Origin of the sequence: Vibrio sp. St2 (genome assembly GCF_947311885.1) — a bacterium.
GTDB lineage: Bacteria > Pseudomonadota > Gammaproteobacteria > Enterobacterales > Vibrionaceae > Vibrio > Vibrio coralliilyticus.
The window spans coordinates 230,686-346,028 of sequence record NZ_CAMZNA010000003.1 but is presented as its reverse complement, the minus strand read 5'-3'; the positions used below and the strand labels follow the sequence as shown (position 1 = coordinate 346,028).

The 115,343-nt window shown below is 44.7% G+C and carries 112 protein-coding genes and 1 riboswitch (1 of these 113 running past the window's edge); of the genes, 52 read left to right on the top strand and 60 right to left on the bottom strand.

Annotated elements, in window-relative coordinates; genetic code table 11:
- Positions 1-88 precede the first annotated feature (88 nt).
- Positions 89-346 (top strand): DUF333 domain-containing protein, encoded by a 258-nt coding sequence (locus tag QMA41_RS13350; RefSeq protein ID WP_172848697.1) that lies wholly within the window; start codon positions 89-91, stop codon positions 344-346.
- 224 nt (positions 347-570) lie between these two features.
- Positions 571-1,236 (top strand): hypothetical protein, encoded by a 666-nt coding sequence (locus tag QMA41_RS13345; RefSeq protein WP_281629910.1) that lies wholly within the window; start codon positions 571-573, stop codon positions 1,234-1,236.
- Here QMA41_RS13345 and QMA41_RS13340 read toward each other — a convergent pair.
- A complete protein-coding gene (locus tag QMA41_RS13340) occupies positions 1,217-2,068 on the bottom strand; it encodes a YdcF family protein (protein ID WP_281629909.1) in 852 nt (283 codons plus the stop codon). The two genes, QMA41_RS13345 and QMA41_RS13340, sit on opposite strands and share 20 nt — an antisense overlap.
- Before the next feature lie 148 nt (positions 2,069-2,216).
- On the opposite strand from QMA41_RS13340, the gene QMA41_RS13335 reads away from it, so the two are divergent.
- Positions 2,217-3,587 carry an L-serine ammonia-lyase gene (locus QMA41_RS13335; protein WP_019275150.1) on the top strand — a complete coding sequence of 457 codons (1,371 nt, stop codon included), beginning with the start codon at positions 2,217-2,219 and terminating at the stop codon, positions 3,585-3,587.
- Here QMA41_RS13335 and QMA41_RS13330 read toward each other — a convergent pair.
- The 3 genes from QMA41_RS13330 to QMA41_RS13320 form a co-directional block, all read right to left on the bottom strand.
- Entirely contained in the window at positions 3,563-4,456 is an 894-nt protein-coding gene (locus QMA41_RS13330) for a LysR substrate-binding domain-containing protein (protein WP_281629962.1), read from the bottom strand. The two genes, QMA41_RS13335 and QMA41_RS13330, sit on opposite strands and share 25 nt — an antisense overlap.
- 56 nt (positions 4,457-4,512) lie before the next feature.
- The gene (locus tag QMA41_RS13325) at positions 4,513-5,916 is read right to left on the bottom strand and encodes an FAD-dependent oxidoreductase (RefSeq protein WP_281629908.1); all 1,404 of its coding nucleotides are present in this window, start codon (positions 5,914-5,916) and stop codon (positions 4,513-4,515) included.
- Between the two features lie 148 nt (positions 5,917-6,064).
- The gene (locus QMA41_RS13320; RefSeq protein WP_006960767.1) at positions 6,065-7,189 is read right to left on the bottom strand and encodes a M14-type cytosolic carboxypeptidase; all 1,125 of its coding nucleotides are present in this window, start codon (positions 7,187-7,189) and stop codon (positions 6,065-6,067) included.
- Positions 7,190-7,470: 281 nt separating this feature from the next.
- Here QMA41_RS13320 and QMA41_RS13315 point away from each other — a divergent pair, with 281 nt between their 5' ends.
- Positions 7,471-8,946 (top strand): peptide MFS transporter, encoded by a 1,476-nt coding sequence (locus QMA41_RS13315; protein WP_006960766.1) that lies wholly within the window; start codon positions 7,471-7,473, stop codon positions 8,944-8,946.
- A gap of 86 nt (positions 8,947-9,032) precedes the next feature.
- Here QMA41_RS13315 and QMA41_RS13310 read toward each other — a convergent pair whose 3' ends face one another.
- The 7 genes from QMA41_RS13310 to QMA41_RS13280 form a co-directional block, all read right to left on the bottom strand.
- The gene (locus tag QMA41_RS13310) at positions 9,033-9,395 is read right to left on the bottom strand and encodes a DUF3316 domain-containing protein (RefSeq protein ID WP_045985869.1); all 363 of its coding nucleotides are present in this window, start codon (positions 9,393-9,395) and stop codon (positions 9,033-9,035) included.
- Positions 9,396-9,753: 358 nt separating this feature from the next.
- Complete coding sequence (locus QMA41_RS13305; RefSeq protein ID WP_281629907.1) at positions 9,754-10,656, bottom strand: EamA family transporter; 903 nt, start codon at positions 10,654-10,656, stop codon at positions 9,754-9,756.
- 60 nt (positions 10,657-10,716) lie between these two features.
- A complete protein-coding gene (gene phnR, locus QMA41_RS13300) occupies positions 10,717-11,421 on the bottom strand; it encodes a phosphonate utilization transcriptional regulator PhnR (RefSeq protein ID WP_006960763.1) in 705 nt (234 codons plus the stop codon).
- Between the two features lie 9 nt (positions 11,422-11,430).
- Positions 11,431-13,158, bottom strand: coding sequence for a putative 2-aminoethylphosphonate ABC transporter permease subunit (locus tag QMA41_RS13295; RefSeq protein WP_281629906.1), 1,728 nt, complete (start codon positions 13,156-13,158; stop codon positions 11,431-11,433).
- Between the two features lie 10 nt (positions 13,159-13,168).
- On the bottom strand, positions 13,169-14,281 hold the full coding sequence (locus QMA41_RS13290; RefSeq protein ID WP_198562337.1) for a putative 2-aminoethylphosphonate ABC transporter ATP-binding protein: 1,113 nt from the start codon (positions 14,279-14,281) through the stop codon (positions 13,169-13,171).
- A 127-nt stretch (positions 14,282-14,408) separates the two neighbouring features.
- Positions 14,409-14,816 carry a GNAT family N-acetyltransferase gene (locus QMA41_RS13285; protein ID WP_281629905.1) on the bottom strand — a complete coding sequence of 136 codons (408 nt, stop codon included), beginning with the start codon at positions 14,814-14,816 and terminating at the stop codon, positions 14,409-14,411.
- A gap of 124 nt (positions 14,817-14,940) precedes the next feature.
- Positions 14,941-15,951: a putative 2-aminoethylphosphonate ABC transporter substrate-binding protein gene (locus QMA41_RS13280; protein WP_095561547.1), complete on the bottom strand. Its 1,011-nt coding sequence runs from the start codon at positions 15,949-15,951 to the stop codon at positions 14,941-14,943.
- Positions 15,952-16,251: 300 nt separating this feature from the next.
- Here QMA41_RS13280 and phnW point away from each other — a divergent pair, with 300 nt between their 5' ends.
- The 3 genes from phnW to phnX are packed head-to-tail and all read left to right on the top strand — an operon-like array spanning position 16,252 to position 19,590.
- Positions 16,252-17,367, top strand: a complete 1,116-nt coding sequence (gene phnW / locus QMA41_RS13275) for a 2-aminoethylphosphonate--pyruvate transaminase (RefSeq protein ID WP_281629904.1) — start codon at positions 16,252-16,254, stop codon at positions 17,365-17,367.
- A 2-nt stretch (positions 17,368-17,369) separates the two neighbouring features.
- Complete coding sequence (locus QMA41_RS13270) at positions 17,370-18,752, top strand: aspartate aminotransferase family protein (RefSeq protein WP_281629903.1); 1,383 nt, start codon at positions 17,370-17,372, stop codon at positions 18,750-18,752.
- A 16-nt stretch (positions 18,753-18,768) separates the two neighbouring features.
- Positions 18,769-19,590, top strand: a complete 822-nt coding sequence (gene phnX / locus QMA41_RS13265; RefSeq protein ID WP_281629902.1) for a phosphonoacetaldehyde hydrolase — start codon at positions 18,769-18,771, stop codon at positions 19,588-19,590.
- 57 nt (positions 19,591-19,647) lie between these two features.
- Here phnX and QMA41_RS13260 read toward each other — a convergent pair whose 3' ends face one another.
- Positions 19,648-20,250, bottom strand: coding sequence for a DUF1294 domain-containing protein (locus QMA41_RS13260; protein WP_019274425.1), 603 nt, complete (start codon positions 20,248-20,250; stop codon positions 19,648-19,650).
- Positions 20,251-20,486: 236 nt separating this feature from the next.
- Between QMA41_RS13260 and QMA41_RS13255 the strand changes: the two genes are divergently transcribed.
- A complete protein-coding gene (locus QMA41_RS13255) occupies positions 20,487-20,807 on the top strand; it encodes a hypothetical protein (RefSeq protein WP_019274424.1) in 321 nt (106 codons plus the stop codon).
- 65 nt (positions 20,808-20,872) lie between these two features.
- Positions 20,873-21,559, top strand: a complete 687-nt coding sequence (locus QMA41_RS13250) for a YafY family protein (protein WP_281629901.1) — start codon at positions 20,873-20,875, stop codon at positions 21,557-21,559.
- Here the strand turns inward: QMA41_RS13250 and QMA41_RS13245 are convergent.
- Both QMA41_RS13245 and yjjG read right to left on the bottom strand, forming a co-directional pair.
- Positions 21,556-21,777, bottom strand: a complete 222-nt coding sequence (locus QMA41_RS13245) for a cold shock domain-containing protein (RefSeq protein WP_281629900.1) — start codon at positions 21,775-21,777, stop codon at positions 21,556-21,558. The two genes, QMA41_RS13250 and QMA41_RS13245, sit on opposite strands and share 4 nt — an antisense overlap.
- 72 nt (positions 21,778-21,849) lie before the next feature.
- Positions 21,850-22,524: a pyrimidine 5'-nucleotidase gene (gene yjjG, locus QMA41_RS13240; RefSeq protein ID WP_281629899.1), complete on the bottom strand. Its 675-nt coding sequence runs from the start codon at positions 22,522-22,524 to the stop codon at positions 21,850-21,852.
- A 95-nt stretch (positions 22,525-22,619) separates the two neighbouring features.
- On the opposite strand from yjjG, the gene QMA41_RS13235 reads away from it, so the two are divergent.
- The 4 genes from QMA41_RS13235 (at position 22,620) to yiaY (ending at position 25,999) form a co-directional block, all read left to right on the top strand.
- Positions 22,620-23,546 (top strand): LysR family transcriptional regulator, encoded by a 927-nt coding sequence (locus QMA41_RS13235; protein WP_281629961.1) that lies wholly within the window; start codon positions 22,620-22,622, stop codon positions 23,544-23,546.
- Between the two features lie 147 nt (positions 23,547-23,693).
- The gene (locus tag QMA41_RS13230; RefSeq protein WP_019274419.1) at positions 23,694-23,831 is read left to right on the top strand and encodes a hypothetical protein; all 138 of its coding nucleotides are present in this window, start codon (positions 23,694-23,696) and stop codon (positions 23,829-23,831) included.
- A gap of 70 nt (positions 23,832-23,901) precedes the next feature.
- Positions 23,902-24,552, top strand: coding sequence for an isoprenoid biosynthesis glyoxalase ElbB (elbB, locus tag QMA41_RS13225; RefSeq protein WP_281629898.1), 651 nt, complete (start codon positions 23,902-23,904; stop codon positions 24,550-24,552).
- A gap of 298 nt (positions 24,553-24,850) precedes the next feature.
- Complete coding sequence (gene yiaY / locus QMA41_RS13220; protein ID WP_281629897.1) at positions 24,851-25,999, top strand: L-threonine dehydrogenase; 1,149 nt, start codon at positions 24,851-24,853, stop codon at positions 25,997-25,999.
- 60 nt (positions 26,000-26,059) lie between these two features.
- Here the strand turns inward: yiaY and QMA41_RS13215 are convergent, their stop codons facing one another.
- Positions 26,060-26,524, bottom strand: coding sequence for a hypothetical protein (locus tag QMA41_RS13215; RefSeq protein ID WP_045985856.1), 465 nt, complete (start codon positions 26,522-26,524; stop codon positions 26,060-26,062).
- A gap of 287 nt (positions 26,525-26,811) precedes the next feature.
- On the opposite strand from QMA41_RS13215, the gene QMA41_RS13210 reads away from it, so the two are divergent.
- The gene (locus QMA41_RS13210) at positions 26,812-27,723 is read left to right on the top strand and encodes a 2-dehydropantoate 2-reductase N-terminal domain-containing protein (protein WP_281629896.1); all 912 of its coding nucleotides are present in this window, start codon (positions 26,812-26,814) and stop codon (positions 27,721-27,723) included.
- Between the two features lie 63 nt (positions 27,724-27,786).
- Here QMA41_RS13210 and QMA41_RS13205 read toward each other — a convergent pair whose 3' ends face one another.
- Positions 27,787-28,701 (bottom strand): substrate-binding domain-containing protein, encoded by a 915-nt coding sequence (locus QMA41_RS13205; protein WP_281629895.1) that lies wholly within the window; start codon positions 28,699-28,701, stop codon positions 27,787-27,789.
- Between the two features lie 168 nt (positions 28,702-28,869).
- On the opposite strand from QMA41_RS13205, the gene QMA41_RS13200 reads away from it, so the two are divergent.
- A complete protein-coding gene (locus QMA41_RS13200; protein WP_019274413.1) occupies positions 28,870-29,208 on the top strand; it encodes a hypothetical protein in 339 nt (112 codons plus the stop codon).
- Positions 29,209-29,324: 116 nt separating this feature from the next.
- Here the strand turns inward: QMA41_RS13200 and QMA41_RS13195 are convergent, their stop codons facing one another.
- The gene (locus tag QMA41_RS13195; RefSeq protein WP_019274412.1) at positions 29,325-29,783 is read right to left on the bottom strand and encodes a hypothetical protein; all 459 of its coding nucleotides are present in this window, start codon (positions 29,781-29,783) and stop codon (positions 29,325-29,327) included.
- Positions 29,776-30,447, bottom strand: coding sequence for a winged helix-turn-helix domain-containing protein (locus QMA41_RS13190; RefSeq protein WP_019274411.1), 672 nt, complete (start codon positions 30,445-30,447; stop codon positions 29,776-29,778). The genes QMA41_RS13195 and QMA41_RS13190 overlap by 8 nt, the downstream gene beginning before the upstream one ends.
- A gap of 539 nt (positions 30,448-30,986) precedes the next feature.
- Between QMA41_RS13190 and QMA41_RS13185 the strand changes: the two genes are divergently transcribed.
- Entirely contained in the window at positions 30,987-31,718 is a 732-nt protein-coding gene (locus tag QMA41_RS13185; RefSeq protein ID WP_229629676.1) for a dienelactone hydrolase family protein, read from the top strand.
- Between the two features lie 6 nt (positions 31,719-31,724).
- Here QMA41_RS13185 and QMA41_RS13180 read toward each other — a convergent pair whose 3' ends face one another.
- The 5 genes from QMA41_RS13180 to QMA41_RS13160 form a co-directional block, all read right to left on the bottom strand.
- A complete protein-coding gene (locus QMA41_RS13180) occupies positions 31,725-32,510 on the bottom strand; it encodes a hypothetical protein (RefSeq protein ID WP_281629894.1) in 786 nt (261 codons plus the stop codon).
- A 123-nt stretch (positions 32,511-32,633) separates the two neighbouring features.
- Positions 32,634-33,536, bottom strand: a complete 903-nt coding sequence (gene secF / locus QMA41_RS13175; protein ID WP_006960740.1) for a protein translocase subunit SecF — start codon at positions 33,534-33,536, stop codon at positions 32,634-32,636.
- A gap of 2 nt (positions 33,537-33,538) precedes the next feature.
- Positions 33,539-35,377, bottom strand: a complete 1,839-nt coding sequence (gene secD / locus QMA41_RS13170) for a protein translocase subunit SecD (RefSeq protein ID WP_281629893.1) — start codon at positions 35,375-35,377, stop codon at positions 33,539-33,541.
- A gap of 236 nt (positions 35,378-35,613) precedes the next feature.
- Entirely contained in the window at positions 35,614-36,090 is a 477-nt protein-coding gene (locus QMA41_RS13165) for a hypothetical protein (RefSeq protein ID WP_281629892.1), read from the bottom strand.
- Between the two features lie 143 nt (positions 36,091-36,233).
- Positions 36,234-36,902: a hypothetical protein gene (locus tag QMA41_RS13160; RefSeq protein WP_281629891.1), complete on the bottom strand. Its 669-nt coding sequence runs from the start codon at positions 36,900-36,902 to the stop codon at positions 36,234-36,236.
- Positions 36,903-36,940: 38 nt separating this feature from the next.
- Between QMA41_RS13160 and QMA41_RS13155 the strand changes: the two genes are divergently transcribed.
- Complete coding sequence (locus tag QMA41_RS13155; protein ID WP_281629890.1) at positions 36,941-37,513, top strand: hypothetical protein; 573 nt, start codon at positions 36,941-36,943, stop codon at positions 37,511-37,513.
- A 14-nt stretch (positions 37,514-37,527) separates the two neighbouring features.
- Here QMA41_RS13155 and QMA41_RS13150 read toward each other — a convergent pair whose 3' ends face one another.
- From QMA41_RS13150 to phhA, 6 genes are all read right to left on the bottom strand, one after another.
- On the bottom strand, positions 37,528-37,773 hold the full coding sequence (locus tag QMA41_RS13150) for a hypothetical protein (protein ID WP_281629889.1): 246 nt from the start codon (positions 37,771-37,773) through the stop codon (positions 37,528-37,530).
- A gap of 744 nt (positions 37,774-38,517) precedes the next feature.
- Positions 38,518-39,492 carry a GGGtGRT protein gene (locus tag QMA41_RS13145; protein ID WP_281629888.1) on the bottom strand — a complete coding sequence of 325 codons (975 nt, stop codon included), beginning with the start codon at positions 39,490-39,492 and terminating at the stop codon, positions 38,518-38,520.
- Between the two features lie 15 nt (positions 39,493-39,507).
- Positions 39,508-40,200, bottom strand: a complete 693-nt coding sequence (locus tag QMA41_RS13140) for an iron-sulfur cluster assembly scaffold protein (RefSeq protein WP_281629887.1) — start codon at positions 40,198-40,200, stop codon at positions 39,508-39,510.
- A 112-nt stretch (positions 40,201-40,312) separates the two neighbouring features.
- Positions 40,313-40,377, bottom strand: a riboswitch (Fluoride riboswitch).
- Between the two features lie 129 nt (positions 40,378-40,506).
- A complete protein-coding gene (locus tag QMA41_RS13135; RefSeq protein WP_039951973.1) occupies positions 40,507-40,965 on the bottom strand; it encodes a cupin domain-containing protein in 459 nt (152 codons plus the stop codon).
- 492 nt (positions 40,966-41,457) lie between these two features.
- Positions 41,458-41,790, bottom strand: a complete 333-nt coding sequence (locus QMA41_RS13130) for a 4a-hydroxytetrahydrobiopterin dehydratase (protein ID WP_006960730.1) — start codon at positions 41,788-41,790, stop codon at positions 41,458-41,460.
- Complete coding sequence (phhA, locus tag QMA41_RS13125) at positions 41,783-42,574, bottom strand: phenylalanine 4-monooxygenase (RefSeq protein ID WP_281629886.1); 792 nt, start codon at positions 42,572-42,574, stop codon at positions 41,783-41,785. Before phhA ends, QMA41_RS13130 begins: the two co-directional genes overlap by 8 nt.
- A gap of 226 nt (positions 42,575-42,800) precedes the next feature.
- On the opposite strand from phhA, the gene QMA41_RS13120 reads away from it, so the two are divergent.
- Positions 42,801-44,801: an acetoacetate--CoA ligase gene (locus tag QMA41_RS13120; protein ID WP_281629885.1), complete on the top strand. Its 2,001-nt coding sequence runs from the start codon at positions 42,801-42,803 to the stop codon at positions 44,799-44,801.
- 53 nt (positions 44,802-44,854) lie between these two features.
- Here the strand turns inward: QMA41_RS13120 and QMA41_RS13115 are convergent, their stop codons facing one another.
- Positions 44,855-45,433: a methyltransferase domain-containing protein gene (locus tag QMA41_RS13115; protein WP_019276393.1), complete on the bottom strand. Its 579-nt coding sequence runs from the start codon at positions 45,431-45,433 to the stop codon at positions 44,855-44,857.
- Between the two features lie 150 nt (positions 45,434-45,583).
- On the opposite strand from QMA41_RS13115, the gene QMA41_RS13110 reads away from it, so the two are divergent.
- From QMA41_RS13110 to QMA41_RS13090, 5 genes are all read left to right on the top strand, one after another.
- Positions 45,584-46,462: a LysR family transcriptional regulator gene (locus QMA41_RS13110; RefSeq protein ID WP_021455038.1), complete on the top strand. Its 879-nt coding sequence runs from the start codon at positions 45,584-45,586 to the stop codon at positions 46,460-46,462.
- A gap of 229 nt (positions 46,463-46,691) precedes the next feature.
- Complete coding sequence (locus QMA41_RS13105; RefSeq protein ID WP_019276394.1) at positions 46,692-47,585, top strand: cation diffusion facilitator family transporter; 894 nt, start codon at positions 46,692-46,694, stop codon at positions 47,583-47,585.
- A 167-nt stretch (positions 47,586-47,752) separates the two neighbouring features.
- Positions 47,753-51,064 (top strand): response regulator, encoded by a 3,312-nt coding sequence (locus QMA41_RS13100; protein ID WP_281629884.1) that lies wholly within the window; start codon positions 47,753-47,755, stop codon positions 51,062-51,064.
- Positions 51,057-51,764: a response regulator gene (locus QMA41_RS13095; protein ID WP_043010555.1), complete on the top strand. Its 708-nt coding sequence runs from the start codon at positions 51,057-51,059 to the stop codon at positions 51,762-51,764. Before QMA41_RS13100 ends, QMA41_RS13095 begins: the two co-directional genes overlap by 8 nt.
- Positions 51,765-51,995: 231 nt before the next feature.
- On the top strand, positions 51,996-52,697 hold the full coding sequence (locus QMA41_RS13090) for a response regulator (RefSeq protein ID WP_006960722.1): 702 nt from the start codon (positions 51,996-51,998) through the stop codon (positions 52,695-52,697).
- A gap of 30 nt (positions 52,698-52,727) precedes the next feature.
- Here the strand turns inward: QMA41_RS13090 and QMA41_RS13085 are convergent, their stop codons facing one another.
- Positions 52,728-55,478, bottom strand: coding sequence for a M16 family metallopeptidase (locus tag QMA41_RS13085; protein ID WP_281629883.1), 2,751 nt, complete (start codon positions 55,476-55,478; stop codon positions 52,728-52,730).
- A 168-nt stretch (positions 55,479-55,646) separates the two neighbouring features.
- On the opposite strand from QMA41_RS13085, the gene QMA41_RS13080 reads away from it, so the two are divergent.
- Together QMA41_RS13080 and arsB are read left to right on the top strand one after the other, a co-directional pair.
- Positions 55,647-55,988, top strand: coding sequence for a winged helix-turn-helix domain-containing protein (locus QMA41_RS13080; RefSeq protein WP_040121448.1), 342 nt, complete (start codon positions 55,647-55,649; stop codon positions 55,986-55,988).
- Between the two features lie 88 nt (positions 55,989-56,076).
- Complete coding sequence (gene arsB / locus QMA41_RS13075; protein WP_281629882.1) at positions 56,077-57,150, top strand: ACR3 family arsenite efflux transporter; 1,074 nt, start codon at positions 56,077-56,079, stop codon at positions 57,148-57,150.
- A 29-nt stretch (positions 57,151-57,179) separates the two neighbouring features.
- Here the strand turns inward: arsB and QMA41_RS13070 are convergent, their stop codons facing one another.
- From QMA41_RS13070 to QMA41_RS13045, 6 genes are all read right to left on the bottom strand, one after another.
- Positions 57,180-57,365, bottom strand: coding sequence for a DUF1289 domain-containing protein (locus QMA41_RS13070; RefSeq protein WP_081885414.1), 186 nt, complete (start codon positions 57,363-57,365; stop codon positions 57,180-57,182).
- Positions 57,366-57,450: 85 nt separating this feature from the next.
- Positions 57,451-58,311, bottom strand: coding sequence for a mechanosensitive ion channel family protein (locus QMA41_RS13065; RefSeq protein WP_006960717.1), 861 nt, complete (start codon positions 58,309-58,311; stop codon positions 57,451-57,453).
- Positions 58,312-58,453: 142 nt separating this feature from the next.
- Entirely contained in the window at positions 58,454-58,921 is a 468-nt protein-coding gene (locus QMA41_RS13060) for a DM13 domain-containing protein (RefSeq protein WP_281629881.1), read from the bottom strand.
- 78 nt (positions 58,922-58,999) lie between these two features.
- Positions 59,000-60,229 (bottom strand): peptidase T, encoded by a 1,230-nt coding sequence (gene pepT / locus QMA41_RS13055; protein WP_281629880.1) that lies wholly within the window; start codon positions 60,227-60,229, stop codon positions 59,000-59,002.
- 87 nt (positions 60,230-60,316) lie between these two features.
- Positions 60,317-60,772 (bottom strand): DUF3429 domain-containing protein, encoded by a 456-nt coding sequence (locus QMA41_RS13050; RefSeq protein ID WP_019274395.1) that lies wholly within the window; start codon positions 60,770-60,772, stop codon positions 60,317-60,319.
- An 89-nt stretch (positions 60,773-60,861) separates the two neighbouring features.
- Positions 60,862-62,070 carry a NupC/NupG family nucleoside CNT transporter gene (locus QMA41_RS13045; protein ID WP_281629879.1) on the bottom strand — a complete coding sequence of 403 codons (1,209 nt, stop codon included), beginning with the start codon at positions 62,068-62,070 and terminating at the stop codon, positions 60,862-60,864.
- Positions 62,071-62,652: 582 nt separating this feature from the next.
- Between QMA41_RS13045 and QMA41_RS13040 the strand changes: the two genes are divergently transcribed.
- Both QMA41_RS13040 and QMA41_RS13035 read left to right on the top strand, forming a co-directional pair.
- Complete coding sequence (locus QMA41_RS13040) at positions 62,653-63,099, top strand: hypothetical protein (protein ID WP_019274394.1); 447 nt, start codon at positions 62,653-62,655, stop codon at positions 63,097-63,099.
- Positions 63,100-63,262: 163 nt separating this feature from the next.
- Positions 63,263-64,153 carry a hypothetical protein gene (locus QMA41_RS13035; protein WP_281629960.1) on the top strand — a complete coding sequence of 297 codons (891 nt, stop codon included), beginning with the start codon at positions 63,263-63,265 and terminating at the stop codon, positions 64,151-64,153.
- Positions 64,154-64,181: 28 nt separating this feature from the next.
- On the opposite strand, the gene QMA41_RS13030 is transcribed toward QMA41_RS13035, so the two are convergent.
- From QMA41_RS13030 to QMA41_RS13010, 5 genes are all read right to left on the bottom strand, one after another.
- Entirely contained in the window at positions 64,182-64,904 is a 723-nt protein-coding gene (locus tag QMA41_RS13030; protein WP_006960710.1) for a carbonic anhydrase family protein, read from the bottom strand.
- 253 nt (positions 64,905-65,157) lie between these two features.
- Positions 65,158-66,498, bottom strand: a complete 1,341-nt coding sequence (locus QMA41_RS13025; protein WP_281629878.1) for a BspA family leucine-rich repeat surface protein — start codon at positions 66,496-66,498, stop codon at positions 65,158-65,160.
- Between the two features lie 26 nt (positions 66,499-66,524).
- Positions 66,525-66,956 carry a BspA family leucine-rich repeat surface protein gene (locus QMA41_RS13020; RefSeq protein ID WP_171375666.1) on the bottom strand — a complete coding sequence of 144 codons (432 nt, stop codon included), beginning with the start codon at positions 66,954-66,956 and terminating at the stop codon, positions 66,525-66,527.
- A 337-nt stretch (positions 66,957-67,293) separates the two neighbouring features.
- Positions 67,294-68,325: an L-threonine 3-dehydrogenase gene (tdh, locus tag QMA41_RS13015; protein ID WP_281629877.1), complete on the bottom strand. Its 1,032-nt coding sequence runs from the start codon at positions 68,323-68,325 to the stop codon at positions 67,294-67,296.
- A complete protein-coding gene (locus QMA41_RS13010) occupies positions 68,325-69,521 on the bottom strand; it encodes a glycine C-acetyltransferase (RefSeq protein ID WP_281629876.1) in 1,197 nt (398 codons plus the stop codon). The genes tdh and QMA41_RS13010 overlap by 1 nt, the downstream gene beginning before the upstream one ends.
- Positions 69,522-69,836: 315 nt before the next feature.
- On the opposite strand from QMA41_RS13010, the gene QMA41_RS13005 reads away from it, so the two are divergent.
- Both QMA41_RS13005 and QMA41_RS13000 read left to right on the top strand, forming a co-directional pair.
- Positions 69,837-70,571, top strand: a complete 735-nt coding sequence (locus QMA41_RS13005; RefSeq protein ID WP_281629875.1) for an EAL domain-containing protein — start codon at positions 69,837-69,839, stop codon at positions 70,569-70,571.
- Positions 70,568-72,175, top strand: coding sequence for a response regulator (locus QMA41_RS13000; protein WP_281629874.1), 1,608 nt, complete (start codon positions 70,568-70,570; stop codon positions 72,173-72,175). The genes QMA41_RS13005 and QMA41_RS13000 overlap by 4 nt, the downstream gene beginning before the upstream one ends.
- Here QMA41_RS13000 and QMA41_RS12995 read toward each other — a convergent pair.
- Entirely contained in the window at positions 72,165-72,977 is an 813-nt protein-coding gene (locus QMA41_RS12995) for a helix-turn-helix domain-containing protein (protein ID WP_040121439.1), read from the bottom strand. The two genes, QMA41_RS13000 and QMA41_RS12995, sit on opposite strands and share 11 nt — an antisense overlap.
- 345 nt (positions 72,978-73,322) lie before the next feature.
- Between QMA41_RS12995 and QMA41_RS12990 the strand changes: the two genes are divergently transcribed.
- The 6 genes from QMA41_RS12990 to QMA41_RS12965 all read left to right on the top strand — a co-directional run bounded on the left by QMA41_RS12990 (position 73,323) and on the right by QMA41_RS12965 (position 80,528).
- Positions 73,323-74,249 carry a LysR family transcriptional regulator gene (locus tag QMA41_RS12990; protein WP_043011074.1) on the top strand — a complete coding sequence of 309 codons (927 nt, stop codon included), beginning with the start codon at positions 73,323-73,325 and terminating at the stop codon, positions 74,247-74,249.
- Between the two features lie 10 nt (positions 74,250-74,259).
- Positions 74,260-74,643, top strand: coding sequence for a VOC family protein (locus QMA41_RS12985; protein ID WP_281629873.1), 384 nt, complete (start codon positions 74,260-74,262; stop codon positions 74,641-74,643).
- Positions 74,644-74,891: 248 nt separating this feature from the next.
- Entirely contained in the window at positions 74,892-75,635 is a 744-nt protein-coding gene (locus QMA41_RS12980) for an SDR family oxidoreductase (RefSeq protein ID WP_281629872.1), read from the top strand.
- A gap of 573 nt (positions 75,636-76,208) precedes the next feature.
- The gene (locus QMA41_RS12975) at positions 76,209-78,443 is read left to right on the top strand and encodes a cytochrome c peroxidase (protein WP_281629871.1); all 2,235 of its coding nucleotides are present in this window, start codon (positions 76,209-76,211) and stop codon (positions 78,441-78,443) included.
- Between the two features lie 91 nt (positions 78,444-78,534).
- Positions 78,535-79,218: a response regulator transcription factor gene (locus tag QMA41_RS12970; protein WP_281629870.1), complete on the top strand. Its 684-nt coding sequence runs from the start codon at positions 78,535-78,537 to the stop codon at positions 79,216-79,218.
- A complete protein-coding gene (locus QMA41_RS12965) occupies positions 79,215-80,528 on the top strand; it encodes a HAMP domain-containing sensor histidine kinase (RefSeq protein WP_281629869.1) in 1,314 nt (437 codons plus the stop codon). Before QMA41_RS12970 ends, QMA41_RS12965 begins: the two co-directional genes overlap by 4 nt.
- On the opposite strand, the gene QMA41_RS12960 is transcribed toward QMA41_RS12965, so the two are convergent.
- A complete protein-coding gene (locus QMA41_RS12960) occupies positions 80,485-81,405 on the bottom strand; it encodes a DMT family transporter (protein WP_082314660.1) in 921 nt (306 codons plus the stop codon). The genes QMA41_RS12965 and QMA41_RS12960 overlap by 44 nt on opposite strands.
- Before the next feature lie 386 nt (positions 81,406-81,791).
- Between QMA41_RS12960 and QMA41_RS12955 the strand changes: the two genes are divergently transcribed.
- Complete coding sequence (locus QMA41_RS12955; RefSeq protein ID WP_281629868.1) at positions 81,792-82,607, top strand: restriction endonuclease; 816 nt, start codon at positions 81,792-81,794, stop codon at positions 82,605-82,607.
- A 36-nt stretch (positions 82,608-82,643) separates the two neighbouring features.
- Here QMA41_RS12955 and QMA41_RS12950 read toward each other — a convergent pair whose 3' ends face one another.
- Positions 82,644-83,630, bottom strand: a complete 987-nt coding sequence (locus QMA41_RS12950) for an aldo/keto reductase (RefSeq protein WP_281629867.1) — start codon at positions 83,628-83,630, stop codon at positions 82,644-82,646.
- A gap of 59 nt (positions 83,631-83,689) precedes the next feature.
- Between QMA41_RS12950 and QMA41_RS12945 the strand changes: the two genes are divergently transcribed.
- Entirely contained in the window at positions 83,690-84,631 is a 942-nt protein-coding gene (locus QMA41_RS12945) for a LysR family transcriptional regulator (protein WP_171339716.1), read from the top strand.
- Between the two features lie 99 nt (positions 84,632-84,730).
- On the opposite strand, the gene QMA41_RS12940 is transcribed toward QMA41_RS12945, so the two are convergent.
- Positions 84,731-84,931 carry a chromosome segregation ATPase gene (locus tag QMA41_RS12940; protein ID WP_006960686.1) on the bottom strand — a complete coding sequence of 67 codons (201 nt, stop codon included), beginning with the start codon at positions 84,929-84,931 and terminating at the stop codon, positions 84,731-84,733.
- 79 nt (positions 84,932-85,010) lie between these two features.
- Positions 85,011-86,927, bottom strand: a complete 1,917-nt coding sequence (locus tag QMA41_RS12935; RefSeq protein ID WP_281629866.1) for a methyl-accepting chemotaxis protein — start codon at positions 86,925-86,927, stop codon at positions 85,011-85,013.
- Between the two features lie 356 nt (positions 86,928-87,283).
- Here QMA41_RS12935 and QMA41_RS12930 point away from each other — a divergent pair, with 356 nt between their 5' ends.
- The 7 genes from QMA41_RS12930 (at position 87,284) to QMA41_RS12900 (ending at position 94,868) form a co-directional block, all read left to right on the top strand.
- A complete protein-coding gene (locus QMA41_RS12930) occupies positions 87,284-88,240 on the top strand; it encodes a MoxR family ATPase (protein ID WP_281629865.1) in 957 nt (318 codons plus the stop codon).
- A gap of 9 nt (positions 88,241-88,249) precedes the next feature.
- Positions 88,250-89,176, top strand: a complete 927-nt coding sequence (locus QMA41_RS12925) for a DUF58 domain-containing protein (protein WP_281629864.1) — start codon at positions 88,250-88,252, stop codon at positions 89,174-89,176.
- On the top strand, positions 89,173-89,646 hold the full coding sequence (locus QMA41_RS12920) for a DUF4381 domain-containing protein (protein ID WP_281629863.1): 474 nt from the start codon (positions 89,173-89,175) through the stop codon (positions 89,644-89,646). The genes QMA41_RS12925 and QMA41_RS12920 overlap by 4 nt, the downstream gene beginning before the upstream one ends.
- Entirely contained in the window at positions 89,639-90,607 is a 969-nt protein-coding gene (locus tag QMA41_RS12915) for a VWA domain-containing protein (protein WP_281629862.1), read from the top strand. Before QMA41_RS12920 ends, QMA41_RS12915 begins: the two co-directional genes overlap by 8 nt.
- Positions 90,600-92,432 (top strand): VWA domain-containing protein, encoded by a 1,833-nt coding sequence (locus QMA41_RS12910; protein WP_281629861.1) that lies wholly within the window; start codon positions 90,600-90,602, stop codon positions 92,430-92,432. The genes QMA41_RS12915 and QMA41_RS12910 overlap by 8 nt, the downstream gene beginning before the upstream one ends.
- Positions 92,433-92,449: 17 nt before the next feature.
- Complete coding sequence (locus QMA41_RS12905) at positions 92,450-94,069, top strand: BatD family protein (protein WP_281629959.1); 1,620 nt, start codon at positions 92,450-92,452, stop codon at positions 94,067-94,069.
- Between the two features lie 307 nt (positions 94,070-94,376).
- Positions 94,377-94,868, top strand: a complete 492-nt coding sequence (locus QMA41_RS12900) for a L,D-transpeptidase family protein (protein ID WP_281629860.1) — start codon at positions 94,377-94,379, stop codon at positions 94,866-94,868.
- 3 nt (positions 94,869-94,871) lie between these two features.
- Here QMA41_RS12900 and yddG read toward each other — a convergent pair whose 3' ends face one another.
- The 7 genes from yddG to QMA41_RS12865 form a co-directional block, all read right to left on the bottom strand.
- The gene (yddG, locus tag QMA41_RS12895; protein ID WP_281629859.1) at positions 94,872-95,789 is read right to left on the bottom strand and encodes an aromatic amino acid DMT transporter YddG; all 918 of its coding nucleotides are present in this window, start codon (positions 95,787-95,789) and stop codon (positions 94,872-94,874) included.
- Positions 95,790-95,830: 41 nt separating this feature from the next.
- Entirely contained in the window at positions 95,831-96,391 is a 561-nt protein-coding gene (locus QMA41_RS12890; RefSeq protein WP_065742038.1) for a sugar O-acetyltransferase, read from the bottom strand.
- Positions 96,392-96,537: 146 nt separating this feature from the next.
- On the bottom strand, positions 96,538-96,936 hold the full coding sequence (locus QMA41_RS12885) for an OsmC family protein (RefSeq protein WP_043010594.1): 399 nt from the start codon (positions 96,934-96,936) through the stop codon (positions 96,538-96,540).
- An 11-nt stretch (positions 96,937-96,947) separates the two neighbouring features.
- Entirely contained in the window at positions 96,948-97,925 is a 978-nt protein-coding gene (locus tag QMA41_RS12880; RefSeq protein WP_043011078.1) for a Gfo/Idh/MocA family oxidoreductase, read from the bottom strand.
- A gap of 72 nt (positions 97,926-97,997) precedes the next feature.
- Positions 97,998-98,612 (bottom strand): LysE family translocator, encoded by a 615-nt coding sequence (locus QMA41_RS12875; RefSeq protein ID WP_281629858.1) that lies wholly within the window; start codon positions 98,610-98,612, stop codon positions 97,998-98,000.
- Between the two features lie 88 nt (positions 98,613-98,700).
- Complete coding sequence (locus tag QMA41_RS12870; RefSeq protein WP_281629857.1) at positions 98,701-99,624, bottom strand: LysR family transcriptional regulator; 924 nt, start codon at positions 99,622-99,624, stop codon at positions 98,701-98,703.
- Positions 99,614-100,060, bottom strand: coding sequence for an Lrp/AsnC family transcriptional regulator (locus tag QMA41_RS12865; protein WP_172846703.1), 447 nt, complete (start codon positions 100,058-100,060; stop codon positions 99,614-99,616). The genes QMA41_RS12870 and QMA41_RS12865 overlap by 11 nt, the downstream gene beginning before the upstream one ends.
- A gap of 197 nt (positions 100,061-100,257) precedes the next feature.
- On the opposite strand from QMA41_RS12865, the gene yjeH reads away from it, so the two are divergent.
- Positions 100,258-101,517 (top strand): L-methionine/branched-chain amino acid transporter, encoded by a 1,260-nt coding sequence (yjeH, locus tag QMA41_RS12860; RefSeq protein ID WP_281629856.1) that lies wholly within the window; start codon positions 100,258-100,260, stop codon positions 101,515-101,517.
- On the opposite strand, the gene QMA41_RS12855 is transcribed toward yjeH, so the two are convergent.
- Together QMA41_RS12855 and QMA41_RS12850 are read right to left on the bottom strand one after the other, a co-directional pair.
- Entirely contained in the window at positions 101,510-102,268 is a 759-nt protein-coding gene (locus tag QMA41_RS12855) for a class II glutamine amidotransferase (protein WP_095664279.1), read from the bottom strand. The genes yjeH and QMA41_RS12855 overlap by 8 nt on opposite strands.
- 37 nt (positions 102,269-102,305) lie before the next feature.
- Positions 102,306-103,727 (bottom strand): PLP-dependent aminotransferase family protein, encoded by a 1,422-nt coding sequence (locus QMA41_RS12850; protein ID WP_281629855.1) that lies wholly within the window; start codon positions 103,725-103,727, stop codon positions 102,306-102,308.
- Between the two features lie 96 nt (positions 103,728-103,823).
- Between QMA41_RS12850 and QMA41_RS12845 the strand changes: the two genes are divergently transcribed.
- Positions 103,824-104,486 carry a pyridoxamine 5'-phosphate oxidase family protein gene (locus tag QMA41_RS12845; RefSeq protein WP_281629854.1) on the top strand — a complete coding sequence of 221 codons (663 nt, stop codon included), beginning with the start codon at positions 103,824-103,826 and terminating at the stop codon, positions 104,484-104,486.
- Here QMA41_RS12845 and QMA41_RS12840 read toward each other — a convergent pair.
- Both QMA41_RS12840 and QMA41_RS12835 read right to left on the bottom strand, forming a co-directional pair.
- The gene (locus QMA41_RS12840) at positions 104,483-105,802 is read right to left on the bottom strand and encodes an ATP-binding protein (RefSeq protein ID WP_281629853.1); all 1,320 of its coding nucleotides are present in this window, start codon (positions 105,800-105,802) and stop codon (positions 104,483-104,485) included. The two genes, QMA41_RS12845 and QMA41_RS12840, sit on opposite strands and share 4 nt — an antisense overlap.
- A gap of 6 nt (positions 105,803-105,808) precedes the next feature.
- A complete protein-coding gene (locus QMA41_RS12835) occupies positions 105,809-106,501 on the bottom strand; it encodes a response regulator transcription factor (RefSeq protein ID WP_330997278.1) in 693 nt (230 codons plus the stop codon).
- Positions 106,502-106,826: 325 nt separating this feature from the next.
- Here QMA41_RS12835 and QMA41_RS12830 point away from each other — a divergent pair, with 325 nt between their 5' ends.
- A complete protein-coding gene (locus QMA41_RS12830; protein WP_281629852.1) occupies positions 106,827-107,738 on the top strand; it encodes a histidine ammonia-lyase in 912 nt (303 codons plus the stop codon).
- 6 nt (positions 107,739-107,744) lie between these two features.
- Complete coding sequence (locus QMA41_RS12825) at positions 107,745-108,440, top strand: hypothetical protein (RefSeq protein ID WP_281629851.1); 696 nt, start codon at positions 107,745-107,747, stop codon at positions 108,438-108,440.
- Positions 108,441-108,485: 45 nt separating this feature from the next.
- On the opposite strand, the gene QMA41_RS12820 is transcribed toward QMA41_RS12825, so the two are convergent.
- Positions 108,486-109,469, bottom strand: coding sequence for an AraC family transcriptional regulator (locus QMA41_RS12820; RefSeq protein ID WP_039952061.1), 984 nt, complete (start codon positions 109,467-109,469; stop codon positions 108,486-108,488).
- Between the two features lie 126 nt (positions 109,470-109,595).
- On the opposite strand from QMA41_RS12820, the gene QMA41_RS12815 reads away from it, so the two are divergent.
- From QMA41_RS12815 to QMA41_RS12800, 4 genes are all read left to right on the top strand, one after another.
- The gene (locus QMA41_RS12815; RefSeq protein WP_006960661.1) at positions 109,596-109,919 is read left to right on the top strand and encodes a hypothetical protein; all 324 of its coding nucleotides are present in this window, start codon (positions 109,596-109,598) and stop codon (positions 109,917-109,919) included.
- The gene (locus QMA41_RS12810; protein WP_281629850.1) at positions 109,919-111,142 is read left to right on the top strand and encodes a biotin/lipoyl-binding protein; all 1,224 of its coding nucleotides are present in this window, start codon (positions 109,919-109,921) and stop codon (positions 111,140-111,142) included. The genes QMA41_RS12815 and QMA41_RS12810 overlap by 1 nt, the downstream gene beginning before the upstream one ends.
- A gap of 1,130 nt (positions 111,143-112,272) precedes the next feature.
- Positions 112,273-113,511, top strand: a complete 1,239-nt coding sequence (gene codB, locus QMA41_RS12805) for a cytosine permease (protein ID WP_095561452.1) — start codon at positions 112,273-112,275, stop codon at positions 113,509-113,511.
- A gap of 9 nt (positions 113,512-113,520) precedes the next feature.
- On the top strand, positions 113,521-114,798 hold the full coding sequence (locus QMA41_RS12800) for a cytosine deaminase (protein WP_281629849.1): 1,278 nt from the start codon (positions 113,521-113,523) through the stop codon (positions 114,796-114,798).
- Positions 114,799-114,844: 46 nt separating this feature from the next.
- Here QMA41_RS12800 and QMA41_RS12795 read toward each other — a convergent pair whose 3' ends face one another.
- Positions 114,845-115,343: the 3' portion of a TerC family protein gene (locus tag QMA41_RS12795; RefSeq protein ID WP_281629848.1), read on the bottom strand. 266 nt of this gene lie beyond the right edge of the window; the window shows 499 of its 765 coding nt (coding positions 267-765); its start codon lies beyond the right edge, outside the window; it ends in the stop codon at positions 114,845-114,847.

Genomic DNA, 115,343 nt, shown 5'->3' with positions numbered 1-115,343 from the left:
TTCGATCTTTTAACAAACTTAAGGCAATGTTTTTTATCTACTCTTCTATACTCGATATGCGACTGATTGATTCGATTGGAGAACAAGAATGAAAAAAGCGACTTGGGTTTTGACCTCGGCAGCAGCAATAGCACTCGTTGGCTGCGCTAGTGAACCCGATGAATATGAAGTGAAAGGCTACACCTCTATTGCCAATCCGGCTTCCGTCTACTGTGCACAGCAAGGCGGGAAACTAGAAACCGTGAGCGAAAATGAAAAACGTGTTACCTACTGCGTCCTTTCTTCGGACAGCCGAATCGAGCAGTGGGAATACTATCGCCAACACCAGAAATCTTCAGATAGCTAATACGTACACCTACCGCGATTAATCACCCCAGCCACTTGAAGCACCTAATTCGAGTGGTCTCGGGACAATTCAGCTAATAACTCCTTTACCAATCCATTCAATCTGTAACAATATGCAACTAATGAACGGTGTTTTATTTATAACATTGTCCTGACAAAACAGTACAAGTGAGGAATAAAATGTGTCACACATCACATTTATACCGTTCTACACTGGATGTCACTATGAAGCAAAAAACTCCCTCACTGTACGAGGAACAAGCAGCTACCTCTGAATCAATTTCGCTTCAATCCAAAAAAATCATTTATAAATCAGCACTCAATGCGCTCATTATCGTAGCAATCAGTATTTTGGTTAACTTATCGATTCGCGCTGATTTCAGCTACCTAAACGCCGGATTTGGTGAAGCGTCCATTACAGAGTCATTACAACTGATGATGTTGGTGATTTCAGTCTGGGCTTTTTACAGCCTGATGCGAGAGCGAAAAGACATAACTCATGCTGCGGCCTTAATTAGTGGCTTTTTCACTGTATTAGCGATACGCGAAATGGATGTCTGGTTTGATATGATTTTCCACGGTGCTTGGGTGCTGCCAGCATTAGCCATCACTGCCGTTGCGTGTATTTATGCTTATCGAGGAGGTAAAAACACTGTCAACGAAATGGCGACGATTTTAAACGCTCGCCACATGAATATATTGATTGGCGGTGTCGTTTTACTGATCGTCTTCTCTCGTCTGTACGGCATGGGACATTTCTGGCACTCAGTCATGGGCGAGCACTACATTCGAGAAGTTAAGAACGTGTCCGAGGAAAGCATGGAGCTGCTGTGCTACTGCCTCATTGCGCTCGCCGCTGTGAAAACTCGCATTAGCATGAGAGTTCGTTAACGCTATAGTTTGGCTGATTTTCTGGATCAAGTTGCCTGTTTAGCCACGTCAACGTTTGGTGGAAATACATTAACCGCGATTCCATTGCGTGACAGTCGAGTCCTGAGGTTGTTGTGAGGACAACTTCTTTCATGGACTGTAACTTATCCTGTATTTCCACCGGCAGATTTAACGCTTCCAGTAATGACAAAGCATGTAGAGCCAACTTTTCGGGTAAACACCTGACATCATCTAACGGTCTGTCAAACGCCTTGTTCACCACCCCTTCTAAATAAACTCGATACGTCGTCAACTCATCTATCAATAAAAACGCTTGAGCATACAAACCTTGATGAGGATACATAACACTGCAATGCTGATCTATGTCTTGGTCAATATGCAGATTGAATCCAGAACTTGCACAGTGTTGTTTAAGTGTACGCAACAAGCCCTGTTCATCCATCAGAGACTGGATTTCAAAAATACGCTTGAGATGGTAATCATTGGACACGAGTGTCACATCGACACGTTGTTCTGCTAAGCCCAGTTGCTTTAACTTCAAAGCGGCATTGCGGATGTTTTGTACCGTATTCTGTGAATCGCTTTCTAGGATAATGTTCAAGTCATGAAACTTCTTCGCTGACGGTAATTGTTTAAAGTAGTCTCTCATTGCCATCGCTTCTGACGTGGTTTGACCTGGCGTCACGCCACCACAAAACAACAATGCCGTTTCATTCAGGTCATAAGAACTGAGTAACTTTGGCAAAGCTTCAACACGCGACTTCCCTTCAGCGGTCAGAGCATTGCCAATAAGCCGCTTGCCAAGAACAATAACCACATTACGAATGTTCATTATTTACTCACTTCTCAATTATTCATACTAACTTGCTGAAGTACTGTACAAACATCTTCTTTATAGATAGCGTTAGCAAGGTTAATATTTTGTTAACTATATTTAAATAGAGTCTGATCAACAGGCCATATCAACAGGAAGTTAGTTTATGCTGTCGATTTTCGATATTTTTAAAGTCGGAGTTGGACCATCCAGTTCCCACACCAACGGGCCTATGCTGGCCGGTTACCACTTTACGCGCCTGCTCAACGAATCTCTGTCGAAAGTGCATAGAGTACAGGTTGATCTGTATGGTTCTCTATCTTTGACAGGGATAGGTCACCACACGGATCGTGCAGTGATACTCGGGCTTATGGGTAATAGGCCAGACACTATCAAGATGACCAGTGCTAAACAGTCACTCCAACAGACACTGGATGAAGGTACGCTGCTATTAGCTGACGCACATACCATTGCATTCGGCTATGAGAGCGACATTGTATTCCATAGCGACAACCTGCCGTTACATGAAAACGGCATGACGATAACGGCTTATGATTCGTTTGGGACGCAGCTCGCATTTGAAACCTACTACTCTATCGGCGGCGGCTTCATTGCCACAGCGGCAGAGCTGGAGAATGGTGGCAGTGAGCAATCGGTCGACGTGCCCTATCCATTTACCTCTGCAGATGAGATGCTCAACATGGCAGAGGAAAGTGGTTTCAGCCTTGGCGGAATGATTCTGCAAAACGAAGTGTGCTTTTTCGACGCCGATGAAATTGACCGCAAAGCAGAACAGATATGGAAAGTCATGTCCCTCTGCATGCAACGCGGCTTTGAAACGGAAGGGATTCTAGAAGGTGGCCTAAATGTTACCCGACGTGCGCCTAACTTGCTCAAAAAACTGGAAGCCAACGAAGCAATCGAAAACGATCCAATGGAAATCATGGATTGGATTAACTTATTTGCCTTTGCCGTCAGTGAGGAAAACGCTGCAGGTGGCCAGGTAGTCACCTCGCCTACCAATGGCGCCGCAGGTGTGATTCCAGCAGTATTGATGTATTACCATCGATTTATCAAAGAACTCGACCTTAAACAGATTAAAGATTTCCTCGCAGTCGCTGGAGCGATTGGTATTCTTTATAAAACCAATGCGTCCATTTCTGGTGCTGAAGTTGGCTGTCAGGGTGAAGTTGGCGTTTCATCTTCTATGGCTGCAGCAGGTTTGACGGCACTTAGAGGTGGTAGCAATGAACAGATCTGTATTGCAGCAGAGATTGCTATGGAGCATTCATTGGGTATGACATGTGACCCAATTGGTGGCCTAGTGCAAGTTCCTTGTATCGAGCGTAATGCGATGGGAGCAATGAAAGCGATTAATGCATCGCGCATGGCTCTAAAACGAACCAGCAAGTGCTTAATCTCTCTAGATAAAGTCATCGCTACCATGTATCAGACGGGTAAGGATATGAACAAGAAATATCGTGAAACGTCACTTGGCGGGTTAGCGGTTATTCATATGGCCCCACCGTGTGAATAATCTAAACTCTTAGTGATCCACTCAGAGAATTGAGTCGCCAGTGGATTGTGAACATCACGCTGCAATAAATAGTGCCCATCTCGACTGGGCACTTTTTTATCGCCTAATTTCACTAGACTGCCCTGAACAAGCTGCTCTTCGACCAACAACTCTTTCACTAACAGCACACCCAACCCCGCAACAGCTGCCTCAATAGAAAGGAGGGAGTGATCAAACTGCAACGACGGCTCTTTCACCACTCCCACATACTGATGGTAATCGAACCAGAATTGCCAGTCTTCTTTGTAACCCGTTGTGGCAATTTTCTCACACCCTGCAAGTTCTTCCAGCGTGTTCAACAGATTGGATTTAACGAGCCGCGGAGCCGCAACCAGCACCCAACTTTCTTCCGTAAGAACCTTGGCCTTCACTTCATCTTGAGGTAAAGGTCCATTAATGATTTCAATGTCCGCTACGTTGCTCCCGTTCGGATAAGCATTAGACGTGGTGAATACCTTGAGCTCCACATTGGGATGTTCGCGCCGAAAGTCTTCGAGACGTGGAATTAACCATTGAAAACAGAAGCTTTGCGCAATACTCAGCTTCAACATTTGACGTTGTTTGCGTTGAAACAGTTGTTCTGTTCCGACCGACAGTGATTCAAACATTTGGGTCAGTAGCGGTAAGTAGTATTGAGCATCTTGCGTTAGCAGTAGCTTGGCGCCTTTGCGCTCAAACAAGGTCGCATCAAGATAAGTTTCCAGTTGCTTAACTTGCTGACTTACGGCAGCCCGAGTCACATTAAGTTCTTCCGCAGCTCTGGTTAGGCTCTGTAACCGAGCTGCGGATTCGAAGGCTTTTAAAGCATTGAGAGGAGGGATAAAGCGCATAGTTAGGCAGTTGATCTTACAAACACTCAGCATGACAAGGCTTTATGACAGATGTATTACTCAACCTTATCTGCTTTGCCTGCAGCACCTGCAAGTTTCGCCAACCACTTATCCCAAATCATTGGCGTTTGTTCATTATCTTCTGCTTCTTCTTTTCTTCGTACCGCATTTCTCACCGTCATGGCGCCTAGCCACCTTATCGGCTCTGGTGGAAAACACCCTAGCGGCCCTTGTGCTAACCCACTTCGAGTCCAATCATTATTTTCCCCAAGCACAAGAGAAGACAATATCTTTCCGCCCATGCGGGTCTGCACTACGCCACTACCTGAATAACCGAAACCATAAAAGATGTTTTTCTGCCCCTGAAGACTACCAAAGAAAGGCAATCCCGTTACCGAGCGGTCAGATCCACCTGTCCAGTTGTAGGCAAATTTGGCCTCCTTAAAGTGGGGAAATAACTTCTTGAACGACTTATCCAAAATGGAGAAATATCGGGTGGGTTGGTTGAACATGTTTTCAACCCGATTACCAAACGAAAACCGATTCCCGCCCTTACCTAGCATGAGCCGTCCGTCTTTGGTATCTCGGTAGTAATGAACAAAGATACGAGAGTCTACTACCGCTGCACCTCGATCGAACTCACTTTCTTCAAGAGTGTTTTCGAGTGGTTCGGTTATGACCATATCGGAAGATACCACCACAATACTGCGCTTAAACTGTTTAAAATGTTCAACCATCCAAGCATTTAAGCCCAAGACCACCTTTTCCGCTGTGATGTTGCCGTTTGGTGTTATAACGGTTGCAGGATCGCCAAAGTTAAGCTGCGTCATTGGCGTATTCTCAAACACTTTGATGCCTTTCTTGATTGCGACTCGGCGAAGACCACGCACCAATAAAGCTGGCTGAACACTCCCTGCTGCAGGCGAATAGTACCCTTCAATATGCTGCGCAGAACCCGCTAACCGAGCGATATCGTCATCATTGCATTTTTGCCAACTACTGATATTTTGTCGCCTAAGTTCATCGACCACTGGCTGCATCGCCCCCCGCTGAGCGGTGTTGGTTGCCGTGTAGTAAGTGCCCTGTCGACGCAGTTCTGCGTCGATCCCATGTTGTTGACAAAATTGCTCGATTTCATATACCGTAGTTTCAGATTCTTTAACGAGTCTTTTAGCTTCATCCTCACCAAATAAACGTTTCATCGTTGGGTACTTGGTAGACCAAGTCAGCATACAGCCACCATTCGCACCAGATGCCCCGCTGCCACACAGCCCTTTGTCAATCACGGTGATCTCAAGTTCAGGTTGCTGTTCTTTGAGCATGATGGCAGTCCATAAACCGGTATAACCACCGCCAATAATGGCCACATCAACTGTAATGTCCTGTGACAAGGATTGCGTATCAAGGGGATGCTCTCGCTCTAGAGCCTGTTTAAACCAAAATGAGGGATGCTGTGACATAGCTGAATACCTTATGTTATCGATACTCAAAAGGTACTCATACCGGCGTCAATCGCCCAGCGAGGATATCTTTCGCTCAGCGATAGTATTACTAACGCGAACAAAAAAGCGCAGACTGGCTGCGCTTTTTATATCAAATAATTTCTGACTAGATTTTGTCAGAAACCGCTAACGTTGCAGACAAGGTATCGGCACCAAACTGAAGACTTCTTTCTGGCGACCAACCATAAAGTGGATCAGGATAGTCGTTGTTGTCTTTAAACGGCATTTCAATCGTATAAGACAAGCACTTGAATTGCTCCGCTACCCAATTTGAACCTACTGTCAGGTTAGCTTTACCCGGCTCATCTTTGTCATAACCAAACTCATCTTGGAATTCAGGTGTCACGGTATGCAGTGCCTGTTTGAATGCAGTCTCAAGTGAAGCCAGTCGCTCATCATAAGAAGGAATGCCTTCTGAGCCCGCGACAAAGTTGTAAGGAATCGCTTCATCGCCGTGAATATCAAGGAACATATCCACACCAGTTTCAAGCATCTTCTCTCTTACCAAAAAGACTTCTGGGCTTTTCTCCATACTTGGAGATTGCCATTCACGGTTAAGGTTTACACCAATCGCGTTGCAACGTAGATGTCCACGGATACTGCCATCAGGGTTCATGTTTGGTACAACATAAAGTACCGCTTTATCAAGTAACGCACGAGCACCTGTGTCTTCATCATCAATCAGGCGCTGAATCATCCCTTCCATAAACCATTCGGCCATGGTTTCACCTGGGTGCTGCCTAGCGATGACCCAGATTTTCTTCTTGCCTTCTTCCGGTTCGCCAAAAGTCAGTAAGCTCATGTCATTGCCATCAAGGGTATGCCCTAGAGTTTCCAGTTTGCAGTGATGAGCGCTTTGCGCGGCATGCAACAGATCTTGGTGTCGGTCATAGCTATAAGGCGCAAAATAGGCAAAGTAAACTGAGCCATGTTCAGGAATCACGGTAAAACTAAGCGTATCACCGTCAAATTCGGCCGGAATTCGGAACCACTCTTCTCGGTCATAAGAGGCCACTACGTCATAATCCTTCCAACCCTCTGGATACGCAGAGTTTTTCAGGTCAACTATCTGAATAGAATGTGACTGCTCAGCTTCTGTCTCCAGTCGAAAGTGGAACCACTGATAAAACTCAGATTGGTTGTCATTAGGAATCTTAAGTTGAATTGCATCTTTGTCATCTGCGTTGACGACTTCAATACTACCACTTTCGAAATTGCTGAAGATCTTCATTGAATTACTTTCCTTATCAATAAGAGCGAGATTGCCAGACAGGCTAACACAAAGGTTAGTGCACCAAAATGAAAATGCAGACTCCTGACAAAAGGTTTGCAAGTGATACTTATCCGACGCAAACGTTTTGGATCAACTTCATTATAAAAAGTTATGCGAGATTTAGAAAAACTCGTGCATCGAATGCATTTTCTGCGATAATTGTTTCAGTTTATAACATGCCACAGATGATATTATTATCAGATGTTAATTCTGTGTTATACCAACTATATGAGACTATTATGTGGAATAAACTCAACAAATCAATGATGTTCTGCCAAGCAATGTTTGGTTTATCATTCTACGGTGTGATGGTTATCCTGACCCGCTTCTTCTTAGAAGATTTGGGGTATAGTGAAGCGGACACCATGATGGTTGTCGGGGCTTTCTCTTCTATCGGTCCACTGTTCGCTATCGCGGGTGGCTTCATAGCAGATAAATTCCTTGGAGCCTACCGTTCACTCACTATTGCTTACGGCACTTTTGCAACTGGCTATACGCTACTCGTGCTAGGTGCATCAACAACGAACGTGCCAATGAGCCTTGTCGGTATCGCACTGGCGAGCTACGCGCGTGGTTTGATGTCTCCTTCTTATCCAAGTCTATACAAACGCACTTTTTCTACTGAAGAAGACTTCGAAAACGGCTATCCCGTCAACTACTCGGTCAACAATGTCGGTGCACTTCTCGGCCAATATCTGTTCCCAATGTTTGTCCTGGCAATCGGGTTCCATGGTAGCTTTATGCTGTCTGCGGTAATGGCTGGTTTCGCTTTTGTTACTCTAGTCATCTTCAACAAACAGTTAGTTGGTGTGGGTGCAGATATCGACAAGAACTCAGTGAGTCTTAAAAACTGGCTGTCGTTCTTTGCCCTTTCGGCAGCAATGGTTGGCTTAGTGTTCTTCATGTTCTCAAACATGGATATTGGCCAGAACATTGTCTACGCCATCGGTGCTGCAGCTATCCTGTATTTCATCACATTAATGATCAAGTCAGGTAAGTCAGACGCGTTGAAAATGGGCACAATCCTTATCATGACTGTACTCACGACCTGCTTCTTCGTGTACTACGGTCAAATGATGACCTCTATGACCATGGTAACCATCAACACCATGCGTGGTGACCTGTTCAACATCATCCCTATCGCTCCGGAAGCATCAATGGCAATGAACCCACTTTGGTGTATTGTGGCGGGCCCTGTGATTGCCATGACGTTTTCTTCTCTGGAGAAAAAAGGCATCAACTTCTCCACTGCGACAAAGATCGGCTTTGCGTTTATCTTCACCGCTATCGCCTTTGGTATTCTGACAATGGCTGTAATGAACATTGGTGAAGACGTTGTGATTCGTCCTGAAGTCTTCTTAGCGATTCACTTCTTCCAAGCATTTGCCGAAGTTATCGTTGGTAGCTTGGTAGTCGCCTTTATCCTTTCAGTCGCTCCAAAACACATTGAAGGTTTCTCGGTGTCGCTCTTCTCAGTGGCGATGGCATTGAGTGGTATCGTGGGCGCGGTATTCTCAACCTCAATCGCACTCGAAAAAGGCCAGGAAATAACGCAAGAGATCGTACAAAACGTTTACGGTGATTACTTCCAATTGCTAACTGTACTAGCCGTAGTCATGGTTGCAATTGCTCTGATTTCTTCTGTCATCATTCGTAAGATGCTAGATGCAGCTCGTGCAGATGAGCAGCCTGAGTTAGTTGAAGCTGAAAGCTAATAGATTCATGAAACAGAAAGCCCCGGTTTATATCCGGGGCTTTTTATTAGGTGCTAGCAAAAAACCAAAATGTTCAAAAAGAGGTGTTAGAAACGATTTCCATCTCTATCAAATGAGCGGTAGTTGTAATCAACGTGAACAACGGGCTGATAAGTAATCTGACCATCCGCACCCATTTTTTCTGTCAAAGTGACTGTCGAATCTTTGATTTCAAGTGAACGTGTTACTTCTGGCTGCCATAGACCAATACTTAAATGTCCTGTAAGTTCTTCTGCGGACATAGAATCGATTTTACTGATGATATCTCGGCCTTGGGCATATGCGGCTTCTTTCGAAGTGGCTGCATCGCCGTTAACCACTTTTGTATCTGAATACATACGGTAGCCACCAGCTGTAGCTGCAGTTGAGGCGATCATTAAGATGGTTGCAATACTTACTACTTTAATCATAACTGACTCCTTAGTTACCTTAAAATCGAGCCTTATTACCTTGCTCGAATACCTAAATGGTACGTAAAAGAAGACCGATAGGGATTAGAAAATCTTGCACTTGTTATTCAACAAATTCGACGATTACTTAAAACTGGTTGTTGTATAAAAATTAGGGATTTAGTGGTCTAAGATATGCTAGTAATAAAAATTTATGTGACTTCAATCACTTATTATTTCGAGTCTAGAACGAAGAAAGCGGAAGACTTTTACTCTTTATAATCATTTCTCATAAAATAAGTAATAAATGTCATAATAAAAGCTGACAAAATTACTCAACTATAGAGAACAAACCACCCAATACATGAGTTGTAGCCTGTCAAAGCACGGTCAAAACTAAGCCACCTAAGATCAACATCGTCCCTGATAGGCGAGTAACTAAAAACTTTTCAGATAGCCAAATAATTCCAAATATCATCCCAAACACAATACTAAGCTGACGCAGCGCGACCACATAACTCACATTCTCCGTCATTGTCATTGCGTAAAGCACCAGCCCATAAGTGGTTGACATCATTGTGCCTGCGATGGCTGAAGGCTTCTTGATAGCCCAAGCATCTTTAAAGTCATCAAATCGCTTAGCAACTACTAGATAGCTCGCGATACACAACGCAATTGACCAAAACTGTATCCCCAAATAGAAAACCGCAGAGGCTTTATCACTCACTACTTGTTGAAAAGCATCACCCAAAATTACTAGAGCTTCTTTATCAAGAATCGAATAACCCGTGGTTCCAAGTGCAGCTATAAGAGCAAACAACACACCAGCATTGAGGTAGCCCTGCAAATTAAACTGCCTGAATGATTCTAACGGAACAAATAGACAACCGAGTGTGATCAGAGAGAAGCCAACCCAACTAAGCGTTGACAGATCATAACCAAGAGCAACCGTACCTGCGCCTACCATCAATACAGGTAGTGCCCGAGCAATAGGATAAATCACGCCAATATCCGCTTGCTTGTATGCGAACCCAAGACCCAGCATGTAAACCATCTGGGCAATACCACTTGCCAATAGAATCCACCAGAAGGTTTGAGGGAATGAATCGACACCAACTTGATCAATGTACCAGACGATATAAGGAGTCAGCAGAAACGCCGCCGCTGAACTACTGGCGAGAAAGAAAGCTGGTCCCGAAGCTTTATTGCTTTTGCTGAGCAAGTTCCATCCTGCATGAAGAAAAGCAGAAATAACAACCAGAAACATAGCCCAAACAGACATAGAAAATCCTTGTAAAAAAGGGCTCCCACAAACGGAAGCCCATCAAATTAAGAGAAGAGATTAGTGGTTTAGTACAGCGATAGATTCGATGCTGATTGCATCGTGGCGCCAATACTCGATATCACAATCGATAAGCTCACCATGCTGGTTGTAGTTAATACGCTCGACGACCATAGCTGGAGTGCCAGACGTGGCTCTTAACGCCTGAGCGGTGTCTCCGAGCAAACTACTGGTACTGATGCGATATCGAATTTTCTGATAGACCATACCGAAATGGTCACGATAGATATCGGTGAGCGATTTAGATAAATCGAAGTCCAAAAGATTAGGAAACAGCTCAGGGCGAATATAGTTAGTGACAAACACCACAGGGCGATCTTCCAGATACCTCACCCTATCCACCTTATACACATCGGAGAATGGTTGAAGCCCAAGAAGGCTAGCAGCCTGCTTATTGGCAAGAATGCCCTTTGCCGCAATCAGTTCAGTCTGTGGGGAACGGTTTTGCGCCAGCGCCATATTGGTAAAATTCAACGTCTGCGTAGGGTCATACTTCAAAGGCTCTGGAGAAATGAACCAACCACGGCGGTCTTCGCGATAGATACGACCTTCCGCTTCCAGCAATGACAAGGCTTCACGTAATGTCACACGAGTGGTATCAAACGATTCTGACAGTTTACGCTCCGCTGGCAATTTTTGCCGCGGTGAAAGTAAACCGGATTCAATCTGCTCGACAATAGAATCTTTAATTTTTACGTACTGCACCCGTTGTCCTTACCTTTTACGCCACGCTTGCGTTCTGTTTTCCAACCATTTCCCTAGCGTCATGTGCACTAGCTTTGCGACCGCAGCTGAAATCATGATCATCACCGCCATCGCTGCTGCAGCGCCCGTCTGACCTGCATCGTCCATATTCAATACAGAAACAGAAGCCGGAATGGTTTCAGTTGAATAGATGAATACTACCGCAGAAGTGGTGGTTAATGCATTAATAAACAGATACGTAGCGATATCCAATGTCGCAGGGACACAGACGGGCAAAGTCACTTTAAAGAACAGCTTATATTGAGGCAACTTGACGGAAGCTGCTGTTGCCTCGATTTCTGCTGGGATCTGCTTCAGCGCCGTCACGGCTGTCATATGACCGACAGTGTAATAGTGAACCACTGTATTGATTACCAGAAAGGCCATCGTGCCATAGAGGAAGCTCAGCGGGTTATTGGCATCGTTAAAGTAGAAAATATAGCCCAAGCCTAACACCATGCCCGGCACGGCCATGGGTACCACACTCAGCATTTGCATTGCCTGCCTTACAGGAGCAAAGGCGCGTCCTTTCTCGATGCAATATGCTCCGACAAAAATCAATGCGGTACCAATAATGGCAGTCCATGTCGCCAGCGATAATGAGTTGAAGTACGGTTGCCAACCATAAGTACTCATCTCGGCGAAGTTATAGTTATTCAGCGTTAGTGCTTTATTCCAAGGCCAGAAGGTCACCAAGGAACCATAAACCGCCATGCCCAATACCGTAATGACCGCTAATGAGATCAATGAACAATACAGGAAGCAAGCGCCATCTCGAACTTTGTTCGGTTCAGGTTGATAAGGTACGGAGCGCGTATCAAACAAGCTCTTTTGTTTTTTCTGCACCCAACGGTCTGCCACGAATGCTAACAACGCGGGAATCAACAACAGAATACTGGTCACTGCACCCATAGAGAAGTTTTGCTGCCCGACAACCTGCTTAAAGATATCCGTAGCAAGAACGTTATAGCTTCCACCGATGACTTTTGGCACACCAAAATCACACACAACTAAAGTGAAGACAACGATCAGCGTGCTGATCAATCCGTATTTCGCTGCGGGTAAAGTCACCATAAAGAACGTTTTCAGTGGAGATGTTTTCAACGCGCGAGCGGCTTCATACAAACGCGCGTCAGATGTGCGAAGAGAGGTAGTCAATATCATCAACGCATGGGGGAAGGTCCAGAAGATCAAGCCTAACGAAATACCAATTAGACCATACACCGAATGGCCACCCAGCACTTCTTTCGCTATACCCTGATTACCAAACAAAAAAATCAGGCTAATTGCTGGTAGCAGCGAAGGTGCAAGAATAGGCGCAGCGCCCAAGACATGAAACAAGCCCTTCATTGGCATACAAGAGCGAGTCAGTGCGTAAGCATAGCCAAACGCCAATACACCAACCACAGCGGTTACCAACAGGCCAACCGTCAATGTATTACCGAGAGATTGCCATAAGCTCGCCTGTGAAAAGTAGCTGGCAAAGTTGGCTAAACCAACAAATTCACCTTCCGTACCCTGCACGCTTTTCGCCAACATCGCCCATAGTGGCATGACGATAAAAATCACCAGCAACGAAAATAGAAGCGCAAGTAAGCCAAACAAGACGATGTTATCGCGGCTGATACGTTTTAAGTGGCTGGTAGAGTGATTCTTCAGAGCAATCAGCCTCGAATTATTCATTGTATTACTGTCCATTGCATTCATCCTAAGCCGCAATCGCTTTGTCGCCACTTGCGCTCAACACTGGGTATGCTCTGGCTCCGCGCTCAGCAAACTGAATGTAGCGAATGTCGCCAACACGCAGCTTCATGTTCTGTGCTTGTTCACCGGAAACGTCAACAAAGATAGGAGCTACGAGTTTATCGTGCTGCAACTCACACTCATACCGGCAGAACGACCCTAAAAACTCATAGGTACGAATACGGACTGGCAACGCATCCTTTACTTCTTCAGAAAAGCGAATGTTCTCTGGACGGATTGCTAAGTCAAAACGATCACCACGGACCAGATTTCGGTTTTCCAACACCGGGGCTTGAATGAGGGACTCCGCAATGCGTAGCTGACTGTCAGTTGCGACCGAAGCACCAATAAAATTCATGCTGCCGACAAATTCCGCCACAAATCGAGTAGCAGGCTGTTGGTATATTTCCTGCGGTGTGCCAACTTGCTCAATAACACCGTGGTTCATGACCACAATGCGATCTGCCATCGACAGCGCTTCATCCTGATCATGAGTCACCATAATGGTGGTGATACCCAACTTACGTTGTAGTTTACAAATCTCATCACGCAAGTGAACGCGTACTTTGGCATCCAGCGCAGATAGAGGCTCGTCAAGGAGTAATAACCCTGGCGAGAGCGCTAATGCGCGAGCAAGTGCAACACGCTGTTGCTGACCACCAGATAACTGATTTGGATACTTTTGTCCGGATGTAGGAAGTCCAATCATCTCCAGCCAGTAATCGACTTTTTCCAGTGCTTCTTGATTCGACATGCCTTGGTTCTTCAGGCCAATAGCAATATTTTCCTGCACAGTCAGATTGGGAAACAAAGCATACGATTGGAATACAATGCCAAAATCGCGCTTTTCAGGTGGTAGGAAAGTCGTCTCTTCACCGTGTTGAGAAATTGAACCTGAAGTTGGAAGATCGAGCCCAGCAATGGCTCTCAGTAGCGTCGTTTTACCGCAGCCAGATGGCCCAAGGAAACAAACAAACTCGCCTTTTTCAATGGCAAGTGAGATATTTTTAAGCGCTGTGAATTGTCCGAATTGCTTCACAACGTTTTCAATCTGTAGATAAGGTTGGTTAGTTGGCATAACACACTCTCCAAATGGTATATACCAACTCTAAATCTGGTTTATTTCAGACGCATTACAAATTTATAGACCAAAGATGACAAAAGCATGAAAGGCAGGATGATTTAGCCACAAGGACCGACTCGGACTAATCCCAAGCGACAGACATTTTATAATATGGGATATCCCCTTTGTAAAAGCGCTCACCCTGTTCTGTCATACCAAATCTTTTATACAGCGTTAATGCACTTTCGCGAGCATCACACCAAAAAATGATAACGCCAGTATTTTGCAATTCACTAATTATAGCCTTGAGTACGCTTGAACCTATTCCCTGCCCTTGATACTCCGGAGAGGTAGCAAACTTTCTCAATCGAGCGACATTGTCAGAGACAAATACAGAAGCGACACAGACTAACTCACCGTCGACAAACGCACCAAAATGTAAACCCACGTCATCTTCTTCTACACGGCAAAAATCGATACTCTTTTCTGGCCAGAGTACCCGATGCCGTAAAGCAAGCGTTTCTTCTGCTGATATTTTTCTAACGTCCATGACTTCTTCTACCTCGAATAACCTTTCAACAAATTTGCCTGTGATGAAGCCAAAATGCAAAAGGGAGAGCCTATGCTCTCCCTCAAATACTCAGTCGTAAAAAACCAGTAAGGTTATCTAGACCTTATGATTTTGGCTCTGATTTAGCATCAAATTTCGCAGACCAAGTTGCAAGAATGTCTGCTCGCTTACTACCCATTTGAGCAAAGTCCATCTCTGCCATGTTCTCTTGTACATTAGGGAAGTTAGAGACGGTCGCTTTGACATCTTTATGAGCAACAACCGGATACATTTCTACATACAGCTCGTTCGCTGCTTTAGAAATAGACCAATCAACAACACGTTTTGCTGCTTCAGACTCTTTGACCAAGCCTACTGCTTCTGACTCCCAGCCAATGCCCTTAGGTGTGATCACAGCCAAAGGGGCGCCCTGAGTCTTCAGCTTAGCACCACGGCTAGCCATAGAAATACCAATCGCTACTTCGCCCATACCCGCTTGTACACATGGCTTAGAACCTGAGTGCGTATAATGTGCGATGTTTTTATCCAGCGCCTTCATGTAGTTCCAACCTTTGTCTTCACCCATGTTTTGTAGCCATGCAGAAACCTGCATGTAACCTGTACCTGAAGACGCAGGGTTTGGCATAGCAATATGACCTTTGTAAACCGGATCTGTCAGGTCTTCCCACGACGTAGGTTTAGGTAGGTTCAACTGTTTCGCCACCGCTTCATTGAAACAAACTGCGTTGAAAAATGCATCATTACCAAACCAAGCTTGATTCGATTGCGGGTCGTTAAGGTTCGCATGTAGGGACTCTACACCATTAGGCGTGTATGGCTTAAGCAAACCTTGGTCTTTCAATAATGCCATTGAAGAACCTGCCAGACCCCATACAACTTCTGCACGTGGGTTGTTTTTTTCTGCCAGCAACTTAGCAGTCATAATACCTGTAGAATCGCGAACCCACTTGATCTTGATGTCTGGGTTTTCTTTCTCAAACGCAGACTTGTACTTTGCAAGAATGTCTGTTTCGAAAGCGGTGTAAACCGTCACTTCCTGAGACGCCATTGCATTCGTTGCTAGCAGAGAGACAAGCGCAGCCAGCGATCCTTTCATCAAACGGTTTTTCATCATTTTCTCCAATTAAGACTATTTATTTGAGACCGGTTGACATTGCATCCTCTTTGCAAAAATCGATTGGTCTGTACCAGTTGACGATATACACCCTAAAATGGCTTTGTGACGATTCTATGAATAAAAAATGGCACTTTTTAGAAACCTATCCAAAAATTTGACCAAGTCAGAATCCCACAACAATGCGATGTTAAAGTTTTATGAATTTCAGTTTTTGTCTATTTACTCATCGTTTTCTGCCCTGTTAGAGTGAGCTCAAATTCTGGTGTATACCAAAACACAACAATCATGGATATTGGGATGAAAAACGAATACTTACTGCTAACTCCTGGGCCACTTTCAACATCAGAAACGGTCCGTGAAGCTATGTTAAAAGACTGGTGTACTTGGGATGATGAATACAACAAAGACATCGTAGAAGTGATTCGTACTAAGCTGACAAAGCTGGCAACTCAACACCAAGGCTATACGAGTGTGCTTATGCAAGGCAGTGGCACAGCGTCAGTTGAAGCCACCATTGGCAGTGCGATAGCAAAAGAGGGCAAACTCCTCGTTGTTGACAACGGTGCCTACGGCGCTCGAATTGCACAAATCGCACAATACCTGAATATCCCTTGCCATGTAGTTTCCCCGGGCGAAACATCACAGCCACACTTGAACGAGGTGGAAACTGCATTGGCAACGGATCCAAGTATTACTCATGTTGCCGTTGTGCATTGCGAAACAACAACTGGCATGCTGAATCCAATTGAGGCTATTACTCAATTGGCAAAACAACACGGTAAAGTTGTCATCCTAGATGCGATGTCTAGCTTTGGCGGTATTCCAATGGACATTGGCAAAATGGGCGTCGACTTTATGATCAGCTCTGCCAACAAATGTATTCAAGGTGTACCAGGGTTTGGTTTTGTCATAGCAAAGCAAAGCGAACTGGAAAGATGCCAAGGGCAAGCCCGTTCATTGAGCCTAGATTTGTACGATCAGTGGAAGTGTATGGAAGTGAACCATGGCAAATGGCGTTTCACGTCTCCAACGCACACTGTACGCGCTTTCTACCAAGCTCTATTAGAACTTGAACAGGAAGGCGGGGTTCAGGCACGTCACACTCGTTATAAGACCAACCAGACAACTTTAGTCTCAGGCATGCGTTCATTAGGCTTCGAACCATTGTTAAGCGATGAGCTTCACTCGCCAATTATTACTTCTTTCTACTCCCCGACTCATCCGGACTATCAATTTAAGGCGTTTTATGACCGCCTGAAAGAGCAAGGGTTTGTCATCTATCCGGGCAAAGTATCTAACGCAGATTGCTTCCGAATTGGCAATATTGGCGAAGTATACCCGCAGGATATTGAGCGCTTGATCGGTGCAATCAAGAACGCCATGTACTGGAAACAAGCGCAAACGGTAGCTTAATCATGACTCAGTCGATAAAACTAACCCACTTTCGCAGTGAAGGAGACGTCAATACCACGCCTGCTCGACAGGCTTGGAACGCATCCTTAAACGACGAACGAACGCAAGAACTGCTACAACGCGATAGCGACGTCTTTCTGCATCAGGCCATGTCTACGCCGTGCCTGGACGCACTTGAAGCAGCCGAAGGAATCTATATTCAAGATGCCACAGGCAAAAAGTACATGGATTTTCATGGCAACAACGTTCACCAGCTCGGCTACGGTCATCCACATGTGATTAAGCGTGTCACCGAACAGATTGTGAATCTGCCATTTTCGCCTCGCCGCTTCACCAATGAAACCGCGATTCAATGTGCTGAAAAACTCACGCAGATCTGTGGTGGAGAGCTCAACAGAGTCTTGTTCGCCCCGGGCGGCACATCGGCAATAGGCATGGCACTCAAGTTAGCTCGTCATGTCACTGGCAACTTTAAAGTGGTCTCTTTGTGGGACTCTTTTCACGGTGCCTCTCTGGACGCGATCTCTGTCGGCGGTGAAGCCTGTTTCCGTGAAGGTATGGGCCCTTTAATGGCAGGAGTAGAACGTATTCCTCCAGCTGTATCCTACCGCGGTGCTTTCCAGAATGCCTCTTCTGATGGTAGCGATGTTCACTATGCCGACTATCTGGAATATGTGATTGAAAAAGAAGGTGGCATTGGCGCTTTTATTGCCGAAGCTGTGCGCAATACCGATGTTCAGGTGCCAAGCAAAGCCTACTGGAAACGTATTCGTGAGATATGCGATAAGCACAATGTCATGCTCATTATTGACGACATTCCGAACGGCATGGGGCGCAGCGGAGAATGGTTCACGTATCAAGCCTATGACATCGAGCCTGACATATTGTGTATTGGTAAAGGTTTTGGTGGTGGATTAGTTCCCATTGCAGCGATGGTCACCAAAGACAAATACAACACTGCAGAGCAGATTTCTATGGGGCATTACACCCATGAGAAGAGCCCAATAGGTTGCGCCGCTGCACTCGCAACTATGGAAGCCATTGAGCAAGAAGGTTTACTGGAAAAAGTAAAAGACGATAGCGAATTTGTACGTGGAAAATTGCTGGAAATGAAAGGGAAATACCCAGTAATCGGAGACGTTCGCGGCATCGGTTTACTTTGGGGCGTAGAACTCGTGACAGACAGGCAAACCAAACAAAGAGCGTTTGATGAAGCGGAAGCCGTGCTTTATCAATGTCTGAATAATGGCCTGAGCTTTAAAGTTTCTCAAGGCAATGTTATTCAGCTCAGCCCACCATTAATTATTTCACGTCAACAACTTACCGAAGCGCTGGCTATCTTTGAAGAAGCGATTGCCAATGTATGTAATGAACACAACTACTGATAACAGGATATCAATTATGACTCACTCTCACTCACCGATTCAGGCTGTCATCTTTGACTGGGCTGGCACCATTGTAGATTTTGGTTCATTCGCACCAACCAGCATCTTTGTTGAAGCATTCAAACAAGGTTTTGACTTTGATATCAACTTAGCAGAAGCGCGCGAGCCAATGGGGCTTGGCAAATGGGACCATATTCAGGCGGTAGGTCGCCTTCCTGCTGTAGATAAACGTTGGAATGAGCAGTTTGGTCGTTCCATGAATAGCGATGACATTGACCGCATTTACGCAGCCTTTATGCCTCTGCAAAAAGCAAAAGTCGCTGACCACGCAGAACCTATCCTGAATGCGATTGAAGTCGTCGATGATTTAAAAGCTCAAGGCATCAAGATTGGTTCTTGCTCTGGTTACCCTCGTGAAGTCATGGATGTGTTAATCCCTGTCGCTGCTGACTATGGTTATAAACCTGATTATGTTGTTGCGACAGACGACCTTCCTCAAGGAGGCCGCCCTGCACCTTATATGGCACTAAAAAACGTCATCGAGCTGAACGTAACGGATGTAAAGTCATGCATTAAAGTGGATGACGCGGCACCGGGCATCGACGAAGGACACAATGCAGGTATGTGGACGGTAGGTTTGCTGCTGTCTGGCAATGAAGCAGGTTTAACGTATGAAGAATATCAGAAAGCTGATGAAGCAACATTGAATGCTGCTCGAGAAAAAGCGAAAGTAAAACTGATGAAGAGCGCGCCACATTACTTGATTGACACAATCTCTGAGCTACCTGACGTGGTTAAAGATATTGAACGCCGTCTGGAAGCGGGTGAGCGTCCTTAACCCAGCAGTTCGTTCATAGTAGAAAAGCCAGTAGCCCTTTGCTACTGGCTTTTGTTTTTAAAAAGACAACAGGCGTTGCATTTCCACAAGGAACTCTACCATTACCACAGTGCCTTCCTCAGTGAGTGTCCAGCAGAACAGGGCAAAATTGGCAAACAGCGTTAGCCAGAATAAACTCTTAAAGCCAATGTCATTGTACTTATGGTGCAACACAGATTGAGCAAGCAAAGCTCCCGGCCAGCCTCCGACAATATTCAAAACGTGAAAAGTCAACGAAGGAACACGCCACCCGCCAGTGTGAAGTGCGTGTTTATCCAGTGCATAAACCATATAAGCAATCGTGCTTAACGCAATATAAAGAACAAACGACAGCGGTGGATAATCAAGAAGAAACACACTTGCTACTAGCGTGGTAAAAAACCAAATAGCAATAGACAAAGAGAAATTAAACACAACTTGCCTTTCGACATTGACAGCACGGATACCACCTTGGGCATCTTTCGCCAATCGAAACTGAACTCGCTCACTGATTCTTGGGGGATGACCGTATGCTTCTAGGTCACAAAGATGAAACTTGATTTGTGCTTCCTGATCATCAACCGAAATATACCCGTAGCCCTTAGTATCGTGCCACTCACTAATGGTTCCTTGAATCGCCATTATGGTCCCTCACTCTCTCAGGCTCCCTGCCTAAGATTCCTTAGCCAAACACAACGTATTCTCGTTTTACTTCTTAGTTCCAGTTTAGTTGCATAATCAACAAGTCGCCTAATAAAACATTCAATAATGCCTCACTCATTTAATATTCAGATCAAGAATCAATACTGACAGGTTCTGACACTCCCCTGCCATAAACTCAGTTTCGAACTCAACACCAACAGAAAAGGAGTATTACAATGGAAAACGTAATTGAAATGGTTAGCTTTAAGCTACTGGCAGGAACAACATCTGAAGACTTTATCGTAGCCGCCAATCAAAGCCAGAAATTCGTTGCGACATTAAAAGGCTTCCAATATCGTTCTTTAAGCCATGATGCAGAAAACGATACATGGACCGATGTGGTCTACTGGGACTCAATGGAAGACGCTAAGTCGGCAGGCGAACAGTTTGTAAACTGTGCTGAGTGTCAGCCGTTAATGGCATTGATTGATTCTGAATCGGTCAACATGCAACATCAAGTTCTACGTATGAGCGATCTGGCCGCTAAGTATCAGTAGGATTGACTTAACGCTAGCTTAAGGAGGGTGCATAATGTGCCCTCCTGTAAGGAGAAAGGAACAAGATGAGTAAATCTGAACGACTGTTTGAGCTGCTGACTTTGCTACGCTCAAAACGTTATGCAGTCACAGCTTCTGAGCTAGCCCAAACTATGGAAGTGAGCGAACGAACTATCTACCGAGATATTCAATCACTCATGAATTCCGGGGTTCCAATTCAGGGCGAAGCAGGCGTTGGTTACATCTTACAGGCGGGCGCGCATTTGCCACCATTGATGTTCTCAGAACGAGAAATGATGGCACTGGAACTCGGAATGAGGATGGTTCGAGCTTGGTCAGACAGTGATCTAGCAGATGCTTCCATCAGCGCATCAAACAAAATCCTCTCCGTATTGCCAGACAAACTCAAACAACAGGTTGAGAGCTTTCCGATACTGGTGCCTGACTTTTATACTCAGACCGAATCGGCTCGCCACGGGCAAATGCTCAGACATGCAATTGATGCAAAGTTGAAAATAGAGATTGATTACGTCGCAGAAAATGGGTCTAGAACGCAGCGTACTCTGCAACCTCTCGGGCAAATGTTTTGGGGAAAAGTCTGGACGCTAGTCGCATGGTGCGAACTAAGAGACGATTATCGTCACTTCAGATTGGATCGGATTGAAAAGCTAAGCATCCTAGACCAGCAGTTTGAGACCAATAAAACTAAGTCTCTAGAGCACTTTATTACGCTTTACTCACCAAAGGACTAGCAGGCAACTCTTAAGATGAGCGGGGAAATGTTGACCGCCATCATACAACCGTTCATGTCATTTACCACGTCGAACTCAACATATTCCATAATGTACGGCGGCCCTTCCTCCCTGCTCATATCTCTGAAATGAAAGAAAACCTTCTGGTGTGAGTTTTTCTTAATAGATATTAAACCGTAGCCATGTTTGGCATCATACTCAACGATTGTTCCCTGCATAATCTTTCCGTACATCTTTTGTCTATATTGACAATAAATACTCACTGCAGGGAATAATGGATCACACAGTAATTAAGCGCGTAGAATACTCTTCAGTTCAAGTAGCGATTCGACTATGTAGTTTGGTTCAATCCCTTCCACTTCATCTTCTTGAGTTGTATTTAACCAGCAGGTCTCAATCCCAAAGTTAATTCCACCTAAGATGTCAGAATGAGGGTTATCACCCACCATCAACACTTTACTCTTACAAGGGTTGCCCATCTTTTCCAATGCGTGAGAAAAAATCCCCACATCTGGCTTAGCGATACCGACTTCTTCAGAAATAATCACGTGCTCGAAGTAATCTGTCATTCCTGTTCGTTCTAATCGAATCGCCTGAAGTTCAGTAAAGCCATTGGTAATGATCCCTAACTTGGCTTTGCCTTGCAAAGCCTCCATGAGCTCTTTCGCTCCGGGTAGCAAGGTACAAATATCGGCCATTGCATCAAGAAAAGCGCTGTTCAGTTCAGAGGTCGTTGTTTCCAGCTTCTCAGCCCAAGTTTTAAATCGGGTGTGCTTTAATTCATGTGCAGTGATAGTGCCATTCTGATAATCCACCCAAAGAGGTTTATTGACCGTTTGGTAATGGTTGTAGTCTTCTTGGGTAAATTCAATCCCTTTGCGAGAGAACATCAGCTGCATCCCTTTAAAGGCATCAAAATGGAACAGGGTTTCGTCAGCATCGAATAAGATCCAATCGTATTTCATTTTTCTCTCCTCAATTTTCGTCGCTAGTGTAGATTGTTTTCCACAAGATGATAATCTACTAATCAAGAAACTGATTGTTTACTATTACTCAACCAATGCAAGCCTATTCATCAATACCTGTTTTTGTCGCTGTAGTGGAAAGTGGTAGCTTCTCCACTGCCGCTGAAAAGCTCCATATCACCAAGTCCGCGGTCAGTAAGCGCATTAACCAGCTGGAAGATGAGTTGGGTATTCGCCTGCTTAATCGTACCACTCGCAAATTAAGCCTCACCGAAGCCGGACAACGCTATTACGATTATGTCGCCCAATCACTTAGCCTTGCACAACAAGGCATTGATGCCGTTACTGAACTGCAAGGAAAGCCAAGGGGTAAGCTCAAGATTACGGCACCAATGTCATTCGGTGTTTTACATGTCGCTCCTTTAGTTGCCGAATTTCTGGCTTTATACCCAGACTTAGAAATCGACCTGCAACTGGAAGATCAAATGGTCGATTTGATTCAAGACGGATTTGATTTAGGCATTCGCATTGGTCATCTACCGCTTTCTAACTTGGTTGCTAAGAGGCTAGCCACTTGTCGCAGTATTCTGTGCGCCTCTCAATCTTACTTAGACGAGCATGGAGAGCCAGAAAAACCCAGCGATCTAAGCCTTCACAATTGTTTACGTTACGCCTATTTTCGTGGCGGTAGCGAATGGACTTTTGAAAGCCCTACAGGACCAGTTAGTGTGGTGCCTAAAGGTAAACTGGTCGTAAACAACAGTGAAGCAATCCGCAGAGCTCTGTTGGAAGGCTTGGGGGTTGGTCAATTGCCCACATTCATCGTGGCAAAAGATATTGCCGCTGGTAAGCTCAAACCCATTATGACGGCATACACACTCCCTTCTCACTCTGTTTATGCTGTTTTTCCAGAAAGAAAGCACCTACCACTAAAAGTCCGCGTGTTTGTGGATTTTATCGCCGAGAAATTTGGGTCAGATGTCCCCTATTGGGATTTGACTCCACCAGCGCATAAACCTTGAACAATGAGTCACTCAAGATGTGACTCTGTCCTCATATAGCTGTGAATTACTCGACTCTAACTCGATTTCATGACCTAAAACAAAGGCGAGAACACCATACAGGCACACAATTGAGCGACTCACTGTTCCGTTGTATCCGAGGTCTTTATGAAACGATTTTTTCCTTCCAGTGTGATGCTCACCCCATTCGTGGTAAAACATTATTCTCAACCAGAACAAGACGATACAGATATTGAACCCAGTGATGACTTTGACGAATGCAGCGAATCGGAAGAGAAAGAATGAGACCCACTTCCGGTCCAAGTAGCATATTTTCATCTAACCTATTGGCGTCAGTTCGATAAGGAAACAAATAATGAAAAAAATTGCAGTTATCCTCAGCGGCTCAGGCGTATTTGATGGCGCTGAAATTCATGAATCCGTGCTTGCGCTACATGCCATCGAAAAACAAGGAGCAAGCTGGCATTGCTTCGCGCCAAACATCGAGCAGCTTCATGTGATAAACCATATTACTGGGGAAGAAATGGCGGAGACACGCAATGTCTTGACTGAAGCTGCTCGTATAGCACGGGGCAACATTGAAGATGTGGCGAAACTCAATGCTGAAGAATTTGACGCACTCCTTCTGCCTGGTGGGTTTGGGGCGGCAAAAAACCTGACTGATTTTGCAGTCAACGGAGCGGAATGCAGCATCAATACTCACGTCGCTTCTGCTTGTCGAGCTTTCGCTCAAGCCAGAAAGCCAGCCGGCTATCTGTGCATTGCACCAGCTATCATTCCGATGATTTACGACAATGGCGTCAAAGGGACAATCGGCAATGATGACGCCACTGCTTCTGCATTCAATGAATTGGGAGGCGAACATATTACTTGCGAGGTGGACGATATCGTCTTCGATAAAGAACACAAAGTGCTTTCAACACCTGCATATATGTTAGCGGGCAATATTTCTCAGGCAGCCAGTGGCATCGAAAAGCTAGTAAGCAAACTTGTAGAAATTGCTTAATTTCTCCATTCAACACTACAGCCCTCTGCCCAATCAGAGGGCTTTTTTTCATTTTTCATACAAAGTCATCGCTGAAGAACATTACGACAATCACGGTTCCTGTTGAACAAACGGTTGCGGTAACCCACTAATATTTAACATTTTTATCATTATCGGAATACTCATCTGACCAAGCTCACAAATCCAGAGCATACCTACCACTTTTGGGTAGGCAAATTGTTTGAGATCAAAATTGCTACGACCTTGGATATGCCAATCTATCTGCAGTTTTTATTCTAAATATATTCGGAGCAAGTCGATGACAAGTGCATTTTTTATCCCTACTGTAAACTTAATGGGTGCTGGCTGTTTAAAGGACGCAGCAGACAGCGTGCAGTCTCAGGGCTTCAAAAAAGGTTTGATCGTTACAGACAAGATTCTTAACCAAATCGGTGTAGTAAAACAGGTTCAAGATCTGCTGACAGAACGTGATGTCCAAACTGTAGTTTTTGACGGGACTCAGCCTAATCCAACCATCAGCAATGTAAATGACGGCCTGGCTTTACTGACAGATAATGACTGCGATTTCGTTATCTCTCTAGGTGGTGGTTCACCGCACGATTGCGCTAAAGGTATTGCATTAGTGGCTTCAAACGGTGGCAAGATCGGTGACTATGAAGGTGTTGATCAATCTGCAAAACCAATGCTGCCACTCATTGCCATCAACACAACTGCCGGTACTGCGTCTGAAATGACTCGCTTCTGTATCATTACTGACGAAGAGCGCCACATTAAGATGGCCATTGTGGACAAGCACACCACTCCACTGATTTCAGTGAATGATCCAGAGCTGATGCTGGCAAAACCCGCTTCATTGACAGCAGCAACAGGTATGGATGCTCTAACACATGCTATTGAAGCGTATGTTTCTATCGCTGCAACACCAATCACTGACGCCGTCGCCATCAAAGCTATTGAGCTTATTCAGGCTCATCTGCGCACCGCTGTCGAAAACGGTGAAGACATTGAAGCTCGCGAACAAATGGCGTACGCGCAATTTATGGCAGGTATGGCGTTCAATAACGCGTCTCTAGGCTATGTTCACGCGATGGCTCACCAGTTAGGAGGCTTTTACGATCTGCCACACGGTGTATGTAATGCGATTCTTCTACCACATGTACAGCGCTACAACGCACAAGTGTGTCCTGAGCGCTTACGTGATGTTGCTAAAGCAATGGGTATTGACGTTGAGGGCATGACTGCAGAACAAGGCGCTGAAGCGGCAATCAATGCGATCGTAGCGCTTGCGAAAGATGTGGGCATTCCAGCAGGCATCAAGGAACTGGGTGCGAAATCTGAAGACATCCCAACGCTTGCAGACAATGCGCTAAAAGACGCGTGTGGCTTCACTAACCCGAAACAGGCGACACACGAAGAAATCTCATCAATCTTCGAAGCCGCCATGTAATACCGTTTTCTTTTCCTAACTCAAGCCTCCTTCGGGAGGCTTTTTTAGTCATCGAAAAATTCAATATGCGCGGGTGAGAAGTCCCAGTATTGAGGCGTCAGTTTCACCAAAATACAAGGTCACCGACTTGGTCTCGCCTTGTGCAAAACTACCATCTTGATCGATACGCGTTGGCGACACATAGTGCTCGTTACCAAAATACGCTTTGATTTGCTTAGGCTTTAAAGTGATCCCGCCACCAGAGTTGTTCGTCACCATCGCTTGTACCATGCGCTTGCCACCTTGACTGCTATAAATGTCGTAAGATTCTAAACTGAAGTAGCTGTGTGCAGGTTTATCGCGATTTTGCTTTGGTTCTGGAACATAAACCGAGCCGTCCATTGTTCGAACATAGTGCATCGTATCTTGAGACTTTTCGATGCTGTTTTTAATATCTCCCAGGCCAATGTCATCACCATTATCTGCAGCGTAAGCAGATAAAGGGCTTATTGAGGCGATTACTATGAGTAAATAGCGAGCTAGCATTACGTACCCTAATTGTGTTGTTAAAATTCAGCGGCGCACAAGTTTAAGAAACACCTATTAACATTTGTCAATCAGACGTTAAATTGCCTTCATTAACGAGTTAAGATCTCATAAAAGCAACCCCAAATATTTGATCGAAAAATACGCCAAATATATAAGAGAGCAAAACATCCAAGAACGTAATCATTTCATGTGGTTATTGATATTTATTTTATTAAAACCAAGCTGTTAGCAAAGACTCTTAAGCAATGTAGAATGCTGCTATCGATTCAAGCAAGGAGTGTGGAATGATGAAAGTAAGTATTGTTGGTTTAGGCAGTCTTGGAGGATTTCTCGCCGCTCGACTGTCTTCTTTTCCCGATATTCAAATCCAATGGATCTATAGAAAGAGTTCCATCAGGCAAGACGAACAGGTGTTACTCACCTATCCGGAAACCGAAGAGCCACTAATCGGTCAAGCACACGCCACCAGCTACGGGTTAGAACAGGTGACAGGTGATGTCGTGTTTATCACAACCAAGGCGCACGATAACAGGGCCTTATTCGAGCAAGCCAAAGCCTGGACAAACAAAACGATCGTTTTACTCCAAAATGGCACTGGGGAAGATGAAAAACTCGCTCAAGCACTCGATTCGAGTAACGCTATCATCAGCGCAATCACTCATTTAAAAGCCAGTTACACCACCGCCCCTTATCAGGTCACTTTGCACAATCAGTTACTGGACTGTGTTTACGCCGTTCACCAAGGCCAAGCTAACCCGTATCTAGACTCAATATTGAGTCACGCCTTTGATGAGGTAAAACGCGAAACAAGCACTTACCATGCGAGGCTGCCAAAACTTATGATTAGCTTCGCTGCTAACGCTGCGTCGTTTATCTTTGATTCAGACATGTATGGCCTAGCCTATAACGCCAAGTGTCGCGAATTAATGCTAGAAATTGAACAAGAGTTCTTGGTTCTGTTTGATGCTTTGTCTATTCCGCACCCCAAACTCACTATTTCTGAGCTGATCTCTTTGCTGGATTCTCCCAGCTACAAGGATGCCTATTTCAGCATGAAAGAAGATTTCGACAGTGGAAAACAAGTTGAGTTTGAAGCCATTTTCCAAGCTACGCGAAGCTTAGCCGCCCTTCACCACGTCTCGTTCACTCGTGGTAATCAAGTTTGTCACACGCTGGAGAACTTGCTGAGCAAGTAGAATAACGTGAAGCGCTATCGCAATAGGTGCGTAGCGCTTACAGTGATCATTTTGAAAAGGTCTCTAGATGCTGAGATCTTCAAGCAAATCCAACTTAGTACGCAACTGCGCTGGCAGTTCTATACGTTGTTGCTCGATAGTTTCTTCATCCATTGCCTGAAAAACAGTCTGAGCCACTTGCTGAGCAATACCTTCTAAGTCTTGGGCAGATGTGGCAATGAACGAGTTAGACGATTGCAGCGCTTCCAATGCAGGGGCTGTTCCGTCTATTCCCACCACTTTGATGCGACCGGAATATCCTAATTCGTCTATCGCTTTGGCAGCAACCAATGCTGGTCTATCCCACGCCGACCAAACCCCTCGGATTTTTCCTTCACTATCAGCGGTTAGAACTTTCGCCAGTTTCTGTTTGAAAGCTTGATAATCAGATTTAGCAACATCTGGCTCTATAGTGCTGTGTACTCGAATTTGATGATGGTTTTCAAACTCTTGCTTGGCTGCTAATTCGCGCTCGTAAACAGGTGGGTAGGCTCGATAGCTCACCATCACTACCTCTCCTTGAAAATTCATATCTTTCGCTAGGTAGGCCGCCGTTTCACGAGCCATCGCGGTATTGTCACTGGTAATGTTAGCGACAAAATACCTTGATTGAGCAGAGTCCATACCAACGACAGGAACGCCTTGCTCTTTCGCTATCATTAAATATTCTTCGATTGAGCTTGGGTCTGCGTTAACGACAATGGCCGATGGTTTCGACTTAGCATAAAGACTTTCACCAAGTTCAACAGGATCCGAGACAAGATTGACGTTCCAGTGATTATCCCATGACACCTCCTTAAGCTTGTCGACCATGATTCTGGTACCGGGCTCTTCAATCCAAGGGGTATAAAGAAGGATGTCTTTGGTATCACTTGCATAGGCGATATTACTCAGTTGTAACATAGGTGCAAGCAAGGCAGATAACTTGAGTAGCTTCATTTTCTTCCATTTAATTTAATGACTTATATCAAGAACATATCAAGCTCTTCAACCTGTTCAACAAACTCAAGTTTAATCAAGACATTTAAACTTAATTAATCTTATGTAAATTGTCTTAACTGTTTAAAACTAAAACAATATCCACCCAATCTAAGATAAGGAGTAGTCATGATTTTTTGGGTGTTGTACTTGGTGGCAATATACGCAGGAGTGTCTTTATTTGTTCCCGAGATTCGAGAGCTAGTGATAACCGCAGCTATCCTTTTCAGTCCACTGTGCTTGGGCTTGCTTCTGCTGTTTAGCAGAGAAAACGAATATCGCTTTATGGTAGTCATATCCTTTTTGGGCTCTATCGTTTTACTGGCTCTGATCCTCGCCCAGCATCATTTATCGCCGTCAACTCGTGGGATCGCCTTCTTAGCATTTGTTATGCCGATTGCGTTCTTTGTCGACAGGATCATCATCGGTCTAAAAAACAAATACATGAAAAGAACTAAAGAGTTCTAGCAGCGAATCCAACACGGTATTAAAGGTTGTGATTCGTTCGTGAGATTAGGTTTACAGAAGAAGGGATTTTTATTGTGAGCAGCCTGCTCTGGGCATATTACCCAGAGCCTGAGCCTTTAGTCGACTTTGTGGTATAGATACGCTGCTCTTTCTGTGAACAATATAAAACCATTGTTGGCTCGTTCTATTGGAACGACAGTCATATTTTCTCTGCCCATTGTACCTGGACCAATGACCACTTTTTCACTAAATGGAATGTCTCGATCCGACGGCTGAAACGAAACATGCTCTTGTTCATAAAGCGATAAACGATAATTGTCATATACGTAGACTCCTTTTGTAAAAGAGCCACTTTTCTTTCTTGTATACAGATTGAGCTCATACATACTATTCGAGTTTAACTCTAACTCAGTTCGCAGCCTCAGCATCAAATCTTCTGTTTTACTCTTGGTCGCTACATGAGACTCAGTATCTGAATAGTAAACACCAGATAAACGCCCGTAACTTTCTGAGTGATAATACCAGCCTGTGATGAATGGCAGCGCTGAAACCAACGCGAGCACCGCCTTATTCACAGATCACCTCAGCAATATTCGATGGAAAACTCAGTGATTCCAGCTCTTCATTTATGATGATAGAGATACCATCATTTGTTATCACCGCAGAACGACCAAAGTCTTTCCTGTTGCCGCTAGATTTAGAGATGTACGCACACGAATCATATATCCGATACGAGTAATCTTTTGCGGTATCTGGCCCTTTGAACCCTTTGAAAGCTGCACTGGCGTACATACCCGCTGAGAAGCATACACCTGAGAGAGCGATATAAAATATGGTCCACCGAACGTTCAGTTTACCTACAAAGCTGCTCGTATCTTTCTCTATAGGTTTCAAGCATTCATGCTCAATGACTTGCTGAGGCTGGGCACTATCAATTTCGCCAACAAATCGATAGCCTTTACCACGCTCAGTTTTAATGACCTTACCATATTTATCGTCAAACGCTTTCCTACAATAAGACAGCGCATTCATTAAACTACTTTCTTCGACAAACACACCTTTACGCGTCCATACATGGTCCAACAAGTCCTTCTTGGACAGTAAAGTATTAGAGTTATCTATAAAGTAGTTTAGTAATTCAATTTCATTTACTCCTAAGCTAACGATGTAATTTGTTTCTGTGTTTTTTACGATTCCTTTTTCAAGATCAACCTCGAAAGATCCATTAATTGTAATCATTATCCTTGCCAATTTTATTTCTGTATTTATTTATAATTTCGAAATCAGTTTAGAATTTCGATAATGGGCACTTTATATTTATGCCTCTTTCTACACATAAGTTAGGGATAAAAACGGAGTTTTTATGACCTTTTCTTCACTTTAAACATTTATTGATGCCGACAGCATGGCAATAACAACAATGAGTACAGCAACTGTACAGAATACTAAAAGCGTGAGCAAAAACCGATGGTTAATAATCTAATTAAGGTTTATATATCTTTAACATTCGTAAAAAAGCATTAAATCCGTATAAAAAATCACCAAACATACATAATAAATATAGGAAATTAAATATTATAAAAATAAACTATCAAGATAAAAGCAATAGAATTAATATTAATTGTAAAATACTCTATAAGCCATCAAGTCAATAGAGCAGTGTCAGTTAACTTTAAGCTGCTTCAAAACAAGCGCTGACACATCATCACAAAATAAACTTATTAAAAATACCAATGCATCGTTTTGTGACTACACTACCTAAACTAACGGAGGTAGTTATGAAGATACAGTTAACGGTTATTCTCGCGCTTGTCAGCGTATTTGCTACAGCGGGCGAAAATAAAATTTACAATGTAAATGGTAATGATTATGAAGGTTACTGGGCAAAAGTCAGTGACGATGCACCATTAGTCTTACTCGTTCACGACTGGGACGGGTTAACCGACTATGAGATGAAGAGAGCTAAAATGCTCAATGATTTAGGCTACAACGTTTTCGCTGCAGACTTATTTGGTAAAGGCGTTCGACCAACCGAAGTAAAGGATAAAAAGCAGCACACAGGTGAACTGTATAAAGATAGAGACAAACTAAGAGCCTTGATGCAAGGTAGTTTAGATTATGCTGCCACTCTTGGTGGCAATGCCAATAATACCGTTGTTATGGGTTATTGCTTTGGTGGCGCTGCAGTTTTGGAATCTGCAAGAGCTGGGATGAATGCCAAAGGTTTTGTAACTTTTCATGGCGGACTAAAGACACCTCAAGGTCAGTCTTACCAAGAGGCGACCGCTCCAATACTGGTTTTGCATGGTACTGCTGACAGTGCCATCCCAATGGAACAGTTCGCAGCATTGGCAAGCGAGTTAGAAGCCCAGAACGTAGCCCATGAGATGATCACCTACAGCGGTGCTCCTCATGCCTTTACTGTATTTGGCAGTGAACGTTATCGAAAAGAAGCAGATGAAAAATCTTGGCAGCGCTTTACGGAGTTCCTTGCCTCTTCAACAAACTAATCTCAATTAGACCAGAGCCTCAACGCCTCGAATCCATCTGGGTAGATTCGCATTGAACCAATCTAGATATTTTTGAAGTTGAGGCTTTTGGCGTTCATAGAGCAGATTAGTGACTTCTACCACTATCCAAGCTTTAGCAATGATCACATGTCGGAACAATTCCTCTCTTGGCATCGCTTTATGTACGTTCATGTAGCTATCGACAGTGCGAAGCATGGCTTCTTCATCCCCTAACCCTTTGATTAAAGGAACGAGATCTATCGCTGGGCTACCCGTGCTGAAGCGTTCCCAGTCAAACAACACCAATTCCCCATTCTCTCTGCGACCCCAGTTACCATCGTTGGTATCACCAGACAAGAGCGTTGGGTAATCAAAAATGATGTCACTTTGGGACTGCAACTTTTTCAGCACGTTCTGTTCTTGAGAGCTGAGAGATAGGAGCTGAAACGCTGTACGTAGAGCATCGTCACTCCAGCTATGCTGTTTAAGCGCCCAGTCTGAATCAATTGGAGTTTGGTGTATAGCCGCGATCTGACTAAACACTTGGCTTGAACGGGTTAGTTCCTCCAATGTTACAGCATGAGGAATGTACTCTATGACGATGGAATCACCTTCGGCTTGGACAAGAGAAGGTGAATGCACTCCTCGTTCACTCAACGCTTTAGCAGCAGTTAAATAGAAACCTCGCTCTATTTCGTTAACGCCTTGTTTCTGAATGTACCTCTGCCCTTGCCTTTCTATCAAACGGACTTTCGCGCTGCCCATTTGTGACAGTTCGTTGTCTGTACCCATACTCTCAATCGCCGAGAACGTTATTAATCTATATTCATACACTACCTGACTTTCAGTAGTGACCAAAACAAAAACGCCCCATAACTTTGTTACAGGGCGTGTAAGTATCACTTTTAGCGAATGTTAAGGCGCTGAGTCCACTTCGACTGGAAGGTAATGTTTGGGTTCTAGCTTAAGCCACTCAGGCAGCACGGTACCAATGGAGATAGAAGACCAAGTGCCCGACAGAATGCCGATAAACATCGCGATCGCAAACCCTTCAAGTGCATTGCCGCCCATAATCCATAAAGCAGACACCGTTAGCAAGGTTGTGCCTGAAGTCACCATGGTTCGAGAGAACGTCGCGATTACCGCTTGGTCGTTAATTTCGTCTGTAGGCGTCTTCTGTTTTGCTACCAATAACTCTCGAATTCGGTCTGCGATAATGATGGAGTCATTCAATGAGTAGCCCAGTATCGCCAAAATCGCGGCAAACACAGTCAAATTGAATTCCATTTGTGTCGCAGCAAAGAAACCTAGCACCAATACGACATCATGCAGTAGCGCAAGCAATGAGCCGCTCGCGAGCCTCCATTCAAATCGGAAACACAAATAGCCCAGAATACACAGCATCGAAATCAGCAAAGCCAGTCCACCTTGGTCTACCAAGTCCTGTCCGACTTGCGAACCCACCATGCTATTGCTGACTACATCAACCTGATGAGAGACCCCAGACAGTACAGATGTGATGTCTGGTGCCGTCGCCTCATCTTCTGGAATTGGATAACGGATGATCCAACGACCATCCTGATCAGAATGCGTCACTGAAGTAAATTCACCTAATGAAGGCTGAAGAACTTCAAGTAAGTCGTTGTTATTCAGGTTCTTGTCCACCTGAACTTCTGTCACCATGCCTCCGGTGAAGTCCAACCCCATATTGAGGCCTTTTACTGCGAACGCCCCCAGAGAGATAACCATGAGTGCAACCGAAACAAAGCTGGTGATGTAACGGATACGACGGATATTTTGTTTTAGATATTCAACCATAATTAAACCCTTACATCACGACGGCTATCGCGTCCCCAAACTAAATTGATAATTGCACGAGAGGCAAACACGCCACTGAACATACTGGTTAGCAGTCCAAGCCCTAACGTTAGAGCGAAACCTTGAATTGGGCCGTTACCGATTGAATACAGAACCACCGCGGTGATCATCGTTGTGATATTGGCATCAAGAATGGTGCTCAGCGCACTCCCAAAGCCCAAATCGATGGATTGAGCAAAAGTTCGCCCTTCCGCCAATTTATCTTTGATCCTTTCGAATATCAGGACGTTGGTATCTACCGCCATACCCACGGTTAATACCAAACCAGCGATACCCGGTAGTGTTAATACAGCGCCCGGTAGTAAAGCAATTAAACCCAGCAGGCTAACCATGTTGACCACAAGTGCAACATTGGCCACCCAGCCCAAACGTCTGTACCACAACGCCATGAACGTCAGTGTCATCGCCATGCCCAAGGCTAACGCGGCAAAACCATTTTCAATGTTTTCTGCACCTAGCGATGCACCTATGGTACGCTCTTCAACAATCGTGACAGGAGCAGTTAATGAGCCAGCACGCAGCAGCAATGCTAAGTTCTGAGCTTCATCCAAAGAGCCCGCTCCTGTGATTCGGAACTGACTACCTAACTGGGATTGAATGGTTGCAACACTGATGACCTTCTCGCTACGTTCTGTCTCGCCATTTGCATTGGTGGTGTACTCTCGGTACACGGTCGCCATTGGCTTACCAATATGCTTGCCGGAGAAGTCACTCATGGTTTTACCACCCGAGTGATCCAGCGAAATATTAACTTCAGAGAAGCCCATTTTGTCCACGCCAGCACGTGCATTAACGATGTGTTCACCGGTTAACACAGGGCGTTTTGACAGCACAACATCACGACCATCATTGTCCTTAAGCACAATGTCACCATAGGACACACCTTCGGATGGCGATTTCGCTTCATGGAAGGCTAATGTCGCTGTTGCGCCAATGACGTTCTTCGCCTGAGAAGGATCTTGCACACCCGGCAGTTCAATACGAATACTGTGCTCGCCTTGACGCTGTACCAAAGCTTCCGTGATCCCAAGCTCTTCAATACGATCACGCATAATTTTCAGGTTTTGCTTGATGGTGACAGTTTGAAACTCAGATTTGTTCTGCACTGTCGGCTTAACTGCTAGGTAATCTGAATGACGCTTAATGTCCCAACCTGGATAGTTTTGACGAATATAGTTCGCAGACTTAGTTAAAGCCTCACCTGAATTACTTTTCAGGTCGAACCCATCCACGCCGACCTGCGCGAACTTAACGCCTCGAATGTGCTCTTGGCGTAGCATGTCTCGCATTTCATCGACGATAGTGTTGCGCTGCTCTTCGAAGGCTTTATCCACATCCACATTCAATAAGAATTGCACACCACCACGTAAATCCAAACCGAGCTTGATTGGGCTGAAACCCATATCACTTAGCCATTTTGGTGCCACAGACACGTAAGAGAAGGTAATGGCGTCTTGCTTACCCAATAAACCATTCAGTGCTTCGCGTGCATGGGTTTGATCGGTTTCGTTATCGAACACCAATGTGGTTGAGTTCTCTTGCTGAGTAATCTCGTTAGCGTGGATGTTTCGTTGTTCCAAGTAGCGATTTAGTTCCACTGGATTGTCGATAACTTTATTTTTTTGTGACATTGTCACCTGAATGGAAGGTTGCTCACCGTACCATGTGGGGATCGCACTGAGTGCAAGCACAATAACTGTCACGATCAGTACTGCGTATTTCCATGCCGAGTAGCGGTTCATCACTCTCGCATGTTTCGTTTTAGGCGTATTTTTCTTCATAGTTATATCTTTACATGCAGTACCCAATCAAAGTCTTAGCTGAGATAGGTACAGAAAGTCATCTGACTCTTAAGTTTGGTCAGTCGTAAAACAATGGATTGAATCTGTAAGAAGATGAGTACTTTGTGCCAATGCGTAAGATGGCTAAACAGCAGAGGTGATAAGTGAGGTGCCAAAGGGCTTAAAGCTAGCCGATAAAACTAACCACACCTGTCTTACAGATTTGATAGAAGTCGTTAGACGAATTGAGCGTTCAGGGCCACATACAGCGCGTTGGATTCTTTCCAACCCGAAATACGATGATTTGAAGTGAAAGACTTTTCGACCCAGCAGCCATTCTGGACCAGTGGGTAAGAGTAAAGACTATTTAGAGGCAGAGACGCCTGACTGGAATAATGGCCATCGCTGGTTCCCGGTGCTTCTCCTTCCTCTGAATGACGATCAGATAAGCTCCAACGATTAAACTGAACAATGGCCAAAACATCGGTGTCAATTTCAGACTGTGACACCGGACTTTGAGATGTTTCTTCTTGTTGTGACTCTTCCAACAGAGTCTGATAATCCGCTTGGGATTGAGGTAAAACATTAGCCGTATGGCGATTTAAGCGTGCGCTGGCTTCATTTTCGGCTTGCGCAAAATACGCCAATGCTTGCGTTGGTAACACCATCGCAAGCAAAGTAAGCCAGAAAAACTTGATTAAACGTTGAGCCATTCACGACACCAATATTAGAAGACGACTGGATGGTAAGTCCAAATCTGCCTATAAACAACTAAAATGTTCTAAAACCTAATATTGCACATTTAACCGCTAAACCAAACTGATTAAAATCAGTAAAACACCTGAGTTATCTGTTGCTAGCGATAGAATATTTCTCCGGTTTGTGCATCCAGATAAATCTTGTTTGCCTGCTTTAGCCCACCGCAGTATACAAAGTAGACATCTCTTTGCTCAAACGTCAAAGAACGAACCCAACCACTGGTTTCTTCAAAGTCCTCTGGTTCACACGTTTTTTCTTTGAGCAATTGATCTGTCTTTTTCACAAACATTTCAAAGTGCTGTTTGAAGTCGTCTGATTTTTCTATGTAGCTGCTGACGGTTTCAACCCGCTCCTCTTTAGTAATGGTTGGTGCCACTTCCAGCAGAGCTTCCATTGGCACCCATTCCGCCACTTCTTCACCACCCTCTTCGTAGACATAGTAAGGAGAAATTCTTCCCCAGCCGTCTTTTTTCTCAAGAATATGCAGTTTATCTCCGCGATAGGCCACACTTTCGACGAACGCGTCATACCTCGGATATTCTCTAATTCCGAGTTTAGGAGGGCTAACGTAAAAGTCCGTCACTTCCGGTTTCGGTGGTGGTGGCGCTTCTTCTTTTACTGGTTCTGGTGGTGGCTCTTTGTTTTCTTCCATCATTGCAGCCGCTGCAGCCGCATCTTGTTGCGGCTTTAAGTAGAAGATGTAATAACCACCACCCGCACACGCCATGCCGAGCAGCAGAAGAACAACCATGAGTATCTTTTTCATATCGTGTTAGTGTCTTATCTATACTTAAGCCATCTTTCATGAACAATATAGCTAATATGAAATGGCACGGGCTATATCTCACTGTAGCGGCATTTATGCTGATCACTTTACCAATTAAAGGTGTAAGTGAGCATTGTCGTGAAGATACGTGGAATCAAGCCCTCAACTTTCAAAAGCAAGTAGAGTCCTGGTATAACAAAAAAGCCAGCAAATTCAATCAATTCCTAGCTTTCTATAAACAACAAGCATTTCTGTATCAAGAATTTAGCACAGAGGAACTGTCTGCTTTGTGGGACTCCAAAAACGAGCTACACCAAAAGAGAATCCTGAGCCAGTCAAAGGCTGCCACCATTGCTGTAGAGCGCCTTCAAGAAGAGAGTGCTGCCATTCACCAACAGTCTTCGATCATAGATCGAGCTTACGACAAATGGAAAAACATATACACTCACTGCAACCAAGCTGAACTGAAGATAAACAGCTCTTCCAGTCAGCATTATATGAACGTAAATCTTACTCTGAAAAAAGAGACCGAAAGCCTCCAAAAGAAACTCGATGTGATGATCAAAACTTATCAAAGAGAAATCGAGGCTATCAAAGCACTCAAACCATGAAATACGTTGAGTGATCAGCTAGCCAATTTATGCAAGTCAGCTTCACGGACATATTTAAGTTTAGGCTTCACAAATTCCCTAAGCTGATTGATAGAGAAAGGCTTATCCAAACACTCTAAACCGAAGACGTCTCCTAGTTTTCTGTCGTTACCCAGCAATACCAGTCGGCCACCCTTTTCGAACAAAGAACCCGTATAAAGTTGAGAACAAAGTACTTCGATATCACGTTCTGAACTAAGCTTGCTATCAGTATCCAACAAGATTAAGTCTGGCGCGCCTTGGCTCCAAAAATGTTTTACTTGATGGCGCCTATAAAGTTTAGAGGCTTGAGGGTGGGAACACGCCAGGATCTTTGGATCTTCGCAAATCGATATTATCGTATTTCGTATTGTCGTACATATTAGCGGATATTCACTGATGATTAATACATCCAACGCTCATCGCCCCTATTTCCTACCAATTAAGCTGCCACCGTAAACGTGACAAGGGCGACGAGATTCCACAAACTTCAATCAGATTACAAATGATTAATTAACATTAAACCTCAACAATAAGCCAATAAGAAACAATTCAATTTAATATCAATACCTTACTTAAAGTAACAATGATAACTCCTTAACATTATGAAGTTTTCTGAACACCACTTTTAAGGAAAATCACACCTGTTTGGTGATTACCGGTTAACCACCACTGCCGACTTCAATCCTTTCACCACAATTTTTTTTCAGGTATCAAACGCGTCAAAGGCTTAGACACCGTTCAACAAACATCACCTCACCAGTTTGCGGAAGGAGTAGAAACTGCTGAGCAATCGGCGTATTTACTTTCGAGAAATGTACATCAACAACAAGGTTTTCTATTTGCTAAACCTATGCCCTATGAACAACTCACGGACTGGCGTAACCAATACGAACATTCATCATAGTTAAACACCTCTTGGGATATACACAAGTAAGCTCAGCATCAACACTAAAGCCTCAGAACAGATCAACCATGCTCTTAATCTACCGATGAAGTTGGTATTCCACTGCCACAGCTAATGCAACGGTTGCTCCCACCATAGGGTTGTTGCCCATTCCGATAAAACCCATCATCGCAACGTGAGCAGGCACAGAAGAACTGCCGGCAAACTGGGCATCTGCGTGCATTCTTCCCATTGTATCCGTCATACCATACGACGCAGGACCTGCTGCAACGTTGTCTGGGTGAAGAGTTCGACCTGTACCACCACCCGAGGCGACTGAAAAGTAGTGGCGACCTTGTGAATTGCATTCCGATTTATAGATACCAGCGACAGGATGCTGGAAGCGTGTCGGGTTGGTTGAATTGCCGGTGATACTGACATCTACCGATTCTCGATGCATGATGGCAACACCTTCACGTACCTCGTCGGCGCCGTAGCACAAGATATCGCCTCGTGCGCCTTCAGAAAAACGCTTACGCTCAACTTCGATCAGTTGATTGGTTTGGTAATCAAACTCTGTTCGAACATAGGTAAAACCGTTGATACGGGAAATAAGATAAGCTGCATCTTTACCTAGGCCATTCAGGATAACTTTCAGCGGTGTTTGTCGAGATTTATTGGCATTGAGCGCTATTTTAATCGCCCCTTCTGCAGCGGCAAATGATTCATGCCCCGCCAAAAATGCAAAGCACTGGGTTTCTTCACTGAGCAAGCGAGCAGCTAACGCCCCATGCCCAAGCCCAACTTCTCGCTGCGCTGCAACACTGCCTGGTTTGCAATATGCCTGCAAACCCTCTCCTATGATATTTGCTGCTTCTACTGCTGTCTGAGCTTTTCGGCTAATAGCAAGTGCGGACCCCAACGTATAGGCGTCACAAGCATTATCGAAGGCTATGGGCTGAGTCTCCAATACGATTTTTTTAGGGTCAATACCAAAACTCATGCAGTAGTCGTGAGCTTGCTCGATGGAAGATAAGTTCATCTCTTGAAGTAATTGAGTCATTGAAACATTCATAACGGCAAGCTCCTATTAAGCGGTACGTGGGTTGATGACTTTACAGGCCTCTTCAAATCGGCCATAACTGCCCGTCGCCAGTATCATGGCTTCTTGCGCATCCACTCCCTGATCAATGTCTGCCATCATCTTGCCCAAGTTCAGATACTGGTACCCAATAACCTCATTTACTTCATCTAGTGCAAGTTTAGTAACATAACCTTCAGCCAGTTCCATATAGCGAACCCCCTTTGCAATCGTTGAGTAACTAGTACCTACTTGGCTGCGCTGTGATTTGCCTAAGTCTTCAAGTGCCGCCCCGACTTCTAAACCGCCTTCAGAAAAAGCCGACTGTGTCCGTCCATAGACAAACTGAAGAAAAATTTCTCGCATTGCAACGTTAATGGCATCGCACACCAAGTCAGTATTCAGTGCTTCCAGAATGGTTTTGCCTGTGAGAATTTCCGCTGCCATAGAAGCAGAATGCGTCATGCCTGAGCAGCCAATAGTTTCGATTAACGCTTCTTCAATAATCCCTTGCTTCACATTGAGCGTTAGCTTTGCGGCCCCTTGTTGCGGGGCGCAAGTACCAACCCCATGACTCAGGCCTGAGATAGCGATGACTTCTTTCGGACGAATCATCTTGCCTTCCACGGGAATAGGAGCTGATGGATGTAATTCCCCGCGTTGAATCGGGCACATGGATTGAATTTCAGAAGAGTATTGCATGGCGTTTTCCTTTATTTCGGAAAACAAGCGAGATTTGGCTGTGTATTTAACTGCTACAGAACCGACGACCTGCGTATAAGCAGACTGTCTATCGACGAATCACTTGTTTTCGTATTCTGTAGGAGTCATCAGCCAGAGTGGCGGTTAAGTAGGTGGAACCCCATCACCTTGCGTAATTAGAATAGATCTCTATCACATTTGATGACAAGCGCTCGCTTAGAACAATTATATATTAAAAAAGGCCGCCTTATATTTTCCCGAGAATTAACACAAAAAGAAAGGCTGCTTTAAAAGCAGCCTTTCTTATCACACACATCGCTTACTAGGCGTGGTGACAACCTGATCTTTAGTACCTGCATAAAATACGATGATTTCAGCTGGCTCATCGCCTTCATTGCGACCATAGTGACAGGTGTTCACCACTTCAATAAGTGAATCACCCGCTTTCATTTTCAGTTCTTTCTTGCCTGCAACCTTATCTTGAGTAATAACCGTCAATTGGCCTTTCGTTAAAACACCGGCATTGATTGCCGGGTGCTCATGTAATGGAAGCTGTGCTTTGGCTGGTATAGTAATCTTCAGGACAGTAATTTCAGGTGTTCCCTTGCCATACGCTGGCAGTTCCGTGCCCTCCCAACTCAACGTAGATTTTGCTAGCTGTTCAACTTTAGGCGCTAGTTTATCACTTAGGCTTGGCTCTTCGCTCGCCAAAGCCTGACCAGAAAAAGTGGCTACAAGACACGCTGCTACAAGTAGTTTTTTCATCATTTCATCCTGAGAATTAGTTGTTTGTTATTTAGCATTCTATTGATTGCGACCCGCCGTATTAAATACCATTTATTCGCAACGGCGACAGAATATATTTCAGAACAAAAACCTGTCAAACAAATATTCGTTAAATTCAAAAATTTACTTTTACATTTTAAATCATAACTTTAAATTACAAATATTCACAAAACAAGGTCTCCAAAAACAAAACCAAAATCAGCACAATCATACAAAAAATAGCCAAACGGATAGTTAGAATCGGCATCAAAAGCAAATATGACAGTATTATGAACCAACATTGACGATGTAATTTATTAAAATAAACTCAGGTCTTACTTAATATTAATTATAATTTGAGCAAAGATTACTCTGTGTGGAGAGGCTTTATTGAGTAGGGTAACCATAGTGAGAATCTATGACACCTTTTCATTACAACAAAAGCGGCCTGAAACCCCAAATAGGGAGGGAGAGCTTCAGGCCTATTCAGAATTAATCCGTCAACTTGTCACATTTAGCGGCACAAATGAAATCATTGCGGTGCAAGCCTTTTATAGAATGGCTCCACCACGTTACGGTCACTTTCCCCCACTCCAATAAAATGGATGGATGGTGGAACTCATCCTCGGCCAACTCAGCGATTTTGTCAGCGAACGCCCACGCGAGTTTAAAGTTTTTAAACCTGTATTCTTTTTCCAACTGAGGAATACCATCACGTTCTATAAGCTGCCAGTCGTTAAGCTCAGTAAGCAGGAGTCTTTGTTCTTCTTTATTTAGTGCTACAGCGTCACTGCTGCAAGCTTCACAACGTAGTTCATTAAGCATGTGTTATTTCCTTAGGTTCAAACAATGGAGGCAACAGCCCCTCTTTCATCGCTTGGTGTACATAAAACATTAAGTCTGTCTTGCTCAGTTTGTACAGCTGCTTGATATCTTTGAGAATAAAATAGGCGGGCTGCATTATATCGATGCGATAAGGGGTACGTAGCACCGTCAGGATATCGAATCCTTCTCTCAATGGACGTTCATCGTCCAATGCATACAGTGTTTCGCCAGGAGAAGACAAGATACCGCCACCGTAAATTTTGCTTTCAGAGCCTTCTTTAACCAAGCCAAACTCAACCGTGAACCAGTAAAGCCTTGCGAGATAAACGCGTTCTTTACTGCTGGCCTTTTGTCCGAGCTGACCATAAGTATGAGTAAACTCGGCAAACTCAGGATTGGTTAACATGGCACAATGGCCAAAAATTTCGTGGAAAAAGTCCGGCTCTTGCAGATAATCAAACTCCTCACGAGAGCGCAAAAAGGTCGCTACCGGGAATTTTTTATCCGCTAATAGGGCAAAGAAACGGTCAAAATTGATTAACGCTGGGACAGGCTCAACTTGCCAGCCAGTTTCTTTTAACAAAACTTTATTGATTTCAAGCAATTGTGGAACTCGATCTATTGGTAAATCAAGCAACTCCAAACCGCGCAAATATTCCTTACAGGCACGTTCATTCACTAAGTCCAACTGACGAGAAACCAAATCGTGCCAGATCTGATCTTCCTCGCTACTCCAGTCGACAAATCCTTGTTTATTAATAGGTTTAGATACGTACTGAGTCATCACTTTTCCTTTTAACAACTCCTTTACATTAAGCCTATCGCCTCACGAAATTGGTGACAATTCACCTACGGACATCCTCGGCCAAACATCTGTAACATATTTTTTACATTTGACTGTTTTTTGCTTATTTATCAGCGATATGTTTCTTCTCTGATTGTTTGACTTTGGCTGTATTTGCAACAAAACTTAGCCATAGTTAAGGAAAAGTGTGTAAGACGAGGAAGTCATGTCCACTCAAGAGTCAGTTGAGCTGTCCCCTCTTTGGGATCCCAGCGAAGAAAGAATGGCGTCATCTAATCTGTACCAGTTTATTCAGCATATCAACATGCAGGGTGAGGCCATCGAGAACTACAGCGATTTACATCAATGGTCTGTAGAAAACAAAAAGCATTTCTGGCTGGAAATCTGGCAATTTTGCGATGTTATCGGCTTCAAAGGCGACTGCATTCACGGCGAAGGTGTCGCACGCTGGGGGCAATTTTCATCTAGCCGCGACACAATATGGTTTCCTCAGTCTCAACTCAATTACGCTGAAAACTTACTCTCTTATGCGTTTCAGGAGCCGGAAGGTATCGCTATCTGGTTCAAAAACGAGCGAGGCCAGAGCCGCAAGCTCACTTGGCAACAGCTGTGCGATCAAGTCTCCATACTACAGCAATGGTTAAAACAAAATGGTGTCGAAAAAGGCGATGTCGTCGCTGGCTATCTTCCACACATGCCCGAGACAGTAGTCGCGATGCTGGCGACGACCAGCTTAGGTGCGATATGGACATCGACGTCACCAGACTTTGGTGTTGAGAGCGTGAAGGAGCGCTTTGGTCAGGTTCAGCCTAAGATTTTGTTCTGCTGTAACGGTTATAGTTTCAATGGCAAAACGTTCAAAATGGATGAAAAAAACAATCAGATTGTGCAATCGATATCCAGCATCCAGAACACATGCCATATTGATTATCTGCAAATTGGTCAAGAGAGCCCATTTGGCAATGAACAATTTTCAGACTGGGAATCCATTCTCGCTAGTTACATCCCTCGCGGCCTCCGATATCAGCGAATCGGTTTCAACGATCCGCTGTTCGTTCTTTACTCGTCAGGAACAACAGGCAAGCCGAAGTGCATCGTACACTCGGTTGGAGGCACCACACTTAACCATTTAAAAGAACATCAACTCCACTGCGATATCCAACCACGTGATCGCGTGTTTTACTACACCACCTGCGGCTGGATGATGTGGAACTGGCACGTCTCAACCCTTGCCAGCGGTGCAACACTGGTTATTTTCGACGGCAGTCCGATGTATCCAATGCCAAGCGTGCTTTGGGAGCTAGCGGAAGAAGCTCAAGTCAGTTTGTTCGGGACATCAGCCAAATACCTTGAAGCTCTACAAAAAGCCGAATTTAATCCGAGTCATTACTACAATCTGGAGAATCTTAGGACCCTCTGCTCCACTGGTTCAGTTCTGTACCCTCAGCAATTTGATTATGTCTACAGCCGCATCAAGGCAGATCTGCATCTGGCTTCTATCTCGGGCGGCACAGATATCTGTGGCTGCTTTGTGATTGGTAACCCGATCTCTCCTGTCTATCGTGGCGAGTGCCAGGCACCCGGCCTTGGGTTGGATGTACGCGTTTTTGACGACAAAGGACAATCCGTTGTTAATCAACGGGGCGAATTGGTCTGTTTAAATAGCTTTCCGAATCAACCAGTCGGTTTTTGGCACGATGATGGCGAGCGTTATCACAACGCCTATTGGGACAAGTTTGACAACACCTGGCATCATGGCGACGACGTTGAAATGACCGACAACGGCGGCATGGTTTTCTATGGGCGGAGCGATGCCACACTCAACCCTGGCGGAGTAAGAATCGGAACTGCAGAGATTTATCAGCAAGTAAATCAACTCTCTGAGATTAAAGATTCCATTGCAGTTGGCCGTGTGCTTGATGGGGATGAAAAAGTCGTACTTTTTGTTCAACTCGATAGCGATAAGACGCTGAGTGATGAATTGATTTCAACCATCAAGCTGCAACTGAAAACCCAATGCTCCCCAAGGCATGTACCTGCGGAAGTTTACGCCATCAGTGAAGTCCCGAAAACCAAGTCTGGTAAGCTCGTTGAGCTGGCCGTAAAACAAGTGTTGCATGGTAAAGATGTACAGAATAAAGGCGCTATCGCGAACCCTCAGGTTCTTGACGAAATCGCTCAGTATGCAACACAAACGGTTTCCTAAAATAAAAAGCCCGAACGATTAAGTTCGGGCTTTCCAAATCTGCTAAACCAGTATTACTTCTTGGCCACTGCCATCAATACGGTCAATTTCCCTTGAGGCGAATCGATACTGAATGGTGTCGTCACTTCAACTTCATCAAACCCAACACTGCTGAGTACTTGCAATACATGGGTCGGTGTCATTCCACCCTCTTCGTCTTTCTCCGATAGCCAGTCCCAATGAACAAAGTGATTTCCTTTATTCAGCAGGCTATAGACAATATCAACGACATCAGAATAGTTGGGCAGAAAGCTACATACTGACGATGCAACCACCAAGTCAAATTGATTCCGGAATGCGGGGTGCATTGCTACTAAGCCCCGTGACAGAAGGTCAACGACTGGCTCTACGTTGTCGAGCTCTTTCTTATCTAATTGCTCGATCATAGCCTCTGAGCTATCTAATGCTACGATATCTTTCGCGAAAGGAGAAAGCTTCTGGCTAAGTAGTCCTGTACCACAACCAAAATCGAGAATGCGCTTCCCTTGGACACCGACAATTTCTTGTAGAGAGTCAAACGCTTTCTGTGCATACAATACTGCTGAAGGCTCGTTTTCCCACTCTGCTGCGTAATCATCCCAATTAGTAGCCATCATGATCTCCCTGTTACCTCATTCATTTGGCGTCAAACAAGAGTATCAAAACTACATGAAATTCATAGCTTTTGGCGCCAGAAAACAGACAAGCGTAGTGTATTCTTATAGCATTAGCTTATATAAGCACCAAATACGCGAATACCCCAGATGAACCTATCGCAGATTGAAGCCTTCTGTACCATTGCTGACACTGGGTCAGTATCTGAAGCCGCCAGACAACTCGAATGCAACCGCACAAAGTTAAGCATGTCGATTAAAGCCCTGGAAAAAGACCTAAATATCGAACTGTTTGTCCGAACAGGCAACCATGTCTCTCTCTCTGAAGCGGGTAAAGCCATCTATAAAGACTGCCAGAATATGTTAGTCACTGTTTCACGCATTCGTCAGACCTGTGCTCAAGTTTCCGGTGAATTCAACGCAGAAGTCTGGATAGCTCGCGATGATTCGCTGCCAGATGAAATGTGGCAAGACCTTTCACACCGGCTCAATAATAAGTTTCCTGCTACTTCGTTTAATATCGTGCTTGCGTCTAGTGGGGACCTGGCAAACCTAGTTGCCACTCAACAAGTCGACTTTGCTTTTGGCGTCGATTATGAACGCATCGATGACCCACATATTAGTTATCACCCTTTAGGCAAAATCCGCCTCATGTCGGTATGTAAGGCTGATCATCGTCTCAGCCAGCTTCGACGTGTTTCGGATGATGAATTACGTAATGCGATGCAAGCGGTTATGGTCTATCTCAACGAAAAAGACAACCCTGAACTACAGCCATTCTCCCTGCGCCATATCGGTTTCTCCAGCTTTGATTACATGCTAAGTACTATTCTCACAGAAGACGCTTGGGGCGTATTGCCTGAACCGCTGATCCGTCATCATTTACGTAAACAAGAACTTGCCGTCATCAAGCATACTTACGGCTTAACACAGGAAGATTATTGTATGTTCACTGCAGCTGGCATGGCAGAGCACCCTGGCATGTCGTGGCTGGCCGATAAGCTTAACGAATACTTGTTTGATTTCTAACTGTTTCGCCATCGTTTTCTACGGCTACGGTGGCACTATACTCCTTCCAGCTTTACAATACGACAGTCAGTGTCAATTTTAATGGCACTGAAATTTAACACTATCTCATTGAATTTAAAGAACAAGGTGTGTGACACGTCTATTTCCGTCTATTTTTAGCACAGATCAAGTTTGTCAAATACGTTCAGTGCAAGAAGAATAAGAGTATGTATAGTGAAGAGAATACTCTATGTGTGACAGGACAAGCTTAAATGAAAAACGAATACTGATTTTCTCAGCCCTTTTAGCTTCAGGCTTTGCAGGTGGTGGATTAGTACTCGGGATGCTTGTTGGTTCACTAGTTATTGTATTTGATGGTGTTTATTCATCTGTCAGTCTGCTGCTAACTTTATTGTCGCTCGCCGCTTCTAAATACATTCAGAGCCCTTCTCGAAGCCACTTCCCGTTTGGTAAGGCCGTACTTGAACCTGTGGTCATTGCCATTAAAGGCAGTGTCATCCTCGCAGTCGTCAGTTACTCACTCTACTCTGCACTTATCGCCGTTTTCAATGGAGGACGTGAGGTTGATGCTTCAATCGCAACTTTGTTTGGTGTGATCAATGTATTAGGTTGTGGCTATGCATGGTGGCACATTGCTCGTAAGTCAAAGCGCTTTTCGTCAGGCCTGATCGAGGCGGAAGCCAAACAATGGCAGATGGATACCCTGCTCAGCGTAGCGGTCACATTGGGCTTTATTGTAGCATGGGGTGTCGCTCTATCCCCCCTAGCAGAGTACTCCGTCTATGCCGACCCTATGATGATGATTCTTATGTCGTTTTACTTTATAAAAGTACCCTTCGACATGCTGAAAGAAGCCATTAGAGAGTTATTAATGATGTCGCCAAGTGATGAAATTTGCGATGTCGTTGATCAAGAAGTGTTAGCGCTAGATAAAGAAGTTAAGCAGCACATCGAGCTCACCGCCGTTACTAAGGTAGGCCGTGAACTTAGAGTTAACCTAGATGTCCACTCCACAGAAAAACAGGTGGCTGTGGCCGATCTCGAACGAACTCGCCGTATTTTGAAAAATAAACTGGCTAAGCTACCACTCGATTTAAGGCTTAATTTGAATATTGCCAGCTAATCAAGCTATTGTTTATATACCTTAAACGCCCTCTTTAGAGGGCGTTTTTATTTATAACCCTACAAAAAGCGCCAGTTAGTTCTATTATTATGTATATGATTTCATATTGAACATCTCCACGCCAAGATGGAGAGGCAGTACCACGAGATACATCAAGGTTGGCGCCTATGAAGAACCCATTTACAGCACTACTGGCAGACAAACAATCAAAGAAAACAGCACCTCAGCAAGACGACAGTATAAAAACCAGTGTGTTAGATTTACTGTCTGACGGTATGGTGATCTTCGATGGGCAAGTCGGCTCCAACGCTATTTTCTACGCCAACCCAGCCTTTCTCAAATACTACGGTCTTCCGTCCAACCAAGTTATTGGTCGCAATATCATTGAGTTCTATTCGCACTACCTGAATGATGATCATATTGCTGAGCTTCATAGTGCCGTTCACGAGGCGACGTCTCACACCACTGAAATTTGTGTCAATCAAGAAACAAAGAAAGGCTGGCTGCGTATCAACTTAGAAGCAATGAGGAAACAAGGAGGTGGCAACCATTACCTAATTCTCAATCAGACCGACATCAGCCAAATGAAGCAGGTTCGTCAAGAACTGAAAACATCCAACCAAAAACTTCAGCAGTTAGTATCCAATCAGAACCAGCGAATTAATGAACAAGAAGTACAAATGGGGGTTATGTTTGAACAGGCAGTCGATAATATGCTGCTTCTCAATGCTGAGTTAAAAGTTCTCGACGTTAATGACTCGGCACTTTCCCTTTTTGAGCACAGCAAGTCTGACTTACTTGGATTAGAACTGACGTCACTCCTCTATGAGTTCACAGAGAACAACATTGAAGACAAGCTCTCAAGTGTCGAAATGTATCAAGAAGTACCACTGGACGAAGTGATTAAAGTCAGTCGAACCAGCGATGTACTAAGCCTACTAGGTTCCGTCCGATACATCACAATGAAAACGCAAAAGTATATTGTTCTAACTTTGCGAGACATCAGCAAAGAACAAATGGCTCAGAACGAACTGAGAAGAAGCCAGAGTGAGCTAGAAGAAGTCGTCAGAAGTTTGAATCTGGCTACGCAAGCTGGTGGCATCGGTATATGGAGTTGGGATTTTACAACCAATGAGCTTTCTTGGGATGACCGCATGTACGAGATATATGGCGTTGACCCAGACAACTGCAAGAACAACTACACCATGTGGCAAGAGAGAGTATTGGAAGAAGATATATTTACTGCTGAAGAAGCCCTCAACAAAGCCAGAGAAAACCTCACTCAGTTCAACTCTGAATTCAGAATACAACTACCCGACAAGGAGATACGTTGGATAAAGGCCGCGGCAAACGTTTTATTTGATCAAGATGGAACCACCCCTATTGGTATGGGCGGCATCAATATTGACGTAACAAAAGAGAAAAATGCACAGGCAAATCTAAGGCATGAAAGTGAAATCGCCTTAGCGGCCAGTGAAGCAAAATCCATGTTTTTGGCCAACATGAGTCATGAGATAAGAACACCGATGAACGGCGTAGTCGGTATGCTAAGCCTCCTTAGTGAATCAGAGCTCAATGGTGAACAGAAAAGTATGGTCACAACCATCAAAGATTCTGCTCTAACTCTACTGCACATTATCAACGACATCTTAGACTTTTCGAAAATCGAAGCCGGCCAAATGTCACTGGAAAGTGTCCCTGTGGAACTGCAAAAACTTATAGAAAGAACATTGGATGTCCTCTGTTTACAAGCAAACAACAAAGGTATAGAGCTCTATTTAACTTACGATGCTAGCCTGCCGAAAGTCATAATGAGTGACAGTGTCAGGCTCAGCCAAGTGTTGTTGAACCTTGTTGGCAATGCTGTTAAGTTCACAGACAGCACCGATGAGATGAAAGGCAAGGTGTGGGTCTCAGCCACATTAAACCAGCACGACATTGCCCCCTACGTCGAGATTATCATTGAGGATAATGGTATCGGTATGACAGAAGAGCAGATCGAAAAGCTGTTCAAAGCATTCAGTCAAGCGGATACCAGTACAACCAGACTTTATGGCGGGACAGGTTTAGGTCTATCCATAACCCGCTCTCTGCTAGAAATGATGGGAGGTGATATCCATGTTGATAGTCGCTTTGGTGTTGGAAGCCGCTTCTCCGTTGAACTTCCTTTCATTGAGGTGGAAGAGCCACCTCAAGATCCAACCCCCAACTATGTGAACGGTTCTAGAATTTTATTCGTCACCAATGATCAGAACATAGCCACTTTCTGTGATATCAACTTAGCTAACTTCCGCTGCAAAACCAACTGTGTAGCTAATATGCAAAGAGCTATTGCGGTACTTGATTACGCGAAGAAGGCCGGCGCAACCATCGACCTGATTATCGTTGGCCCTGACTTATATCACTATTATGAGGAAAAGCCGCTCTCCCAGTTCAACTCAGCACTACTTGAAGAGCAAAAATTCATTTTTCTCTCTCGCGACCCTAGCATTGAGTCCGGCCTAACAAAATCTAACTATTACGTCATGCCATGCAGCCCTTTCAAACCCAGTGAACTGACCACTGCGATAGGCGTCATGCGAGAACTCATTAGTTGTGAGAGGAACATAAAGCCTATCGTAAGTGAACCAAATCAAGACATTCGTGAAAACAAAACTGGGCTAATCTTAGTTGTCGATGATCAACCCACCAACCGTGACGTAATACAGAGGCAGTTGAATCACTTAGGCTACCAATGTGAAATGGCAGTTCATGGTCAGGAGGCATTACACAAATGGAGAAATGGTTCGTTTGATTTAGTCCTAACCGACTGCCACATGCCAGTAATGGATGGGTATGAACTTACAAAACAAATCAGAGAATCCGAAAGGAAAGACAAAACCTTAGGCCATACACCAATCGTCGCAATTACCGCCAATGCAATGGTTGAAGCCTCTGAGCAATGCATTGCTTCAGGGATGGACGACTATTTAACAAAGCCAGTCGAACTCAAAACTCTTGATCAATCGATCGAAAAATGGATGCAGCTCTCCCCTATCCCCTTAGAAGAAAAACCGTCTGAAGAACCATCTTTAGAGCCTGAAGACGTTGAAGTGCCGACAGCAAAACCTCCACATGATCCAATCTGCATGTCTACTCTAGAGCAGATTTTGGGCACCAGAGAACTGTCTATCGTGGCACCTTTGCTTGAAGGGTATTGGGAGTCTGTTAACGAAGACATTGAAAAAGCGGAGATTGCGCTCACCGATAAGAGCGATGGTGATCTCCAACAGATCGCCCACGCAGCCAAAGGTGCCGCTCGTTCTGCGGGAGCAGAAGAGCTCGCGGACAAATTTGAAGTGCTGCAAAACACGGCACACCTGAAAAACTGGCCAGAACTGTCTGACACACTAAGCAGCGCTAAGGTAGAACTGAAACGCTTACAGAATTACCTAGTTGAGCACTCAATTATCGAAGACACGGAAGTAATATATGAGTAACTATGACCCGACCAATTTTACGATTTTAGTCGTAGAAGATCACAAGTTCTCTCGCCAAGCACTCGTCGGAATGCTAGTGAGAGGTGGTTACGAAAATTTGCTTTGCGCGAAAGATGGTATGGAAGCCATGACAAAATGCGCTGAAAACAAGATAGACTTGATCATCACCGACATCAACATGCCTAACATCAATGGGCTAGAGCTCATTAAGGCCATTCGAACAAACGAAGCTCAAATCGCCTGTGACACTAGGATAATCGCGGTGACAACACTATCAGATACTGCGACGATTTCCGCTTGCATGACATTAGAAGTCGATGCATTTCTCGTGAAGCCTATTAATATCAAATCCGCCAAAGAAAAAATCCAGAGCGCGATCACCGAACCAAAATGTTTGTACCAACAGCACTTTTATAATGATGTGAGTACAAGTATTAATTTAGCACCTCAGCAAAACGAGCCCGATACAACCAAACGTATTCGCTCGATTGATAGTCGAGTTCATGAGTTGTCACAACTTTCTGAACTCAAAGAAGGAATGACACTGGTCTACGATATCAATGCGGTTTCTGGGGGCTGCTTACTAAGAGCAGGAACGATACTCAACAAAAAGCTCATTTTACGTTTGTTTGAACTGAGTAAGATTGTCGATACAAATAGTATTGTCGTGCGAGAAGATAAGACCCAAATGGCTGTTTAATCTTGTTTTCTAAATTTGAGAATCAATATGAGAACTCGCAAATATTTCCGACTCTGAGAGGAAACGAAAACTCTCCAGTAACAACTAGCGCTTTACAAAAAGACCATAAAACATTGATTTAAAACAAAAATAACTTAAGCACCATCCGAAAGAAATAATTGGTTTGATATTTGCTATTCTATTGTTGGACAACACTATTCTCAGCTTAATCTCGTTATGAAGGAGAGCTTTATGGCAACATTCGAACCTAGCAAATTTACGATTCTGGTTGTAGAAGACAACAACTTGTCTCGCAAAGCGTTAATAGGCATGCTGTTCAAAAGTGGCTATGAGAACATCCTGAGTGCACCAGATGGTCGAAGCGCGATAGAGAAGATTGAACATAATCATATCGATTTAATTATTACAGACATCAATATGCCTCACATTAATGGTCTGGAGCTTATCAAGTCCGTGCGCATGGGGCAAACCAAAGCAGTACCCGAAACAAGTGTCATCGCGGTTACTGCCCTATCAGATACAGAAACTATTTCTACTTGTATGCGCTTTGAGATTGACGCCTTTTTGCCTAAACCAATCACTGTGAAAGACGCTCGCGAGCAAATAGAGCAAGCCGTTACTGGTCACACTGAGTTGTATCAGCAACACTTATACAATGACGTCGATACTGAACTGAACAGTGGCAATGAAACAGACACACTGGCGAAACCGATCCCAGACGCCAGTCAAATCACCACTCTGCAAAACTTGTATGAGCTACAAGCAGGTATGACTCTGGTCGGTGATATATTCGCGAATAATGGAGGTTGTCTGTTAAAAGCAGGGACTCTTCTCGATAACCGCTTAGTGAAAAGGTTAAGAGAACTCAGTTCAATCATTGACGATCACCCGATACAAGTTCACCTAGAAGAAAGCCAAGCGGAAGAAGCCTGATTGCTCAGGCTTCTAGGATATTTATCTCTCTTAAGGCTTCGGTGTCAGAGTGTACTTGCTTCTTATGACCTTATGGCCAAACGACTCACCTATTCGTTTCTGAACATCATCAAGCGTGATGGTACTCGTCATTGCATCTACATCTAGTAACGACTCCACACCATAGCCATGCACCAAGTAACGAGCATAAAACCAGGTGCGGTCTACTGGTTGATTTTCCAACGCTTGAAGAGCAACGGCTAGCTGACGAGCAGCTGCGTCAACATCTGACTGCTTAACATCCGTCAGCAAGTCATTTAATACTTTATCGATAGCCTGCTCGATGCGATCAATGTCCTGTGGCGCTACTTGCGCTTCAACAAACCAATCAGTAACTGACTCCTGATCTTGTTGAGCAGAGTATGCTTCTGGTGCATAGTCCAGCCCCAACTCTTCACGAATATACGCCGTTAGACGCTTCGACAATATTCGTTGAATCATATCGTCAATGTAGGCATTGCGAACACTTGATTGAGAGGCTGAAGGGTTAGTAAGCCGAATCAGGTAGAAACTGTTCTGTTCATTATATATATCAAGATCAATCACACTCTGCGCGTTCTGGTTGTAACCGACCTCGAAGTCCATCGGCTCAGCCGTTTCAAGGTTGATCGAAGCTAAATATTGGCGCAAAACCTCATTAAGCTCATTGGCCTCTAAGTCCGCTATGATCACAACCTTATTACCGCGAAACTGACCGAATAACTGTTCGTGTACAGAGCGAATTTGGGCTTCAGAGACAGATTGATAACCAGAAGCAGACGACATATAGTGTCGGCTAGAGGGTAAATAACTATTGTGATTAATCGCCTGATTCCATTGACCTAATGGCGTAGATATGTAGGTTTTCAGCTCTTGTTGATACTCTTGTTTTACTGTTTTGAGGTGGCGAGATTCGACATTCACATCGCTAGCAAAGTTAAACAATACCTTAAAGCCTTGCTGCAGTTTGTTTTTGGGCACACCCACTTCCACACCGTGATGGCTGAAACTGATAAACGGATAAACCTCAATGCTATTACGCTGTAAGAAGGTGTCCAATTGAGGCCCATTAAAGTCCCCCAGTCCGCTGCGGCTTATGACAGGTATGGTTAGCTCGACGGCAGGGTAAAGTGAAGGATCAAGCGCCGCTTTTCCTCCTTGACTACCATAAACTACATTTACCCAGTCACCAGCATTCGGGTCTTGCTGAAACCAGACTTCAATGCCATTTGACAGAGTCCAGACCTCAAACCCCAGATCATTCTTTTCCTGTGACAAAATCGCACCATTTTGACTGGGCTCTGCCAGCTCGTTTTCCGCCACCGACAATATCATCGGTTGAGTGCCCGGCTTCGCATATTGTGTTCTGATTTCTGGTATCTTCGCCTGCCATGCTGCAATAGAGTCACCTGGTTCAACACCAATAACAACCGAATACTTCGCTTCAAGCAAATCACGCAACTGTTCGTTAACCGTTTCGAGCGTCGCCAGATGCAAAAAGCGTTCTAAGCTTTGTCGATAGTCTTCACGTGATTGTATCGGTTGCTGCAAAGATAAACTCATTACCTTAGACTCAGCAAAATCTAGTGCTTCTTTGTGTCGCCAGTGATAGTCCACATCGTTGAGCAACTGCTGATAGTAAGCAAGTGAAACGTCCACTTCCTCTTGAGTGACACCGTAGTCTCGCATTGACGCTAACGTACTAAGAAATATCCCTTGCGCATCATTGCGTTCACTAGCAGGAAATGAAGCCGACAAGATTCCATAGCGATTGAAGTTAATGTAGTAATTTGAGATGTACAGGTCATGAAGTGGGATCGCCGCATCACTGTACATACGCTCCATGCGCTGATTGATCAGATGCAATGCGACTTCATCCAACCAGCTTTCCATCAGATCGCCTTGCGTTGTAATCGCAGTTTTGCCCCGCTGAACCATAAAAGTGATACTCGGCGCTTCATACTCTCCAACTTCATCGACGAAATCACTCAATTCAATAGGAACATAGTCAATGCGAGTTTTACTTATGCCAACACCAGCTTTCCAAGAAGCAAACTGAGATTCAATCAAAGCTTCAATCGTTGTTGTGTCAATATTCCCTGTGACAATCAGCTCAGCATTTTCTGGGTGATACCACTTTTTATAAAAGGCAATAATAGACTCTGGTGTCGCGCTTTGAACCGATAATGAATCGCCTACGGGGTCCAAATCTTCTAAAGCGGTACCTTTTAGCAAATAATCATAATATTTGTCGGCCAGACTTTTATTCTCTGGTCGTGTGCGACGTATTTCGCCCTGTATGACACCTTTCTCTTTTTCAACTTCTGTTGACGCGATTGTTAAGCCATCGCCAATGTCTCGCATCCATAGCAATGCGTTGTTTAGCTGCGTATTATCGGGAAGATCGAGCTGATAGACAGTCTCATAGTAGGCTGTATAAGCATTGATATCCGCGCCAAACGTGAGCCCTGCTTGTTCAAAAAGACTGACCATTTCATTAGAAGAAAAGTGACGGCTGCCATTAAACGCCATGTGCTCAAGAAAGTGCGCATAGCCACGTTGCTGATCAGTTTCTTGTGATGATCCAACTCGCACAAACAAGCGAATAGAAACAGGAGCGCCAGAAACGGGATATATGTAGTATTTCAACCCGTTATCCAGTATTCCTTCAATCCATCCCTTATCCGCTTCAATCGGTGGATCATTAGGAAAAGAGGAACAACCAGAAATTACAACAGCAATGAAAAACAGAAGGATTCGCATAATCAGGCTACTTATTCGTATGAATACCTAATAAAACTATACTTCAAAGCTATGTTTTATATATAAAACCAAGCACATTTTCTTTTATTGGTACTTTTTAGTTGCACCGTTAAAATCGCAGGCGTATAGTTAATCGCAATTCGACGATTAACTATTAATAGACATCTCATGACAAACCAATGTAGCCTCGCAAACCAGCAGGCATTCTCGACGACAGACGCTGAAATCGCATTAGAAACGGCCTTTGCTTTAAAGGCAAAAGCGCTTTCACATCCAGCCCGAGTCAGAATTCTTAAGATTTTGGTGACATTGGATAACCTTGGCGGCTGTCTGAACAGTGATTTGGTGTCCCAGTTAGGCCTTGCTCAGTCAACAGTGTCTGAGCACTTGCGTATCCTGAAGCAGGCTGAGTTCATCATCGCGGAACCCAACCCACCTAAGGTTTGCTACAAGGTTAACCGAGAAGCCATTTCCGAGTTTAGCCACGCATTTAATACCATTTTTAACTGAACTGACATCTGAGTATGTAACGCTACTACTCAGATTTTTTATACCTTCATCAATCGCCTTTCGACGATAAACGAAAGAGAGAAAAACAATGAAAACTGAAACTGCAGTAAACAATGCCGCAAACAACATGAGTTTCCTTGACCGCTACCTTACCGTGTGGATCTTTGTTGCCATGGCCGTTGGGGTCGCCATAGGCGCCCTATTTCCTCAGGTAGCCGATTGGAATGAAGCCATGTCTGTTGGCAGCACCAATATTCCTCTAGCCATTGGTTTGATACTGATGATGTATCCGCCTTTAGCGAAGGTGAATTACAGCCTATTGGGTAAAGTTCGTCAGGATAAGAAAGCCATCACATTGTCATTGGTCATGAACTGGGTTATCGGCCCTATTCTGATGTTCGTTCTGGCACTGACGTTTCTTGGTGATCACCCAGGCTATATGGTTGGCATCATTCTGATTGGTTTGGCGCGTTGTATTGCGATGGTTTTAGTCTGGAATGATATTGGTGGCGGTAACAAAGAATACGGCGCCGCTCTGGTTGCATTAAACAGCGCTTTCCAGATCGTGACCTATAGCTTCATGGCTTGGCTGTTTATCTCTGTACTGCCTCCAGTATTCGGCTATCAGGGATTCGAAGTCGACATCTCAATGCTGGATATTGCAGAAAGCGTGATGATTTACCTTGGCATTCCATTTCTAGCAGGTTACACCAGCCGTAAGTGGTTAGTCGCGGCTAAAGGCGAGCAATGGTACAACGAAGTGTTTATTCCGCGCATTTCACCTATCACTCTGATTGCCCTACTGGCGACGATTGTACTGATGTTCAGTTTAAAGGGGGAGATGATTCTGGAGCTGCCTATGGACGTGGTGCGTGTCGCTATTCCACTGGCCATCTATTTTGTCTTGATGTTCTTTGTCAGTTTCTTTATTGGTAAGAAAATGGGCATCGAATATGATAAAAATGCCTCGATTGCCTTCACCGCTACAGGCAACAACTTTGAGCTGGCGATTGCAGTATCGATTGCAGTATTTGGCCTTAATTCCGACCAAGCCTTCGCGGGAGTAATTGGCCCGCTGATTGAAGTGCCTGTGCTTATTGCTTTGGTTAACGTCGCCCTAAAAATGAAACAAAAATACAAGCTAAGAGCTCAACACGCATAGCGTTTCTCGCCCGCCAAACATGGCGGGCACTATTGCCCTCTTTTTTTTCTACGTCGTTCACAACGTACCAATACCGCTTGTTTTTCCTCATCAGTGTAAGATCGCCATTCGAGAATCTCATTGAGGGTACGGAAGCACCCTAAACAAACATCCTCACCATCCAAACAGCAGTTTCTCACACACGGAACAGGCACCTTTTCTACATCTGTTGTCATCATCATCCTCTCAGTTTAAAGCTAGCGGTAGAGGCTCAAACTGTCGAACTCACACACCTCTTTAAAAGGTACAAAAAAGAGAGCCTCAGCTCTCTTTCGTTTCTTCTTTCTCCGACTGGAACCTATCTTCGTATAGCTCCATAAAGTCTTTCCTGATTTCCTGCTCAAGGTGTGTCGCCTTATCAGTAGGACAGAAAATCATAAAGTGAACGACCTGTTCACCTGTCGAACCGCTGGTAATGTGGATGTGAGGCTCTGCACCAGGTAAATCGACGCCTGCGTGCTTCTCAATCATTGCATTGTACCGAGTTGCGACATCACTAAAGTAGTGACAATGCCCTTCAATCTTTTCGATCATCACAGGAACCAAAGGGTATAAATTGACAAATTCGCTCACGACAATCGAGAAGTTGTGATAGACGTAGCGCTTCATAAAGTTAAGATTTTTCACCGGATAGGTGAAAAACATACTGTTTGGCAACGTCGCTGTTTTTCCTGTGTAGTGGTATTGACCATGATGAAGGTCAATTTCCTGAATGACGGTTGCCATCATATTGTGCTCAATCACCTCACCGCACAATTTACCGACTTCAATCCAGTCACCAATTCGAAACGAACGTGAGCTCGCTCTTTGAATAGAGCCAGTAAAACAGAGGATGATCTCTTTCGACGCAACGACAATGGCAACGGCAATGGCTGTCACTGACAGAGCAAATTCATTGATCTCAGATTTCCACAGAATAAAAAGTAACAGAACGGTAATAGCGAATGCGCCGTTCTTAGTGCGCGACATCCAGTTACGCTGTTCTTCTGATACAAAAGCAACGTCACCACGAATTTTAGATAAAACAATTCGGCGAATTATCGCTATCAGAACGATAATCAACGCCGTAAAAATAAACTTATGAGTCAGAAGAAAATCGATTACAGCTTGTACTTTCTCCATTCTCGGCTCCTGTTGTTATGACAAAGAAAAGGGGCCAACGCCCCTCTGAAGAAATTCGTTTTGAACGAGAATAACTTCCCATACTTATTGAGAAGGATCTAGTTTACATTTCTATTAATGCAAACTAGATAGCGTTCATATGCTACTTGAATCGAGCAGACGTAATAAACTCACCAAACGTTTCACACCAGACAATCACGGTGTTGTATTCACCCAAATCAACGTCTGTTGGCAAATTGAGGGCGAAGCGGTCAAACGTTTTAACCTCACCTACTTTTACCATGGTATGTTTTTGCTGGTTAAAATCTACTTCAGTTTCAATAAACTCAGGCGATAGGTAAAGTTTATAATCAGGCCCTGGTGCCAATTCACCGACAAAAGCAATCTGGTCATTGCTAATAGAGACAGAGCCCTCCCCCCAATGGAGGAAGTCACTGTCTTTTCGGTCACGCTGGAACGTTGCAGTGTAAACCGCGTTATTGGTCACACTCTCAACAGAGCTCATTGAGGGAGAATCTGGTTGGATAAGAATTGGCAATGCATAGATCCCGACAGCAAAGCCGATTGCACCACAAACAAGATGTGTAAACAGTAAAAAAATCCTTTTCATCCCCGAAACCTCTGTTTATCAAGCATACATAGTAAATGTACACGATAATCAATGAGATAACAGGGACATATCGAAATTTTATCTGTAGTGAAGTGCAGTTTTCTCAGACAAGGTCACAATAACCTTCACAGCCTGCTCCATACCTTCAATGCTAATAAATTCATGAATGCCATGAAAATTATAGCCTCCTGTGAAGATATTCGGACAAGGTAAGCCCATAAATGACAATCTTGCTCCATCCGTACCACCGCGGATTGGCTTAATTTTAGGTTCAACATCGCAGGCAATCATCGCCTGTTTTGCCAGCTCAATAATATGTGGATGAGGCTCAACCATTTCTTTCATATTGAAATAGCTGTCTGACAGTTTCAGATCCACACGCCCTTTAGTTAATGCTTTATTAAGTTCGTCCACTTTGCTCTGCATGAAGGCCTTGCGTTGCTCTAGCCCATCACGCTCAAAATCTCGAATGATATAACCTAGCTCACAACGTGCTACAGCCATTTCTGCAGACTTCAAATGATAGAAGCCCTGATAGTCTTCTGTCGCCTCCGGTGTCTCATCTGCAGGCATCATCATTTGGAACCGGGCAGCGATATTCATCGCATTCACCATTTTGTTTTTAGCCGTTCCAGGATGAACATTCACACCATGGCAGATCACATCAGCACTGGTTGCATTAAAGTTCTCATATTCCAGTTCGCCAACAGGGCCGCCATCAATGGTGTAGGCCCATTTCGCACCAAATTTCTCCACATCAAACAGATCTGCACCGCGACCAATTTCTTCATCCGGAGTAAATCCGATACAAATATCGCCATGTGGAATGTCTGGATTTGCTTTCAACTCAGCAATGGCGGAAATGATTTCCGCGATACCGGCTTTGTTATCCGCACCGAGAAGTGTCGTTCCATCCGTCGTGATCAGGTTGTGGCCAAGAAGTCTACGTAGATCAGGGTACTGAACTGGGGACAGTACTTCGTCCCCCTTACCTAATGCAATATCGCCACCCTGATAATCCTCAACAATCTGAGGTTTGACGTTTTTTCCTGACGCATCAGGTGCAGTGTCCATATGAGCCACAAAGCCAATAGCCGGGACATCGTAGTCAACATTGCTTGGCAGCTTCGCCATCAAATAGCCGTTATCATCAAGTGACACCTCACTCAAACCCAGTTCCAGCAATTCTTGTTTTAGGAATTGGGCAAAAGTGATCTGCCCTTCACTACTTGGGCATGCGGGGTTGGAAGGGTTGGACTGCGTGTTAAAGGTCACGTAGCGCAGAAAACGTTGAACCAGTTCATTCATAGCGGTATCTCTTTGTATTATGATTTTTAAAATACTGGCGCTTATCCTACGCCTTCCAAACAAAGAGGTTTTGCTGTAAATCAGTTTTTAAGCAATGAGAGCAATGCAGTGCATAATAACAACACTAGTAGTCAGCCTTGCTCTAAGAATCTTGTAGCCTGCTGGTTTGCGCTCTTTCTCCGCTATTCTGACCGCTCTTTCTGAAAACCAAACCAGAAAATAGCCAATTGCCAACAATATAAGTGCCAAGGCGATATTCTGGCGTGAAAGCAATAAGACGCCCCATGTCATAACAGCAAACAAGTTACTGAGTAAAAGCGCGTTGCGACTGATTTTGTCTACAGAATGATCAATGCCATTACCCCAAAGCACCCCTGATAAGAAACTCAAGATCACCACACTGTATGAGATAAACATTTCTTCGCCTGTGAGCCCGAAAAGACTCGCACCAGTGACGATACAAATTAGGCTCAACGCGAACGGCAATAGCCCTAAGTAACCCAATCTAAACATAATTGAAGTTGACGATGTTTCTTTGTTCATAATGCATCCTTAAGCGTTTTTTGTTTACTACGACAAAAAAGCCCGAATAGTTTCCTATTCGGGCTTTTAGTTTGGAACTTAAACAAGCATTAGAGCAGGATGAAAATACCCGCTAAACAAGCACTCATAAGGTTCGCCAGCGTACCTGCAAGCACCGCTTTGATACCGAGATTGGCGACTTCAGAGCGACGTTCTGGCGCAATCACACCGATAGAGCCAAGCTGAATAGCAATTGAACCGATGTTAGCAAAGCCACACAGTGCAAATGTGACGATCACTTGAGTGTGTTCAGAAAGCAGCGCTTTGTGTTCAACAAAGTAGATGAAAGCAACAAACTCATTCATCACAATTTTCTGGCCAATGTAAGAACCCGCCATCAGCATTTCATTTGCCGGTACACCAATCACCCATGCCAGAGGAGAAAATAGGTAGCCAAACAAGGTTTGCAGAGTAATTCCGCTAAAGCCTGCTACTTCACCCAAACTCTCAAGACCCGTGTTGACCATGGCGATAACACTCACGAACGCAATCAGCATTGTACCGACGGCGACAGCGACCTTCATACCGTTCATCGCACCGCTTGCCAGGGCGTCAATTACGTTGCTGTCTTGCGCTTTGTCCATTTCAATATCAGACTGATCGATTGGCGTTTCACGCTCAGGCACAATGATCTTAGCCATCATCAAGCTGCCTGGTGCGGCCATAAAACTTGCGGCAATCAAGTACTTCAGCTCAACACCCAACCCAGCATAACCACCCAGTACACTACCGGCTACAGAAGCCATACCACCAGCCATCACAGCGAACAGTTCAGAGCGAGTCATGCGCGAAAGGAAAGGTCGAACAAGAAGTGGAGACTCACCTTGAGATAGGAAGATATTACCTGTGGCAACCAGAGACTCAGCTTTACTTGTTCCTAGGAACTTTTGAATACCACCACCGATAAACTCGATAACCTTTTGCATAATGCCAAGGTAATAAAGTGCAGAAATAAGCGCACTAAAGAAAATGATGATAGGAAGTACACGAACCGCAAAGATAAACCCTGTATTGGCTAAATCACCAAACAAGAATCCAATGCCTTCATCAGCAAAGCCTAACAGGCTGGAAACACCATTACTTAAACTGGTTAGTGCGGTTTGTCCCCAAGGGAAATACAACACTAAGGCTGCAAAACCAACCTGAAGTAACAACGCGCGAGATACTGTTTTCCAGTTGATCGCTTTGCGACTTTCTGACAGCAACACAGCACACAATAACAGTGCCACAACACCGATTAATCCGAATAGGACATTCATTAAAGATAACCTCTACAAGCATTGGAAAATAGCTGGTCCGGTCCGTGGGGTCATTCACCATTCCATGTGACGGCTTGTATTGGCAGAGCGAGTGCTCTTAACCGGGCGGAGAGTATAGCGTACAGAGTGAGATATTCATCACATATTTTAACGCAAACGTTCAAACGTTCACTCTATGAACAGGTTCTTCTGAAACTGGCTAAATTGAGAAGACGAAAATTGAGTACAGAAACCCAATATATGCACTTCATTGCTATAAAACCATGAACCAAGATCACATTTTCAAACATGTAATCGAATTCAATTACTCAAAAAGTTTGGCAACTTACCATTTGGCATCTAGGTTTATAAAAGTGTCAACTAACGTACTAGTGACAAAGACAGATTCTCTAACAACGTCAGCAGCTAACAACGCAAACACAACTACATATTGCCCCACCATTTGGTGGGGCTGTTTTGTTTATCCTCCTGTTGAAAAGACGCATCGCATAAGCACACAACAAGATCTGCGTTATTTTGAGCTAGATTTATGCCATTAGCGGTATAAAATAACCCGCCCTTAAACAGACGCCAGAGATCACTATGCAACGCGATTACACCCTCTCCTCCCTACAAAGTATCCCTAGAGAAGAGCTGGAAGAACTGAGTCTACGAATGATCCATCGACTGATCGCAGAAGAATCAATGACTGAACTGTTTACGTTCGATGCAGACGAGACTGAATCCGAAGACAAACTGCAAGAAGCCCAGTTTGATGCTATGTTGAGGATGAGCGCTATCGCACTGAGTGAACTGCCAGCCCTTTTCAGCGAATCAGACAATCAACAGCAAAACACGCTGCGCATGCAACGCTTACTCCTTTGGCATTTCTATTCGGTTTCCTTTCACCTCGAACAGGCAATACCACTTGAGGTCCATTGCCAACATGTAGAAGTGCTCCTTAAACAGGCACCAACTAATGCGCTAGAATGGGTCACAACCTTAACGGATTTACTCCGCCAGTACGCGAAAATTAGCCAAAGTAGCTAATGCGCTCATCATTGATGAAGTTAAATGCCAGAGTTGTCTGGCATTTTTCATTTTTGAGTCTGATTCATTGGCAAGATTTATCGATTCAAGACATACTCAAAGTTACACTAACTAACCTATAAATTAAGCCTAATTGCGCTATTGCCTTCTACTTGCTTGCACCATTTCATTGAGTGCATATGCCGAAGATGAAATTGATTACTCGTCCTGCCACAGTCAACCAGACAGCGCAGGCATACTCGACTCAGCATTCAGCTATGTGAATGCCCGTCTTTGTGAGCCCGCTGTTTGGTTTGATAATTTCTTTGTCGATGACCGTACCGATGAAGACGCTAGCGCGGGTAGTATCGTTCGCTGGACTAATGACTTTGCCTATGTTGAAGCAAAGGGTTATGAGTTCAAAACACGTTTCAAGGCGCGCTTTCACCTGCCTAAAGTCACAAAGCGCCTCAAGGTAGTTTTTGAATCCGATGATGAAGATGATCTGCGCGATCTCTTTCCACAAAACTCCAGTGATGCGGAAAGCACGCTTGCGATGAGATATGACTGGCTGAGCAATGCCAGAACCAGCTTCAATATAAAGCTTACTGCTAAGCCGGGGATTGAAGGTCGCTTTAGCTACACCTATCCAATGAGCGAAGACATGGTCCTCAGAGCGACACAAAAGATTTATCAGAGAAAGCGTGTCACAGGTGAATCTACAGAAGTCGATTTAGACTATTCCATTAGTCCAGATTTTTTGTTTCGTTGGAGTTCATTCGCAAGCTATGAAGACGATATCAAAGGTTGGGAATTGGGCACTGGGTTTACCTTATACCAGCACATTTCAGACCATCAGGCACTGAGTTATCAAATTAGCACGACCGGAACCAATCGCCCCTTTCATTACATCCCAAATACCCATGTTTCTATCACTTATCGCCAAAGCTTCTGGCGGCCGTGGTTATTCTATGAAGTGATACCAGAGTACAACTGGAATCGAGAAGAAGATACTCAGCGTGAAGGAGAAGCAAAAGCCACGTTGAGATTGGAAGTGTTGTTCCACAACATCTGAAAAGGCCGGGATATCCCGGCCTCATTATTTAATCGTTGGTTAGAACGACACGAGCGTTCTGTTTCTGAATTGGTCGGTTGTTGTTACCCATCACCATCTGCATTTGTTTTGCCTGTTCCGTCGTCAATGTTTGAGCGGATTTAAGAACAAACCAGCGTACGCCTTCAGAGCAAGGTGGCGTCGTCAGAGAACCATTGAAGCGGTAGTACTCCCCTGTTGCAGGCAGCATATCTTTTACAGCAAAAGGCGTTTGTAACCTTACCGTTTCACCTGGCTCAGGCATGGTTGCTGTCAACTGTGTGATCTGGTTATTTTCCCCTGGTGCAGCGTTATACATCACAGCGACGACCGCTAGGTTGCCATCTTTATCCGCATTTACAAAGTGCGCTTCCAATGGAAAGTTTTGACCACGAATGTGGTTTTCTGAAGGAGTATGGAAGTGGAACTGCGCCAGATTAAACTCAACTCCATCTACTGTCACGGCGTTATTCCCCTCAACAACCGCTTGAAGTGTGTGTCCATTATTAGTGAGCCCAGTAACCATGCCCTGATACTCAATGTTCAGTGGCATCAGCTCCGCGTCAACCACATCCTTGATATCAATCGGGCTTTGGTTTTTGCCAGTCGCACACTCTTTTGCAACGTCTCCCCAATGTTCAGGTCCCTTATCACCTTTGTAACCCCATTCAGCGGCCTGAACCGTACCCGCCATCGCAATCATCAAACTTGCGGCAATAAATGTTTTTTTCATGTTATTTCCTTATTATCGTCACCAACTGATCGGCCACCATCATAAGTCCATGAACAAATCCATGAGTAGTAGGAAAACTTTGATTACCTGCGAATTTTGGAACCGGATACAAAAGAAGTGAAAATTATGGTTTTATCAATTTCACTGGAAGCTGCCTTTGTCTTTCTAACATTGCCAGTTTGATCTTGCCCTAAAACAAAAACCAATGTTGTATCACCAACACTGGTTTTTGAGCAACACTAGGTATCAGAGATCAATCAACGAAGTAAGGCAGTTGCTCTTCTGTTAAGGCACTGTCAACAGCAAACTCAGCGTGCTCTGTCACATTGCTCACATTCCAATTAGTCAGGTCTTGGGAAAATGCCTTTGCCGACTTAAACATCCATGTCATATTGGTGACTTTGGACGTAACCCAATTGCTTATATCTTGATTGAAGCTTTTGGCACCAGAAAACATAAAAGACATATTAGTTGCACTTGAGGTATCCCAGTCGCTTATATCCTGATTGAAGTTTTCTGCAACAGCAAACATGAAACTCATATCCGTCACTTTAGATGTGTTCCAGTGACTAATGTTCTGATCAAAGACTTTCGTCCTTGAGAACATACGCGACATATCGGTTACATTCGATGTATTCCACCAACCAATATCCTGATTGAAGCTCTCTGCTTCATTAAACATCCATTTCATCTTGGTGACCTTGGAGGTATCCCAATTACCGATATCCTGATTGAAACTTTTGGCACTATAAAACATATAGGACATATCGATTACATTTGACGTATCCCAATCGGCTACGCTCTGATTAAACAGAGTTGCGTTTGAGAACATCCAAGACATATTCGTTATTTGGGAAGTATCCCATTGAGAAAGATCATGATTAAAAGCTTTTGCCGCATTAAACATACCGCGCATATCACGTACCTTTGACGTATCCCAACGGCCAATATCTTGGTTAAACATAGGAGTATATGCAAACATCGAACTCATGGAGACTACATTAGATGTATCCCAGTAACCGATATTTTGGTCAAAAGCCTTGGCGAAATAAAACATACTGCGCATGTCTGTTACGCTCGAAGTATCCCAATAGCCAATATCTTGGTTAAACTTGTAAGCATAATGAAACATGGCGCGCATGTTTGTTACGCTCGAAGTATCCCAATGGCCAATATCTTGATTGAACTGTTCAGCCTCTGTAAACATGCTCTGCATGTTTGTTACGCTTGAAGTATTCCAATGGCTAATATCCTGGTTGAATTTTTTGGCTTTGTAAAACAGCCAATTCATAGTCGTTACATTCGATACATCCCAATCACTGATATCGGCATTAAAGGATTCTCGAACGCCAAAAGGCTTTGTCATGTCCGTGACTTGCGTGGTACAAAAGCGGATCTGGCCGCGCTCAAGATAATCCAACATGGTCTTGTCTCTGATAAGCGTGTTGTCGACCACAATATATACCTGTCCGTTCTCAAGCATCACAGAGTTGACGGCTTGGTCTGGGCATTTTACCGAAATATCCGCGGCAAAAGCGGAGTTGCCAGCGAGCGCTAACGCGCCGACGAAAAGTGACGTAAGTGTACGTTTCATTGTATTTTCCTAGAATTGAATAGACGTTATAGAGGAAACCGTGGAAGGTCGTTTTCAGACAGGCCGCTGTCTTTAGAAAAGTCCGTATGTCGTTTGACTTTACTAACATCCCAAACGGTTAAATCTTGGTCAAAGCGCTTAGCGCCTAAAAACATGCCGTCCATATTGATGACGCGGCGCGTATCCCATCGGCTGATGTCTTGGTTAAAGGACTCGTCTTTAGCAAATAAATGGCTCATATCCGTGACATGGCTGGTGCAGAGTTGGATATTGCCATCAAGGAAGTTTTGCCAGTAATCAGAGTTGCGGATAAGTTGGTCATTCACGACCACAAACAACTCTTCTTCTTCAATCAGCACGGTTCCCGGGGCGTTCGATTCACAGGTGATACTTTCTGTAGCAAAGGAAGAGGCGCTGCTAAGTAACGCACACGCAAGCACGATAAGTTTTAATTGCATTTGAGATATTTTTCTTATCAATGAATAGTGCGTGCGATTATATTTATAAATTGATTATTATATAAGTCAGGGTTGTTTTATTATTTATACCAATAATTTTAATTGAGACATTCAATATAATATTCTTAGATATTATTGATTTAAATAATTATTATCGACAGCTATTGTTTTTATTATTATTTATTTAACTTAAAGCCTTCCCGCTATATGTTCATTATCTAACCAGACAGTTCACTGATATAAATTGAACATTGGCTAAGAAGTATTAGGTGGCTCAAATAACAAAAAAGGCGACAGGTTAACCTGTCGCCTTTTACTATTCAGAATCAAGATTCCATTATTCCCAGTCAAGAATCACTTTACCTGATTGGCCGCTACGCATTGCGTCAAAGCCTTTTTGGAAATCGTCAATCTTGAAGTGGTGAGTGATGATTGGCGTCAAATCCAAGCCCGATTGAATCAATGATGCCATCTTGTACCAAGTTTCGAACATCTCACGGCCGTAGATACCTTTAATCACCAGACCTTTGAAGATCACTTGGTTCCAGTCGATACCCATGTCTGATGGCGGAATGCCCAGCAGTGCAATTCGGCCGCCGTGGTTCATTGTCTTCAGCATGGTGCTAAATGCCGCCTGAACACCTGACATTTCAAGGCCCACATCAAAGCCTTCTGTCATGCCCAGCTCTTCCATTACGTCTTCAAGTTTTTCTTCCGCAACGTTGACTGCGCGCGTCACACCCATTTTACGTGCAAGCTCAAGACGGTATTCGTTCACGTCTGTAATCACAACGTGACGAGCACCTACGTGCCTAGCGACTGCCGCCGCCATGATACCGATTGGGCCAGCACCTGTGATCAGTACGTCTTCACCCACAAGGTCGAAAGACAGTGCCGTGTGTACAGCATTGCCGAACGGGTCAAAGATTGATGCTAGATCGTCTGAGATACCTTCAGGGATCTTGAACGCGTTAAACGCTGGAATCACTAGGTATTCAGCGAATGCCCCTTCACGGTTTACACCCACACCAATGGTATTACGACATAGGTGAGTACGGCCGCCGCGACAGTTACGACAGTGACCACAAGTGATGTGGCCTTCGCCAGAGACACGGTCACCGATTTCGAATCCGCGAACTTCCTGACCAATAGCAACCACTTCACCTACGTATTCATGACCAACAACCATAGGAACAGGAATCGTGTTCTGAGACCACTCATCCCAGTTGTAGATATGAACGTCTGTACCACAAATTGCGGTTTTCTTAATTTTGATCAGAATGTCGTTATGGCCAACTTTCGGTTTTTCAACCTCAGTCATCCAGATGCCTTCTTCAGGCTTTAGCTTAGATAGCGCTTTAATTTTCATTACTTAATGATCTCCATGTCACGACCCACTTCGATGAAGGCATCGATGGCGCGATCAAGTTGCTCACGCGAGTGTGCCGCAGACATTTGTGTACGAATACGTGCTTGGCCTTTTGGTACTACTGGGAAAGAGAAGCCAATAACGTAAATGCCTTTTTCTAGGGCGCGCTCTGCAAACTCAGCCGCAACTTTCGCATCGCCAAGCATGATTGGAATGATCGCGTGGTCAGCGCCACCCATAGTGAAACCAGCGGCTTCCATACGAGTGCGGAAATGTGCTGCGTTTTCCCATAGACGCTCACGTAGGTCACCACTTTGCTCTAGAAGATCAAGAACTCGGATAGAAGCATTAACGATGGCTGGTGCTACCGAGTTTGAGAACAGATATGGACGAGAACGCTGACGTAGCCAGTCAATCACTTCTGCTTTACCTGAAGTATAGCCACCTGAAGCGCCGCCCATAGCTTTACCTAGCGTGCCTGTGATGATGTCGATGCGATCAACGACATCGTGGTATTCGTGGGTACCTGCGCCTGTTTTGCCCATGAAACCCACCGCGTGAGAGTCATCGACCATAGTGAGTGCGCCGTACTTGTCAGCAAGGTCACAGATAGCTGGCAGGTTAGCCACTACGCCGTCCATTGAGAATACGCCGTCTGTAACGATAAGGATGTTACGAGCGCCCGCTTCTTTAGCCGCGATTAGCTGCTGCTCAAGCTCTTCCATGTTGTTGTTTGAGTAACGGAAGCGCATTGCTTTACACAGGCGAACACCATCGATGATTGAGGCGTGGTTAAGCGCGTCAGAGATGATCGCGTCTTCTTTGCCCAGAATCGTTTCGAACAAACCAGCGTTAGCGTCAAAACAAGAGGTGTATAGAATTGTGTCTTCTTTACCAAGGAACGTAGAAAGCTTTTGCTCCAGCTCTTTATGGATGTCTTGAGTACCACAAATGAAACGAACAGACGCCATACCAAAGCCGTGCTTATCCATGCCTGCTTTACCCGCTTCAATTAGCTCAGGGTGGTTAGCAAGACCAAGGTAGTTGTTAGCACAGAAGTTAAGCACTTCTTCGCCTGTAGAGATTTTTACAGCCGCTTGCTGTTGAGAAGTGATGACGCGCTCTGACTTGTAAAGACCTTCAGACTTTACTTCTTCAATCTGTTGTTTGATCTGTTCGTAGAATGCAGAAGACATTTCAAATTCCTTCCTAGTTATTATGTTAAGCACATTGCTTATTCATCACCTTCGTTTTCAAATTCGAAGGCGTAAAAAGTTGCTATAAGTGTAATTCAAGCACGCAATTTTCATTATCCCACCAGATGGAAAAACATTGGTGAATCACAGGCACAAATAAGGAATTTTTATGATAGCAATCACAATCCATGTTTTGTGTGATGAAATTTCGCGCTTCATATCAAATAGAAAATTTCTGTCTGAAAACGATATGGAGCGTTAAATCACAAGCCCTCACAATGCCCGCCCTTAACTTTTAACTAACGAGCATTGCACATGACCTTATCTGATCAGCTAATCCGTGACGCTTTTTCGAACGGTTGGCATACATGCGTTTATCAACCAAAAGTGGAACCGAGCTTCGAAAAGATTCAAGGCGTGGAAGCACTGTTCAGGCTCGATATTCCAGGCCAAGGCATCTATCTGCCTTCACACTTCATTGAGAGAGCTTTTGAGCTTGGTTATGAAGAAGCGATATTTTTCATCGTCTTGGAACAATCTCTTAAAGACGTGAAAGGCATTGGTGCGAACATTGGTTTAGCGATCAATATCAGCCATCAGGTGCTCGTTAACCCAGAAAACATCGAACGCGTCCGAGAACTGCTTTGGGAATTTTCATTCCCAGCCTCACGCCTGACTTTTGAACTGAGTGAAAGTGAAGAGTTAGATGAATCAGTTGCTCCGCAAATCGACGCCTTTCAACAAATGGGGATTAAAATCTCTATCGACGATTTTGGCGCTGGCTATTCAAACTTCAACAAAGTGCTCAGCCTGAACATCGATGAGATAAAGTTTGATCGTTCCATTATCAACAATAATGAGATGCGCAGTGCTGCACTCATCAAAAACATTCTTCAATTCTGCCGTGACTTTGGCATCACCTCTGTTGCTGAGGGCGTGGAAGATTCTGACACTCGAATTTACATTCGCAATCTGGGGTTTGATACCTATCAGGGCTTTCATTTTTCAAAGCCAGTACGAATCCACGAACTAAGGCAGATTGCAGCATGATCATTCGAGCATCAAACCCAGTACCACTGCCGCACCAAAATGTTATCGCTCAGTTTCGAGTTTTAGTGGTTGATGAAAGCACTCTATTTGCGCAAAGCATCAAAAAGATGTTGATGCAACTAAAGGTCGATGACAAAAACATTACTCATGCCTCCGACACCAAACTTGCAGCGAAATACCTAAGAGAGAGCAAAGATTCAGGTTCATACTTTGACGTCATTATTTGTTCTTTCAATTTTAAGAGCCAACCTCAAGGCCGTGAATTCTTTCGATACCTTGAGAAAGAGCAGGTTCGCGCTCACTTGACCGCATTGATCATTACTGACAACGCGACAGACATTGATACAGTTCGTCAAATCGATGCATTTTTGCCTGACGGATTCATTGCTAAGCCCTTCAACTACAATCAGTTTCTGTCTAAGTTTGGGCAGATTACGGAGAAAGCATTGCGGCTAAAACCGCTTAAAAATGCCTACTTTCAAAAGCGTTATCATGATGTGCTGGAACTAACACAGGACGAAGGCTTGCCCCCGAAAGTCGCTAACGACATGCTTCGTCTTCGTTGCCTATCACTCATTAAATTGGACCGCTTTGAAGAAGCTGTTGAGCTTTGCCAACCATTTATTGGAGCTCAACAGGAGTGGCCTTCAGTCCTCTTAATTGAGCTTTATAGCCTGCAAAACGATAGTCAAAAAATCAGTGATATTCTTTACACCTCAACGTCACTCAAAGACCACCCCAGAGTCCATTGGGTATTAAGTGAAAGTCAGCTTGAAGGTGACGATTACCAGTATCTGCTATCACATTACTCTAAAGTGAATGACGACCATGAGAAGTCCGTTAAAGCCGCTCTCGTACACCTGCTAGCACTAGACTACGATGCAACTTTAGATTCACTTGGTCATTTAATACGCAGTAACAAAACCAACCCGTTGTTAGATAAGCGTCTGCTTGTATTCCTACAGGGGCTCGTCTCTCTAAGTAGTACTTTTGAAAATAAAAACAAAGTCTTGGAAGTCAATGATCTAAACAAAATAGCGCCAAGCAAAGAATCGCAACATCAGCTCTATTTTTTGTTTGTATATATTCTCAAACACTACGACAGGAAGAGCTTGTTTCTGACTGGTCAACGGGTTGATACCTTTTTTGATAAGGCGCTGTATGCAAAAGATAATCTAGTGCTGATACTTTTGGCTCTTGCTTGTTATCAATTAGGCTTATATTCGAAGCTCCAAAAGCTTTATCAACAAAGGATGAGTTTCATAGAGAAAGATTATCTGGCCATTTTAACCTCAAAGATTCTTGGCCAATTAGTTCAAATGAGTGACAAAAGGGAATTGTATTACGATACCAATCGAGATGACGACCTCTCGGCATTGGTGTCAATGACCCACTCATCGCCTTTGAATACTCGGTATCATGAAGGATTCATATCTCAGCTCTCCGACATAGTGAAACGACGGAAAGTGAAAAGAACCAAAGAGATCATATCCCATATTGAGTCGAGTATTGCTTTTCTCAAAGACAGCTACGAATCACTGGGTCTTACATCGGATCTGATGAGACTGAGATCAGAGTATGAATTAATTAAGATCAACCTATAAGGAACTCAACACTTTTCTTCTTTTGCTTCAGGTCATGGTAACGAATGTACTTAAAGTAGACATCGTGTCTGTTTTGTATCGTTTGAGAGAAAGGATTCTCAATGACTTTCTTAATGTCAGCACGATAAAAGATAAAACCGTGCTGATGGCAGCAAGGCTCAAAGTACAAGTCATACAAAAACTGGCTCATTGCAGGGTCGATGGTCGGGAAACTGACAAACGTATCTTCTAAGTTCTTTGATAAATAATCGAAGATTTGCCGGCGAATAATAATGCTAGAAGCGCCCAAGCTGAGGAACATATTGGCCTCTGTCGTGTAAGCAAAGTGCCCAACCAACAACCCTTCACTTCGGAAACAAATCACGACGATACCCTCCCGAGAAAACCCAAACCGCTGAGTCGTATCAAGAAAATCAAAACCATAAAGTTTTGCGTGCATGGAGCGTATCAACGCCAGTTCTTTTTCCGGTAAAGAGGAAAAGTTATACGTATCAACCTGAGTAATCTCGTAGTCATAGGCAACGTCTGAATTGAAGGGGCGATTCATCAGTTTCGTTGCCGACTTTACTTGAGACATTTCTTCAACGGAAAAATCGTACTCAACTTGAAAGAAACTCGCTAAACCGACGCGACGGACGAAGCTCGGCGTGGTTTTTCCCCTTTCCCACTGACTGATCATCACCTGATTGACACCAGAAAAGGCGCGATGTGAGTTGGAAAGCACATCTGCTAGTTCTTCTTGAGAGAGTTGTCGCTCTTCTCGTAGCTCCTTCAAACGCTCGCTGAAATTTTCTTTATTCATCGCCAACTTACCGAAATTTATTTTTAGTGTAGTTTATACTGGAAATGCATTGGAGACATCGCAGAAACACAAAACAGGCGCTAGTTCATCTAACCTATCCGCCTGTTTTGGTGACATAAAAGAATGCGCGTGTTACTTTTCTAACACTAAGGTGACTATGGTGAGCAATACGACAGCGAACGCGGCCAGCAAGATATCTTGCATCATTGAGCCCAAGTCAAGAAGAAAGCCTGGTTCTTGCATTTTGAGTACCTCTTGCTGTTTAACATTTCGCCACCTTATCGATTCAACAATTCATTAACAACCGATTTAATTCTCAATTTAAAGACATATCACGGTTTCAATTTGGTTAATTCAAAACTTATCGCTTTGCTCCCAGATCTTGCATCCTTCATTTTGATCGTTGATGAGGGTAGCTTTACTGCTGCCGCAAAAAAGCTCGATGTGACCCCTTCCGCACTGAGTAAATTGATCACTCGGCTTGAGTCAGCCCTGTCCGTAAAGCTGTTTGAGCGCACGACACGAAAACTCGTTATCACGCCCACTGGGCAGCAGGTTTATGATCAGGCAATTGTGATGGTAAACGCCGCCCAGCAAGCTTGGGAGCTATCAACAACCGATCACAAACAAGCGACAGGCTCTCTTACCATTGCAGCACCAGAAGCTTTCCTCAACTCGGTTTTGCAGCCTTTTGTTGTTCCGTTTTTGCAGCAATATCCAGACATTCAGCTGAAGCTACGTGTCGCTGATGGCGAGATCGATCTACTCAGAGACGGGATCGATGTCGCGTTCAAACTCACTGATAAACCTGATGAAAACTTGGTGCTTAAAGAAGTTGGAAAAACGAACCTTGTCCTTTGCGCCAGTCCTGAATACATAGATAAACGTGGTATGCCTTCCCACCCAACTGATCTGCAACATCATGACTGCCTGTATTTGGCCGAAACTGAGCGAGATAATGTCTGGGACTTCTTTAAAGACGACGAATTCCATTCGATGACGGTCTCAGGTCGCTATGCGGTGAACCACTCACAAATGCGTCTCACTGGTGTCAAAAATGCGCTCGGTATTGGCATCTTCCACGATTTTGTTATCGCGGAAGCCATCGAAAACAGACAAGTTGTCCCTGTTCTCTCCGACTGGACAATCAAAAGTAACTACCATGGCGCAGTCGCTATGCAGTACCCGCAAACCAAATATATGCCCGCTCGCCTACGTGTCTTTATTGATTACATCAGTCAAGTATTAGGCGATAAACTCGCTAGCAAATAACGAGAACCCTATGTTTAATAAAATTCATCACGTTGCGATTATTTGCTCTGATTACCCAGTATCTAAGCAGTTTTATACCCAAATATTGGGGTTAAAAATCCTAGCCGAAAACTACCGAAAGGCGAGAAGTTCTTACAAGCTCGATTTAGAGCTCCCAGATGGTTCGCAAATTGAACTGTTCAGCTTTCCCGGGGCTCCAGAAAGACCAAGTTTCCCCGAAGCACAAGGCCTTCGCCATCTCGCCTTTGAAGTCGATAGTGTTGAAGAGGTCAAAAGCTATCTCGAAAGCAAAGGGATTGAGGTGGAGCCTGTGCGCATTGATGAATTCACTGGTAAAGCCTTTACTTTTTTCCAAGATCCAGACGGGTTGCCGCTTGAGATTTATCAGATATAGCCAATTGCTAGTTGTAGCAACTTTTTAAGTTTCGTTTCAGTCAATAGAGTCTCATCACAGAAATATCGGAAAATAACTTAATTAAGCTTCCTCACTCCTATCCACTGCAATGTTCAAAGGTAATTATTAATACTTAAATATTAATCACGTCTCATAGTCTCTCCCATGAGGCAGTATCAGCCGGTGATAGCCAAAGGCTTTAAATTCTATGCAATCGTTATTTTCACAGCTAAGGGAGAGTGCACTAAATGGATTTTCACAATAAAGTGGCAATTGTTACAGGCGGTTCAACAGGTATTGGTCACGCAACTTCAGAGCAATTAATCAGTCGTGGAGCAAAGGTTTACAACTTGGATGTGCAGAGCCAACAGGACTCACTCGCTCACTTTGTGCCTTGTGACGTTAAACATTATGAACAAATACAATCTGCTATCGCGGAAATCCTAAAGATAGAAGGTCAGATCGACTTACTTTTCGCGAATGCTGGCATTCATTTGTTTGCCAACCTTGAGCAAACAGAGCCACAAGAATTCGAAAATGTAATCTCAACAAATATAGGTGGTGTTTTTTACACTTTAAAAGAAGTGCTTCCCGTTATGCGTAAGCAAAAAAGTGGGAAAGTCTTACTAATGGGTTCAGATCAATCAATTGTAGGGAAAGGTTCTAGTTCTGTTTATGGCCTAACCAAAGGTGCAATTGGTCAGTTAACAAAAAGTACTGCGATTGATTATGCTCAGTACAACATTCAAGTGAACTGCATTTGTCCAGGAACTATCGAGACTCCCCTACTTGAAAAAGCTCTATGTACCTTCCATCAGCTATCGGGGGAAAAGCATGCCGATATCAGACAGCAATTAGAACACGCACAGCCAATAAAACGGATAGCAAGACCAGAAGAAGTGGCAAATTTGGCCTGCTATTTACTGTCTGAACAAAACAGTTTCATGACGGGTTCTATAGTACCTATTGATGGAGGCTATAGCTGCCAGTAGCGACAATAACCATTGACTACCTCTACACTAAGCAGTCTCTATTTCAAGACTGAGCAGTTTCTGTAGACAATTTGTAATACTCGCTTTAGCTCTTCCGCTAAAGCGAGCCATTCACACAGCTCAAAGCATCTCGAACGACGATAAACTATCTGATCGACGCCTTAATCAAGTGAGGTGAATAGTTTAAAAACCAAAGAAGCGCATAGGCCAGGTCACCTTGCCCATTTCGATCAAATCATAAATGGTGAAAAATACGGCACAAATAACCGCCAATTTGAGAAGACGATAAACAATGAACATAGGTACTTCCTTAAACATGAGAATAGCCGATAGAACGGCTCATAAGACAACGAGAAACAAGAACCACGTTATACCTTTTACTCATTAAGATTTCGAGCACCAAACACCACAAACTTTCCTACTCCCAGCGGGATTCAGCACAGCTTAACTTTGATATGCATCCAATTTAATAAAGTCACATAGAAAAAAGACGTTCGGTTCCAGCCATTTTAACCCCTTTTTAACCCTCTCTTTCCTAACATCCGGCCAATACTGCACACATGGAAGAGAACAATGAGAAAACATGCTTGTCTACTGGCCCTAACTTTGGGGCTGGCATCCCATGCGATGGCCATTCCAATTCCTGATGATCTGGATACTGAACTTCGTAAGCTGATTGAGCAACACAGCCTCACAGGCGAGCCAAACAAAGGCTTTGAAATACCCAGTGTAGATTCAAAAGAAGTGAAATTAGGAAAACTCTTATTTTTCTCCAAAGCACTAAGTGGTAACAAAGACGTTGCTTGCGCCAGTTGTCATCACCCTTACCTTGGTGGGGGCGACGGATTATCACTCGCAGTAGGGACACTGGCTGAAAATGAAAATGTGCTCGGCCCTGGTCGGAAAACAACCACTGGTGAATACTATGTAGCACGCAACACGCCAACGATCTTCAACGCTGGTTTATACAAACGCAGTTTGTTCCGTGATGCTCGTGTCGAATTTGTTGACTGGCTTGATCCGTCAAAAGGGATCAGTACTCCCGATGTTGCATTTGGTGAAGCTGACCCAAATTCTGGAAATACCCTTTTAGCCGCTCAAGCTCGCTTTCCACCAGTTACTGCATCTGAAATGCGTGGTTTTGATTTCATGCAGGATGCATCTAATGAGGCCGTGAGAGCGCATCTAGCGGCAAGAATTGGCGATTATGGCGACGCCAAAGGCGAATTGTTTCGAAACCAGTGGCTGGAGAAATTCGCTTCTGTTTACGGAGACGATAAGTCACCTAAGGAGCTTGTAACCTTTGCCAACATTACTCGAGCACTCTCTGCGTACCAAGAGTCGATGAACTTTACCGACAACGCATGGAACCAGTACGTGAAAGGTGACTCGTCTGCACTTACGACGTCGCAGAAGCGTGGAGCCTACCTGTATTTGTACATGCCACCTCCCCCATCTGATGGAGGGAATGAGCCCGACTTTTTACCCACACAATGCATTGGCTGCCACAACACAGACACTTTCAGTCAAACCAAAGACTCAAACTATCACCGCCTAGCCTTCCCGCAAATCGGCCCCGGAACCGGAGAGCCAGGTATGGAAACAAATGACTTAGGTCGAGCCCATCGAAACGAAAGTGAAGCCGATATCTACAGCTTTCGCTCAGGCACCCTGTTAAACATTGAAGTCACTGGTCCATTTGGGCACGCAGGGAACTACGATACTCTAGAACAAGTCATTGATCATTATGACGATTATCACCAAATACTTGACCAATATATTGACGAGCTAGGCTGGTGCGAACAACCTCAGTTTAAAGACATCGAACATTGCAACAGCTTGTTTCCTGACGCAAGAGAGAACACAGATAAAGCCGCGAAGATCATTGACGATGAGATAGCAGATGGCGCCCCCGTCTTGCAAAAGCTCAACCTGTCAGATCAATCGAAGACCGATCTGGTTAATTTTATGAAAGCACTTACCGATCCCTGTGTGAAAAGCGCGGAATGCTTGCAAGCTTGGATCCCTCAACCAGAAGAATCCGATCCTGATGGGCTTCAACTGGCAGCGATTAACTATCAAGGGGTTCCTCTTTACCTGCCATCCAAGTGTTCCGAAGGTGAAACCCTTCAGTCTGGTGGGAAGCTGACAAGAGACCAAGGTGAGTGCATTGCTGGCTCAATGGAACACTTTTACTTTGATGTCCTACAAGATAACACCACTGTTTACCTGAGCAGCCGAGACGGTCAAGGCGATCTCAAACTCTATTACCACCCTACGAGTTGGGCCTCCAAACAGAATGCGTTAGCGGAGTCGATTGGTGAAGGTACAGAACAAGTTCTTATCATCACACTTAATCAGGGCCGTCACTACGTCAGCGCCATCTCACAGCAAGGATATCAAGGGGTTTCTATCGCTTTGGGTACACGCCGTGCCAATAAAGAGCCTGGTGAGCATCCCAAAGCAATCTCAGATGAATGTGTGACCTCTTCTCCTGTTTCACTTGGAGAATTACAAAGCGGTACTCCAGTCTGCACTGCACAAGGTGACAATTACTATTTCATCAAGGTTACAGAGCCCAATAGCACTCTGGAAGTCAGAACAAGACACGGTTCAGGTAATACCGACTTATATGTCGGTCCTTATTGGCCAAGTACAAGCCAGTTCGAGTTTTCATCTCGCAGCGCAGACAATAACGAATACCTGAGAATAGATTCACCCATACCCGGCTGGTACTTCATTCTTGCGGCTGGAGATGGACTCAATCAGGGCACATCGCTGCAACTTGATATATCCACACAACAATAAAGCATTGCTTTTTAGGCAGTAACGTTAATTACAGCTAAGCCATTTAATGGCTTGGCTTTCACTCATTCTACTAATCTCAATTTGGAAACTTATGATCAACACAATACTAGTTGAAGATGATTCACGCTTGGCGGGTAATATCATTGATTTTCTAGAGCTCGAAAACATCACATGCGATTACGCCAATAATGGCGAAACAGCACTCAACCTGATCGAAAAAAATCAGTATCAGGTCATCATCCTAGACGTCAATATTCCTCGACTCGATGGCTTTAGCGTATGTGAACGACTTCGCACTCAAGGAGTAGCAGTTCCGATCATTATGTTGACCGCCCGAAGCCAACTCGAAGACAAACTGACAGGTTTCAAGGTGGGTACTGATGATTACCTCGCCAAGCCCTTTGCTATGGCAGAATTGGTCGCCAGAACCAAAGCACTAGCCACCAGAAAAAGTGGTCAACTGATCCGATTCAAAGCGGGCAATATCGTATTCTGCACCCAAGAAAATCAAGCGTATATCGACAACCAACCAATCAAGCTTCTTCCCACCAGCCTAATTATCCTAGAACACTTGATTCGTGCTTATCCGCACTCAATCACACGTCAATCTCTTAACCTAGCAATCTGGGAAGACCGAGCACCTAACAGTAACTCCCTCAAAGTCCACATCCACTATCTGCGCAAAGCATTATCTCAACACAGTAGCAGCGTCTGCGTTGTATCAGTAAACAAACAAGGATTTAAGTTGCAGGATACAGATAGTGAGAGCCAATGAGATTTAAAATATCGAGCTTAAAGCACTCTATGATCGCCATGCTATTTGCCACTGCGCTCATTCTCGTGACACTAATGTCTACGCTATGGTTGCTGCACTTTTTTAATAGTCACGACAACATGATAAAAGGCGCTCTGCTTGAGGTTGCTCACAAAAGTGAGTCGGAAAGCGTTGAGCAAAGCCCGCGTTTCATAAAAACCTCAAAGTGGCATCAGTTACCCATAGAAATTCGCCGCCACTTCGATCGTGACCTGCTCTCCCCAAACCAGATCCACCATAAATCAGATCGAACTAGTCCGTTATCAAGACCAACCGAATCCGTGTATGTGATGTTGATTACGAAACCTGATGGTAAAGTGCATTATGTGGCTCATCATTTCAAAGAACCACCAAATGCTCCTCCGCAAAATTGGTTTGAGACACCCGAAATTCAGGCCATTCTTTTCGGTGCTTTCGCATTAAGTTTCTTTCTAATGATGCTGTTCATGTTTATGTACTCAGCCACTAAACCCATTCAACACCTTTATCAGTGGGCTAGACAACTGGATTCCACCAACATAAGTAGTGCACCACCAAACTTCCAATATGAAGAGTTAAATACACTTGCTCAGATTATTCTTGATAGCTTGCGTAAAACCGAAGCCTCGCTCAAACGTGAGCAGGAGTTTGTGCGTTACGCCAGCCATGAGCTGCGCACACCGATTGCGGTTATTCGAAGCAGTGTAGAATTGATGGATAAAGTCGAAAAACAGTGGGAAGAAAAGAGCCACAATGCGAAGCAACGTATAAAGGACGCGAGCCTCTGCATGGCTGAACTCTGCGACACGTTACTTTGGCTCAACAAAGCGGAGCATTCTCAGCTAACCACTCAATCTGTTGCCCTCTCGTCAGTACTGCATTCTGAAATAGAAAACCTAAGTTATTTAACCCAAGCCAAAAACATTGAAATTCAAATCCATACCGATAGCTATAAAGCTAACCTTCCTTACGCAGCCATTCAGATGATAGCTTCCAATCTATTGCGTAATGCCGTACAGCACACCCATGAAGGTGTAATTACGATTATCCAGCAGCAAGGAAGCATTCAGATCATCAACAAAGAGTACTCTGATTATTACGAGCACTATCCGGACAAGTCAGGTTTTGGCCTTGGTTTAATGCTTGTTAAGCGCTTATGTAGACAACTCAGGTGGGGCTTCAGATTTGAAAAGACACACGGCCAATGCCGTGCATCTTTATCGATTGGGGAGCCAAACCTTATGTTGACTAAAGGTTTAGATGACGTTCTTTGCGAGCAAAGCGCACTTTAAACCAAGTTTTAGGTGCTTTCGTCAACAAAATGCCACACAGCAAGGGCAGCATCAGAGCCAGTGATTGGTGAGACAACATCTCACCATTGATATATGCAGAAATAAACAGTGCAACTACAGGGAATATCAGAAAGCAGATTGACGCCTGAAATGGTGTAGATACCTGGCCAAGCTTAAAGTAAGCGACAATCCCGCCAACGCTAGCTATCAAACCTAAATAAACAACTGCAGAGATCGAATCCCAAGTAAAGGATTGCACATCAACATGCTCACCCATAGAAGACACGGCGAACAATAAAATGGAAGCGACCAAACACGGCAATGCATTGTAGGTAAGTACTTGGATGTCCTTACAATGCTTTTGCACAAGCACGTACATAACCGCATGAATCGCAACTGCCAACCCTAGAGATGCAGTACCAATCAGGTAGTCCGAACCACCCATCTGCATTTCATTACCCAATATTAAGCATAAGCTGATCACCGCCGCAAGAAGCCCAAAGACTTGGTGCTTTGCGAGTCGTAACCCAAGGAATAGACCAGACATCAACATCACTGCAACTGGCATGTTAGCAAAGATGATCGAAGCCAAACCGGAGGAGATATATTGCTCCCCGTAAATCATCAAAGTAAAAGGAATCGCAAAGTACATCAGCGCTACAATGATCACCCACTGCCCCTTACCTTTCGGAAACAGTAATGGTTGACCAAACACTTTAGCCAGTACAGCTAACAGTGGAGCGGCAAGTAGAAAGCGTAACGCGGTAGCAAAAATCGGCGGAATAGAGTGCAACGCCACTTCCATAGCGAACCAAGTGGTTCCCCATATCAAGCAAACAGAAACAAAAAGCAGAAAAGTTAGAGACTTCGAATTCATGGTGACTACTACTCATTTAATAATTATTGTAAATCATCTGCTTGTAGAGCATTAATGACGTAGCACAGTATACGGAGTTCACCAGAGAAATTTTTTGCCTTTAAATCTATAAATAGTCTTAAATAGAGAAATTAATTTCTTATAATCGAATAATTTAGAAATAAATACTACATAATGACACCACAGAAATATCATTGTTTTTAACAGGGATATTAATTATTACCATCGCTTTAGATGTCGACCAAAAGACATAAATCAATCCAATACAAGCTTCAAAGTAATGTGTGAAAAACAATGTATCGCGCTTTTGTGCGTGCTATAGCCAGACACACAATAGTGCATGTGGTTGAATATATTCTTAAACTTCAACAATCATTAATAAACTTATGGCTAAAAGAAATGACAGCATTCTGATTCACTTGTGTAGTGCACCTTGGTGGGTCAGCGTCACAATGTCTCTTATCACCTATTTTGGACTTGCCAGCGTCTTACCAAGAATCTTTGCATCCACAGATAACTTTATTCTGAATGCAATTGGACCCAACTTGCCAAATCTAGCGCCTTTGTTTGGCTTTTTGTTTCTGATACCCGCTCCAATCTCATTGATTGCTCAACGTAACAGAAAGCAGAGGTACAGCCGAACCACTGCACAACTTAAATCTCAACGATCCACTGCTGCATTAAATGACTTGAGCTGGATTGAGTTCGAGAGTTACATAGGAGAGTTTTTTAAACATCAGGGTTATCACGTAAAACAAGCACTCTCTTCGGCACCCGACGATGGGGTCGATATATGGCTTACCAAAAATGGAGACGTGAGCTTAGTACAGTGTAAACATTGGAAAAGTAGAAAGGTTGGCGTTCAGGTACTGAGAGAAATGTACGGTGTTATGCTGGCTAATCAGGCCAAACAGATGATCATCGTAACCTCCGGCCACTTCACTTCTGAAGCAATCCGATTTGCCGCAGACAAACGCTTTTGGTTAATCTGCGGCGATGAACTAGTGAACATGGTAGAAGATGGACGCTACTTCATTGACCGCTCGTCATCCGAACCATCAAAACAGGACGAAAATAGCGTCCTGTGTCCTAAATTCCAGTCAGAATTAGTACTCCGGACTGCGAGGAAAGGCAAGAATTCAGGCAAGCAATTTTATGGCTGCTCCTCTTTTCCTAAATGTCGATTTACTTTAAACACCTAACAATTAAAAACGTGGCTGATAGCATTAAGAATAGCGTTATACATTAACTCCTTTCATACCTTCAGAGGTATAACGATCACCCACAGGTTTAAAATTGTTGATGGCTCGTTCCAGCATTTTATGGTCCTGAGTCGTCAGCTCAATATTTACCGCTCCAAGGTTATCTTCCAAGTATTTAAGTCGCTTTGTACCCGGAATCGGTACTATGTCTTTACCTTGGGCAAGCAACCAAGCTAAAGCTATTTGGGCCGAAGAACATTCTTTCTCAACTGCCAACTGTTTTACCGCGTCGGATAGCGGTTGGTTAGCCTTTAAGTTTTCAGACGTGAAGCGTGGAAGTGCTTTGCGAGCATCGCTCTGAGCAAAGTCCTTTTCTGACTGAATAGTCCCAGTCAGAAATCCGCGCCCTAACGGCGAATATGGCACGAATCCAATACCGAGTTCACGACAAGTGGGCAAAACTTCAGCTTCCACATCTCGAGTCCAAAGTGAATATTCCGTCTGAACCGCCGTTACTGGATGTATGGCATGTGCTCGCCTCAGCGTGTTTGGGCTCACTTCAGAGAGCCCAATATGTGCGATTTTCCCAGCAGAAACTAGATCACTAAGCGTCTCCATTGTAGTTTCAATAGATGCATTAGGATCTAAGCGGTGAATGTAATAGAGATCAATACACTCAACGCCGAGCCGACGCAGTGAGCCTTCACAGGCCTTTCTTATGTAATCCGGGCTGTTATCAATACGTCGTTTGTATTCTCCCGGCTCACGTACAATGCCACACTTGGTTGCCACTTTTACGTTACTGCGACGAGTCCTTAAGAATCGACCAATCAGTTCCTCGTTATGATGGTCACCATAAGTATCTGCTGTGTCCAAAAGCGTACACCCTAGATCAACAGCTTTATTCAATACCTCTATTGATTCTTGATCATTTCTGGGCCCATAGAATTCACTCATTCCCATGCAACCTAGGCCGATCGCAGATACTTCTAAGCCATTTCCCAAGATACGTTTTTCCATCATCTAAATTTCCTTGGTTTGTTGTGTTGTTCACAGTATGCTCTCCTCAAAAGGAGGTTCATATGGCCAAAAAACACAATCAGTTTTCCGAATTCGGAAATAACAAACACAGTAGACTCAACTGGGATGATGCACGAGTCTTCTTGGCCATAGCGAGAGCAGGAACACTAAGTGGCGCATCCAAAACACTAAAAATAGGTATCGCGACAGCGACTCGTCGGCTCGAACGCTTAGAAAATGCGCTTGAACTGCGGTTGTTCGTGCGTGACCAACTAGGGTACAAACTTACCGATGAAGGGCTGTCACTAATTCCTCAAGCAGAAGCTCTGGAACAAGCCGGATATGCGTTTGGCTCTGCGGCACAAGGTACGGATGATGGGGTTTCAGGCCACGTTCGATTAGCAACCGCACAAGGACTGGCTGATCATTTGATCATTCCGGCCTTACCAAATCTACTCAGCAAGCATGATGGGCTTAATGTAGAAGTGGAAACCAGTGTTTCAACCGTCAACTTGCATCGAAGAGATGCTGATATGGCTATACGTATGGTTAGGCCAGAAAGAGGAAATGTAACTATCCGTCGTTTAGGAGATTTAGGTTTTGGGCTTTACGGATCTGAAAGTTATTTAAATAGAAGACCTCGTTCAAAGCAGACAAATCCCTATATTAATGATGACTTCATTGGCTGGACGGAAACTCAGCAACACCTTCCTGCTGCACAATGGATTCAAAAAACACTACGTGGCAGAACTTGCAAGCTTACTACGTCCAGTTTGTCCGCGCAGTTCAGTGCCGTTCATGCTGGCCTTGGGCTCTCAATTCTTCCTCACTTCATCGCTAAACAACAAGGTCTCATCTGCATTGAAAATGAGGTGGGCTGTAATCAACCTATCTGGCTCGCGATTCACTCAGATTTAGCACACTCAAGACGGATAAGAGTGGTCGCTGATTTCTTGAGCGAGCTAATTTATGAAAATCAGGAATTATTGGAGTTTGGAAAGTGAAAATAGGATACCGAAAAGCTAACAAGTACCTGTTGTAACTAGCAAGTCCATCGAATACAAAAAAGCCGCTTAATGCGGCTTTTATTGAATACTTAGTTTCTAGTGCACTGGCTTATCGGTTTTCGAGTAAAACTTGCCGAAGTACTGTTCTAGGATTTCTGGCGTTAGCTCACCTGCTTCTTCAAGCTTTTTCAGCTCTGCCGCGATAGCTTTTTGCTCTTCAAGTGATGGAAGCGCTACCTCAGGTTCATCACTCATTTCCTGAGACATTTGCTCTAGCTCTTTTTCAAAATCACTCATGATATTACTTACCTAATAATATAAAAACTGGGGCTAAGTTTACCCACTTAGCCCCAGTTATTCTAGCTTACGAATGGTTTTATAGCTTAAAGCTACCCACCATACGATCAAGACGTTCTGACAACTCTTTCAGATCAGAACTAGCGGCTGCCAACTCCTCTGCTGTACTGGTTGTCACTTCATTGATGGCGTTAATCTCTTCAATGTTTTGGTTGATCGTATGCACAACCGTTGATTGCTCTTCCGTGGCCGTTGCCACCTGAGTGTTGCGATCAGAAATATCATGGATTCGCTCAGAAATATTCACCAGCACTTCTACTGCTTCATCCGATGACGACACACCTTCATGCGTGACAGATTTGCCTGCTTCCATTGCGGTTACCGCATCTTTGGCGTCGCTTTGAAGTTGGTTGATCATCTTCTGGATCTCTTCTGTCGAATCTGCGGTTCGGCTTGCTAGATTTCGCACTTCATCCGCAACCACAGCGAAACCACGCCCTTGCTCACCCGCTCGCGCAGCTTCGATTGCTGCGTTCAATGCCAGCAAGTTGGTTTGCTCGGAGATATCACGGATTACGTCAAGAATCGAGCCGATTTCTTGTGTTGTCGATGCCAGTTGCTCAACCACTTGACCAGTATTCTCGATGTCCATAGCCAAACGACTGATCGCGTCTTTGGCCTTGTTAACAACATTCTGACCGACCTGAGTATTATCTGACGCTTGATTCGCGGTTTCTGCAGCGGTTGCCGCATTCGATGCAATCTCACTAATCGTTGCGCCCATTTCATTAATCGCCGTAACTACCTGAATGGTTTGGTCGCGCTGAATCTGGCTGTTATCGTGAGTCGTGTTGGCTTTATGGGAAACACTTTCAGAGGCGGTTTGTAGCGCACCGCTGGTTGATGCGACTTCTTTCATCGACTCATGTATTTTCTCGATAAAGCCGTTAAACCCTTCAGATAACTGACCAATTTCATCGCTGCTCTGAACTTCAATACGCTGTGAAAGGTCACCGTCCCCACGACCAAGATCGGTAAAGCGCGCTGCAATAGACTTGATTGGGCGTGTAATGCTGTTCGCTAAGAATAAACCCATGAAGATGAACAGAGCAGCAACCACTATCGTAGTAACAGTCATCTGTTTGGCAACATAGTTAAGGTCAGCGAACACTTCATTTACCGGTGCTACACCGATAACAAACCAGTCCATTGAAGGAATATATAGGCTCGAAACGAAAACTTGCTCGCCTTCGTAGCTCGCTTCAATCAGGTTGAAGCCAGATTTATTCATAAGCATAGAAGCTTCGCTTCCATACAATTGAGATAAGGTCGAGCTGGCTTTGTCCTTCTGGCGATGAATTTGTACCTGTCCTTGTGCATCCGTCAGGAATACAAAACCCGTGTCTTCGATTTGGAAGCCGTTGAGCAATCTAACCATGTCGTCCATTGATTTAGACAAGCCGGACATGCTGAATCCGTTTACAAACTGGAAGTTAGCGAACATTTTCACTTCACCAGTCGATTCCTGAAACATGCTCACCATGGTAGGTTGCCCAGACTGCGTGAAACCAAAGAACCATCCGTCTTGCTGTTGGTTCAACTGACGTAAGAAGCCATTCTGGTTCCAGTAGTAGGCTGTTTCACGGTTCGCAACAGAGGCATCATTCAAATTGTATTGATTGCGAACGTTATTGAGCTCTTTAACCAGCATCGCTTCCACTTGAGGGTCGATGTTGGTCGTACTGACCGCTTGTTTGATAAATTCATTGTTTGCTATCTGCTCGGCGGCGCGCAGTAGCTGAGTCACATCGTAATCGATTTGTCCTTTAATCTGGTCCAGCATAGATGGTAGTTCGATATCTACTAATCTATGTTCGAGGACCTCACGTGCCTGACGCTGTGCCATCACTCCGACAATAATTGTTGAAGCAAGAACAGCAAAAGTAATACCCGCAACAACCTTTTGCTTAATACTGATCGCGTTTAGTTTCATCATTCGAGTTGCCTTATAGCGCTTTATGATTGTTTGAAAGTTGAAATCACAGTTAATTTTTAGCTTAGGAGGAGAGCAAGCCAAATTAAATTGTGACGCACTTTTTTTATATCGGACAAAAAATACATTCCTTTACTGAATAAGTCATCAATTTCGCACTAATTTGCAAACCAATTTTTCGATATTGAACACTTGCATGAAGCGTTAAAATCCCCATATTGTAAGCAACTGAAATAATAGAACTTATGTTGCACTACTAAGTTGGATAGTTATTAACCATCCAATACGCAACATTAGTCAATGGATGAACTTTTTCACTTCAAAATCCACTAAGTGAAAAAGCGAGGAGATAGACATCGATGAATTCTCAGTCATTTCATACCCTACAACAATACTTGGAAGGCCAAGTTATTGGTCAGACTGAACTTGTTAAACAACTTTTAGTCGCTCTATTAGCCGATGGCCACATTCTGGTTGAAGGCCCTCCGGGATTAGCGAAAACACGCGCTGTTAAGTCATTGGCTGACTGCATTGAAGGCGACTTTCACCGGATCCAATTTACTCCAGATCTACTTCCTGCCGATTTAACCGGCACTGATATTTTCCGTCCGGAAACGGGCGAATTTACATTCCAAGCAGGGCCAATCTTTAACTCACTGATTTTGGCTGACGAAATCAACCGCGCACCAGCGAAAGTTCAAGCTGCCATGCTCGAAGCCATGGCAGAAAAACAAATCACCGCTGGTCGTCAAACATACCCACTGCCAGAGCTGTTTCTGGTAATGGCGACGCAAAACCCAATTGAGCAAGAAGGCACTTACCCGCTTCCCGAAGCGCAATTGGATCGCTTTTTACTGCATCTCAATGTGGATTATCCGAATTCAGAGAGTGAACTGGAAATACTGCGCCTGAATCGCGGTGAAGCAAAAGGCGAGGAAAAAGTCGCTCCGCCTGTCCTCTCTCAACAAGATATTTTCTCTGCGCGTCAAGAAGTGTTGAACATCCACATGGCGGAAGGGGTTGAGAACTATATTATTCGTCTTGTTATGGCGACACGCCAACCAACGCAATATGACGATACACTGAGTAACTGGATAGAAATGGGAGTCAGCCCTCGCGCAACCATCGCGTTAGATCGCTGCGCTCGTGCTCACGCTTGGCTCTCTGGTCGTGACTATGTATCACCAGAGGATGTGCAGGCAATGGCTTTTCCTGTTCTCAGACACCGTATTCTGCTCAGCTATCAGGCTCAAGCCGAAGGCATTAGTGCCAATCAGGTGGTTAACCGCCTTCTGTCTCTGGTGGGCAGCGCATAAGGGTTACAGATGGATAAACAATTATCCCCATACTCTGATGGCGTAAACTTGTGTCTTGACGAACTGCTTTACTACAAGCAGCAAGCGATAAAGTGGTTACCTCCTGCAAAGAGTTTGTGGTCTCAAATGCTGGGGCAACATCAGAGTAAGCAACTAGGCCGTGGTATGGACTTTGCCGAAGTCCGCCAGTATCAACCTGGTGACGATGTGCGGAGCATTGATTGGCGCGTAACCGCTCGAACCGGTAAACCTCATACCAAGCTTTTCACAGAAGAACGAGAGAAGCCCATCATTGTGTATGTGGATTTCAGTGCCAGCATGATGTTTGGTTCTCAGCTGATGTTCAAATCGGTCTTGGCATCTCATATGGCAAGCCTGATTGCGTGGTTGTCTGTTGCTCAGCGAGATCGTATAGGCGCAATGATTGATACTGGCGACCAACTGACTGAGCTAAAGCCGACCAGTCGTAATCAAGGGCCGCTCGCGTTAATTCAGCATCTGGTGAAGCTTCATCAGGACAAACTGAATCAATCGACTACGCCCCACTCCTCAGATATGGGCCATGGCTTACAGGCACTGAACCGCCTATGTCCTAAGGGGAGTGAAGTGGTCATCATCAGTGACTTCCTGCGTTTCTCAGAATCAAACCAGCCATTACTCACTCAGCTACGTGCCCACAACCGCGTACGATTGGTTCATATTTCCGATCCTTTGGAAGCGGGCATTACCAGTTATCGTGGCGTCGAGCAAGTTTCCGACAAACGTCAAACGTTGTGGATGGACTTTTCTTCACGAAAAGCACGCGATCAGATTAAGTCTGTTTTTGAGCAAAAGCAGCAAGATCTGAAAGACTTATCTATTAACCATGGCTTGAGTTTTACCCGTCTCTCTACCCAAGAATCATTACTACAACAATTATCTGGACGTAATCAATGAGCACCAATAACAAGGATTCACTACTACCACTTAATCCAATGCATTTACCGGAGGTGCCCTCGTGGTTTCCACTGGCATGGGGATGGTGGGCGACCGCAGGAGCGATTGTCTTTGGCACATTGATAATTTGGCTGACCTATCGCTGGAATAAAAAGCGTATGGCACCAAAGAAAACCGCGCTGAAGCTTATTCAGGCAGGTGACAAACCTGCTGAAGCCATTGAATTATTACGTCAGGCCGCGCTGTGTTACTACCCAAGAGAAGAAGTAGCGCAGTTAACAGGCAAAGAGTGGTATGCCTTTCTTGATACTCAGATGAAATCACCTGTGTTCCTCGAGAACTATGAACTCTGGCAAGAGGCTTTGTATTCGAAAGAGCCCGTAGGAAACGCGTCCGAACTGATTACCCATTGCTCCCAGTGGGTCGATGAGGCGCTTCCGCCAAAAAGAAGGAGAGCCAAAGTTGGCTAACATCGAATTCGTATGGTGGTGGGCATTTCTGCTGCTACCACTCCCCATACTGATTTATTTTTTACTGCCGCCAGTTAAACAGTCATCTCCCGTTTATATGCCCTACCTGCCCAACTCAGCGGCAGGCAGTGCGCCGAGGAACTTGTTGGCTAAAGTTCTGGCGGGTCTGGTTTGGGTCTGCCTGATTACCGCGGTTGCAAGACCTGTCTGGTATGGCGACCCTGTCACGACACAACCGAAGCATAGAGACATGATACTGGTAGTTGATCTGTCTTACTCGATGAGTAAAGAAGACATGCAATTCAACGGTGACTACATCGACCGTTTAAGCGCAGTCAAACAGGTCTTATCTGATTTCATTTCCAAACGTCAGGGAGACCGATTGGGCCTAGTGCTGTTTGCCGATCACGCTTATCTGCAAACACCATTAACGCTTGATAGACATACCGTTGCCGAGCAGCTCAATCAAACCGTATTACGCCTTATTGGGACCAAAACCGCGATTGGTGAAGGCATAGGGCTGGCGACCAAAACGTTCGTCGATAGCGATGCACCGCAGCGTGTGATGATACTACTCAGCGATGGCAGTAACACTGCGGGCGTACTTGACCCAATCGAAGCGGCCAAAATTGCCAAGAAGTACAATGCCACGATATACACTGTTGGCGTCGGCGCCGGAGAGATGATGGTCAAAGAGTTTTTCATGACACGTAAAGTCAACACAGCTCAAGACCTAGACGAAAAATCTCTGATGGAAATCGCCAAGCTGACAGGTGGGCAATATTTCCGTGCCCGTGACAGCAAAGAACTGGCGACTATCTATGACACCATCAATAACCTAGAACCTGTTAGCCAAGCCACACAAACCTGGCGGCCACAACAAGAGTGGTTCGGGTTTCCACTTGCAATCGCACTGGCGGGCTTCTTCGCACTTATTATCATTAGGAGGAACCATGTCTGATTTTAGCTTCCTCTATCCAGAGTGGCTGCTGGTACTTCTTCCACTATGTGGTTTAGTTTTCTGGCTCTCAAAACGTAGCCGTAACCAGACGTTAATTGCCCCCCATCTTGCCGAAGCAATGGGTATACAACACAAATCGGCACGCAATGCTGTCACCAGTGCAATCGCCATCTGCGGTTTACTCGCCACAATTGCTCTCTCTGGGCCAAGCTTTACCAACTCTGAAAGACCTAGCTTCAGCAACGACAGTGCTCGTGTGCTAATCATGGACATGTCGATGTCTATGTATGCCACTGACATCAAACCTAACCGGCTGACTCAGACTAAATACAAGGCCAGTGACCTACTCAAAAAATGGAGTGAAGGTACCACTGGTCTCATCGCTTACGCTGGCGATGCGTACACCGTTAGTCCGATGACCTCAGATACGCGTACCATTCAAAACCTGATCCCCAACCTCAGCCCCGAATTGATGCCCTACCCCGGTGCCGACGCAGTAAAAGCCGTTCGTTTAGCTATTGATATGATGAAAAACGCCGGCTTGTCTCGTGGTGACATCATACTCTTCAGTGATGATTTGGATAATGCGGAAACCCAAGGAATTCAAGATCTTCTTGAAGGCACACACTGGCGACTGTCCATTCTGGGTGTAGGTACCCGTTCAGGAGCCCCGATACGACTCAGTGATGGCACTCTGCTCAAAACCGATGCTGGACAAACCGTGGTGGCGAAATCCAACTTCAGTAACATGAATAGCGTGTCCAAATCCCTTGGTGGTTTCTTTACACCTATTCAGCTCAATAACAGCGACATAGACGCCATAGCCAATCACACAAGTAGCATTGAAAGTACGGGTAAACTAAACCAGTCACAACAAATCAGTGATCGGGTCAACAGCGGTATCTGGTTGTTACCTTTGCTGATCATCCCGACGCTTCTTATGTTTCGTCGTGGCTTTTTGTTTTCGATGATCATCTTGGCTTACCCACTACTGTCGCCTAAGCCAGCGATGGCTTCAGCTTGGCTTAACAGTAATCAACAAGCCAAACAGCTCTACGATGCCGAGCAGTATCAAGAAGCGGCGGATCTGTTCGAAAACAAAGAGTGGCAAGGTATAGCGCAGTATCAGGCGGGTAACTTCCCTGCCGCCATCAATGCACTTAAAGATTCACAAACGCTAAACGGAAAATACAACCTCGCTAATGCCTACGCTCAAAACCGAGAGTTTGACCAAGCCATTAGCCTTTATGAGGACGTGCTCAAACAAGATCCGAGCAACGAAGATGCAAAGAAAAACCTGGAGATTGTCAGACAACAGCAACAGCAACAGCAACAGCAACAGCAACAGCAACAGCAACAGCAACAGCAACAGCAACAGCAACAGCAACAAAAGTCTGGCAATGACTCCTCTTCAGAGCAAGAGAATTCCTCTCAATCTGGGCAAGATTCATCTTCAAATGAGAAATCGTCTGACAAGCGATCTGAGCAGCAGCAATCTCAAAAACCTCAGCAAACCCAAGAAGAGACAGGCGAACAGCAAAAGCAACAGGCATCAAGTTCCGAAACTTCTCAGCAGCAACAAGACCAAGACAAGCAACAGCAAGGTGCTTCAAAGTCGGAACAAGAGCCAGCTCCGCAAGATAAAAGCGCGACTCAACCGCAAAGCGCAGCTGAGCAGGAGCAAAATTTAGAGCAAATTGACCCTGAACTTCGAAAACTGGAACAGGTCGAAAGCGCGCGCGACCCTAGCCGTTTACTCAGAGCTCAAATGATGTTGCAAGCTCAGCAAAAACAACCACCGCAGAATACAGGTAAGAAGTGGTAACTATGAATCGACAAATAATGAAACTGATTAGCTTAGTGGTGCTGGCTTTATCTTTTGTCAGCCCTGCCGCTATGGCGGCAAATGTCTGGGCGACCGTCAGCAAGAATAAAGTCGTCAAGAACGAAGTGTTCCAACTTCGCGTTGTAGTCGACGAAAAAGTCTCTTCCGATGATATTGATTTCAGCGCACTGGAAAAAGATTTTTATGTTGGACGACCTAGTTTTGGCTCTTCGATCAACATAGTCAATGGTGATCGCAGTACACGCAGTGAGTGGAATCTAACACTGGCCGCTCAAACACTTGGCGTTGCCAATATTCCCGCTTTTACAGTCAGCGGGGCGAGCTCAAAGCCGATTGCTATTCAGGTTACTATGGACACCGATGAGCCTAAAGTATCCGACTTAGTTGAGCTACGCAGTTCACTGGATAAGACGACACTTTACCCAAATGAAAGTGCCTCATTACGTACTCGCCTAATCATTAAAGCAGATCCAAGACGCCTGCAAAGCCCTAATGTCATCCCTCCTCAAGTCGACGGATTGACCTTAGCTCAAATCGGTGAGCCAAAGCAGTATCAAAGTGTTCTCGGCGGTGTGGAAGTCACTGTACTCGACCAAGCCTATCGCGTGACAGCAAACCAGCCCGGCGAATACACACTACAAGGTGCCGCATTCAAAGGTTCTGTTGTTTATGGCAATGACCGAACAGGGACCACCAAACTTATCTCAGTTGATACGCCAGCAAAAACCTTTGCTATCAAAGTTGAAGATAAACCCGCTGGCTACAGTGGCGTATGGCTGCCAACATCGGAGCTTAAGCTAACCCAAACATGGGTTGCGGCGAATGGGGAACCTATTCCTTCATCAACCACACATCAAGCTAAAGTGGGTGATTCGATTACACGAGAAGTCACCTTGGACATTGAAGGGCTCTCTTCTGACCGTTTCCCGAATCTGAAGATCAGCTATCCTCAAGGCATTCGTGTGTACGAAGAAAAGCCTCAGTTCACGCAGCTAGAGAATGGTTTCACGCGCATGACATTGAAGCAGGTGCTTATTCCTCAGCAAACTGGTGATGTTCAACTTTCAGAGATCAATCTCAATTGGTGGGATAGCCAGAACAAACAGCAGAAAACCGCTCATCTAGATGGTATAGCGTTAGCTGTCAGCCCGGGAGAGAGCCTAAATATTCAAGTGCCTGCGTCTCAGTACTCAGCACCAGCTGAAGTAAAAACAGTCACCGTAAGCGATCCTGGCTTTTGGCCTTATCTCACTGCGCTGTTTGCCTTGCTTTGGGTTATCACAACCGCTTTATTGTTCAGAAAACGAAACACTAGCGTGCAGAACCAGCAGAAGCCAATCGCACCACTCGATGCAAGTGGCCGCTTAGTTTCAGCGCTTGAAGAACAAGATCACTTTAAAGCACAACACTGCGCATCTGAATGGCTTCAGGAAGCCCAGATTAGCGATAAGGCGCTTCTTGCCGATATCCAAAATGAATTGGATGAAATGCAAAAATCACGTTTTTCTCAGCAAGAAACTGGCTGGAATGCTTCAAAACTGCTTAAACTAATTAAAAAGGTGGACAAAATGCCTCGAGCAAAAGGGAAGCCTGAGGAAACATTAGCGAAGCTTTAATACCGCGAAGGCACTGGTAGAGGCATTGTTCAGGTCCAAGTTCATTGTATCAATGAATAGCTGGAGGAATGATGTCGGCAATAGAAAAGCCAGATCCCAGTACTCATTATGTGATCCTATATTTTGATGGGTCTCAAATGACTTCGTTTGAAGTTGATGCGCATAGTCGGAATGAAGCGATAGAAGCGTTTAAAGACTTGGGATTTGCTGAGCGTGATATTTTCTCGATTTCTCCCTGATGACATCACGTAAACTCGAAAGGTAGCTTCACGGCTACCTTTCTGTTTTTTGGAAGAATAGTAAGACAATGAATGGCACTGCATTAAGGACGATAGTGACATTGGGGGCGCTACTTTTTACCTGCGCTTCATCCGCAATGGTCGACTTAGTTAAAGTCGACAAGTCCAAACGTCGCATGTATCTGATTGACAATGGTCAAGTGGTGAAAGAGTTTCGCATCGCGCTAGGTAAACACCCTAAAGGGCATAAAACTCAGGAAGGGGATCATCGAACGCCTGAGGGTCGCTACTACCTTGACTTCGTGATTGATAAATCAGAGTTCTATCGCTCAATCCACATCAGCTACCCTAACCCAAGAGACATTGCTTATGCCGCAAAACTTCACGTCGATCCCGGTGGTAACATTAAGATTCATGGATTAAGAAACGGGGAAAAGCGGCCAGCCAAATTCGTACAAAGTTTTGACTGGACCAATGGCTGCATAGCCATTACCAACGAAGAAATGGATGAATTGCTCACTCTCGTGAAAACAGGAACACCCATTGAGATCCGCTGGTAATACTTAATCCTTACATACCTCTGGTTCAGCCGATCCCGCTTTCTTCTCTCTTGTGACCCACCAGCACAGCAGTGAACCGATTGTCACTAGAGCGACGCCTTGCAAGAAGGTATCCGTAAGAACCAAACCAAGAATCACAGACGAAATAACGGTCGAAAGAACAGGTGTAAAGTAAGATAGCGTCGCCAAAAGCACCATGTTACCGCCGATAATTGCGTAGTTCCAAAGCGCGTAGCCACTGCCCATTGCAATACCTGTAATCAGCAACAAACCACCGGATTCAAGGTTAACGCTCATCCCTGTTTCATTACTGATCGCGTATTTAATCCATAAGGTCACGGCCGTCATGATAAAGAACAGCGTAATCGGATTTTGCCCTTTGGAAATACGCTTAGTCAGATTACAGTAGATTGCCCACAGAAACGCGCCCACAAATGCCATAGCGTAGGTTACAGGGTTAGTCGCCACATTGGTTGCAATTTGGGTGAACGAAAGCCCTTGATCGCCAGTGATACTCCAAGCCACACCAAAAAACGCCAGTGCGATTGCGGGGTAAACGAGAATATTGGTTTTCTTCGGGCTGAACGTCACAGCCAGTAAAACGGTCAGAGCGGGCCATAGGTAGTTAATCACCAGCATTTCTACGGCTTGTTGGCGAGAGTTCGCCATAGCCAGTGCAAGTGCCAAACATATTTCATAGGCGACAAACAGCCCACCACCAATCAATACATAGGTCAGAGAATATCTTCTGATTTTTGGCAGGCCCATTACCATCACCAAAAACAGAGAAGCGACAGTATAGATTGAAGCAGCGCCACCAATCGGCCCTAAAAACTCAGTGACCGTTCGCGCTAACCCCATCACACTGCTCCAAAGCAGGATGGCTAACACACCGCACAAAGTAAATTTATGTTGGCTCACTCTATTCTCTCAGATTAACAGCAAAGGAGCTTAACCTAGCGTTAACTGTCATTCTCTGTCAAATGTCTTATCAATTTTGCCGGAGTTCCACCATACAAGCTGTCGGGTGGTACGTCTCGTGTTACCACTGAATTAGCGGCGATGACACTGCGCGCACCAATAGTCACACCTTGATTAATTACCACGTTGCCACCGATCCAAACATCATCTTCCACAGTAATAGGCAAACAGGTGGTTTCCCAACCTCTTCGGCTTCGATAGTCCAAAGAATGACCCGCTGTGTAGAACTGAGTGTTTGGGCCGATAAGTACGTGGTTGCCAATCGTAATCTCAGCCCCATCCAACATGGTCACATTCATATTGATGAAGGTGTTATCGCCAATCGATATCGTTTTTCCAAACTCACAAAGAAAAGGAGAGCGAATCATGCTCGCTTCGCCAAAACGTTTCAGCAGCTGGCGACAGGTGTCAACACGCTGAATATCACTGGTATTGTGATTTAGCTCCTGCAAAAGGCGTGTTGCTTGCTCGCGAATGCGATTAACGCTGCCATCAGCCCCGTTAAACAACTGACCTGCGACCATTTTTTCAAACTCTGTCATAACGTTTTCCAATTAACTGCTTGAATGGGAAAGGTAAAATAGCGCGAATACAAGATTGGAAAAAGAGAAAACCTAACCGGTGAATATTTCCTTAATTTACAAAAAAGCCGGGCTGTAAACCCGGCTTTCCATCTAAATAGAACAGGTTACACAATTTCCCAGCTATGGGTCATTTCTACGCCAGCACCTAGCATCAGACACACTGAACAGTACTTTTCCAGAGAGTCTGCTGTTACTTTTGCGACAACATCTGTATCCAGATTGTCTCCCGACACTTCAAAGTGGATATTTACTTTGGTGAAAATACGAGGAGCTGTTTCACGGCGCTCGGTCGTCAGTTTCGCAGTGCAGCTAGTCACCTTCTGCAAGGCTTCTTTAAGGCCATCAACAACGTCAACTGAGCTACATCCGCCTGCCGCCATCAGAACCATCTCCATTGGGCTGGGTGCTGTTGCACCGCCATTGCCATCCATTACGACTGAATGACCAGATTGAGAGTGACCTAGAAATTTAAAATCTTCGATCCATTTAACTTCGGCTTGCATATCTTTCTCTCTTATACGTCTGTCGGGAATGTTACACCCGTTTGCTTGCGAATCTCTGTCAGCAATTTAGCCACAATCAGCGAGCGCTTCATACACTCTTCGTCAATTTTTTTCGTTTCAAATTGCTTAGCAAAAGCCAGTGCTTCGTAATACATTGGATTCGGATCTTGTTTAACACTCAAATCGACACCAACACCACCTCTGGCAATCTTTGTCAGTTTTTTGCCTGTTGAAATCATCTCCATAAGCAACGCCCCTTCCTCACCTTGAATTTCACTCGGCAAATAAGAGTCACTGGTCTTAGAATGTTGCAGCACCACTTCAAAGCCGTCGTAACCTAAAATAACGCTTCCGCTGCCATCGACACCACTATCTAGCATCTGAGCCTGTGCTTTTATGCTGTGAGGTTCGCCAAACAATTCAACAGCTGAGCCAACACAGTAGTAGCCGATGTCCATAATCGAACCATTTGCAAAGGCAGGATTAAAGGTATTTGGGTTTTCACCAGCTAAGTACTTAGGGTAGCGTGACGAGTACTGGCAATAAGTGATCAGTGCTTTGCGAATCTTACCGATGTTCTTACTTTGTTCTTTCAGTAGTTTGAAGTTTGGTGTGTGGGGCGACATGAACGCCTCAAAAAGAACCACATCATTCGCTAACGCAGTCTGATACATTTGTTGTGCTAACTTATCATTCGCAGCCAGTGGCTTTTCGCAGATAACATGCTTACCTGCTTCAAGTAATTTCAATGCTTGTGGAGCGTGTAGTGAGTTGGGGCTGGCAATGTAAACCACGTCAATCGACTTAGAAGTCGCCAGCTTATCAAAATCATCAAAAAGAGTTGGTGATGCGTATTTCTCAGCAAACTCTTTCGCTTTCTCGATAGAGCGAGAATAAACGCCAGCCAAAAGATATTGCTCTGTCTTCAACGCAGCTTCAATGAACTGATCGGTGATCCAGTTCGTCCCGATAACAGCAAGTCTAATCATCATTCCGTCTCCAATCATGACAAAAGGAGCCGATGGCTCCTTTGTTATTTATTTTTGTTCGTGTTGGCTATCTTACACTGTCATCACAACTCGTACCGCTAAAAATATCAGCACAGCGCCTGACAGGCGATCAATCAGTTGTGCTTTTGAACGAATTTTGTCTAAAAGGCGTGGGCTCGATAGCAAAAAAGTAATCAGGGTATACCACAGACCGTCGACCACTAGCGGGGTGAGAACAATTAGCGCTTTAGCCGTTAGACTGTCCCCTACCGCAACAAACTGGCTGAACAGCGCGATAAAGAACAGCGCAATCTTAGGGCTGAGAATGGAGATAAGAAACCCTTCTTTTGCGGACTGCCAAGCCGATGTGTGCTCGCCCGACTCCAGCTTCGCTGCCACACCACCTTTTGAGCGCAACGCATTGTAACCAAGGTATGCGAGATACGCCGCGCCAGAGTAGCTGATCGCTTTGAAAAGCAGCGATGACTGTTGCAGGACAACGGCAAGGCCGATCAGGGTAATGAAGGCGTAAATACCAATACCAAATGCATGTGCCCATGCTGCTGCCAAGCCATTTTTTCGCCCCCCTGCTAGGCTATGTTTTGCGACCATAGCGAGACTCGGGCCGGGCGACATCGCCCCTAAAATACAAACCGTAAAAAGTGATAGCCAGATTGTGAGTGTCATTGTTTTTTCCTGAGGCTGAATCCATGTCGTTAAACTATCGCAGCGAATTAATGATTTGAAATCAAAGTTTATTATATCGGCTATGATTTCAAATCATACCTACAGAATAACTTGACGTGCGCATCGCGTGCAGAACCATCTCACGCATCCATTGATGTGCTTTGTCCTGATCGTATTTGGGGTGCCACATCAGCCAATACTGATGTGCTTCTGTCTCAAATGGCAGAGGACGATATTCAAGGTTATGATTCGCCGACAAGTTCAAAGCGATGTGCTCAGGTACCACCATCAGATAATCACTGGAAACCAACGCATTGACCGCAGCGGAAAAGAACGGGACTTTTAATGCAATTCGCCTTTCATACCCAAGAGATTTGAGAACAATATCTGTACTTGAATCCTTATCTCCTCCCCCAGTCACCTTCAAATGTGGGTAACTTACCAGCTCTTCTTCTGTCAGTGTCTGCTTGGCCGACAACGGGTGAGATTTACGCATCAGACAGACTGATTTGTCCTCACCAATTTTCACACTGGTCACATTAGCTGGCTTTTCTGGCTGCATGGTCGATGCCAAGTGAATACCGGTTTCACCAAATTGTTGAAGATATTCTGGCTGCCATAAGCGATAGGCAAGATTGACGTTCGGCGATTGCTCCACCATAACGGCAACCACATCGGGCACTATGTATTGAGCGACATAGTCACTGGAAGAGAGGACAAACTCTTGCTTCCATGTTTGCGGATCAAAAGGTTTGTCGTGCAGTAGTTGTTCAAACTCTCCTAACAAAAGATTGAGCTTTTCCTGCATGGCCAATGCTCTTGGTGTCAGCACCAAGGCATTGCCTTCGCGCACCAATAAAGGGTCACCACATAAGTCTCGAAGCTGAGCGAGCTGGCGACTCACGGCTGATTGAGTAATGTTGAGTCTATCTGCAGCTCTGCTCACGTGGCACTCTTCGAGCAACACCTGCAACGAACGTAACAAGTTGAGGTTGATATGATTAAGAGACATGACGTGTATTAAAGAACTCCGTGAGTACGGTGTGAGTCATCAGATGGCGCAGTTCAGGGATTGTCTGTAGTTCATCACGAATCTCATTGAGCCTTGCCATGGTAGGCACTTCGACAAACAACATCATGTCGGTTTCACCAGTTATCGCATGACACCATTTCACACCATCTATCTTATATATTGTCTCAGCATAGGACTCACAATAATGAGAGGAGGCTGACATGTCGAACTTCAATGCCATGTACGCCTGTATAAGGTCCGGTTCGTCTTGGGCGATATTCGCATGGTAACCAAGAATGACTTTTTCCTGTTCCAGCTTCTGAATTCTTGCCGTCACAGCTGAGCGTGACAAATTGACCTGTCGAGCAATATCACTGACCGAAGCTCTGGCGTGGCGTCTTAAAATATCGAGAATTTGATTGTCGAACTTATCCATATTACTTCCTGTCATACCTCAACTTATCCTGTTGATTTCAGGTAATGTGACACAAAAACCTGTTGGGCGAAAGAGTACAAATTGTCTATTCACTCACCTGACTTCCGCCAAAGTGACATATAACTACGACAAATTGCTTGCTGTGTTTTTTCATATGTTTGAGTAAGCTATCAAAAAAAATATCAGGAAAGGAAACCATGAGTCAGCTAAAACAAGAAATCACGTTACTCTCAGGCGTTGGGCAACTCTCAACGACCTTGCTGGGAACTGGCCTTTTCATGGTGCCAGCCATTGCCGCTGGTATTGCAGGTTCACTCTCACTTTGGGCATGGCTAATTCTATTTATTGCGATATGTCCGATTGCGCTGACCTTTGCTCAACTGGGAAAGCGCTATCCGAATGCAGGTGGCACTGCGCACTTCGTTCGCCAGGCATTTGATAAACGCCTTGAAAAAAGCGTTGCTTGGTTGTTTGTCAGTGTCATTCCAGTCGGTGTCCCTGCCGCAGTGGCGCTAGCCGCTGGCTTTTTACAGCAATTACTGCCTGAAGCGCTGAACTCCTCTATTTTCGCTCAACTGCTAACAGTGTTTCTCTTAATCGCTGTTAATCTGGCGGGCACAAAATCATCGGGACGCCTTCAGACGCTTATTGCGCTCAGTATCTTCGCTCTGGTCGCTGCATTCTGGTGGAAAGGTGATATTGGCGCGCAAGATCTGACAATGCCAGCGCTCTCCTCCGAATCAACTTGGAGCATTGGGGCTGCATTGGCCGTTATGTTTTGGTGCTTTGTCGGAATTGAAGCATTCGCCCACATGGGGGAAGAGTTTAAGAATCCACAACGGGATTTCCCAATTGCGATCATCATCGGTTGTTTTGTGGCGGGTGCAGCCTATTGGGCATGCTCTGTCGTCATACTCAAATACGGGGCTTATGGGAGTAGCGAATTTGACAGTGCTTCTATCCCTTGGCTGTCAGAGATGCTATTCGGTGAACAATTTAAGTTGCTTATCAGCGCTCTCGGTTTTGCAGCCTGCTTTGCCAGCGTGAATCTATATACACAAAGCTTATCAAGGATGGTTTGGGCGCAGGCGCGCGAGTATAAGCCTCAAAGTGCGCTAGCTAGAGTCTCAATTCGAGGCGTCCCTGCAAACGCCACATTAGCCGTTGGTGTAGTGTTGGTATTGTCGTGCCTAGTGGGCGAAATTTCAGGGCTAGACTTAGAGTTCTTCCTTAAGCTGGCGAACGGTATTTTCGTTCTGGTGTATTTATTAGCGATGTTATCTGCCTACAAGCTACTTACCGGTATCAGCAAATGGCTTGCAGGCGTGTCACTACTTATCTGCACAGGCGTGTTTATCTGCTTAGGTTGGTCAATGCTATACGCCGTTGCTGTCTTTGTTTTATTGTCCCTAGCATGGGGAAAGCGACAAACACTGGATCAAAGTCAGGCTAAATAGCATAGGAGGTGACGGCGTCACCTTTAATTTCCAGAATGCTTTGAGGAAGCACCGCCTTCCAGCCTGAGCTTTTCTCCAGCGGCTCTGATGCCAAAGCAATGTTCGCGCCCTCTTGTCTTATGAATACGGTTGGCGCGTCATCATCAGAGCTATAACGGACTGCCCAAAACTGCTCTCCATCTGAAATGCAAATAGACGCTTTTAATGGCTCTTCAATGCCTTTCGATTTCAACATTTGGCTAATATCAATAATGGTTTTACGAATCGCTTCGACAGGCTGTTCACACAGGCCATTGTGTAGCATCAAAAGAAAAATCAGTTCGCTGTCGGTCGTACCCATGCGTTTAAGGAACAATGATTCAGGTAACTGGCTTTGCAGCTCATATTTAACGCGCTCGAATTCACCAATCTGACCATTATGCAGAAACATCCAGTTGTCGATGATAAACGGATGACAATTAGAGCGAGAGACCTGTGTACCCGTAGATGAGCGAACATGCGCCATAAACCGATGAGAACGAATGTGATGTGCCAGAGAGCGTAGGTTTTCATCTCCCCAGGCTGGTAAGACTTCGTGGAACTGCCCTGGAGTGTCTCGCTCAGTATACCAGCCCAATCCAAAGCCGTCGGCGTTGACCCTTGTTACGGCTTTTCTTGCATCGAGGCTTTGATGCACCAGAGAGTGCTCAGGTTCATACACCAATTCGTCTAAATAAATTGACTCTCCCTGATAGGCTAACCAACGGCACATATTCTTCCCTCAATTGATGACATTTTGTTCAATACAATCACGATTCAAATAATCGGGCAAGTGCTTGTATCCCGGGTTCGATCTCTTGCAATGGCGTATTACCAAAACCGAGTACGACCGCTTGCCACTCTCGATGACTCTCATTGTTATGTTCATAATAGCTTAGTGGCCGAAGCACTATCCCTTGCTTCGCAGCCCTTGCCACCCACTCTTGCTCATCTATTCCACCGTTCCATTTGAGCGTAACATGCAAACCCGCCGCTTGGCTGATGATCGTAACCTGTCCACCGAATGCTTGCTCTATTGCTTGACTGACAACTTCATGCTTTTGTTTGTACAGTCGGCGCATTTTTCGTATATGACGCAGTAAATGGCCTTCAGCAATAAAGTCCGCTAACGCTTCCTGAGTATGTGACGGGGAATCACCGCTCATGGCATCTTTGATTTCAAGACAGCGCTGAATTAAATTATCCGGCACCACCATATAACCTAACCTTAAGCCGTTAAACATCACTTTACTCAGTGAGCCGATATATACCACGTGCTCATCTAGCCCCATTTGGCCCGCTAATCCCTGTAAGCTGGTATAAGGCCGGTGTGCAAACTGAAACTCACTGTCATAATCATCTTCGATAATCCACCCTTGATTACTCGCCGCCCATTCAATCAACTTCAGGCGATTTTCAGTGTTGATGGTCGTTCCCATTGGATATTGGTTACTCGGGGTGATGTATAGCGCTCGTGCCATACTTTTCAGGACATCACTCAACTCAAAGCCTGTTTCTTGATGCACCGTCAAAGGTTCCAGCTGATATTGGTTGAGTTCAAGCACCTTGGTCATTTGGGCATACCCTGGCTGCTCCATTAGAACTTTTTCACCTTGTGCCAGAGTCGCCGCCATCGCAATGGTCAAAGCCTGTTGAGCACCAGAAGTCACAATGATTCTCTGTGCCGAGCAGTGAACGGAGCGGCTGGAAGACAAGTAATCAGACAGCGCCGCTCTAAGCGCTTCACTGCCCTGAATATTTTGATTTCCCAGTAACACTGGGCGTAGAACATGCCTTTGCAGCAATCGCTGCCATTTACCAAGTGGAAACTGTGAAAGATCTGGAACGCCAGGTGCAAATGACGAATTGATATCAAAGCAGTTGGACTCGACCGAAGACGTACCCTGAATCACAGTCGCTGGCACATATTTATCCGGTAACTCAACCGCAACGTAGAACCCCGAGCCTTGCTTGCTTTCTACGTAGCCTTCCGCCAACAGCTGCTCATAAGCGGCCGTCACTGTATTACGACTCACATTGAGCTCACTGGCGAGCTTGCGCGTCGAAGGCAACTTACCCTGCAATGGCCACAAGCTTTTCACTATTTTGGCTCGAATCGCATGAAATAACTGCTGTTGTAAGGTGCTCGCCCCACCTGAGAGAGTCAGATCTCCAATATCAATCAACGCCATTAACTGGACCTATAACTTTGTCAAAACTGGCTCTCAATAACATACCAGTTAAACATTAGATTGGAACCATAAATTACAAGCCAATGGAGAAACGCAATGCTATCAAACACAGAAAGGACCCAAATAAAAAAAGGCGCACACAAAGCCGTGTTCGAGGACAAACATCTTAAACAAATAATTGATGAATCATTAATCGCCCATATCTCGATTAATGACGCTAATGGCCCTATTGTGATTCCTATGTTGGCATGGCGTGTTGATGAACATGTGTATATACATGGTGCGAACAACAGCCGATTGCTGCGCTCATTAAAACAAGGCCACCAGACCTGCCTGACATTCACACTATTCGATGGCTGGGTTCTAGCGAGATCGGCTTTTCACCACAGCGCGCACTATCGCTCAGCAGTCGTGTTTGGCCAATTTGAAGTAGTTGAAGAGAAGCAGGAAAAAGATCGTCTGCTCAATCATTTTATTGAGCAAATTGCCCCCGGAAGAACGGAGCAGGTCAGATTAAGTAGTGACAGAGAACTCGCCGCGACAATGGTGCTTAAGATGCCGTTAAGAGAAGCGTCGGTCAAAATCAGTCGTTTTGGAGTCAACGATGATGAATCCGATTTGGATCTTTCCGTGTGGGCTGGAGTCTTACCCTATCGGACGATAGTTGGTCCACTTGAGCCAGTAGAAGCTTCCACACATTTGGAAGAACCCGATTACAGCAGTGCTTATGGTGAGCGTTGGTACAACCCAGTGAACTAACACTCAATCAAAACCGTAAAACGAGCCCCGCCTAGCTCACTCTCGCCTAAAGAAATACGCCAGTTGAGTCGTTTGGCAGCTTCTGAAGCAATGGTCAGCCCTAACCCAAAGCCGTCGCTATGGCGGCTTTCATCCAGTCTGGAGAATGCCAGAAAGATCTCATCATATTTATCTTTAGGGATACCAGCTCCGTCATCTTCGATATCAATCACTAATGTGTTGTCAAAACCGACTAAAGTGATCGCGACCGCAGCATCCGCATAACGGAATGCGTTTTGAAGCAGATTATCAATCACTAAATTAGCTAAAGTTTCCAATACATCCAAAGCTGGGATGGGCTCAGTCAAAGAGGCATGAAAGCTGATTTTTTTGTTGTAATGCTCTTGCCTGTTAGTACGCTGTTTAAGCCAGTGCTCAGGGAGAAGGTTTTGTGTATCGAGCAATTCGCTTTCCGTCAAACCTCCTACCCGGGAAATTTGTACCACGCTGGCAGCCAGCGCGGAGATATCGTCAACATATCGGTCAATATCATCAAAAAACGGTTCTTGCTCCTCAACAGCATTGCGCCTAGCCATATCGCTGGCTAACTGAATTCGACTGAGCGGCGTTCTGACTTCATGAGGAATAGCCTGCGTGTAGATCTGACTCTGCTTTACATGGCCTTCAATGTCATCTGCCATGTAGTTGAAGCTTTCCGCCAGTTCTTTGAGGGGAAGTCGGAAGTTGTCACTGTCAATACGTGCACTAAACTCACCGCGTCCAAAGCGACGAGACGCACGGTTAAGCTGATTAATTTGGTTATGTAGATGGCGAATAGGGACATAAACAAATACGCCTAAGCTGACAAATATCCAGGCTACAAGACCAATGACAAACATGACTTCGGAGTCTTCGTACCATTCAAATTGGGGTTCGAAAAAATCTCGATTCTCACTGAACATGAGACTTCTCGCCGAGTTTGGTAACGGAAACACCGCCGCATACAAGTTATCTTCGACTAGATAAACGGGGATTGACTTCAATCGGTACAGCTCGCGACAATCTGAGCATGGCAGCGTCTCAGGTTTTACGTTAACCAATGATAGATTAAAGATGTAAAACTGCTGCTTCCCCGTGTTGGTCAACTCTTTATAAAGGGAGTTAGGCTGACCACGTTGTTCGATGTATTGATTAACGAAAAACTGCCCATCATTGAGGAATATCTCGACTTCAGTTTTTCGCATAAAGTCAGAACCCAAAGTGAGAAATGCAACAACAGTGATTACAAGCCCTGTTGCCAGACTAATGTATGCTTTGGTAAAAGTGGAACGAACCATATCCGATTATGCCGCTGTGAGCATATAGCCCTGATTGCGAATGGTTTTAATCTGAGCGTTGTTCACATCCGCTCGGGCTAGTTTTCGTCGTAAGCCCGAAATACGCATATCAATGGAGCGATCATTGAAGGTGTATTCTATCCCACGGGATGACTGGCAACAGAGATCTCTTGATACCGCTTTGTCGGGTGATTGAACCAGCAAAAGAAGAATGTCGAACTCCGCCTGAGTTAAGTCAATGTTTTTGCTGCGATAAAAAGCCACTTTACGTAAAGGGCACAACTTAAACCCATAAGCTTCGTAGTTGTGCGTCGATGGCTCCTGCCCCGCTGCCGCATAACGACGTAAATGAGCTTCAAGACGAGCAACCAAGATATGACCACGAATTGGTTTAGTCAGATAATCATCGGCGCCCAATTTTAGTAAACTGACTTCACTCAGCTCCTCTTGAACTGCTGTCTGTACAATCACAACACCCTGATAGAAGGTTCGTAGCTTTTTAAGAACCGTCGCACCATCTTCCCCCGGTAACATGAGATCCAATAGCACAACGTCAGGCTGGCAGCGCGTCACCGCATCTACCGCTTTATCACCTGAGTACACCACCTCAACACCATATCCTTCGGCCTCGAGATACATTTGAGTCAGTCTTGCGATTTCCTTATCGTCTTCAACAAGAAGCACTCTGTAATTCACAATCTACTTTCGCAACCATTTATAAATTGACGCAAATTATATATTAGACGATTACTTGCTCAAGCGAGGAAATTGAGATTGCGCTCCCTGCCACACTGGATTTTGTAAGAGTCTACTTACAATCAATTACAATATCCGCTTTATCCACTCGATTAAATGCCGTCAATAGTCCCATTCTAGTTTTCGTATCGTGGACATGCTGTGTTCTGAAGGCACATTTTTCTGAGCTGAGTGTTTATGCTCTTACAAATCACAGTGGGCCTGTTCGACAATCTAGTTACTCTCTTTATTATTCACCAAAGTTATCATTCAATAAGTAAATAATGAAATGAATCCTAGCCGCTCTCTTCTTCTCTCGACGTTCACCGTCGCTTTACTATCTGGCTGTAACAGTGATGATACGAATCCAACATCAACAACGACCAATGCCGTTAATGTCTACAGCTCAGCAACCAACTGTAGTGTTCAGACTGGCGCGAATGCTTGCCAGTTCGATAAAGGCGTTTATGTACTGAGCATTGGGCCAAATGTCTCTGAAACGCAGCGTGCTCGGGTACAAACCCAAATTAACAACCTGACTAACTGGGCACACAGTGATGTGCAAAAACAATTCGCTCAAAAAACCTTGGTCATTGGTGTCATAGAAAAAGAGCCAACGGGCAGTGCTGATTATGAAACCTTCGTCCTTAATTTGGCTCAACAGGTCAACACCTCCTCTGGTATTGACGGTATTGAGCTTGTTTACACCAATAACGGCGGTGGTGACGAAACACTAAAAAACACCTCTTACCAAAAGATGCTGCAGCTTTACGACTACTATGTCGATGAAGACGCGTTAACCACACAAGGCGCCGAAGTCGCCAGTGCCTATCAAGAGTTCCAGCGCCTTCTGTCATTGCAAACTGGCGCGACTAAGCTTGAATACGACCCATGTAACTACGGAAACGGTCAGCTCGCCGCCAATACATGCCCTGCCCCAGATGACAAAGGGGACGAAGACCCGATCCACACGGTCAGCAAGGATCTCAACCCAGGCGCTCTATTGGGTTCGATGTATGAATACAAAGTTGACCCAAGCCTAGGCACCTATCCCGGTGAGCTGAAACCTTCATTTACAGCAACCGGGGATGTGGCTAGCCAAGATTCAAACGCAACAGATAACCCTCTTAACTGGACGCATAGAGCGTTTGCGCCACTGAACAACTTCCTCAATAGCTGGTTTTTCATCAATAAGAAGTAAATAGATATGAACAAACACCTACTCGTTAGCGCTATGGCGCTTGCCCTTATCGCTTGTGGTAGCACCGCTATCATGGATAAATCGGCCGCTGTCAAAGCTCAGCCAGAGATCAACATAAAGACCGACAATAATTTATGGAAGCTCGGTCGAGAAGGCACTTTTGATATCGCTGGTATGTATAAAGGTAAGTACTCTCGCAGCGCCTCTTCATCAACGTGGTTCAACAAACTGTCTTTTAAAGATGGAGAAATGGCGGCAGAAGTGACTCGTAACAGTGATGGAAAAACATGGGTGTTGACCTGCACAGGTGGCGGTGTCTCATACAACTACATGGGCGTAGAGTTCGGTGGCAACGATCCTTATATCTGCGATATCAGCTCAGATGAGAAAAGCGTTGGTGAGTACAAAATTGAGCCAGATGCAGGTGTATTGGATATCGGCTTCGATAAAACAGAGAAAGGCTTGGTAAGAATTGGCACCACCCATTTTAATGTGAAAACTATTCATACTGGTGAAGGCTTACTTGTGCCAGTCGACACACCACTTGGCTACAGCTTTGAGCGTGGAACACAAGAAGTCGCAGCTGTGCAAACTAATGGCGCACTCACAATCCAGATGCTTGACTCGCTGAACGATGATGAGCGAGATACTTTAGTGGTAGGCGCGATTGCCAGTGCGCTCGGTTGGCGCCCTCAAGATTAAGCTGATTGATAAGCGCCATTGCGGCGCTTTTTTTGTTTTCTGTGCCTAAAGGTAGTAACGCTGTACGTACTGGTTTGGCGTCAGACCCCGATGTTTTTTAAACATGCGATTAAAGCTAGCGATATTCTGATAACCAAGGCGTTGAGCAATATCGTCAATCTTGATACCATGACGCATCATCTCTACCGCAATGTTACTCAGTACATAACCACTCACCGTGGTGAAGTTCATTCCTAAATTACGCAACCGACGTTGAAATTGCTGTACTGACAGCCCGAGTAAGCTAGAAACATTTTCTACCGTTGGCAGCCCATAATGGCGACTGTAGTTTAGAATTTCATAAATCACTTTCACTTCATCTTCTGGGTCAGGCATATTAAGCAATTCGTCCAAGTCAGCAAAATTCATCGCCAGTCGCCCTTTCTGCAGCCTCGCTTGCTGCTTGGTCGCTAAACGCAGCTCCGAATGAAACCATATCTCCGTGGACGAGTGACTCCATTCCACCTCACAGCCAAAATATGCTTCATATTTAGGTGTATTCTTGCGAGAACCAGACAGTTGTACTCTGAGTGGAGAAAAATCCTGACCAAGATAAGTACGTAAGATCTTGGTGAGTGCCATCGCCATACGGACACTGTCGTGTACTTTACATTCAGGTTCGATCATTGGATTCCGATACGCCCATTTGATCAGTGAACCACTCAGGGATGCAGATAGAAACGCTCCGCTTTGCAGACTACTAAATCCATAATTCACACGTCGAATGGTCGATGCGAGATCACTACCAGAAAGAAGCCAGTGAGAAATAACACCTATCTGTCCAACATCAACATCACGGTTGATATCAAGAATCACATCAGGGTTTCCTGTAACGCCCTCTAATTTTTCAAACCAGCGATTCACTTCAAACATTGGGACCAGCGTCATCGGATTGCGAAACGCAGATTCCGGAATCACTAGTTCGTCATCGTCAATTTGGTAGCGCGACCTCGCTTCCTGATGAATATGTCGAATTCCCAACACACGCATAAAGCGCACTTTATCCATATACAGATCACATCAATTAGACATTTAATATGAATCAATCTGTCACATACTAAGCTAATTTTCAAATCCGAAACACAATACAGATCCTTATTAATAAAGGAGCCTTGAATGAGTTTATTAAGTGTCCCGTTCGTGGGAACCGGTGCAGACACCGCATTACATGTCGTCGCAACTATTGTCTTGATTGCGACTGTCGGTGCAGCTCTGTTTGGATTCTGGAAGTTTCACGAACTACCAATCAACAAAGCCCATAGCAAAGATCATCATCAAATAGGACTGATAACGGCGTTGACATGGATTGGTTTCATCTGGCACTGGGTTTGGGTTGTCGCAGTCATTGTCGCTTTCGTCGATATGGACAAAGCCATTGTGAACCTACGCGACACTTGGCGTCATGCCCCCAACACGAAAGATAAACAGGAGGAGGCTTAATGTTAGAAGGTTTAGCTGTCTGGGCACTTTTTATTTACCTGCTAAGGCTGGTGGGTATGCCCTGGAATACCGCGACTAAGTCATTCGCCTATTTAGGTGGCGTTTCTTGGCTGATGTTTGTTTGGGTGGGTTTGATCAACTATACGCCAATGGATCTTTCTGGTGGTTCGGTGGTGCAATCCCCCCATATCCAGTTACGCCCCGATTCGCCTAACGTAACAGGTAAAGTCGACAAGATTTACATTGAACCCAACCAAAAGGTAAAGAAAGGCCAACTGATTTACGAGATCGACCCGACTCAATACCAAATCACCTATAACCAGGCAAAAGTAGAAGAAGAGTCAGCGATGGTGGAGCTTGAAGTTGCATTTGAGGATATTTCAATCTCACAGGCAACGTACGAGTCAATGGTTCAGGATTTAGAGACTACAGAAAGCCAACTTGCTGCTGCCAAAGCTGATTACAGTTTGCAAAACAAAATGTTAAAGCGTTACAGAGAGCAAAATCGTGTAGTGAACAACACCATCACTGCGAGCGATATCGATAAGCAGGAAACAGCAGTCACTAAGGCACGACACAACGTCTCAACCATAGAATCAAAGCTAAAAACAAAACAGGTGGACACTGAAAAAGCCAAACTCGCGATCGCGAAATCGGAATTAGCGGTAAAATCTAAACATGCTGATTGGAAAAAGTCACAAGAGAAACTCGCAAAAGCAAAGTGGGAGCTCGACAGCACCAAAGTTCATGCACCTGCTGATGGCTTTGTTACCAACTTCATCTTGCGCGAGGGACAGCGTGTCTCAATGTTACCTCGGCTGCAAATGTACACAGATGAGAAATACGTCCTAATGCGAGTCAATCATCAGGCGATTCGCAATGTTAAACCAGGACACAGTGCTGAATTTTCTTCTTCAGTCTACCCAGGTAAGATCTTTTCTGCTCAAGTTGAGGGAATAGTTGAAGCTACTGGCGAATCACAAAGCAATTTGCTTGGTCTGGATGACTCAGTGCATGCGACGACGGGCAAGAACTTACAAAACAAACATCACTTCGTCCGTTTGAAAATAGAAGAAACCGAGGGCTATGACATTCCCGTCGGTTCTGTCGGGCTAGCTTGGGTTAGTGGCGAAAAGCCCGTTGGTTTTATGGCATTCCTTGATGTCATCCGAGGAATCATCATTCGTATGAAGTCTCAGCTTTACTACTTCTACTCTATTTGACACTCCCCTGTAAAAAGCTCGGTTAACCCGAGCTTTTTATTTGCATCCAGCGTTACACCAATCATTAGATTTTGTTATCACTTTTAAGCTTATCATTGGATATGCATCAAAACTCTTATTTTCATTCTATTTTACAAATTCCACCTTTGCGAAATGAGTCCTGCTCGCTCAATACGAGAGTGTACGACTATCCTGTTTTTGGGATTAGATAAAACAGCGCTTCATTCTCAATGATAAGAATGACAAGCGTTACGAGAAATAATCTAAACAAGGGCCGATACCAATAAGGTTTGATTAAGCACTTAAATTGTGTGATATGTCATTAGCAATATTGAGGTTAATTGCAAAATGCAATTTCATATTGCAACCGTTTGCTTCTAAAACGGCATTTAGTGGTGAAATAGTGGGCAATTAAGCACTATAAAAGTTGGCACATATACTGCAATTACTAGAGTGACCCTTCTTAAGCCGAGGGTCACCTAGCCAACTGACGTTGTTAGTGAACCGAATTTGTTCACACTTATTTGAGCCAATCTTACTTATTGAGATTGGCTTTTTTTCTATCTGTTGCCAACGAACTTATCATCAACTTTGATTGCTACATTGATGTGTCAGTTCAATGATCATCACATAGCAATGACACGCTCAATAATTGCACGCTTTCTCTTTTATCTTTGTCTTGTCTATTAAATTTCTTACGATTTAATGTAATAAATAACCACTATAGGCTTTCTTCATTTCCAACACCTCAAAATCAGACATTATTCAATACTTCCACACCAAAATTACTCAAAATCACGTCAACAAACGTTTGGAACACAAACTAGGCGTAGCTAACGTATGAAGCCATTCTTACAGACATGAATTCATAACAAACTTGTACAAATTTAGTAGAACTCCCTCTAAAAATATCATTTAGAAACCGATTACATCATCTTTAATATTTTTTTTATTAAATTCACATTAAAACTATCCTTTTGTTTTATATAAATTTAATTACAAGACAAAGCCAAGCAAACGTTAACCCTTATGGATTTAGATTGACCACGTGATATTTATCACCATAATAGCGGCCGTTTATCTAGAATTTACTCACTTAAGTTTGTTTTATCTATTTGTGGAGGTGATAGATGTCCGAAGATAACAACTACAGTCTGGGGCCCGTTCCAACAACGGCCAGAAAAGGCGTCATTTCACTCACCATGGTGATGTTAGGCTTAACCTTTTTCTCTGCAAGCATGTGGACAGGAGGCTCACTCGGTACTGGCCTTTCATTCAATGACTTTATTCTCGCAGTCCTCTTTGGCAACCTCATCCTCGGTATTTACACTTCTTTCCTCGGCTACATCGGGTCTTCTACTGGCCTCTCCACTCACCTTCTCGCTCGATTCTCATTTGGCACTAAAGGCTCATGGCTTCCTTCTGCTTTACTTGGTGGCACACAGGTCGGTTGGTTTGGTGTAGGTGTCGCGATGTTCGCCATACCCGTTCAAAAAGCGACAGGCATTGATACCAATACATTGATCATTGTGTCCGGCCTTCTAATGACTGCGACGGTTTACTTTGGCATTAAAGCGCTGATGGTGCTTTCAGCGATTGCTGTTCCTGCAATTGCAATTCTGGGCAGCTACTCAGTATCTATGGCCGTCGATAGCGTGGGCGGGTTTGAACAACTCAAGCTTATTCAACCAGAAACGCCTATGGATTTCTCTGTCGCATTAGCAATGGTCGTAGGCTCATTTGTCAGCGCAGGTACACTCACCGCAGATTTTGTTCGCTTTGGTAAAAAACCAGCTGGCGCCGTACTGGTCACCATGATCGCCTTCTTTATCGGTAACTCACTAATGTTTATCTTCGGAGCCGCAGGGGCAGCAGCGACGGGTATGGCAGATATTTCGGACGTCATGATTGCTCAAGGCCTACTACTACCTGCAATCATCGTACTTGGGCTCAATATCTGGACTACCAATGAAAATGCTTTATACGCTTCAGGGTTAGGCTTTTCTAACATCACCGGACGCTCAAGTACTATGATGTCTATTATCAACGGTATCGTGGGCACTATCTTCGCATTGTGGCTGTATAACAACTTTGTTGGCTGGCTAACGTTCCTATCGACTGCCATTCCCCCGATTGGTGGCGTCATCATCGCGGATTTCTTGATGAATAGAAAACGCTACCAGAATTTTGCTACGACAAAATTCAAAGACGTGAATTGGGCTGGTATTGTAGCAGTGGCAGTAGGTGTTGCAGCAGGTAAGTTTATCCCTGGAGTTGTACCAATCAATGCCGTACTGGGAGGCGCGTTGTGTTACGTCGTGCTCAACCCACTTTTAAACAAGAAAACACTCAACGCGCAATCCGCGTAAGGACGCATAATGACTAAGTTATTGATCAAAAATGCAAAACTACAAAGTCAAGAAGGATTGAAACAGATCCTGATTGAAAATGGTCAATTTCAACAGATCCTAGATAACGACATTGCCGTTAACCACTCTGGTGACATTTTAGATGCAGAAGGTGGACTCGCCGTTGCGCCATTTTGTGAGCCACATATTCACTTAGATACAACTCAAACGGCCGGAGAACCAAGCTGGAATATTTCCGGTACGCTTTTCGAAGGCATTGAACGCTGGGCTGAGCGCAAAGAAATGCTGTCTGTGGAAGACGTTAAAGATCGAGCAAAGCAGACTCTGAAATGGCAAATTGCCAACGGTGTTCAACACGTTCGTACTCACGTTGACGTATCGGACCCGACACTTGTCGCTTTGAAGGCGATGGTTGAAGTGCGTGAAGAGATGAAAGAGTGGGTAGATATCCAAATCGTCGCTTTCCCTCAGGAAGGCATCCTCTCCTACCCAAATGGCAAAGAACTGCTTGAAGAAGCCGTGAAGATCGGCGCCGATGTGATCGGGGCGATTCCTCATTTTGAGTTCACTCGCGAGTATGGCGTTGAGTCTCTCCACTATGTCTTCGAGTTGGCAAGAAAGTATGACCGCTTGATTGATGTGCACTGTGATGAAATTGACGACGAACAATCTCGCTTTGTCGAGACCTTAGCCGCTCTGGCCCATAAGTATGAGATGGGAGATAAGGTTACGGCCAGTCACACAACAGCGATGGGGTCCTACAACGGCGCTTATGCGTCGAGGCTTTTCCGCTTATTGAGAATGTCGGGTATTAACTTTGTTGCCAACCCACTGGTCAACATCCACCTACAGGGCCGCTTCGATGATTATCCGAAACGCCGTGGCGTCACTAGAGTCAAAGATATGCTCAAAGCCAGCATCAACGTGTGTTTTGGACATGATGACGTATTTGACCCATGGTATCCCTTAGGGACAGCAAACATGCTTCAAGTGCTCCATATGGGCTTACATGTTTGTCAGGTAATGGGCTACGACCAAATCAACAATTCATTGGATCTCATCAGCACAAATTCAGCACGTACGCTGAATATCCAAGACAAGTATGGGTTAGAAGAAGGTAAACCTGGCAGTTTGCTGATCCTGCCTGCCGAAAATGGATTTGATGCAGTGCGACGCCAAGTGCCTGTCCGTTACTCAATACGCCATGGTAAGGTGATTGCACAAACTCAACCGGCAGTAACCTCTATTCACCTTGACAGTGAAGAGCGCATCACTTTTCAGCGATAACGCTAGTTAGAATCAAAAAAGGGAAGCTTGAGCTTCCCTTTATCATTTACAACGTTGTCGTGCCGACTTTCAACTTAAATGGTCGAATTCGATTTATTTGGATAGCATTCTTTTTCTTTATTCGGATATGACACAGTTCAAGAACTAAGCCAAATGCCATCGCAAAATAGACGTACCCTTTGTTGATGTGGATAGCGAAACCTTCTGCCATCAACAATCCACCAAGTAGCACTAAAAACAGCAGGGCTAAGGTTTTAAATCCAGGGTAACGGCTCACTAGGTTATTAATCTTTTCCGCGGTTAGAACCATAACCACCGCTGAAGAGAGAATGGCAGCAACCATAATGGGCACTTCACTCGTCAATCCAACCGCAGTAATCACAGAATCCATCGAGAAAACGGCGTCCACAGCCACTATCTGTAGCAAAACCACAGCCAGCCCAGTTCGTACATGAGTTGAATGTCCCGCTTCTTGGTGCGCTAGCCAGGCCCAAAGCTCCTTGAGACTTTTCAGCAATAAAAAGGCGCCACCTGCGATCATTATC

What these genes read in the sequence shown, in the direction of transcription:
- QMA41_RS13280 (WP_095561547.1), bottom strand. Translation starts at nt 15,951, where the DNA reads ATGATGAAAAACCGTTTGATGAAAGGATCGCTGGCTGCGCTTGTCTCT.
- QMA41_RS12820 (WP_039952061.1), bottom strand. Translation starts at nt 109,469, where the DNA reads ATGCGTGTGTTGGGAATTCGACATATTCATCAGGAAGCGAGGTCGCGC.
- QMA41_RS12800 (WP_281629849.1), top strand. Translation starts at nt 113,521, where the DNA reads ATGACTAAGTTATTGATCAAAAATGCAAAACTACAAAGTCAAGAAGGA.
- phhA (WP_281629886.1), bottom strand. Translation starts at nt 42,574, where the DNA reads ATGACTCAGTACGTATCTAAACCTATTAATAAACAAGGATTTGTCGAC.
- QMA41_RS13135 (WP_039951973.1), bottom strand. Translation starts at nt 40,965, where the DNA reads ATGAAAAAACTACTTGTAGCAGCGTGTCTTGTAGCCACTTTTTCTGGT.
- QMA41_RS13335 (WP_019275150.1), top strand. Translation starts at nt 2,217, where the DNA reads ATGCTGTCGATTTTCGATATTTTTAAAGTCGGAGTTGGACCATCCAGT.
- QMA41_RS13040 (WP_019274394.1), top strand. Translation starts at nt 62,653, where the DNA reads ATGCAACGCGATTACACCCTCTCCTCCCTACAAAGTATCCCTAGAGAA.
- QMA41_RS12885 (WP_043010594.1), bottom strand. Translation starts at nt 96,936, where the DNA reads ATGCAAGCCGAAGTTAAATGGATCGAAGATTTTAAATTTCTAGGTCAC.
- QMA41_RS13095 (WP_043010555.1), top strand. Translation starts at nt 51,057, where the DNA reads ATGAGTAACTATGACCCGACCAATTTTACGATTTTAGTCGTAGAAGAT.
- QMA41_RS13100 (WP_281629884.1), top strand. Translation starts at nt 47,753, where the DNA reads ATGAAGAACCCATTTACAGCACTACTGGCAGACAAACAATCAAAGAAA.
- QMA41_RS12810 (WP_281629850.1), top strand. Translation starts at nt 109,919, where the DNA reads ATGTTAGAAGGTTTAGCTGTCTGGGCACTTTTTATTTACCTGCTAAGG.
- QMA41_RS13120 (WP_281629885.1), top strand. Translation starts at nt 42,801, where the DNA reads ATGTCCACTCAAGAGTCAGTTGAGCTGTCCCCTCTTTGGGATCCCAGC.
- QMA41_RS13340 (WP_281629909.1), bottom strand. Translation starts at nt 2,068, where the DNA reads ATGAACATTCGTAATGTGGTTATTGTTCTTGGCAAGCGGCTTATTGGC.
- QMA41_RS13165 (WP_281629892.1), bottom strand. Translation starts at nt 36,090, where the DNA reads ATGGCTCAACGTTTAATCAAGTTTTTCTGGCTTACTTTGCTTGCGATG.
- QMA41_RS13070 (WP_081885414.1), bottom strand. Translation starts at nt 57,365, where the DNA reads ATGACAACAGATGTAGAAAAGGTGCCTGTTCCGTGTGTGAGAAACTGC.
- QMA41_RS12900 (WP_281629860.1), top strand. Translation starts at nt 94,377, where the DNA reads ATGAATGGCACTGCATTAAGGACGATAGTGACATTGGGGGCGCTACTT.
- QMA41_RS13320 (WP_006960767.1), bottom strand. Translation starts at nt 7,189, where the DNA reads ATGAAGATCTTCAGCAATTTCGAAAGTGGTAGTATTGAAGTCGTCAAC.
- QMA41_RS12970 (WP_281629870.1), top strand. Translation starts at nt 78,535, where the DNA reads ATGATCAACACAATACTAGTTGAAGATGATTCACGCTTGGCGGGTAAT.
- phnW (WP_281629904.1), top strand. Translation starts at nt 16,252, where the DNA reads ATGAAAAACGAATACTTACTGCTAACTCCTGGGCCACTTTCAACATCA.
- QMA41_RS12910 (WP_281629861.1), top strand. Translation starts at nt 90,600, where the DNA reads ATGTCTGATTTTAGCTTCCTCTATCCAGAGTGGCTGCTGGTACTTCTT.
- QMA41_RS13005 (WP_281629875.1), top strand. Translation starts at nt 69,837, where the DNA reads ATGACCTTATCTGATCAGCTAATCCGTGACGCTTTTTCGAACGGTTGG.
- QMA41_RS13030 (WP_006960710.1), bottom strand. Translation starts at nt 64,904, where the DNA reads ATGAAAAAAACATTTATTGCCGCAAGTTTGATGATTGCGATGGCGGGT.
- QMA41_RS12950 (WP_281629867.1), bottom strand. Translation starts at nt 83,630, where the DNA reads ATGATGGAAAAACGTATCTTGGGAAATGGCTTAGAAGTATCTGCGATC.
- codB (WP_095561452.1), top strand. Translation starts at nt 112,273, where the DNA reads ATGTCCGAAGATAACAACTACAGTCTGGGGCCCGTTCCAACAACGGCC.
- QMA41_RS13315 (WP_006960766.1), top strand. Translation starts at nt 7,471, where the DNA reads ATGTGGAATAAACTCAACAAATCAATGATGTTCTGCCAAGCAATGTTT.
- QMA41_RS13350 (WP_172848697.1), top strand. Translation starts at nt 89, where the DNA reads ATGAAAAAAGCGACTTGGGTTTTGACCTCGGCAGCAGCAATAGCACTC.
- QMA41_RS12955 (WP_281629868.1), top strand. Translation starts at nt 81,792, where the DNA reads ATGGCTAAAAGAAATGACAGCATTCTGATTCACTTGTGTAGTGCACCT.
- QMA41_RS13025 (WP_281629878.1), bottom strand. Translation starts at nt 66,498, where the DNA reads ATGAAACGTACACTTACGTCACTTTTCGTCGGCGCGTTAGCGCTCGCT.
- QMA41_RS12865 (WP_172846703.1), bottom strand. Translation starts at nt 100,060, where the DNA reads ATGGATAAGTTCGACAATCAAATTCTCGATATTTTAAGACGCCACGCC.
- QMA41_RS12880 (WP_043011078.1), bottom strand. Translation starts at nt 97,925, where the DNA reads ATGATTAGACTTGCTGTTATCGGGACGAACTGGATCACCGATCAGTTC.
- yjjG (WP_281629899.1), bottom strand. Translation starts at nt 22,524, where the DNA reads ATGAAATACGATTGGATCTTATTCGATGCTGACGAAACCCTGTTCCAT.
- QMA41_RS13260 (WP_019274425.1), bottom strand. Translation starts at nt 20,250, where the DNA reads ATGGCGATTCAAGGAACCATTAGTGAGTGGCACGATACTAAGGGCTAC.
- QMA41_RS13145 (WP_281629888.1), bottom strand. Translation starts at nt 39,492, where the DNA reads ATGAATGTTTCAATGACTCAATTACTTCAAGAGATGAACTTATCTTCC.
- QMA41_RS12930 (WP_281629865.1), top strand. Translation starts at nt 87,284, where the DNA reads ATGAATTCTCAGTCATTTCATACCCTACAACAATACTTGGAAGGCCAA.
- QMA41_RS13085 (WP_281629883.1), bottom strand. Translation starts at nt 55,478, where the DNA reads ATGCGAATCCTTCTGTTTTTCATTGCTGTTGTAATTTCTGGTTGTTCC.
- yjeH (WP_281629856.1), top strand. Translation starts at nt 100,258, where the DNA reads ATGAGTCAGCTAAAACAAGAAATCACGTTACTCTCAGGCGTTGGGCAA.
- QMA41_RS12940 (WP_006960686.1), bottom strand. Translation starts at nt 84,931, where the DNA reads ATGAGTGATTTTGAAAAAGAGCTAGAGCAAATGTCTCAGGAAATGAGT.
- QMA41_RS13290 (WP_198562337.1), bottom strand. Translation starts at nt 14,281, where the DNA reads ATGCCAACTAACCAACCTTATCTACAGATTGAAAACGTTGTGAAGCAA.
- QMA41_RS12905 (WP_281629959.1), top strand. Translation starts at nt 92,450, where the DNA reads ATGAAACTGATTAGCTTAGTGGTGCTGGCTTTATCTTTTGTCAGCCCT.
- QMA41_RS13245 (WP_281629900.1), bottom strand. Translation starts at nt 21,777, where the DNA reads ATGCAGGGAACAATCGTTGAGTATGATGCCAAACATGGCTACGGTTTA.
- arsB (WP_281629882.1), top strand. Translation starts at nt 56,077, where the DNA reads ATGAAAACTGAAACTGCAGTAAACAATGCCGCAAACAACATGAGTTTC.
- QMA41_RS12980 (WP_281629872.1), top strand. Translation starts at nt 74,892, where the DNA reads ATGGATTTTCACAATAAAGTGGCAATTGTTACAGGCGGTTCAACAGGT.
- QMA41_RS12995 (WP_040121439.1), bottom strand. Translation starts at nt 72,977, where the DNA reads ATGAATAAAGAAAATTTCAGCGAGCGTTTGAAGGAGCTACGAGAAGAG.
- QMA41_RS13110 (WP_021455038.1), top strand. Translation starts at nt 45,584, where the DNA reads ATGAACCTATCGCAGATTGAAGCCTTCTGTACCATTGCTGACACTGGG.
- phnX (WP_281629902.1), top strand. Translation starts at nt 18,769, where the DNA reads ATGACTCACTCTCACTCACCGATTCAGGCTGTCATCTTTGACTGGGCT.
- QMA41_RS13185 (WP_229629676.1), top strand. Translation starts at nt 30,987, where the DNA reads ATGAAGATACAGTTAACGGTTATTCTCGCGCTTGTCAGCGTATTTGCT.
- yiaY (WP_281629897.1), top strand. Translation starts at nt 24,851, where the DNA reads ATGACAAGTGCATTTTTTATCCCTACTGTAAACTTAATGGGTGCTGGC.
- QMA41_RS13305 (WP_281629907.1), bottom strand. Translation starts at nt 10,656, where the DNA reads ATGTCTGTTTGGGCTATGTTTCTGGTTGTTATTTCTGCTTTTCTTCAT.
- QMA41_RS13250 (WP_281629901.1), top strand. Translation starts at nt 20,873, where the DNA reads ATGAGTAAATCTGAACGACTGTTTGAGCTGCTGACTTTGCTACGCTCA.
- QMA41_RS13160 (WP_281629891.1), bottom strand. Translation starts at nt 36,902, where the DNA reads ATGAAAAAGATACTCATGGTTGTTCTTCTGCTGCTCGGCATGGCGTGT.
- secF (WP_006960740.1), bottom strand. Translation starts at nt 33,536, where the DNA reads ATGGTTGAATATCTAAAACAAAATATCCGTCGTATCCGTTACATCACC.
- QMA41_RS13080 (WP_040121448.1), top strand. Translation starts at nt 55,647, where the DNA reads ATGACAAACCAATGTAGCCTCGCAAACCAGCAGGCATTCTCGACGACA.
- QMA41_RS12825 (WP_281629851.1), top strand. Translation starts at nt 107,745, where the DNA reads ATGAACAAACACCTACTCGTTAGCGCTATGGCGCTTGCCCTTATCGCT.
- QMA41_RS12975 (WP_281629871.1), top strand. Translation starts at nt 76,209, where the DNA reads ATGAGAAAACATGCTTGTCTACTGGCCCTAACTTTGGGGCTGGCATCC.
- QMA41_RS12960 (WP_082314660.1), bottom strand. Translation starts at nt 81,405, where the DNA reads ATGAATTCGAAGTCTCTAACTTTTCTGCTTTTTGTTTCTGTTTGCTTG.
- QMA41_RS13330 (WP_281629962.1), bottom strand. Translation starts at nt 4,456, where the DNA reads ATGCGCTTTATCCCTCCTCTCAATGCTTTAAAAGCCTTCGAATCCGCA.
- QMA41_RS12935 (WP_281629866.1), bottom strand. Translation starts at nt 86,927, where the DNA reads ATGATGAAACTAAACGCGATCAGTATTAAGCAAAAGGTTGTTGCGGGT.
- QMA41_RS13270 (WP_281629903.1), top strand. Translation starts at nt 17,370, where the DNA reads ATGACTCAGTCGATAAAACTAACCCACTTTCGCAGTGAAGGAGACGTC.
- QMA41_RS13255 (WP_019274424.1), top strand. Translation starts at nt 20,487, where the DNA reads ATGGAAAACGTAATTGAAATGGTTAGCTTTAAGCTACTGGCAGGAACA.
- QMA41_RS12815 (WP_006960661.1), top strand. Translation starts at nt 109,596, where the DNA reads ATGAGTTTATTAAGTGTCCCGTTCGTGGGAACCGGTGCAGACACCGCA.
- elbB (WP_281629898.1), top strand. Translation starts at nt 23,902, where the DNA reads ATGAAAAAAATTGCAGTTATCCTCAGCGGCTCAGGCGTATTTGATGGC.
- QMA41_RS13155 (WP_281629890.1), top strand. Translation starts at nt 36,941, where the DNA reads ATGAACAATATAGCTAATATGAAATGGCACGGGCTATATCTCACTGTA.
- QMA41_RS13285 (WP_281629905.1), bottom strand. Translation starts at nt 14,816, where the DNA reads ATGGACGTTAGAAAAATATCAGCAGAAGAAACGCTTGCTTTACGGCAT.
- QMA41_RS12945 (WP_171339716.1), top strand. Translation starts at nt 83,690, where the DNA reads ATGGCCAAAAAACACAATCAGTTTTCCGAATTCGGAAATAACAAACAC.
- QMA41_RS13050 (WP_019274395.1), bottom strand. Translation starts at nt 60,772, where the DNA reads ATGAACAAAGAAACATCGTCAACTTCAATTATGTTTAGATTGGGTTAC.
- QMA41_RS13130 (WP_006960730.1), bottom strand. Translation starts at nt 41,790, where the DNA reads ATGCTTAATGAACTACGTTGTGAAGCTTGCAGCAGTGACGCTGTAGCA.
- pepT (WP_281629880.1), bottom strand. Translation starts at nt 60,229, where the DNA reads ATGAATGAACTGGTTCAACGTTTTCTGCGCTACGTGACCTTTAACACG.
- QMA41_RS12850 (WP_281629855.1), bottom strand. Translation starts at nt 103,727, where the DNA reads ATGGCGTTGATTGATATTGGAGATCTGACTCTCTCAGGTGGGGCGAGC.
- QMA41_RS12830 (WP_281629852.1), top strand. Translation starts at nt 106,827, where the DNA reads ATGAATCCTAGCCGCTCTCTTCTTCTCTCGACGTTCACCGTCGCTTTA.
- QMA41_RS13325 (WP_281629908.1), bottom strand. Translation starts at nt 5,916, where the DNA reads ATGTCACAGCATCCCTCATTTTGGTTTAAACAGGCTCTAGAGCGAGAG.
- QMA41_RS13060 (WP_281629881.1), bottom strand. Translation starts at nt 58,921, where the DNA reads ATGAAAAGGATTTTTTTACTGTTTACACATCTTGTTTGTGGTGCAATC.
- QMA41_RS13020 (WP_171375666.1), bottom strand. Translation starts at nt 66,956, where the DNA reads ATGCAATTAAAACTTATCGTGCTTGCGTGTGCGTTACTTAGCAGCGCC.
- QMA41_RS12845 (WP_281629854.1), top strand. Translation starts at nt 103,824, where the DNA reads ATGCTATCAAACACAGAAAGGACCCAAATAAAAAAAGGCGCACACAAA.
- QMA41_RS12840 (WP_281629853.1), bottom strand. Translation starts at nt 105,802, where the DNA reads ATGGTTCGTTCCACTTTTACCAAAGCATACATTAGTCTGGCAACAGGG.
- QMA41_RS12985 (WP_281629873.1), top strand. Translation starts at nt 74,260, where the DNA reads ATGTTTAATAAAATTCATCACGTTGCGATTATTTGCTCTGATTACCCA.
- QMA41_RS12920 (WP_281629863.1), top strand. Translation starts at nt 89,173, where the DNA reads ATGAGCACCAATAACAAGGATTCACTACTACCACTTAATCCAATGCAT.
- tdh (WP_281629877.1), bottom strand. Translation starts at nt 68,325, where the DNA reads ATGAAAATTAAAGCGCTATCTAAGCTAAAGCCTGAAGAAGGCATCTGG.
- QMA41_RS12875 (WP_281629858.1), bottom strand. Translation starts at nt 98,612, where the DNA reads ATGACACTCACAATCTGGCTATCACTTTTTACGGTTTGTATTTTAGGG.
- QMA41_RS13105 (WP_019276394.1), top strand. Translation starts at nt 46,692, where the DNA reads ATGTGTGACAGGACAAGCTTAAATGAAAAACGAATACTGATTTTCTCA.
- QMA41_RS13045 (WP_281629879.1), bottom strand. Translation starts at nt 62,070, where the DNA reads ATGAATGTCCTATTCGGATTAATCGGTGTTGTGGCACTGTTATTGTGT.
- QMA41_RS13215 (WP_045985856.1), bottom strand. Translation starts at nt 26,524, where the DNA reads ATGCTAGCTCGCTATTTACTCATAGTAATCGCCTCAATAAGCCCTTTA.
- QMA41_RS12855 (WP_095664279.1), bottom strand. Translation starts at nt 102,268, where the DNA reads ATGTGCCGTTGGTTAGCCTATCAGGGAGAGTCAATTTATTTAGACGAA.
- QMA41_RS13190 (WP_019274411.1), bottom strand. Translation starts at nt 30,447, where the DNA reads ATGATTACAATTAATGGATCTTTCGAGGTTGATCTTGAAAAAGGAATC.
- QMA41_RS13180 (WP_281629894.1), bottom strand. Translation starts at nt 32,510, where the DNA reads ATGGGTACAGACAACGAACTGTCACAAATGGGCAGCGCGAAAGTCCGT.
- secD (WP_281629893.1), bottom strand. Translation starts at nt 35,377, where the DNA reads ATGAAGAAAAATACGCCTAAAACGAAACATGCGAGAGTGATGAACCGC.
- QMA41_RS12925 (WP_281629864.1), top strand. Translation starts at nt 88,250, where the DNA reads ATGGATAAACAATTATCCCCATACTCTGATGGCGTAAACTTGTGTCTT.
- QMA41_RS13010 (WP_281629876.1), bottom strand. Translation starts at nt 69,521, where the DNA reads ATGTCTTCTGCATTCTACGAACAGATCAAACAACAGATTGAAGAAGTA.
- QMA41_RS13200 (WP_019274413.1), top strand. Translation starts at nt 28,870, where the DNA reads ATGATTTTTTGGGTGTTGTACTTGGTGGCAATATACGCAGGAGTGTCT.
- QMA41_RS12965 (WP_281629869.1), top strand. Translation starts at nt 79,215, where the DNA reads ATGAGATTTAAAATATCGAGCTTAAAGCACTCTATGATCGCCATGCTA.
- QMA41_RS13310 (WP_045985869.1), bottom strand. Translation starts at nt 9,395, where the DNA reads ATGATTAAAGTAGTAAGTATTGCAACCATCTTAATGATCGCCTCAACT.
- QMA41_RS13235 (WP_281629961.1), top strand. Translation starts at nt 22,620, where the DNA reads ATGCAAGCCTATTCATCAATACCTGTTTTTGTCGCTGTAGTGGAAAGT.
- QMA41_RS13230 (WP_019274419.1), top strand. Translation starts at nt 23,694, where the DNA reads ATGAAACGATTTTTTCCTTCCAGTGTGATGCTCACCCCATTCGTGGTA.
- QMA41_RS13210 (WP_281629896.1), top strand. Translation starts at nt 26,812, where the DNA reads ATGATGAAAGTAAGTATTGTTGGTTTAGGCAGTCTTGGAGGATTTCTC.
- QMA41_RS12890 (WP_065742038.1), bottom strand. Translation starts at nt 96,391, where the DNA reads ATGACAGAGTTTGAAAAAATGGTCGCAGGTCAGTTGTTTAACGGGGCT.
- QMA41_RS13065 (WP_006960717.1), bottom strand. Translation starts at nt 58,311, where the DNA reads ATGGAGAAAGTACAAGCTGTAATCGATTTTCTTCTGACTCATAAGTTT.
- QMA41_RS13115 (WP_019276393.1), bottom strand. Translation starts at nt 45,433, where the DNA reads ATGGCTACTAATTGGGATGATTACGCAGCAGAGTGGGAAAACGAGCCT.
- QMA41_RS13090 (WP_006960722.1), top strand. Translation starts at nt 51,996, where the DNA reads ATGGCAACATTCGAACCTAGCAAATTTACGATTCTGGTTGTAGAAGAC.
- QMA41_RS13205 (WP_281629895.1), bottom strand. Translation starts at nt 28,701, where the DNA reads ATGAAGCTACTCAAGTTATCTGCCTTGCTTGCACCTATGTTACAACTG.
- QMA41_RS12870 (WP_281629857.1), bottom strand. Translation starts at nt 99,624, where the DNA reads ATGTCTCTTAATCATATCAACCTCAACTTGTTACGTTCGTTGCAGGTG.
- QMA41_RS13345 (WP_281629910.1), top strand. Translation starts at nt 571, where the DNA reads ATGAAGCAAAAAACTCCCTCACTGTACGAGGAACAAGCAGCTACCTCT.
- QMA41_RS13140 (WP_281629887.1), bottom strand. Translation starts at nt 40,200, where the DNA reads ATGCAATACTCTTCTGAAATTCAATCCATGTGCCCGATTCAACGCGGG.
- QMA41_RS13000 (WP_281629874.1), top strand. Translation starts at nt 70,568, where the DNA reads ATGATCATTCGAGCATCAAACCCAGTACCACTGCCGCACCAAAATGTT.
- QMA41_RS13295 (WP_281629906.1), bottom strand. Translation starts at nt 13,158, where the DNA reads ATGGACAGTAATACAATGAATAATTCGAGGCTGATTGCTCTGAAGAAT.